The 111357-nt window shown below is 60.6% G+C and carries 111 protein-coding genes, 1 tRNA gene and 5 pseudogenes (1 of these 117 only partly in view); 56 read left to right on the top strand and 61 right to left on the bottom strand.

The genetic code is table 11. The features are described 5' to 3' along the window. Positions 1-822, top strand: partial view of a uroporphyrinogen decarboxylase gene (gene hemE, locus ACEWPM_RS16145; protein WP_393963179.1) — the 3' portion only. 234 nt of this gene lie to the left of the window's left edge; only the last 822 of its 1056 coding nucleotides appear in the window; its start codon lies beyond the left edge, outside the window; its stop codon occupies positions 820-822. Here hemE and ACEWPM_RS16140 read toward each other — a convergent pair whose 3' ends face one another. Next, positions 823-1125 (bottom strand): HNH endonuclease, encoded by a 303-nt coding sequence (locus ACEWPM_RS16140; RefSeq protein ID WP_393963188.1) that lies wholly within the window; start codon positions 1123-1125, stop codon positions 823-825. A gap of 62 nt (positions 1126-1187) precedes the next feature. Between ACEWPM_RS16140 and ACEWPM_RS16135 the strand changes: the two genes are divergently transcribed. Beyond that, positions 1188-2375 carry a TIGR03862 family flavoprotein gene (locus ACEWPM_RS16135; RefSeq protein ID WP_393963178.1) on the top strand — a complete coding sequence of 396 codons (1188 nt, stop codon included), beginning with the start codon at positions 1188-1190 and terminating at the stop codon, positions 2373-2375. A 24-nt stretch (positions 2376-2399) separates the two neighbouring features. Here ACEWPM_RS16135 and ACEWPM_RS16130 read toward each other — a convergent pair whose 3' ends face one another. After that, complete coding sequence (locus ACEWPM_RS16130) at positions 2400-3932, bottom strand: cryptochrome/photolyase family protein (RefSeq protein ID WP_393963177.1); 1533 nt, start codon at positions 3930-3932, stop codon at positions 2400-2402. Next, positions 3926-4594, bottom strand: a complete 669-nt coding sequence (locus tag ACEWPM_RS16125) for an SDR family NAD(P)-dependent oxidoreductase (protein WP_393963176.1) — start codon at positions 4592-4594, stop codon at positions 3926-3928. The genes ACEWPM_RS16130 and ACEWPM_RS16125 overlap by 7 nt, the downstream gene beginning before the upstream one ends. Before the next feature lie 265 nt (positions 4595-4859). Here ACEWPM_RS16125 and ACEWPM_RS16120 point away from each other — a divergent pair, with 265 nt between their 5' ends. Both ACEWPM_RS16120 and ACEWPM_RS16115 read left to right on the top strand, forming a co-directional pair. Beyond that, on the top strand, positions 4860-5216 hold the full coding sequence (locus ACEWPM_RS16120) for a cupin domain-containing protein (RefSeq protein ID WP_393963175.1): 357 nt from the start codon (positions 4860-4862) through the stop codon (positions 5214-5216). A gap of 14 nt (positions 5217-5230) precedes the next feature. Next, a complete protein-coding gene (locus ACEWPM_RS16115; protein ID WP_393963174.1) occupies positions 5231-6796 on the top strand; it encodes a 2-isopropylmalate synthase in 1566 nt (521 codons plus the stop codon). A 100-nt stretch (positions 6797-6896) separates the two neighbouring features. Here ACEWPM_RS16115 and ACEWPM_RS16110 read toward each other — a convergent pair whose 3' ends face one another. After that, positions 6897-8777 carry an acyl-CoA synthetase gene (locus ACEWPM_RS16110; protein WP_393963173.1) on the bottom strand — a complete coding sequence of 627 codons (1881 nt, stop codon included), beginning with the start codon at positions 8775-8777 and terminating at the stop codon, positions 6897-6899. Positions 8778-8939: 162 nt separating this feature from the next. Between ACEWPM_RS16110 and ACEWPM_RS16105 the strand changes: the two genes are divergently transcribed. Further along, positions 8940-9962, top strand: a complete 1023-nt coding sequence (locus tag ACEWPM_RS16105) for a Fe(3+) ABC transporter substrate-binding protein (RefSeq protein WP_393963172.1) — start codon at positions 8940-8942, stop codon at positions 9960-9962. 57 nt (positions 9963-10019) lie between these two features. Here the strand turns inward: ACEWPM_RS16105 and ACEWPM_RS16100 are convergent, their stop codons facing one another. The 10 genes from ACEWPM_RS16100 to coxB form a co-directional block, all read right to left on the bottom strand. Continuing rightward, the gene (locus ACEWPM_RS16100; protein ID WP_393963171.1) at positions 10020-11447 is read right to left on the bottom strand and encodes an FAD-binding oxidoreductase; all 1428 of its coding nucleotides are present in this window, start codon (positions 11445-11447) and stop codon (positions 10020-10022) included. A gap of 51 nt (positions 11448-11498) precedes the next feature. Next, positions 11499-12086 carry a GNAT family N-acetyltransferase gene (locus ACEWPM_RS16095; RefSeq protein ID WP_393963187.1) on the bottom strand — a complete coding sequence of 196 codons (588 nt, stop codon included), beginning with the start codon at positions 12084-12086 and terminating at the stop codon, positions 11499-11501. After that, positions 12086-13348: a M16 family metallopeptidase gene (locus tag ACEWPM_RS16090; protein ID WP_393963170.1), complete on the bottom strand. Its 1263-nt coding sequence runs from the start codon at positions 13346-13348 to the stop codon at positions 12086-12088. Before ACEWPM_RS16090 ends, ACEWPM_RS16095 begins: the two co-directional genes overlap by 1 nt. Next, on the bottom strand, positions 13345-14733 hold the full coding sequence (gene thrC / locus ACEWPM_RS16085; RefSeq protein WP_393963169.1) for a threonine synthase: 1389 nt from the start codon (positions 14731-14733) through the stop codon (positions 13345-13347). The genes ACEWPM_RS16090 and thrC overlap by 4 nt, the downstream gene beginning before the upstream one ends. A gap of 3 nt (positions 14734-14736) precedes the next feature. Next, positions 14737-15420: an SURF1 family protein gene (locus tag ACEWPM_RS16080; RefSeq protein ID WP_393963168.1), complete on the bottom strand. Its 684-nt coding sequence runs from the start codon at positions 15418-15420 to the stop codon at positions 14737-14739. 105 nt (positions 15421-15525) lie between these two features. Beyond that, complete coding sequence (locus tag ACEWPM_RS16075) at positions 15526-16338, bottom strand: cytochrome c oxidase subunit 3 (protein ID WP_393933786.1); 813 nt, start codon at positions 16336-16338, stop codon at positions 15526-15528. Positions 16339-16411: 73 nt separating this feature from the next. Then, the gene (locus ACEWPM_RS16070) at positions 16412-17011 is read right to left on the bottom strand and encodes a cytochrome c oxidase assembly protein (protein ID WP_393963167.1); all 600 of its coding nucleotides are present in this window, start codon (positions 17009-17011) and stop codon (positions 16412-16414) included. Beyond that, the gene (locus ACEWPM_RS16065) at positions 17001-17177 is read right to left on the bottom strand and encodes a hypothetical protein (protein WP_393963166.1); all 177 of its coding nucleotides are present in this window, start codon (positions 17175-17177) and stop codon (positions 17001-17003) included. The genes ACEWPM_RS16070 and ACEWPM_RS16065 overlap by 11 nt, the downstream gene beginning before the upstream one ends. Beyond that, positions 17177-18157, bottom strand: coding sequence for a heme o synthase (cyoE, locus tag ACEWPM_RS16060; protein ID WP_393963165.1), 981 nt, complete (start codon positions 18155-18157; stop codon positions 17177-17179). Before cyoE ends, ACEWPM_RS16065 begins: the two co-directional genes overlap by 1 nt. Positions 18158-18269: 112 nt before the next feature. After that, complete coding sequence (gene coxB, locus ACEWPM_RS16055) at positions 18270-19145, bottom strand: cytochrome c oxidase subunit II (protein WP_393963164.1); 876 nt, start codon at positions 19143-19145, stop codon at positions 18270-18272. A 287-nt stretch (positions 19146-19432) separates the two neighbouring features. Between coxB and tldD the strand changes: the two genes are divergently transcribed. The 6 genes from tldD to ACEWPM_RS16025 all read left to right on the top strand — a co-directional run bounded on the left by tldD (position 19433) and on the right by ACEWPM_RS16025 (position 27271). Beyond that, positions 19433-20854 (top strand): metalloprotease TldD, encoded by a 1422-nt coding sequence (gene tldD / locus ACEWPM_RS16050; RefSeq protein ID WP_393963163.1) that lies wholly within the window; start codon positions 19433-19435, stop codon positions 20852-20854. Positions 20855-21027: 173 nt separating this feature from the next. Further along, on the top strand, positions 21028-22173 hold the full coding sequence (gene dprA, locus ACEWPM_RS16045) for a DNA-processing protein DprA (protein WP_393963162.1): 1146 nt from the start codon (positions 21028-21030) through the stop codon (positions 22171-22173). Between the two features lie 249 nt (positions 22174-22422). Next, entirely contained in the window at positions 22423-25119 is a 2697-nt protein-coding gene (gene topA / locus ACEWPM_RS16040; protein WP_393963161.1) for a type I DNA topoisomerase, read from the top strand. Between the two features lie 124 nt (positions 25120-25243). Continuing rightward, positions 25244-25813, top strand: coding sequence for a L,D-transpeptidase (locus tag ACEWPM_RS16035; RefSeq protein WP_393963160.1), 570 nt, complete (start codon positions 25244-25246; stop codon positions 25811-25813). A gap of 130 nt (positions 25814-25943) precedes the next feature. Then, complete coding sequence (locus tag ACEWPM_RS16030; protein ID WP_393963159.1) at positions 25944-26648, top strand: CoA transferase subunit A; 705 nt, start codon at positions 25944-25946, stop codon at positions 26646-26648. Further along, positions 26648-27271, top strand: coding sequence for a 3-oxoacid CoA-transferase subunit B (locus ACEWPM_RS16025; RefSeq protein ID WP_393963158.1), 624 nt, complete (start codon positions 26648-26650; stop codon positions 27269-27271). Before ACEWPM_RS16030 ends, ACEWPM_RS16025 begins: the two co-directional genes overlap by 1 nt. A 91-nt stretch (positions 27272-27362) precedes the next feature. Here ACEWPM_RS16025 and ACEWPM_RS16020 read toward each other — a convergent pair whose 3' ends face one another. After that, positions 27363-28172 carry a lytic transglycosylase domain-containing protein gene (locus tag ACEWPM_RS16020; protein ID WP_393963157.1) on the bottom strand — a complete coding sequence of 270 codons (810 nt, stop codon included), beginning with the start codon at positions 28170-28172 and terminating at the stop codon, positions 27363-27365. A gap of 377 nt (positions 28173-28549) precedes the next feature. Between ACEWPM_RS16020 and ACEWPM_RS16015 the strand changes: the two genes are divergently transcribed. The 14 genes from ACEWPM_RS16015 to ACEWPM_RS15950 all read left to right on the top strand — a co-directional run bounded on the left by ACEWPM_RS16015 (position 28550) and on the right by ACEWPM_RS15950 (position 43336). Next, positions 28550-28792, top strand: a complete 243-nt coding sequence (locus ACEWPM_RS16015) for a hypothetical protein (protein WP_393963156.1) — start codon at positions 28550-28552, stop codon at positions 28790-28792. Positions 28793-28957: 165 nt separating this feature from the next. Beyond that, positions 28958-29152, top strand: coding sequence for a Flp family type IVb pilin (locus tag ACEWPM_RS16010; RefSeq protein WP_393963155.1), 195 nt, complete (start codon positions 28958-28960; stop codon positions 29150-29152). A gap of 133 nt (positions 29153-29285) precedes the next feature. Next, the gene (cpaB, locus tag ACEWPM_RS16005; protein ID WP_393963154.1) at positions 29286-30155 is read left to right on the top strand and encodes a Flp pilus assembly protein CpaB; all 870 of its coding nucleotides are present in this window, start codon (positions 29286-29288) and stop codon (positions 30153-30155) included. A 205-nt stretch (positions 30156-30360) separates the two neighbouring features. Continuing rightward, positions 30361-31782, top strand: coding sequence for a type II and III secretion system protein family protein (locus ACEWPM_RS16000; protein WP_393963153.1), 1422 nt, complete (start codon positions 30361-30363; stop codon positions 31780-31782). Positions 31783-31799: 17 nt separating this feature from the next. After that, complete coding sequence (locus tag ACEWPM_RS15995; RefSeq protein ID WP_393963152.1) at positions 31800-32456, top strand: OmpA family protein; 657 nt, start codon at positions 31800-31802, stop codon at positions 32454-32456. A 326-nt stretch (positions 32457-32782) separates the two neighbouring features. Beyond that, complete coding sequence (locus ACEWPM_RS15990; protein WP_393963151.1) at positions 32783-34009, top strand: CpaE/TadZ family protein; 1227 nt, start codon at positions 32783-32785, stop codon at positions 34007-34009. A 27-nt stretch (positions 34010-34036) separates the two neighbouring features. Then, entirely contained in the window at positions 34037-35497 is a 1461-nt protein-coding gene (locus ACEWPM_RS15985) for a TadA family conjugal transfer-associated ATPase (protein ID WP_393963150.1), read from the top strand. Between the two features lie 6 nt (positions 35498-35503). After that, the gene (locus ACEWPM_RS15980; RefSeq protein WP_393963149.1) at positions 35504-36472 is read left to right on the top strand and encodes a type II secretion system F family protein; all 969 of its coding nucleotides are present in this window, start codon (positions 35504-35506) and stop codon (positions 36470-36472) included. Positions 36473-36485: 13 nt separating this feature from the next. Then, positions 36486-37454: a type II secretion system F family protein gene (locus ACEWPM_RS15975; protein WP_393963148.1), complete on the top strand. Its 969-nt coding sequence runs from the start codon at positions 36486-36488 to the stop codon at positions 37452-37454. Positions 37455-37478: 24 nt separating this feature from the next. Beyond that, positions 37479-38027, top strand: coding sequence for a tetratricopeptide repeat protein (locus ACEWPM_RS15970; RefSeq protein ID WP_393963147.1), 549 nt, complete (start codon positions 37479-37481; stop codon positions 38025-38027). A gap of 60 nt (positions 38028-38087) precedes the next feature. Continuing rightward, a complete protein-coding gene (locus ACEWPM_RS15965; RefSeq protein WP_393963146.1) occupies positions 38088-38945 on the top strand; it encodes a tetratricopeptide repeat protein in 858 nt (285 codons plus the stop codon). Positions 38946-38970: 25 nt separating this feature from the next. Then, positions 38971-39465, top strand: a complete 495-nt coding sequence (locus ACEWPM_RS15960) for a prepilin peptidase (protein ID WP_393963145.1) — start codon at positions 38971-38973, stop codon at positions 39463-39465. A 91-nt stretch (positions 39466-39556) separates the two neighbouring features. Next, positions 39557-40873 carry an ATPase gene (locus ACEWPM_RS15955; protein WP_393963144.1) on the top strand — a complete coding sequence of 439 codons (1317 nt, stop codon included), beginning with the start codon at positions 39557-39559 and terminating at the stop codon, positions 40871-40873. A 51-nt stretch (positions 40874-40924) separates the two neighbouring features. Further along, positions 40925-43336, top strand: coding sequence for a ligase-associated DNA damage response DEXH box helicase (locus ACEWPM_RS15950; RefSeq protein ID WP_393963143.1), 2412 nt, complete (start codon positions 40925-40927; stop codon positions 43334-43336). Here ACEWPM_RS15950 and ACEWPM_RS15945 read toward each other — a convergent pair. After that, positions 43324-43734: a c-type cytochrome gene (locus tag ACEWPM_RS15945; RefSeq protein WP_393963142.1), complete on the bottom strand. Its 411-nt coding sequence runs from the start codon at positions 43732-43734 to the stop codon at positions 43324-43326. The two genes, ACEWPM_RS15950 and ACEWPM_RS15945, sit on opposite strands and share 13 nt — an antisense overlap. A gap of 71 nt (positions 43735-43805) precedes the next feature. Then, a complete protein-coding gene (locus ACEWPM_RS15940; protein WP_393963141.1) occupies positions 43806-45380 on the bottom strand; it encodes a lysine--tRNA ligase in 1575 nt (524 codons plus the stop codon). Between the two features lie 140 nt (positions 45381-45520). On the opposite strand from ACEWPM_RS15940, the gene ACEWPM_RS15935 reads away from it, so the two are divergent. The 3 genes from ACEWPM_RS15935 to ACEWPM_RS15925 are packed head-to-tail and all read left to right on the top strand — an operon-like array spanning position 45521 to position 47621. Continuing rightward, positions 45521-45946, top strand: a complete 426-nt coding sequence (locus ACEWPM_RS15935) for a tellurite resistance TerB family protein (protein WP_393963140.1) — start codon at positions 45521-45523, stop codon at positions 45944-45946. Between the two features lie 28 nt (positions 45947-45974). Continuing rightward, positions 45975-46211 (top strand): Lrp/AsnC ligand binding domain-containing protein, encoded by a 237-nt coding sequence (locus ACEWPM_RS15930; RefSeq protein WP_393963139.1) that lies wholly within the window; start codon positions 45975-45977, stop codon positions 46209-46211. A 3-nt stretch (positions 46212-46214) separates the two neighbouring features. After that, positions 46215-47621 (top strand): FAD-binding oxidoreductase, encoded by a 1407-nt coding sequence (locus ACEWPM_RS15925; protein ID WP_393963138.1) that lies wholly within the window; start codon positions 46215-46217, stop codon positions 47619-47621. 45 nt (positions 47622-47666) lie between these two features. On the opposite strand, the gene ACEWPM_RS15920 is transcribed toward ACEWPM_RS15925, so the two are convergent. The 3 genes from ACEWPM_RS15920 to ACEWPM_RS15910 form a co-directional block, all read right to left on the bottom strand. Beyond that, complete coding sequence (locus ACEWPM_RS15920; protein ID WP_393963137.1) at positions 47667-48488, bottom strand: C40 family peptidase; 822 nt, start codon at positions 48486-48488, stop codon at positions 47667-47669. Beyond that, on the bottom strand, positions 48485-49888 hold the full coding sequence (locus ACEWPM_RS15915; RefSeq protein WP_393963136.1) for a leucyl aminopeptidase family protein: 1404 nt from the start codon (positions 49886-49888) through the stop codon (positions 48485-48487). The genes ACEWPM_RS15920 and ACEWPM_RS15915 overlap by 4 nt, the downstream gene beginning before the upstream one ends. A 110-nt stretch (positions 49889-49998) precedes the next feature. Continuing rightward, complete coding sequence (locus ACEWPM_RS15910; RefSeq protein WP_393963135.1) at positions 49999-50379, bottom strand: hypothetical protein; 381 nt, start codon at positions 50377-50379, stop codon at positions 49999-50001. A gap of 171 nt (positions 50380-50550) precedes the next feature. On the opposite strand from ACEWPM_RS15910, the gene ACEWPM_RS15905 reads away from it, so the two are divergent. Continuing rightward, on the top strand, positions 50551-51201 hold the full coding sequence (locus tag ACEWPM_RS15905) for a carbonic anhydrase (RefSeq protein ID WP_393963134.1): 651 nt from the start codon (positions 50551-50553) through the stop codon (positions 51199-51201). Positions 51202-51217: 16 nt separating this feature from the next. On the opposite strand, the gene ribD is transcribed toward ACEWPM_RS15905, so the two are convergent. After that, complete coding sequence (ribD, locus tag ACEWPM_RS15900) at positions 51218-52297, bottom strand: bifunctional diaminohydroxyphosphoribosylaminopyrimidine deaminase/5-amino-6-(5-phosphoribosylamino)uracil reductase RibD (protein WP_393963186.1); 1080 nt, start codon at positions 52295-52297, stop codon at positions 51218-51220. A gap of 14 nt (positions 52298-52311) precedes the next feature. Beyond that, positions 52312-52794, bottom strand: a complete 483-nt coding sequence (nrdR, locus tag ACEWPM_RS15895; RefSeq protein ID WP_393963133.1) for a transcriptional regulator NrdR — start codon at positions 52792-52794, stop codon at positions 52312-52314. Between the two features lie 185 nt (positions 52795-52979). On the opposite strand from nrdR, the gene ACEWPM_RS15890 reads away from it, so the two are divergent. Next, entirely contained in the window at positions 52980-53654 is a 675-nt protein-coding gene (locus tag ACEWPM_RS15890) for an SDR family oxidoreductase (RefSeq protein ID WP_393963132.1), read from the top strand. Positions 53655-53778: 124 nt separating this feature from the next. Here ACEWPM_RS15890 and ACEWPM_RS15885 read toward each other — a convergent pair whose 3' ends face one another. The 5 genes from ACEWPM_RS15885 to ACEWPM_RS15865 all read right to left on the bottom strand — a co-directional run bounded on the left by ACEWPM_RS15885 (position 53779) and on the right by ACEWPM_RS15865 (position 60170). Next, positions 53779-54027 (bottom strand): hypothetical protein, encoded by a 249-nt coding sequence (locus tag ACEWPM_RS15885; protein WP_393963131.1) that lies wholly within the window; start codon positions 54025-54027, stop codon positions 53779-53781. Positions 54028-54141: 114 nt separating this feature from the next. Further along, a complete protein-coding gene (rpoD, locus tag ACEWPM_RS15880) occupies positions 54142-56127 on the bottom strand; it encodes an RNA polymerase sigma factor RpoD (protein WP_393963130.1) in 1986 nt (661 codons plus the stop codon). A gap of 126 nt (positions 56128-56253) precedes the next feature. After that, positions 56254-58221 (bottom strand): DNA primase, encoded by a 1968-nt coding sequence (gene dnaG, locus ACEWPM_RS15875; protein WP_393963129.1) that lies wholly within the window; start codon positions 58219-58221, stop codon positions 56254-56256. Positions 58222-58309: 88 nt separating this feature from the next. After that, positions 58310-58609, bottom strand: a complete 300-nt coding sequence (locus ACEWPM_RS15870) for a hypothetical protein (protein WP_393963128.1) — start codon at positions 58607-58609, stop codon at positions 58310-58312. Positions 58610-58739: 130 nt separating this feature from the next. Next, the gene (locus ACEWPM_RS15865) at positions 58740-60170 is read right to left on the bottom strand and encodes a Glu/Leu/Phe/Val family dehydrogenase (protein ID WP_393963127.1); all 1431 of its coding nucleotides are present in this window, start codon (positions 60168-60170) and stop codon (positions 58740-58742) included. Positions 60171-60251: 81 nt separating this feature from the next. Here ACEWPM_RS15865 and ACEWPM_RS15860 point away from each other — a divergent pair, with 81 nt between their 5' ends. From ACEWPM_RS15860 to ACEWPM_RS15820, 9 genes are all read left to right on the top strand, one after another. Beyond that, positions 60252-60506, top strand: coding sequence for a hypothetical protein (locus tag ACEWPM_RS15860; RefSeq protein WP_393963126.1), 255 nt, complete (start codon positions 60252-60254; stop codon positions 60504-60506). Beyond that, positions 60503-62263: a TadE/TadG family type IV pilus assembly protein gene (locus ACEWPM_RS15855; protein WP_393963125.1), complete on the top strand. Its 1761-nt coding sequence runs from the start codon at positions 60503-60505 to the stop codon at positions 62261-62263. The genes ACEWPM_RS15860 and ACEWPM_RS15855 overlap by 4 nt, the downstream gene beginning before the upstream one ends. After that, positions 62260-62850, top strand: coding sequence for a TadE/TadG family type IV pilus assembly protein (locus ACEWPM_RS15850; RefSeq protein WP_393963124.1), 591 nt, complete (start codon positions 62260-62262; stop codon positions 62848-62850). The genes ACEWPM_RS15855 and ACEWPM_RS15850 overlap by 4 nt, the downstream gene beginning before the upstream one ends. Position 62851: 1 nt before the next feature. Continuing rightward, positions 62852-63415 (top strand): TadE/TadG family type IV pilus assembly protein, encoded by a 564-nt coding sequence (locus ACEWPM_RS15845; RefSeq protein ID WP_393963123.1) that lies wholly within the window; start codon positions 62852-62854, stop codon positions 63413-63415. A gap of 128 nt (positions 63416-63543) precedes the next feature. Next, a complete protein-coding gene (locus ACEWPM_RS15840; protein ID WP_393963122.1) occupies positions 63544-63846 on the top strand; it encodes a hypothetical protein in 303 nt (100 codons plus the stop codon). 120 nt (positions 63847-63966) lie between these two features. Continuing rightward, positions 63967-65253, top strand: a complete 1287-nt coding sequence (locus tag ACEWPM_RS15835) for a homoserine dehydrogenase (RefSeq protein WP_393963121.1) — start codon at positions 63967-63969, stop codon at positions 65251-65253. 51 nt (positions 65254-65304) lie between these two features. Next, positions 65305-66270 (top strand): class II fructose-bisphosphatase, encoded by a 966-nt coding sequence (gene glpX / locus ACEWPM_RS15830; protein ID WP_393963120.1) that lies wholly within the window; start codon positions 65305-65307, stop codon positions 66268-66270. Positions 66271-66349: 79 nt separating this feature from the next. Next, positions 66350-68092: a single-stranded-DNA-specific exonuclease RecJ gene (recJ, locus tag ACEWPM_RS15825; RefSeq protein WP_393963119.1), complete on the top strand. Its 1743-nt coding sequence runs from the start codon at positions 66350-66352 to the stop codon at positions 68090-68092. 115 nt (positions 68093-68207) lie between these two features. Further along, positions 68208-68282 (top strand) — tRNA-Glu (locus ACEWPM_RS15820). A gap of 195 nt (positions 68283-68477) precedes the next feature. Here the strand turns inward: ACEWPM_RS15820 and ACEWPM_RS15815 are convergent. Continuing rightward, a pseudogene (locus tag ACEWPM_RS15815) lies at positions 68478-68921 on the bottom strand (hypothetical protein); the annotation flags it as partial. Between ACEWPM_RS15815 and ACEWPM_RS15810 the strand changes: the two are divergent. Continuing rightward, positions 68832-69728: a hypothetical protein gene (locus tag ACEWPM_RS15810; protein ID WP_393963118.1), complete on the top strand. Its 897-nt coding sequence runs from the start codon at positions 68832-68834 to the stop codon at positions 69726-69728. The pseudogene ACEWPM_RS15815 and the gene ACEWPM_RS15810 overlap by 90 nt on opposite strands. A gap of 57 nt (positions 69729-69785) precedes the next feature. Here ACEWPM_RS15810 and ACEWPM_RS15805 read toward each other — a convergent pair whose 3' ends face one another. Further along, positions 69786-69992: a hypothetical protein gene (locus ACEWPM_RS15805; protein WP_393963117.1), complete on the bottom strand. Its 207-nt coding sequence runs from the start codon at positions 69990-69992 to the stop codon at positions 69786-69788. Between the two features lie 84 nt (positions 69993-70076). Next, positions 70077-70412 carry a hypothetical protein gene (locus ACEWPM_RS15800; RefSeq protein ID WP_393963116.1) on the bottom strand — a complete coding sequence of 112 codons (336 nt, stop codon included), beginning with the start codon at positions 70410-70412 and terminating at the stop codon, positions 70077-70079. Positions 70413-71194: 782 nt separating this feature from the next. Here ACEWPM_RS15800 and ACEWPM_RS15795 point away from each other — a divergent pair. Further along, the gene (locus tag ACEWPM_RS15795; RefSeq protein WP_393963115.1) at positions 71195-71953 is read left to right on the top strand and encodes a hypothetical protein; all 759 of its coding nucleotides are present in this window, start codon (positions 71195-71197) and stop codon (positions 71951-71953) included. A gap of 31 nt (positions 71954-71984) precedes the next feature. Here ACEWPM_RS15795 and ACEWPM_RS15790 read toward each other — a convergent pair whose 3' ends face one another. The 4 genes from ACEWPM_RS15790 to ACEWPM_RS15775 all read right to left on the bottom strand — a co-directional run bounded on the left by ACEWPM_RS15790 (position 71985) and on the right by ACEWPM_RS15775 (position 74645). After that, positions 71985-72266 carry a hypothetical protein gene (locus ACEWPM_RS15790; RefSeq protein ID WP_393963114.1) on the bottom strand — a complete coding sequence of 94 codons (282 nt, stop codon included), beginning with the start codon at positions 72264-72266 and terminating at the stop codon, positions 71985-71987. Between the two features lie 220 nt (positions 72267-72486). Continuing rightward, positions 72487-73557 (bottom strand): phage terminase large subunit family protein, encoded by a 1071-nt coding sequence (locus tag ACEWPM_RS15785; RefSeq protein ID WP_393963113.1) that lies wholly within the window; start codon positions 73555-73557, stop codon positions 72487-72489. Next, entirely contained in the window at positions 73529-74134 is a 606-nt protein-coding gene (locus ACEWPM_RS15780; RefSeq protein ID WP_393963112.1) for a hypothetical protein, read from the bottom strand. Before ACEWPM_RS15780 ends, ACEWPM_RS15785 begins: the two co-directional genes overlap by 29 nt. Positions 74135-74414: 280 nt before the next feature. Further along, the gene (locus tag ACEWPM_RS15775) at positions 74415-74645 is read right to left on the bottom strand and encodes a hypothetical protein (protein WP_393963111.1); all 231 of its coding nucleotides are present in this window, start codon (positions 74643-74645) and stop codon (positions 74415-74417) included. 63 nt (positions 74646-74708) lie between these two features. Here ACEWPM_RS15775 and ACEWPM_RS15770 point away from each other — a divergent pair, with 63 nt between their 5' ends. Together ACEWPM_RS15770 and ACEWPM_RS15765 are read left to right on the top strand one after the other, a co-directional pair. After that, a complete protein-coding gene (locus tag ACEWPM_RS15770; RefSeq protein WP_393963110.1) occupies positions 74709-74942 on the top strand; it encodes a hypothetical protein in 234 nt (77 codons plus the stop codon). Positions 74943-75004: 62 nt separating this feature from the next. Continuing rightward, positions 75005-75694 (top strand): DUF2971 domain-containing protein, encoded by a 690-nt coding sequence (locus ACEWPM_RS15765; protein WP_393963109.1) that lies wholly within the window; start codon positions 75005-75007, stop codon positions 75692-75694. Between the two features lie 39 nt (positions 75695-75733). Here the strand turns inward: ACEWPM_RS15765 and ACEWPM_RS15760 are convergent, their stop codons facing one another. The 3 genes from ACEWPM_RS15760 to ACEWPM_RS15750 all read right to left on the bottom strand — a co-directional run bounded on the left by ACEWPM_RS15760 (position 75734) and on the right by ACEWPM_RS15750 (position 77802). Further along, positions 75734-75922 carry a hypothetical protein gene (locus ACEWPM_RS15760; RefSeq protein WP_393963108.1) on the bottom strand — a complete coding sequence of 63 codons (189 nt, stop codon included), beginning with the start codon at positions 75920-75922 and terminating at the stop codon, positions 75734-75736. 308 nt (positions 75923-76230) lie between these two features. Continuing rightward, positions 76231-76461: a hypothetical protein gene (locus tag ACEWPM_RS15755; protein WP_393963107.1), complete on the bottom strand. Its 231-nt coding sequence runs from the start codon at positions 76459-76461 to the stop codon at positions 76231-76233. Positions 76462-76632: 171 nt separating this feature from the next. Beyond that, positions 76633-77802, bottom strand: a complete 1170-nt coding sequence (locus ACEWPM_RS15750) for an IS5 family transposase (RefSeq protein WP_393963106.1) — start codon at positions 77800-77802, stop codon at positions 76633-76635. 551 nt (positions 77803-78353) lie between these two features. Here ACEWPM_RS15750 and ACEWPM_RS15745 point away from each other — a divergent pair. After that, a pseudogene (locus ACEWPM_RS15745) lies at positions 78354-79324 on the top strand (IS3 family transposase); the annotation flags it as partial. An 88-nt stretch (positions 79325-79412) separates the two neighbouring features. Beyond that, on the top strand, positions 79413-80375 hold the full coding sequence (locus tag ACEWPM_RS15740; protein ID WP_393963105.1) for an IS1595 family transposase: 963 nt from the start codon (positions 79413-79415) through the stop codon (positions 80373-80375). On the opposite strand, the gene ACEWPM_RS15735 is transcribed toward ACEWPM_RS15740, so the two are convergent. After that, on the bottom strand, positions 80332-80799 hold the full coding sequence (locus ACEWPM_RS15735; protein ID WP_393963104.1) for a hypothetical protein: 468 nt from the start codon (positions 80797-80799) through the stop codon (positions 80332-80334). The genes ACEWPM_RS15740 and ACEWPM_RS15735 overlap by 44 nt on opposite strands. 63 nt (positions 80800-80862) lie before the next feature. Here ACEWPM_RS15735 and ACEWPM_RS15730 point away from each other — a divergent pair. Further along, a pseudogene (locus ACEWPM_RS15730) lies at positions 80863-81033 on the top strand (integrase core domain-containing protein); the annotation flags it as partial. Between the two features lie 138 nt (positions 81034-81171). On the opposite strand, the gene ACEWPM_RS15725 reads toward ACEWPM_RS15730, so the two are convergent. Both ACEWPM_RS15725 and ACEWPM_RS15720 read right to left on the bottom strand, forming a co-directional pair. Then, complete coding sequence (locus ACEWPM_RS15725) at positions 81172-81414, bottom strand: hypothetical protein (protein ID WP_393963103.1); 243 nt, start codon at positions 81412-81414, stop codon at positions 81172-81174. Then, positions 81411-81755 (bottom strand): hypothetical protein, encoded by a 345-nt coding sequence (locus ACEWPM_RS15720; RefSeq protein ID WP_393963102.1) that lies wholly within the window; start codon positions 81753-81755, stop codon positions 81411-81413. The genes ACEWPM_RS15725 and ACEWPM_RS15720 overlap by 4 nt, the downstream gene beginning before the upstream one ends. Before the next feature lie 533 nt (positions 81756-82288). Between ACEWPM_RS15720 and ACEWPM_RS15715 the strand changes: the two genes are divergently transcribed. Both ACEWPM_RS15715 and ACEWPM_RS15710 read left to right on the top strand, forming a co-directional pair. Next, the gene (locus tag ACEWPM_RS15715) at positions 82289-84043 is read left to right on the top strand and encodes a DUF3987 domain-containing protein (RefSeq protein ID WP_393963101.1); all 1755 of its coding nucleotides are present in this window, start codon (positions 82289-82291) and stop codon (positions 84041-84043) included. Between the two features lie 194 nt (positions 84044-84237). Then, positions 84238-84900: a hypothetical protein gene (locus tag ACEWPM_RS15710; RefSeq protein WP_393963100.1), complete on the top strand. Its 663-nt coding sequence runs from the start codon at positions 84238-84240 to the stop codon at positions 84898-84900. 181 nt (positions 84901-85081) lie between these two features. Here ACEWPM_RS15710 and ACEWPM_RS15705 read toward each other — a convergent pair whose 3' ends face one another. Beyond that, the gene (locus ACEWPM_RS15705; RefSeq protein WP_393963099.1) at positions 85082-85681 is read right to left on the bottom strand and encodes a hypothetical protein; all 600 of its coding nucleotides are present in this window, start codon (positions 85679-85681) and stop codon (positions 85082-85084) included. Between the two features lie 289 nt (positions 85682-85970). Beyond that, positions 85971-86624 carry an SOS response-associated peptidase gene (locus ACEWPM_RS15700; RefSeq protein ID WP_393963185.1) on the bottom strand — a complete coding sequence of 218 codons (654 nt, stop codon included), beginning with the start codon at positions 86622-86624 and terminating at the stop codon, positions 85971-85973. Positions 86625-87054: 430 nt separating this feature from the next. On the opposite strand from ACEWPM_RS15700, the gene ACEWPM_RS15695 reads away from it, so the two are divergent. Together ACEWPM_RS15695 and ACEWPM_RS15690 are read left to right on the top strand one after the other, a co-directional pair. Then, positions 87055-87471, top strand: a complete 417-nt coding sequence (locus tag ACEWPM_RS15695; RefSeq protein ID WP_393963184.1) for an HNH endonuclease signature motif containing protein — start codon at positions 87055-87057, stop codon at positions 87469-87471. 79 nt (positions 87472-87550) lie between these two features. Beyond that, on the top strand, positions 87551-87820 hold the full coding sequence (locus ACEWPM_RS15690) for a sigma factor-like helix-turn-helix DNA-binding protein (protein WP_393963098.1): 270 nt from the start codon (positions 87551-87553) through the stop codon (positions 87818-87820). Between the two features lie 225 nt (positions 87821-88045). On the opposite strand, the pseudogene ACEWPM_RS15685 reads toward ACEWPM_RS15690, so the two are convergent. The 4 genes and pseudogenes from ACEWPM_RS15685 to ACEWPM_RS15670 all read right to left on the bottom strand — a co-directional run. After that, positions 88046-88228 (bottom strand): annotated as a pseudogene (locus ACEWPM_RS15685) (hypothetical protein); the annotation flags it as partial. Positions 88229-88271: 43 nt separating this feature from the next. Next, positions 88272-88907, bottom strand: coding sequence for a DEAD/DEAH box helicase family protein (locus tag ACEWPM_RS15680; protein WP_393963097.1), 636 nt, complete (start codon positions 88905-88907; stop codon positions 88272-88274). 81 nt (positions 88908-88988) lie between these two features. Then, positions 88989-90142 (bottom strand): IS3 family transposase gene (locus ACEWPM_RS15675; protein WP_393963096.1). Its coding sequence is split into 2 segments (ribosomal slippage): positions 88989-89890 and positions 89890-90142, totalling 1155 coding nucleotides; the frame shifts between segments, so codons are not numbered across the junction. 106 nt (positions 90143-90248) lie between these two features. Continuing rightward, entirely contained in the window at positions 90249-91406 is a 1158-nt protein-coding gene (locus tag ACEWPM_RS15670) for a plasmid recombination protein (protein WP_393963095.1), read from the bottom strand. Positions 91407-91818: 412 nt separating this feature from the next. On the opposite strand from ACEWPM_RS15670, the gene ssb reads away from it, so the two are divergent. From ssb to ACEWPM_RS15645, 5 genes are all read left to right on the top strand, one after another. Further along, positions 91819-92238: a single-stranded DNA-binding protein gene (ssb, locus tag ACEWPM_RS15665; protein WP_393963094.1), complete on the top strand. Its 420-nt coding sequence runs from the start codon at positions 91819-91821 to the stop codon at positions 92236-92238. Positions 92239-92426: 188 nt separating this feature from the next. Continuing rightward, a complete protein-coding gene (locus ACEWPM_RS15660) occupies positions 92427-93479 on the top strand; it encodes a NotI family restriction endonuclease (protein ID WP_393963093.1) in 1053 nt (350 codons plus the stop codon). 78 nt (positions 93480-93557) lie between these two features. Beyond that, positions 93558-94688 carry a DNA cytosine methyltransferase gene (locus ACEWPM_RS15655; RefSeq protein WP_393963183.1) on the top strand — a complete coding sequence of 377 codons (1131 nt, stop codon included), beginning with the start codon at positions 93558-93560 and terminating at the stop codon, positions 94686-94688. A 251-nt stretch (positions 94689-94939) separates the two neighbouring features. Next, on the top strand, positions 94940-95464 hold the full coding sequence (locus ACEWPM_RS15650) for a hypothetical protein (protein WP_393963092.1): 525 nt from the start codon (positions 94940-94942) through the stop codon (positions 95462-95464). Between the two features lie 60 nt (positions 95465-95524). Beyond that, a complete protein-coding gene (locus tag ACEWPM_RS15645) occupies positions 95525-95779 on the top strand; it encodes a hypothetical protein (protein ID WP_393963189.1) in 255 nt (84 codons plus the stop codon). A 63-nt stretch (positions 95780-95842) separates the two neighbouring features. Here ACEWPM_RS15645 and ACEWPM_RS15640 read toward each other — a convergent pair. The 8 genes and pseudogenes from ACEWPM_RS15640 to ACEWPM_RS15605 all read right to left on the bottom strand — a co-directional run. After that, positions 95843-96566 (bottom strand): annotated as a pseudogene (locus ACEWPM_RS15640) (transposase); the annotation flags it as partial. A gap of 293 nt (positions 96567-96859) precedes the next feature. After that, a complete protein-coding gene (gene pldH / locus ACEWPM_RS15635; protein WP_393963091.1) occupies positions 96860-97603 on the bottom strand; it encodes a pyridoxal 4-dehydrogenase, SDR-type in 744 nt (247 codons plus the stop codon). A gap of 33 nt (positions 97604-97636) precedes the next feature. Then, positions 97637-98821 carry a pyridoxamine--pyruvate transaminase gene (gene ppaT, locus ACEWPM_RS15630; protein ID WP_393963090.1) on the bottom strand — a complete coding sequence of 395 codons (1185 nt, stop codon included), beginning with the start codon at positions 98819-98821 and terminating at the stop codon, positions 97637-97639. A 10-nt stretch (positions 98822-98831) separates the two neighbouring features. Continuing rightward, positions 98832-99638 carry a 4-pyridoxolactonase gene (pldA, locus tag ACEWPM_RS15625; protein ID WP_393963089.1) on the bottom strand — a complete coding sequence of 269 codons (807 nt, stop codon included), beginning with the start codon at positions 99636-99638 and terminating at the stop codon, positions 98832-98834. Positions 99639-99704: 66 nt separating this feature from the next. Next, positions 99705-100640 carry a putative B6 ABC transporter permease subunit 1 gene (locus ACEWPM_RS15620; protein ID WP_393963088.1) on the bottom strand — a complete coding sequence of 312 codons (936 nt, stop codon included), beginning with the start codon at positions 100638-100640 and terminating at the stop codon, positions 99705-99707. 1 nt (position 100641) lies between these two features. Continuing rightward, positions 100642-101751, bottom strand: coding sequence for a putative B6 ABC transporter permease subunit 2 (locus tag ACEWPM_RS15615; RefSeq protein WP_393963087.1), 1110 nt, complete (start codon positions 101749-101751; stop codon positions 100642-100644). Continuing rightward, the gene (locus ACEWPM_RS15610; protein ID WP_393963086.1) at positions 101748-103349 is read right to left on the bottom strand and encodes a putative B6 ABC transporter ATP-binding protein; all 1602 of its coding nucleotides are present in this window, start codon (positions 103347-103349) and stop codon (positions 101748-101750) included. The genes ACEWPM_RS15615 and ACEWPM_RS15610 overlap by 4 nt, the downstream gene beginning before the upstream one ends. 8 nt (positions 103350-103357) lie before the next feature. Continuing rightward, positions 103358-104377, bottom strand: coding sequence for a putative B6 ABC transporter substrate-binding protein (locus ACEWPM_RS15605; RefSeq protein ID WP_393963085.1), 1020 nt, complete (start codon positions 104375-104377; stop codon positions 103358-103360). Positions 104378-104423: 46 nt separating this feature from the next. Here ACEWPM_RS15605 and ACEWPM_RS15600 point away from each other — a divergent pair, with 46 nt between their 5' ends. Next, positions 104424-104867, top strand: coding sequence for a hypothetical protein (locus ACEWPM_RS15600; RefSeq protein WP_393963084.1), 444 nt, complete (start codon positions 104424-104426; stop codon positions 104865-104867). A gap of 5 nt (positions 104868-104872) precedes the next feature. Here ACEWPM_RS15600 and ACEWPM_RS15595 read toward each other — a convergent pair whose 3' ends face one another. From ACEWPM_RS15595 to ACEWPM_RS15565, 7 genes are all read right to left on the bottom strand, one after another. Continuing rightward, a complete protein-coding gene (locus ACEWPM_RS15595) occupies positions 104873-105898 on the bottom strand; it encodes a TRAP transporter substrate-binding protein (protein WP_393963083.1) in 1026 nt (341 codons plus the stop codon). Between the two features lie 29 nt (positions 105899-105927). After that, a complete protein-coding gene (locus tag ACEWPM_RS15590) occupies positions 105928-107202 on the bottom strand; it encodes a TRAP transporter large permease (RefSeq protein ID WP_393963082.1) in 1275 nt (424 codons plus the stop codon). Next, positions 107199-107708 carry a TRAP transporter small permease gene (locus tag ACEWPM_RS15585; protein ID WP_393963081.1) on the bottom strand — a complete coding sequence of 170 codons (510 nt, stop codon included), beginning with the start codon at positions 107706-107708 and terminating at the stop codon, positions 107199-107201. The genes ACEWPM_RS15590 and ACEWPM_RS15585 overlap by 4 nt, the downstream gene beginning before the upstream one ends. Positions 107709-107743: 35 nt before the next feature. Beyond that, positions 107744-108673, bottom strand: a complete 930-nt coding sequence (gene fhmpcd1, locus ACEWPM_RS15580) for a 5-formyl-3-hydroxy-2-methylpyridine 4-carboxylate 5-dehydrogenase (protein WP_393963080.1) — start codon at positions 108671-108673, stop codon at positions 107744-107746. Further along, the gene (locus ACEWPM_RS15575) at positions 108670-110298 is read right to left on the bottom strand and encodes a GMC family oxidoreductase (RefSeq protein ID WP_393963079.1); all 1629 of its coding nucleotides are present in this window, start codon (positions 110296-110298) and stop codon (positions 108670-108672) included. The genes fhmpcd1 and ACEWPM_RS15575 overlap by 4 nt, the downstream gene beginning before the upstream one ends. A gap of 92 nt (positions 110299-110390) precedes the next feature. Continuing rightward, entirely contained in the window at positions 110391-111113 is a 723-nt protein-coding gene (locus tag ACEWPM_RS15570) for a class II aldolase/adducin family protein (RefSeq protein ID WP_393963078.1), read from the bottom strand. 67 nt (positions 111114-111180) lie between these two features. Further along, entirely contained in the window at positions 111181-111357 is a 177-nt protein-coding gene (locus tag ACEWPM_RS15565) for a hypothetical protein (protein WP_420768030.1), read from the bottom strand.

Here is a 111357-nt window from a genome sequence, read left to right as displayed (position 1 = left end):
ATCCTCTTGGTGCCGCAGGCCTTGGGCGCGGATCTGTGGTTTGTCACCGGCGAGGGCCCGCGCCTGTCGACCATCACCGGCGAGGCGGAACTGGCGCAGCTGCGCCCGGTGGAGGACATTCACGAGACGCTGTCGCCCATCTATCAGACGGTGCGCAACCTCGCCTCGGCCCTGCCGAAGGAGACGACGCTGATCGGCTTTGCCGGCGCGCCCTGGACCGTGGCCACCTACATGATCGCGGGCAAGGGCACGCCAGATCAGGGCCCGGCGCATGAGCTGAAGGGCACGCATCCGGCGGTCTTCGACGCCCTGATCGAGCGGATCACGGCGGCGACGATCGAATACCTCTCGGCCCAGATCGACGCGGGTGCAGAAGTCGTCAAGATATTCGACAGCTGGGCCGGGTCGCTGAAAGGCCCCGATTTCGACCGCTACGCGCTGGAGCCCACGAAGCAGATCATCGCGGAGCTGAAAAAGCGTCATCCCGGCATCCCGATCATCGCCTTTCCCCGCCAAGCCGGCGATAAATACATCGGCTTTCACGCCGCGACCGGCGCCGATTGCGTGGCGGTGGACGATTCGGTCAGCGCCGAATGGGTGGCCAAGCATGTGCAGCCGGACGGCTGCGTGCAGGGCAATCTCGCGTCGCGCCACATGGTCACCGGCGGCGACGATCTGGTGCGCGAGACGAAGCATATCGTCGAAGCGCTGCGGAATGGCCCGCATATCTTCAACCTCGGGCATGGCATCACGCCCGATGCGGACCCGGCGAATGTGCAGCTGATGATCGACACGGTCAGAGAGACGGGGCGCAGCGCCTGATCACTTGCGCCCCCGCAGTTTCTTGGGCGTTTTCGAGTGAAACGTCGGCGGGCGTTTGCGCACCCATGCGATGAACCTGGCCAACCGCGGATGCGCGCGCAGCGCCTCGGGCGTGTTATACACGCGCGCCAGATCAGCTTCGCTGAGGGTCGCGTGGATCTCGTTATGGCAAATCTGGTGAACCAGCACGACAGGCCCGCCCTTGCCGCCCTTCAGCTTGGGCGTAAGGTGATGCAGGCTCTGTTTGGCGTCCGGCGGGATCGGGCGTTGGCAGATCGGGCATATGGGGGCGGCGTCGTCTATCGCTGGCTCCTTTTGCGGCTACGGTCCAAGAGAGTGGCGCAGCGCCGCGCGGAGGCAAGAGGATGATGGCTGAAAACATACCCGATGCGCTGGTTATAGGTGCTGGCCCCGCCGGTCTGATGGCCGCCGAGGTGCTGGCTAGCGCGGGCCATTCGGTGATCGTGGCCGAGGCCAAGCCATCCCCTGCCCGCAAATTCCTGATGGCCGGGAAATCCGGGCTGAACCTGACGAAAGCCGAGGGGACGGAGGCGTTCCTGGCCGCTTATGGCTCAGGCACCGGACCCCTTGGCGATGTCTTGCGCGCCTTCGGACCCGAGGACGTCCAGGACTGGGCGCGCGAACTGGGTCAGCCGCTTTTCACCGGCACCACCGGGCGCGTCTTTCCCGAGGCGATGAAAGCATCACCTCTACTGCGCGCCTGGCTCGCGAGGCTCGACGGGCTGGGCGTGCGGATCATGCGGCGCTGGCGTTGGCAGGGCTGGGATGGGGATGCGGTGCTGATGGACACGCCCGAGGGGATGCAGCGCCTGGCGCCCCGCGCGACGGTTCTGGCGTGCGGCGGGGCCAGTTGGGCGCGGCTGGGATCGGACGGCGCCTGGGCCGCGCAACTGCTGGATAAGGTGGTGCCGTTTCAACCCGCAAATATGGGGTTCGCGGTCGATTGGTCGGCTCATATGGAGCGCCATATGGGTCATCCGGTCAAAGGCATCGCGCTGCGGGCCGGCAACATGACCTCGCGCGGAGAGATTGTGATCAGCCACGCGGGTATCGAGGGCGGCGGTATCTACGAGGTGTCGCGTACGGTGCGAGAAGGCGCGCCGTTGACGCTGGATTTGATGCCTGATCTGACGCTGGAGGAGATCCGCCAGCGCCTCTCCCGCAAGCGCAGCAAGGAAAGCAAGGCGAACCATCTGCGAAAGGTACTCAAATGGACGCCGGAAAAGCAGGCTCTTTTGATGGAGTTCGCACGGCCCCTGCCCGACGATCTGGCGCCGGTGATCAAGGCCCTGCCGGTCAAGCATAAAGGCCCGCTTCCGATGGATCAGGCGATTTCGACGGCGGGCGGCCTGCGGCTCGATGCGCTGGATGCGGGCCTCATGCTGAGGGACCGGCCCGGCACCTTCGCGGCGGGCGAGATGCTGGATTGGGAGGCGCCGACGGGCGGCTACCTGATCACCGCCTGCCTTGCCACGGGGCGCCATGCGGGGCAGAGCGCAGCGGCGTGGATCGAACAAACGTCGGAGCGGTAGCCGGACTGGTATCGCTTCAGGGGCTCACACCACTTCGCCCGCATCCATCCGCTCCAGAAACGCCTCGGCGGTCTTCAGCACATCGCTACGCTTCTCGGCATCCATCTTGTCCCATGTGCGAAAGACCATGCCCATGCGGTGATTGCCCTCGAAACGCTGGCGATGCCGATCCAGAAACTGCCAGTAGAGCGTGTTGAATGGGCAGGATCCCTCGCCGGTCTTCTGCTTGACCGAATAGGCGCAGCCATCGCAGTAATCCGACATCTTGTTTATGTAGTTGCCGGAGCTGACGTAAGGCTTGGACGCGATGATACCGCCGTCGGCCCACTGGCTCATCCCGATGACGTTGGGCGCCTCCACCCATTCGTAAGCGTCAATATAAACCGACAGATACCATTCATGCACTTCCTCGGGCGCGATCCCGGCCAGAAGCGCAAAATTGCCCGTCACCATCAGGCGCTGGATATGATGCGCGTAGCCCTGATCGCGCGTCTGACCGATCGCATCCGCCATGCAGGCCATTTTCGTCTCGCCGCCCCAATACACCCACGGCAGCTTGCGACCGTGCCGCAGAATGTTGCGCGACGTGTAGTCCGGACCCTCGCGGAAATAGATGCCGCGCATGTATTCGCGCCAGCCGATGATCTGGCGGATATACCCCTCGGCGGCATTGATCGGCGCATCGCCATCCTTCCATGCTTTCTCGACCCGCTGGCACACTTCCAAGGGCCCAAGCAGCCCGAGATTGATGTAGGGCGAAAGGAGTGAGTGATTGAGGAAAGGCTCGCCCGTCAGCATCGCGTCCTGATAATCGCCGAACTCCTCGAGTAGGTATTTAACGAAATGGTCGAGTGCGCGCAGCGCCTCTCCGCGAGTCACGGCAAAGTTGAAGGGACGCAGCGTGCCGAAATTGTTGTCAAAGCGCCGCTCGACAAGGGTCAGCACGTTCTCGGTGATCTCATCGGGCGTGAACGACATGGGCGCGCTGCGCAGCATGTCGGGTTGCGCCGGTTTGCGGTTGTCGTGGTCGAAATTCCACTTGCCGCCAGCCGGCTCTCCGTGCTGCATCATGAGGCCAGTCTTGCGCCGCATCTCGCGGTAGAAATACTCCATCCGCAATTCCTTGCGACCCTCAGCCCAGTCGTCGAACTCCTTCGGCGAGGCAATGAAGCGGTCATCGGCCAAGGTAGTCAAATCAAGCGGCATGTCGTCCAGCGCCTCAATCAGGCGCCACTCGCCGGGCCGAGTCGCGATGACCTCGCTTGCGCCATGCGCATCGGCGCGGCGCAGAAGCTCGCCGGGGATCGAGCCGGTATTATCCTCGTCGTCGAGCTTGGAATACTCCACGGTCCAACCAGTATCGCGAAGCGCGTCCGCAAAGTGGCGCATCGCCGAGAGAACGAGCGCGATCTTCTTGGGATGGTGCGGGACGTAACCCGTCTCCTCCGTCACTTCGGCCATCACGACCACATCACGGGATTTGTCAGCCTCACGCAGCGCCGGCAGCCCGTCACTCAGCTGATCGCCCAGAACAAGAACGAGGCGCGGCGCTACCACTCGACCCGCTCGCCCTGCCAGTCGAAGAAGAGGCCGGTATCTTCGGGGCCCAGCCCTTCGAGAACCGACAGAAGGTTATGCGCGGCCTCGCTCGGCGGGGTCGTCTTGTGACGGCCCGCATATTTGGCGGTGAAGTCGGTGGCCACTGTGCCGGGATGCAGCGCGACGCAAATCGCCTCGCGATGCGTGCGTTTCAACTCGATCGCGGCGCCGTGGATCATCTGGTTCAGCGCGGCCTTGGAGGTGCGGTAGGAGTACCAGCCGCCGATCTGGTTATCACCGATTGACCCGACGCGCGCCGACAGCGCGGCAAAGCAGGACGGCCCCTTGCGCGGCAACATCGGCAGCGCGTGCTTCATCACCAGCGAGGGCCCGATGCAATTGACCGCGAATTGATCCGCCATCGCCTTGGCGCTGACATCCTTCAGCGCCTTTTCCGGCTCGGCGCCGTCGATTTCCAGCGCGCCGGTGGCAACGAAAATCAGTTGAAACTCGCCCTCGGCCTTCTTCATGCACTCGGCAACGCTCGCCTCGTCGGTCACGTCGAGGCCATCGTCGCTGCGCGAGATCGTGGTCACGTCACTTCCGTTTTCGTTTAGCCGCGCGGTAATCGCGCCGCCGATACCGCCCGAGGCGCCGATGATGAGGGATCTATGTGTCATGGCAGGAATGGTAGAGGCCGCGCCCGCGCCTTCAACGGCGCACATGTAAAAAACCGCCTTTTCATCGCGGCGCGCTGAGGTTAACCTGATACTCATGACGATGACGCAGCATATCACGTCCTTCGCACATGGCCCCTGCCATGCGCTGGTTGCTGCGCGCCTGCTGCTAAGCCGCCTCTGAGCGTGCCGGTCCGGCGCGAGCGCTCAGGGGATGTGCCATAGCGCGCCGGAAAATCACCCGGATTAGCATCAGGATCAAACGACCATGCACAAGATTAACCTTGCCGCCAAGCTGGCGCAAATTGACACCCATTGGGATCCCAAGGTGGTGGCCAGATACAATGGCAACGACGTGATGGTCGTCAAATTCGCTGGCGAATTCCCCTATCACAGCCATGCAGAGACGGATGATTTCTTTCTCGTCCTCGCTGGCGAAGTGGTGATGGATTGCGAGGGCGCGGACAGCGTGACCTTCGGGGCCGGAGAATTGCTGATCGTGCCTGCGGGAACGGTCCACCGGCCGCGCGCCAAGGCCGAGGCGCACGTCCTGCTGATCGAGCCCAAGGGTGAGCCCAACACCGGAACCAGCGGCGCGCCTGCAGCCGCCAAAGACCACATTTGAGACGGAACAGAACCATGACAGATAGCACCAAAGACCGCGTCTATATCTTCGACACCACGCTGCGCGACGGCGAGCAAAGCCCTGGCGCAACCATGACCCATGCCGAGAAGCTGGAGATCGCGCAGCTCTTGGATGAGATGGGCGTCGACATCATCGAGGCGGGATTTCCCATCGCCTCCGAAGGTGATTTCCGCGCCGTCAGCGAGATTGCCAAGCAGAGCCAGAACGCCGTCATCTGCGGGCTGGCGCGGGCGAACCTCAAGGACATCGACCGCTGCTGGGAGGCGGTGAAGCACGCGCGCCAGCCGCGCATACACACTTTCATCGGCACGTCGCCCCTGCACCGCGCCATCCCGAACCTGACGCAGGACGAAATGGCCGAGCGCATCCACGAGACGGTCACACATGCGCGCAACCTCTGCGACAACGTGCAGTGGTCGCCGATGGATGCGACCCGCACCGAATGGGATTATCTGCGCCGCGTCGTCGAAATCGCGATCAAGGCGGGCGCGACCACGGTCAATATCCCCGATACCGTTGGCTACACCGCCCCCGTCGAATCCGCCGACCTGATCCGCCGCCTCATCGCCGAAGTGCCGGGCGCGGATGAGATCATCTTTGCTACGCATTGCCACAACGATCTGGGCATGGCGACGGCCAACAGCCTTGCCGCCGTCGAAGGCGGCGCGCGGCAGATCGAATGCACGATCAACGGCCTGGGCGAGCGGGCCGGAAACACCGCGCTGGAAGAGGTGGTGATGGCGATGAAGGTGCGCGGCGACATCATGCCCTATCAGACCGGCATCGACACGACGAAGATCATGAACATCTCGCGCCGCGTCGCCACGGTCAGCGGCTTTGCCGTGCAGTTCAACAAGGCGATCGTGGGCAAGAACGCCTTCGCGCATGAGAGCGGCATCCATCAGGACGGCATGCTGAAAAACGCCGAGACGTTCGAGATCATGCGCCCTGCCGATGTGGGCCTGGCCGAGACGAATATCGTCATGGGCAAGCATTCGGGCCGCGCCGCGCTGCGCTCGAAGCTCAAGGATCTGGGCTATGAATTGGCCGAGAACCAGCTTAACGATGTGTTCGTGCGGTTCAAGGAGCTCGCCGATCGCAAGAAGGAGGTCTATGACGAAGACCTGATCGCGCTGGCCACGACCGATGCCGCCGAGGATGAAAACCGGCTTGTCATCAAGTCCCTGCGCGTCGTCTGCGGCACCGAAGGGCCGCAAAGCGCGGAGCTGACCATGGAGATCGATGGCGTCCCGCATAGCACCGAAGCCACCGGCGACGGCCCGGTCGATGCCTGCTTCAACGCGGTCAAGAACCTTTTCCCGCATGAAGCGCGCCTGCAACTCTACCAGGTGCATGCCGTGACCGAAGGCACCGACGCGCAGGCAACCGTATCCGTGCGCATGGAAGAAGGCGGGCGCATCGTGACCGGGCAATCGGCGGATACCGACACCGTCGTCGCCTCGGCCAAGGCCTATGTCCACGCGCTGAGCCGCCTGATCGTGCGGCGCGAAAAGGCGGGCAAGGACACGCCCGAGGTCAGCTACAAGGATATCGGCTGATCCTCGAAAAGCCGGCGCCGGATCTTCCGGCGCCGACGCGAGCAGTTCGCTCAAGGTTTTTTTTAGCGAAAAATCTCGGTAGGATTTTCGCTGAAAATCGTTAATCCTTTTCGGCCCATTCCCAAGGCCGGGTGAAGTTGCCCAGCGTGGTGGCGACGCGTTCGTCGCTGCCATCGCCGGTGATCTGCGCTACAAGGCCGCGTTTCTTGTCATCGACAACCTGTGCGACGCGCGCGTCACTGCCCGCTTCGCGCAAGGCGGCGTCATAGATGCGCGCAATGGCGCGCTTGCGCAGATCCGGCTTGAAAACCTTGCCGACGGCCGTCTTGGGCAACTCGTCCAGTATCTCGATATGTTTTGGAACTGCGGCCCGCTCGCGCACGCGCTGCCGGCAGTGCTCCAGCAACTCCTCGGTCGTGGCATTACCCCCTTCCACCAGTTCCACATAGGCACAAGGCAGTTCGCCCGCATGGGCATCGGGCTGACCGATCGCGCCCGCGCCGGCGACATCAGGATGCCCCATCAGCGCCTCTTCGATATCGGCGGGGTCGATATTGTGGCCGCCGCGAATGATGAGATCCTTGGCGCGGCCCGTGATCCACAGATAGCCATCCGGATCGATCCGGCCCAGATCGCCGGTGCGTAGGTGCTCACCATGGAAAAGATCGCGATTGCGCGCGGGATCGGTATAGGTGTTGCCCACATAGACGCCCGGATTACTGACGCAGATTTCACCAACCTCATCGGGTCCGCAAGTCAACGGGCCGTCATCCGTCGCGTGGATGATACGCACGTCCGTATGCGGAAAAGGGATACCGACCGAGCCGACCTTCTTTTCCCCCGCAGGCGGATTGCAAGACACGAGGCAGGTCGCCTCGGTCAGTCCATAGCCCTCGATCACGGTCATGCCTGTCGCGCTCTCGAACCGCTTGAAGAGCTCGAGCGGCATGGGCGCGCTGCCGGAAAAGGCGTTCTTGACCCGGCTGATATCCGCATCCACCTTACGCTGCATCAGCGCCGCAACGGCAGTCGGCACCGTGATGACAAAGGTCACACCCCAGCGCTCGCAGAGCTTCCAGAAATTGCCGATCACCCCCTCACCACGATAGCCCGCAGGGGTGGGCAGGATCACATGGGCGCCGGATTTCAGCGCCGACATCAGCACGACGTGGCACGCAAAGACATGAAAGAGCGGCAGCGGACACATCAGCACGTCCATCTGGTCAAAGAGCAGGCGATGGCCGAGCCAGCCGTTGTAGATCATTCCGTCATATCGATGCTGCGCCATCTTCGGCATGCCGGTGGTGCCGCCGGTATGAAAATACGCCGCGACGCGATCCTTCCCGGTCTCCTCGAAGGTCAGCGCCTTGGGCTGGCGGGCAATCTCGCTGGCGTAGCTCAGCACATCAGCGCGGTGGGTGCCGGTGTCGCGCGGGCGCAGGAACGGGACCAACCAGCTTTTTGGCGGACGCAGGTAGCGGTTCAGATCCACCTCCAGAACCGTGCCGACCTTGGGCGCATGGCGTACGGCCTCGGCCAGCTTGGCACTGATATCGGTCTTGGGAAACGCCTTGAGCGTGACGACGACGCGCGCACGTGTCTCGCGCAAGAGGGCGGCGATCTGTTCCGGCTCCAGAAGCGGATTGATGGGCGCAACGATGCCCGCGATCATCGCGCCCAGCGTTGCTGCCGCAGTCTCGAGGCAGTTTGGCAGGACCAGCGCGACCGCATCACCCTCGCGCACGCCAAGGCTGCGGAACAGATTCGCTGCGCGGCAAACCTCTGCGTGGAACTCCGCCCATGTAAGGGTCCGCGCCGGATCGCGCGGCCCTGCAGTCAGCTGGTAACTGATGGCCGGCCGCTGCGGATGCGCGCGCATCGTTTCGGCCAGCATCGCATGGATGGTCGCAGGCCGCTCACGCGCCTCCCACGGCATTTCGTTCTGGATGTCCAGCGCGTCCTGGCGCACAGCAAATGTCATTGCGGTCTCCCTAGAGATGAACGTCCTTGCGATCTGACCGGCAGAATGAGGACGAATTGCCGCTGGTGCAAGCCGGACTGCGTGGCGATCCCCTCTTGACTCTTTTTGTCAGAATAGAGAGAGATAGTTTACCAAAACCGTCGGATAAGAAGGACCATCCGTATGCTACGTACAATCGCCTCGCGCCTTGCCGCCGCCACGTCACTGATCGCCCTTGCAGGCACAGCGATGGCCGCCGAGGTCAATGTCTATTCCTCGCGCCATTACGACAGTGACGACGCGCTCTACGAGGAGTTCACCAAGCAGACGGGCATCACCGTCAACCGCATCGAGGGCAAGGCCGACGAGCTTATCGCGCGCCTCGAGGCCGAAGGCGACAACAGCCCGGCGGATGTCTTTATCACCGTTGATGCAGGCCGCATGTCGCGCGCCGAAGAAGCCGGCATCCTGCAGCCCTACGCATCGGACGCCATCGACGCCGCCGTGCCGGAGCATCTGCGCCACCCGGACGATCTGTGGTTCGGCGTCAGCCAGCGTGCGCGCATCATTTTCTACGCCAAGGACCGTGTCGAAAACCCGCCGCAAACCTATGAGGCGCTGGCCGATCCCGAATACAAGGGGCAGGTCTGCATCCGGTCCTCGTCCAACGTCTACAACCAGTCGCTGCTGGCCTCGATCATCGAGACGGATGGAGCGGAGGCGGCCAAGGAATGGGCCTCGGGCGTGGTCGAGAACATGGCGCGCGCGCCTCAGGGCGGCGACACGGACCAGTTGCGCGGCATCGTTTCGGGCGAGTGCGATATCGCGGTCGCCAACCATTACTACTTCTTGCGCGGGTATCAGGAAGACGTCGAAGGGCTGTCCTCCGGCATCGACAACATCGGCTGGGTCTGGCCCAATCAGGACGGGCGCGGCGCGCATGTGAACCTGACTGCCGCCGCCATCGCCAAATCCGCACCGAACCCCGAAGAGGCCAAGGCGCTGCTGGAATTCCTGACCAGCGATTTCGCGCAGCAGCATTTCGCCAACCAGAACAACGAGTATCCGGCGGTCGAGAGCGTTCCCTCGAACGAGGTGACCGAACGTCTGGGCGAATTCAAGGCCGATAGCACCACACCAACATCGGCCTTCTCGGCCAATGCCAAGGAAGCGCAGGCGATCTTCAACGAGGTGAACTGGCAATAAGCCAAGGCCATTGCAGGAAACATGAAAGCGAGCCTCCGGGCTCGCTTTTTTCTTGCTTTATAAATCCTGAGACGGCGTTTTAGCGCGCAGCACCGCGCCGGGATTCATAATGCCCTGCGGGTCGAGCGCGGCCTTGATCTGGCGCATCGCTGCCAGTTTAACCGGATCGCCATAGCGCTCCAGATCGTCGACCTTCAGCCGCCCAATCCCGTGCTCGGCGCTCACCGATCCGCCCATTGCATGAACCAGATCATGCACCGCCCGTTTGATCGCATCGCGCTGATCCTCGTGATCTGCGCGGCCACGACCGGGCATCGGGAAGACGTTGTAATGCAGGTTTCCGTCGCCCAGATGGCCAAAGCAGTTGATGCGAAACGCGCCGATCCGAGCCAACGCATCCGGTGCAACCGCCACGAACTCCGCGATCGCACCCAATGGCAGCGATACGTCATGCGAGCTGACGGCGCCGATATGGCGGTTGGCCTCCGGGACCGACTCGCGCATATTCCAGAATTCATGTCGCTGCCCCTCGGATTGCGCGATCAGCCCATCGCTGACCAGCCCCGCTTCCAGCGCGTCGCCAAACAGCGCCTCCAGCGCCTCCGCCGGGTCCAGACCGCGCGCCAGTCCGACATCGATCAGCACGAACCATTCGGGTGGCTCGGCCCATGGCTGCCGGACCTGCGGCATCGTTTCGGCGAGGAAATTCAGGCATTGCTGGTGCATCAGCTCGAACGCGCTGACGCCCTCGCCCATGTGATCGCGCGCCATCGCCAGCAGTTTCAGCGCGGCGGCGGGGCTTTCCACCACCATCAGCGCGGTGCCCTCGCCCGCCGGGCGCGGCGCCAGTTTCAACACCGCCGCGGTGATCAGGCCCAGCGTGCCTTCGGAGCCGATCAGAAGGTTTCGCAGATCGTAGCCGGTATTGTCCTTTCGCAGCCGCTTTAGCCCGTGCCAGACCTCGCCTGACGGCAACACCGCCTCAAGGCTGAGGCAGAGATCCCGCGCATTGCCGTAGCGCAGCACGTTGACGCCCCCCGCATTGGTCGCCAGCAGCCCGCCGATCCGTGCACTGCCCTTGGCCGCGATGCTGAGCGGAAAGAGGCGATCCACCTCTGCGGCAGCGTCATGGACATCCGACAGGATCGCGCCCGCCTCGACGATCATCACGTTCTCATCCGGGTAAACCTCGCGGACCTTTGTCATCCGTTCGAGGCTGATCAGCAGCGGCGCGGCCCCGCCCTGCGCCACCTGCCCCCCGACAAGGCCCGTCCCACCGCCATAGGGGATCACCGGCACGCCCGCCTTGCTCGCCAGGCGGATTGCGGTAGCGGCCTCCTCGGCTGTCGCCGGTGCCACAACAGCGCAGGCATGACCGTCCCAGCGCCCGCGCGGTTCGGCCAGGTAATGCGGGGCGATCTCGCGTAGCGCGGCGGCGGGCAGTTCTGAGGTCAGGCGGGCGATGAATGAGGCTGTATCTGTCATGCGCCAGACCCTAGCGCCGCCCGGCGGCGGCGCAAGCAGCAATAACCCGCGTTAAAGCCCCGCGTCACTGCGACCGCGCCGGTCATGGCGCAGCGCGGCATATAGCACATGGGTGCGCCAGCGTCCGGCGATCTGTAGATAGCTTTGCGCGACGCCCTCATATTTGAAGCCGCATTTTTCCAGCAGCCCGCGCGACGCGGCGTTGGAGGGCAGGCAGGCGGCCTCGATCCGACTGAGGTCCAGCCGGTCGAACGCATAATGTACCATCGCCGGAATCGCCTCACGCATGTAACCCTGCCGCGCATAGGCCTCGCCGATCCAATAGCCCAGCGTACCCGACTGGCTGGGACCGCGCCGGATATTGTCGAGGGTAATCGCACCCAGAAGGCGCTCGTCGCTGCGCCGGATCAGGAAAAGCGGCAGCGCCGTGCCACCCGTGATGCTGCGCTGCGCCCAGTAAACGCGGTTTGTGAACCCCTTGCGCGAAAGGTGGTCAGCGGCCCAGGTCGGCTCCCACGGGGTGAGGAAATCGGAGCTGACCTTGCGCAGGTGCGACCAGTCGCGAAAATCGGTCATCACCGGCTGGCGCAGGCTCATCCGCTCGGTCTCGATCCGAACCTTGCGCCGCGTCAGAAGCATCACGCAGCGCGCCGGTTTTGCAGGGCCTCCAGCGATGGCGCATCCTCGACCGGACCGTAGAGCGCCAGCGCGGCGGGCGCACGCGCGGCTGTCTGTTCAGCGATGGCACGCACGTCTTGCAACGTCACGGCATCGATCTTTTCGACAACTTCCTCGACGGCGGGCACGCGGCCCCAGATCTGGATCATGCGCGCAAGGCGCTCAGCCCGGTTCGAGGGGCTCTCAAGCCCCATGAGCAGGCCCGCCTTCATCTGCGCACGGGCGCGTTCGATCTCGTCGGGGCGCATGTCATCGGCCGCGCGCTTCATCTCGTCTATGGTGATCTCGGCCAGCCCGGCCATCGAATCGCCCGAGGTGCCGGCGTAGATCGTCATCATGCCCGTATCGGCATAGGCGCCCGCCTGCGCGTAGATCGTGTAGCAAAGACCGCGCTTTTCCCGAATTTCCTGAAAGAGCCTTGAGGACATACTGCCCCCGAGGGCAGTTGAATAGATTTGCGCCGCGTGGATGGCCGGATCGCCGTAATCAGGGCTCTCGAAGGCCAGCGCCATATGCGCCTGCTCCAGCAGCTTGACCGTCCGGCTCTCGCCGCCGCGGAACTGAGCGCGGGGCGCGACCTGCACCTCTTTGGCTTTCATGTCGCCGAACATCGCCTCGGCGGCCTTGACCAGCGCGTCGTGATCGACGGCGCCCGCAGCCGACAGCACCATCTGGCCCGGATTGTAATGCTGATCGACAAAGCCGGTCAGATCCTCGCGGCTGAACCGCGCGACACCCTCGTGCTGGCCCAGAATGGCGCGACCAAGCGGATGGTCCGGGTATGCCTTTTCCTGCAGCCAGTCGAAGATGATGTCATCCGGCGTATCGAGGGCTTGACCGATCTCCTGCAGGATCACGCCGCGCTCGGTCTCGATCTCGGACACATCGAAGACCGAGTTGCGCAAGATATCCCCCACCACGTCCAGCGCGAGGGGCACATCCTCTTTCAGAACGCGCGCGTAATAGGCGGTGACTTCGCGGCTGGTATAGGCGTTGATGTAGCCGCCCACATCTTCAATCGCCTCGGCGATCTGCAGCGCGTTGCGGCGTCCGGTGCCCTTGAAGGCCATGTGTTCAAGGAAATGGGCGATGCCGTTCTGCTGTGGCAACTCGTTGCGCGCCCCGGCCAGCACCCAGACGCCGATGGCCGCAGATTGCAGCCCCGGCATATTCTCGGTCACGATGCGAAAGCCGTTGGAAAGTGTGGTGAGATTGACGCTCAATGCGCGGTCCGTTCTTTTATGAGTGTTTCGATGGCGCCGAGGTCATTGGGCACCTCGGTAATCCGTTCCTCACGGTCATAAAGGTCCGCCATATGCGAGGGCAAGGGGGGGTGCTGACCGCTTGCCTCCTCGACCGCCGCGGGGAACTTGGCGGGATGCGCGGTGGCCAGCGTGATCATGGGCACGCCGGGCTTCAGGTGCTCTTCGGCCACGTGCACGCCGATGGCGCTGTGTGGGCAGAGCAATTCGCCGGTCGTCTCCCATGTCCGCTTGATCGCGGCGCGCGTCTGATCCTCGTCGCAGCGGCCCGAATCGAACGTCTCGCGCAGCGCCTCAAGCGCGCCCTGACTGACGGTGAACCCGCCGGCCTTCAGCTCCTCCATTAGCTGAGCGGTGGCGTTTGCGTCGCGGCCATACGCCTCGAACAGCGCGCGCTCGAAATTTGAGGACACCTGAATGTCCATCGACGGGCTGATCGAGGGGATGACGCCGTCGGGAGTGTAGGCACCTTCCGTCAGGCAGCGATGCAGGATGTCGTTCTGATTGGTCGCCACCACCAGCCGGTCGATGGGCAGGCCCATCCGCTTGGCGATGTAGCCGGCAAAGATGTCGCCGAAATTGCCCGTGGGGACGGTAAAGCTGACCTTGCGATGCGGTGCGCCAAGGCTGACGGCAGAGGTGAAGTAATAGACCACCTGCGCCAGAACACGCGCCCAGTTGATCGAGTTGACGCCCGCAAGGCTGACGGCATCGCGGAACTCGAAATCGTTGAACATATCCTTCACGCGGGCTTGGCAATCGTCGAAATGCCCCTCCATCGCGAGCGCATGCACATTGGCCTCGGAAGGCGTGCTCATCTGGCGGCGCTGCACTTCACTGACCCGGCCATGCGGGTAGAGGATGAAGACATCGACCGCCTCCAGCCCCCGGAACGCGTCGATCGCCGCCGAGCCGGTATCGCCGCTGGTGGCCCCCACGATGCAGACGCGGCGGCCATGGCGCGTCAGCGAGGCCTCGAAGAGCTGACCGATCAGCTGCATCGCGAAATCCTTGAACGCGAGCGTGGGGCCGTGGAAGAGCTCCAGGAGGTGATGGCCCGGCGCCAGCTGCACCAGAGGCGCCCGCGCGGCATGGGCAAAGCCCGCATAGGCGCGCGCGATGATGCCGCGAAACTCGGTATCGGTGAAGGCATCGCCGATGAAGGGGTGCATCACGCGAAACGCCGTTTCTTCATAGCTGAGGCCTGCCAGCCCGGCGATATCCGCGTGCGACATCTGCGGGATCGTCTCAGGCAGGTAGAGCCCGCCGTCGCGCGCAAGGCCCGTCAGCATCGCTTCTTCGAAGCTCAGGATCGGGGCCTGTCCCCGCGTGGATACGTATTTCATGGCCTAGCCTTCTGTCTCGCCCCGGCGCGTCAGGCGCCAGATCAGATACCCCGTCATCATCAGCCAGATCGCAGCCAAGGAAAACCAGGTGATCGCATATTGCAGGTGATTGTTCGAAATCGCGGCGGTGTCCACCGGCAATGCGGTGATCTCGCCCCCTGGCCCGGCTTCCTGTCTGCGCACGACAAGCAGTATGGGCTCGGTTCCCAGTGCCTTGGCCATGGCGGGCACGTCGCGGGCAAACCAGATGCCGCGGTCCTCATCCGGCGCGGGGGTGTAGCTATCTATTTCCTCGGGCCAGTGCAAATTGCCGACAAGACGCGCCCTGCCCCCCTCTCGCGGGGCATCCTTGGCCTCAAGCGGCACCAATCCGCGATCCACCATGATAAGGCGTCCGCCCGTCTCGAAGACCTGGATCAAGCGGTATCCTGCGCCCAGGTCCTTGGCGCCGACCAGCACGTGCAGCTCGGACGGCATCAGCGTGCCCTCCACCGTGATTGGCAGGTACTTGTCCGCCTCGGGATCAGGCTGGGCCGGCAAGTCGGTGGGCGCGGCGGCGAGGCGGGCGTCAATGGTGGCCAGGATGCCCTCTTTCCAAGCCAGCCTTTGCACCTGCCAGGTACCGAGACCAATGAGAATGCCCGCCCCGACCAGACCGATCAACAATGGCACCAGCAGCCGCCGCATGAAACTTTCCCTTACCAAGCGAAAAATGCGGAAGGCTCACCCCCCGCATTTCAGCCTTGCTTTCGATGGCCCCCCGAGCACGCGTCCGGGGCGCGGGCCCCTGCCTTACTGGCCCCAGATATAGATCGCCGCGAAGAGGAACAGCCAGACGACATCGACGAAATGCCAGTACCAGGCTGCCGCCTCGAAGCCGACATGGTTGTCGGGGGTGAAGTGGCCCTTGACCGTGCGCAGGTAGCAGATGAACAGGAAGATCGTCCCGATGATCACATGCGCGCCGTGAAAGCCGGTGGCCATGAAGAAGTTCGCGCCATAGATATTGCCCGAGAAACCGAAGGCCGCATGGCTGTACTCATAGGCCTGAAAGAAGGTGAAGAGCACGCCCAGAGCGACGGCCAGAAGCAGGCCCTTTTTCATGTCTTCGCGGTTATTCTCGTGGACCAGCGCATGGTGCGCCCAGGTTGCCGCCGCGCCCGAGCAGAGCAGGATCAGCGTGTTGATCAGCGGCAGGTGCCACGGATCAAACGTCTCGATGCCTGCGGGGGGCCAGACACCATCGATGGCCGGGGAGAACTCGCCCATCGGGTACAGGGCATGCTTGAAGAAGCTCCAGAACCAAGCGGCGAAGAACATCACCTCGGACATGATGAACAGGATGAAGCCGTAGCGCAGGCCGATGCGCACCACGGGCGTGTGATCGCCGACCTGGTTTTCGGCCACCGTTTCGGACCACCAGCCATACATGGTGTAAAGAACGCCGACAAAGCCGACGAGGAACATCCAAGGCTGGTTGTTTTCGACCGAGGGGGACATCCAGAGCACCGCACCAAACAGCATGATGAAGGCCGCGACTGCGCCCAGAAGGGGCCAGACGGACGGGGCCAGGATGTGATAGTCGTGGTTTTTTTCATGTGCCATGTCAGCTTCCCTCGTGGACGGGCTTATCATTGTGCGGCGGCCGGACCCTTGGCCAAGGGCCGGTCCAGCCACATTAGTTCACGGTTCTACCCGTTTCAGCGTCATTCGCAAGTGCGGCTTGCTGCTCGGGCAGGTCGATCTGGTAGAATGTATAGGACAGCGTAATGGTATGTGTGTATTTCGCATCGCGGTCCTCGACGATCTCGGGATCGACAAAGAAGGTCACGGGCATCTCGACACGCTCGCCGGGTTGCAGCACCTGCTCTGTAAAACAGAAGCATTCGATCTTTTCAAAGAACCCGCCAGCCTCGTACGGCGTGACGTTGTAGGACGCCTGCCCCGCGATGGGGTTGTCCGTGGGGTTGTAGGCCTCGTAGAAAGCCAGCCCGGTCTCGCCGATGCGGATCTCCATCTCGCGCTGCATTGGGGTGAATTCCCATGGCATGTCGCGCGACAGGCTGCCGTCAAATCGGACCTTGATCGTCTGGTCCAGAATGGTGTCGGAATCGCCCTGAGCGACACCGGTCACGCCGCCAAAGCCGGTGACGCGGCAGAACCAGTCGTAGAACGGCACCGACGCCCAGGCCAGCGCCCCCATCGTGATCACGACGCTGACTAGTTGAAGCACGGTCTTTCTGGTGCCATTGGGCCTCGTGTTATGCTCATTCGCCATAGCCAACCCCCTTTGCAGTCTCAGGAATAGCAAAATCTTCCTGACCTACCTTGGCAATTGTCAGGCCAAAAACCAATGTGACAAAAGCTGCCAACACCAGGCCCAGCCCCAGATTGCGGCTGAACCGGCGCGTGTGCATCTCGTGATTCTTGCGGAAAAACGCCATCAAAGACTCCAGACGCCAAGGCCGCCCGCCGCGATGACCCCGGTGCTGCGCAGGGTCGCGTCGATCAGGATCGCAACGAAGAGACCAAAGAGGTAGTAGAGCGAGTGTTTGAACACCGTCTTCTCAACCGCATAGTTATCGGCCTTGGCTGCGGACTCGTCCCGGCGCCAGACCCGCCACGCGCCGCGCAGGAAGAGCGCGTTGAGCAGGATGGCAGCGAGCAGATAGGCCGGCCCGCCGATCGACGTGAAGAGCAGTCCGAAGGAAACCGGCGCAAGCAGAAGCGTGTAGACAAGGATATGGTTGCGCGTCACGCGGCGGCCATGGGTCGAGGTCAGCATGGGCACGCCGGCCTCGTCATAGTCGGACTTCATGAACAGCGCGAGCGCCCAAAAATGCGGCGGCGTCCACATGAAGATCAGCGCAAACATCAGCACCGATTCAATGCTGACGGTGCCGGTGGCAGCAGCCCAGCCGATCATGGGGGGGAAGGCCCCCGCGGCGCCGCCGATCACGATGTTCTGCGGCGTCCAGCGCTTGAGCCACATCGAGTAGACCACGACGTAGAAGAAGATGGTGAAGGCCAGCAGCCCCGCCGCGACAAAATTGGTCGCAAGGCCCAGCATGATGACCGAAATGCCCGACAGCGCGATACCAAAGCCGAATGCCTCGCTCTCGGTGACGCGGCCCGCGGGGATAGGACGTTTGCGCGTCCGCTTCATGATGCGGTCGATATCAGCATCCCACCACATGTTCAGCGCGCCCGACGCGCCGCCGCCAATGGCGATAAAAAGGATGGCGGTAAAGCCGACGACGGGATGCACGCCAACCGGCGCCGCCAGAAGGCCAACCAGGGCCGTGAACACCACCAGGGACATGACGCGCGGCTTCAGCAGCGCGAAGAAATCCGAAAACCCGGCGTCCTGCGGCTGTGCGGATCGGGTCTTGGCCGTGCTGGCATCAAAGCTTGCGTCGCTCATGTCGAACTCCGGTTTCGGGCGGCGCGGACGCGAGCCCTGCTGGCTAGGATCAGATTGCATCCGCCCGCCCCGATTGCACGGGACGGGCGAAATGGCGGCCCTTCGGCCCGTATTATTGGGCCGAGGCCACCTTGTAGGCGTCTTGCACCGGCAAGCTGGCATATTGAGCAATCGCTTCTTCCAGCCAGGCGTCATACGCCTCCTGGCTTACGACCTTGACGGTGATCGGCATGTAGGCGTGGTCCTTGCCGCACAGCTCGCTGCACTGGCCGAAATAGACCCCCTCACGCTCGGCCTTGAACCACAGCTGCGCAAGGCGGCCGGGCACGGCGTCCTGTTTCACGCCGAAGGCGGGGATGGTCCAGCTGTGGATCACATCGGCACCGGTGACCTGCATCACGACCGTCTTGCCGACAGGCACGACCACGGCTGTGTCCGTGGCCAGCTTGAACTCGTCGGCGCTGTATCCGGCTTCCTGCAGTTCGGCGATAACCTCGTCATTGAGGATCTTGCCCTCACCGATCATGAAGCTCTCAAAGCCGAAATCATGGTCCGTATACTCATAGCCCCAGTACCACTGATAGCCGGTGACCTTGATGTTGATATCCGCCTCCGGAATCTCTTGCTGCTTGAACAGGACCGGCAGCGAAAAGGCACCGATGAAAACGAGGATCAGGATCGGTACGACGGTCCAGGCGACCTCGACCGGCGAGTTATGGGTGAAGTTGGCCGGGTTCGGGTTGACCCTGCGGTTGTAGCGGATCATCGCGAAGATGATCAGACCCGTGACCAGCAGGGTGATCGCCGTGATGATGACCAGCACCATGCCGTCCAGCCATTGCAGATCGCTTGCCAGTTCGGTCGCGGCGGGCTGGAAACCCATCCCGCCCTGTGTCGGCTTGCCCACGATCTCGAGATTGTCCTGCGCCAGCGCGGGAAGGGCGGAAACTGCCGCTATCGTGGCAAGCAAAGAGGAAATGTATCGCATTAGGGCACCTTGATCGGTTGAAGCGGATATGTCGTTGCGCGGGCGGCACGCCGTCCTGCCGGGGCCCGGCCCCGTTGTATCTGTAGCAGTTAAAAACATATATCTTGCCGTGAGACAAGAATGACGGTTGCGGCAAACGGACGCTTTATTTGATTTAGATCAAAAAACTGCGCGCTCCAATGCCTCAATCGCAAAAGGATGGTCGCCTCTGACGGCGCGGGCATCGAAATATCGGAGATGCGGCGCCATATAGGCTCCAAGACCCCCAGGAAATCAGGACGCAACTTATGACCGGCACCCCCTTTCGCCCTTTTGAGGACAATCTGGACAAGGACGCGGCTCTGGCCCAGCTCGCCCGCGCCACCGAGGGCGCCGACGATGGCGAGATCTTCCTCGAGCGCGCGCGCAGCGAAGCGCTGGTCTTTGACGATGGCCGGATCAAGACGGCCAGTTACGACGCCGGCGAGGGATTCGGCCTGCGCGCCGTGCGCGGCGACGCGGTGGGCTACGCGCATGGCTCGGACATCACGGAGGCGGCTTTGGGCCGCGCGGTGGACACGGCGCGGCTGGCCGTCGGCGATGGCGGCGGCGTGATGGCGGCGCCGCCGCAGGCGACCAACCGCCACCTTTATACGGATGTCGATCCCATCGCCGGCGCCGCCTTTCCGGTCAAGATCGAGACGCTGCGCGAGATCGACGCCTTTGCCCGCGATCTGGATCCGCGCGTCGTTCAGGTCACCGCCGTCATCGCCGCTTCCTGCCAAGAGGTCGAGATCCTGCGCCCCGATGGGACCCATCTGCGCGACGTGCGGCCGATGACACGCGTCAACGTGTCGGTCATCGTCGAGGAGGACGGCCGCCGCGAGCAAGGCACCGCCGGGGGCGGAGGGCGCGTCGGCCTCAAAGGGCTTATTGCGCCTGAAGATTGGCAGGATAAGGCGCGCGAGGCGCTACGCATCGCGCTGGTCAACCTGCGAGCGGTTCCGGCGCCGGCGGGCGTGATGGATGTCGTTCTTGGCCCCGGCTGGCCCGGCATTCTGCTCCACGAGGCGATCGGCCACGGCCTCGAAGGGGATTTCAACCGCAAGGGCGCCTCGGCTTTTGCCGGGCTGATGGGCCAGCGTATCGCCGCCCCCGGCGTGACCGTACTGGACGATGGCACGATTCCGGACCGGCGCGGCAGTATTACGATCGACGACGAAGGCACGCCGTCGCGCCGAAACGTGCTGATCGAGGACGGTATCCTTGTGGGCTATATGCAAGACCGCCAGAACGCCCGCCTCATGGGGGTGGAGCCGACCGGCAACGGCCGCCGCGAGAGTTATGCGCATGTGCCGATGCCGCGCATGACCAACACCTACATGCTGGGCGGCGATGCGGCGCCCGATGATATCGTGGCGGATCTGAAGGACGGGATCTATGCCGTCGGTTTCGGCGGTGGCCAAGTGGACATTACCAACGGCAAGTTCGTCTTTTCCTGCACCGAGGCCTACCGCGTGCAGAACGGCAAGGTGGGCGCGCCGGTCAAGGGCGCGACGCTGATCGGCGACGGAGCGACGGCGCTGCATCAGATACGCGCGCTGGGCAATGACATGGCGCTCGACCCGGGCATGGGCAATTGCGGCAAGGCGGGTCAGTGGGTGCCGGTCGGTGTCGGCCAGCCGACGGTGATGATCGGCGGGCTCACTGTGGGCGGCTCGGGAAGTTGAGTTCTGATATTCGGCCCATGCGCACGCTTAGAGGCCGGTAAGTGAGTATTTTTGCCTAGATGAAGCCATGAGCGCCTTCTTGGGGCGGGCCGCGCGCCGCTAAATCGGCTTTGGTTTACGCGTTGTTAACCACCCGTGCGCTACACCTGATTCTGCAAGCAGGCGAGGCCACGATGTCCGAGGAAACACATCCTTCCACTCACCCCCCACTCCCACCCACCACGGAAGATGATCGGGTATCGTGGCTTCGTCTCTTGCGCTCGCGGCGCGTCGGTGTCGCGACCTTCTATCGGCTATTGGCCGAACATGGGACCGCGCAGGCCGCGCTGAAGGCGCTGCCCGAGGTGGCCCGCGCCGCCGGCATCGACGACTACACCACATGCCCTGAGGGTGTCGTTCTGGCTGAAATGCGGGCCGCGCGGATGGCCGGTGCGCAATTGCTCTTCGTCACCGATCCGCTCTATCCCGACGCTTTGCGCGACATTCCCGATCCGCCGCCAATACTATGGGCGATGGGCGATCTGGGCGCGCTGGCGCGGCCCAAGGTCGCCATGGTCGGCGCACGAAACGCGTCCTCTCTTGGTACGCGGATGGCCCGCGCATTGGCGACGGATCTGTCCAAGGCGGGCTATGTCGTCGTCTCGGGCCTTGCACGCGGCGTCGACACGGCCGCACACGCCGCCACTGTCGAAGGCGGCACGATCGCCGTCATGGCGGGCGGGGTCGATGTGCTCTACCCCGCCGAGAATGCGCAACTGGGCAATGAAATCCTGCGCTGCGGTGCCCGCCTGTCCGAGATGCCTATGGGCACCGTGCCCCAGGCGCGGCATTTCCCCCGCCGCAACCGGATCATCAGCGGCCTTGCGGGTGCCGTCATCGTGGTCGAGGCCGCGGCCAAGTCCGGCTCGCTTATCACGGCGCGTAATGCACTGGATCAGGGGCGCGAAGTGCTCGCCGTGCCGGGCCATCCTTTCGATGCGCGCGCCGCGGGGTGCAACATGCTGATCCGCGATGGCGCGCGCCTGGTGCGCAGTGCGGCCGACGTGATCGAGGCGCTGCCTGCGGTCCTCGCGCCCGCACCGGCCCCGTCGCTTCTGGACATGATGCCGCCCGCAGCGGAAGAAAAGCGCAGCCTGGGCGAGACGGCAGATCTGCACACGCGCATTCTGGATCGGCTCGGCCCCTCCCCTTTGGCCGAGGACCAGTTGATCCGTGACCTGCAGGCGCCCGTGCGCAGCGTTGCCCCTGCGCTGATAGACTTGGAACTGGACGGGCGCATCAGGCGGCAGGCGGGCGGTCTTTTGTCGCTGGCCGACTGACGCCCCGCTGGCCCCAGTGACAACCGGTGTGGCTTTACCGCCCGCCCCGGCAGGGCTTTGCCCGTCATTGACAATCCCCCTTGCGCCACCACATGTTGCGCCGCCATAAGCGCCCCCGGCCCTGCCTTTGGCGAAAACCCCGGGATTCGGCCATTTGCGATCCGTATTGCCGCGCCTACATAATGCACTGCTTTTCGATAGGCCGCCGCATCAGGCCGCTGTCGAAACGAGATAGTGAGAAGGAATTTCATGCCTGTCGTCGTCGTCGAATCTCCCGCCAAGGCCAAGACCATCAACAAGTATCTGGGCCCTGACTACACGGTGCTGGCATCCTATGGCCACGTGCGCGACCTGCCTCCCAAGGATGGATCGGTCGATCCCGAGAACAGCTTTGACATGAAGTGGGAGATCGGCACCGACAGCCGCAAACACGTCAAGGCGATCGCCGATGCGCTGGCAAACGACAACGCGCTGATCCTCGCGACCGACCCCGACCGCGAGGGCGAGGCGATCAGCTGGCATCTGGAAGAGGCGCTGCGCAAGCGAAAGGCGATCAAGAAGGATACGCCCGTGAGCCGCGTTGTCTTCAACGCCATCACAAAGGCCGCCGTGACCGAGGCGATGGCCAATCCCCGGCAGGTCGATGCACCGCTGGTCGAGGCCTATCTGGCGCGCCGCGCGCTCGACTACCTTGTGGGCTTCAATCTCAGCCCGGTGCTCTGGCGCAAGCTGCCCGGCGCGAAGTCGGCGGGGCGTGTGCAATCGGTCTGCCTGCGCCTGATCGTTGAGCGCGAGATGGAGATCGAGGCGTTCAACCCGCGCGAATACTGGTCCGTCAAGGCGCTGCTGAGCACGCCGCGCGGACAGGAATACGAGGCGCGGCTGACCACGCTGGCAGGCAAGAAGCTGGAAAAATTCGATCTGGCCAATGCCACGCAGGCCGAGATGGCGGTGCAAGCCGTGTCGTCCCGCGCGCTGAAAGTCACCTCGGTCGAGGCCAAGCCGGCCAGCCGCAATCCCTCGGCCCCCTTCATGACCTCGACGCTACAGCAGGAGGCGAGCCGCAAGTTCGGCATGGGCGCACGCCAGACGATGAGCGCGGCGCAGCGCCTCTATGAGGCCGGGCACATCACCTACATGCGAACCGACGGTATCGACATGGCCCCCGAGGCCGTCACCGCCGCCCGCGAGGCCATCGCCGACCGCTACGGCAAGGAATACGTGCCGGCCGAGCCGCGCATCTACAAGAACAAGGCGAAGAACGCGCAAGAGGCGCATGAATGCATCCGTCCCACCGAGATGGGCAAGGACGCCGCCGCGCTGAAGATCACCGACCGCGATCAGGCGCGCCTTTACGATCTGATCTGGAAGCGAACGCTGGCCTGCCAGATGGCCGGTGCCCGGCTGGAGCGCACGACGGTCGAGATCGGCTCGGATGATGGCCAGGTCGGCCTGCGCGCGACGGGCCAGGTTGTGCTTTTCGACGGATTCCTGCGCGTCTACGAGGAAGGCCGCGACGATGTGGACGAGGGTGGCGACGATGCCCGCCTGCCGCAGATCTCCGAGGGCGACAAGGCTGCCTTCGGCAAGTCGGGCCTGCGCGATCAGTTCGCCAAGGCCGATAAATCGGACAGCGTGGCCCCGGACAGCGCCAAGGGCATGGCCCGCCACGACGCCGCCATCCTCGCCGAAAACGCTGCCGTTCTCGGCCTGCAGTCGCACACCCAGCCGCCGCCCCGCTATACCGAGGCCACGCTGGTCAAGCGGATGGAAGAGCTGGGCATCGGTCGCCCCTCGACCTATGCCAGCATCGTCACCACGATTCAGGACCGCGAATATGTCCGCAAGGATGGCAACCGCCTGATCCCCGAGGACAAGGGGCGCATCGTCACGATCTTCCTGCTCAATTTCTTCAAGAAATATGTCGGCTATGAATTCACCGCCGATCTCGAGCAGGATCTGGACCATGTCAGCGCCGGCGATGCCGACTGGAAGGATATCCTTACCCGCTTCTGGCGCGATTTCTCGGCCGCCATCGCTGAGACGTCCGAGCTGCGCATTTCCGAGGTTCTGGATGTGCTGGATGACGCGCTGGCGCCCACGCTCTACCCGCCGCGCGAGGATGGCAGCGATCCGCGCATCTGTCCGCTGTGCGGGACCGGCAAGTTGCACCTCAAGACGTCGAAGTCCGGCGGTTTCGTCGGCTGCGGCAACTATCCCGAGTGCCGTTACACCCGTCCCATCGGCAGCGATGCCGCCGAGGCGGGCGACCGCGTGCTGGGCGAAGATAATGGCGACGAGATCTCCCTGCGCTCGGGCCGGTTCGGCCCCTATGTCCAGCGCGGGGAGGCCACCGAAGAAAACAAGAAGCCGCCGCGTGCCTCCCTGCCCAAGGGCTGGACACCCGACGCGATGGATCTGGAAAAGGCACTGACCCTGCTGAGCCTGCCGCGCGAGGTGGGGCCGCATCCCGAAGACGGCGAGATGGTCGAGGCCGGGATCGGGCGCTATGGCCCCTTCGTCAAGCATGGCAAGCTCTATGCGAACCTCAAGGAGGTCGACGAGGTCTTTACCATCGGTATGAACCGTGCGGTCGAGGTGCTGGCGCAAAAGCTGGCCAGTCGCGGCGCAGGCCGCGCAGCGGCCAAGCCCCTCAAGGAGCTGGGCGAGCATCCGGAGAGCGGCGGCGCGATGAACGTCATGGAGGGGCGCTATGGGCCCTACATCAAGTGGGAAAAGATCAATGCGACCATCCCCAAGGGGACCGAGCCGGAAGATGTCACCGTCGCCATGGCGGTCGAACTGATCGCCGAGAAGGCGGCCAAGTCCGGCAAGGGCAAGAAGGCGCCAGCGAAGAAGAAGGCCGCCCCCAAGAAGCCTGCCGCCAAGGCGACCAGCAAGAAAGCGGCGTCCAAGACGGCCAGCAAAGCCACCGGCAAGGGCTAGCGCCGCACGGTGCGACTGCACGAAGCGGCCTACACATCTTTGTTATTGGCGATTGGCGGCGTTAATATCCATGTAAGGTTACAAAGGCATCGTTTTTGCCACAGAAATCGAGAGGACAAGAGCCATGAAAAATTCAGGTCTCAGCCGCCGCGCCGCACTTGTAGGCGGCGCTGCCGCGCTTACCACGCTTGCCACACCGGGTCTTCTGCGCGCTCAGGACGCTTCGGGAACCCGTCGCAACGCCTCTGCCTTCGCAGTTCAGAACTGGCAGGACCATTTTGATTCGCTGGGCAGCGGCGCCATCGTCTGCGACACCGGCTCGCGCGCTCTGCACTACTGGAACTCAGACGCGACCGATTATCGCGTCTATCCCACGTCCGTGCCGATGACCGACGAGCTGACGCGCACCGGCTATACCAGCATCGTGCGCAAGAAGGTTGGGCCCACGTGGACGCCGACCGCCAACATGAAGGCGCGCGATCCCAGCCTGCCCGACTTCATGCCGGCGGGTCCGGGCAATCCGCTGGGCACGCATGCCATGTATCTGTCATGGCCTGCCTACCTGATCCACGGCACGCACGATACGCGCAAGATCGGGCGGAAGTCTTCGTCGGGCTGCATCGGCCTCTATAATCAGAAGATCGAAGAGCTGTTCGCGATCACACCCGTCGGCACTCAAGTCCGCGTTATCTAAGACGGCCCGACCCTTCCGGGGCCGGTTTCTGCCAATCCCCCAGGTGCAGCGATGTTGGAATGGCGGCGGCATTGACTTCTTTGCCGCTGCTGCCCACAACCGACCGAACCGTGCTCAAAAGGGGGTCTTCATGAAAAAAGTCTACGCGAACGCGACCGAAGCGTTGGAGGGTCTGCTACATGACGGCATGACCATAGCCGCGGGTGGATTTGGTCTGTGCGGCATTCCCGAATTGCTGCTTCAGGCGATCAAGGAACATGGCGCAAAGGATCTGACCTTTGCCAGCAACAACGCGGGTGTCGACGATTTCGGCATCGGCATCCTGCTGCAGACGCGCCAGGTCAAGAAGATGATGAGTTCGTATGTCGGCGAGAACGCCGAGTTCATGCGCCAGTACTTGGCTGGCGAGCTCGAGATCGAGTTCAACCCGCAAGGCACGCTGGCCGAGCGCATGCGCGCCGGCGGCGCGGGCATTCCGGGCTTCTACACCAAGACAGGTGTCGGCACGCAGGTGGCCGAGGGCAAGGAGCACAAGGATTTCGACGGCGAGACTTATATCCTCGAGCGCGGAATCGTGGCCGATCTTTCCATCGTCAAGGCGTGGAAGGCCGATGACACCGGCAATCTGGTATTCCGCAAGACCGCGCGCAACTTCAACCCGCCCGCTGCGATGTGCGGCAAGGTCTGCGTGGCCGAGGTCGAAGAGATCGTGCCGCGCGGCAGCCTCGATCCCGACCACATCCACCTGCCCGGTATCTACGTGCACCGCCTGATCCAGGGCGAGCATGAGAAACGGATCGAGCAGGTCACGACACGCAAGAGGGAGGACGCATAATGCCCTGGGACCGCAATCAAATGGCCGAGCGCGCAGCGCAGGAGCTGGAAGACGGCATGTATGTCAACCTCGGCATCGGCATTCCGACGCTGGTGGCAAACTATGTCGGCGACAAGGAAATCACCCTGCAATCCGAGAACGGCATGCTGGGCATGGGCGCCTTCCCCTATGAGGGCGAAGAGGACCCCGACCTGATCAACGCCGGCAAGCAGACGATCACCGAGCTGAACCGCACCGCTTATTTTGACTCAGCGACCAGCTTCGGCATGATCCGGGGCGGAAAGATCGCCGCGGCGATCCTCGGCGCGATGGAAGTGGCGGAAAACGGCGATCTGGCGAACTGGATGATCCCAGGCAAGCTGGTCAAGGGCATGGGCGGCGCGATGGATCTCGTCGCAGGCGTCGGCAAGGTCATCGTCGTGATGGACCACACCAACAAGGCGGGCGAGTCCAAATTGCTCAAGGAATGCTCGCTGCCGCTGACCGGTACGGGCGTCGTGGACCGCATCATCACCAATCTGGGCGTGCTCGACGTGGTTGAGGGCGGGCTCAGGATCGTGGAATGCGCCGAAGGCGTCACCGAGGACGAAATCCGCGCCGCGACCGAAGCGACCCTCGTCTGAGGGCGAAACCTTCTCGAGGAGTTTTTTTCAGGAAAGTTCCAACTTTCCTGGTGTTCTTCATTCAGGGCGGTGCCGGGCGGTGCCGCCCTTTTCAGTTCGCCATCGCCATGTTCAGCGCGCAGCCGTCCGAGATGAAATCAGGCCGCGTCTTGCAAAGACCGCGCGCGAGGTCATAGGCCGCCAGCACCTTGGGGACGTAATCACGCGTCTCGGCATAGGGCGGCACTCCCTTGTTGGCCTTCACTGCATTCTCACCCGCATTGTAGCCGGCCAGAGCGAGGATGGGATCGCCCTCGAACTCCTTGAGCAGCCAATCGAGGTAAGCCACGCCGCCCCGGATATTCTCGGACTCCGACAGGCTGTCCGTCACGCCAAAGCGCGCAGCGGTATCTGGGATCAGCTGCATCAGCCCCTGCGCGCCCTTTTCGCTGACCGCTGTGCGACGCCCGCCAGACTCGACGGCAATGACCGCAAGCACCAGCGCGGGTGACACGTCTGTGCCGATCGTCGCCATCAGGATGTTCTGACCCTGAGCGATCGCGATATCCTGCATGTCCTGTAGACGATAGCGCGGAGCGGGCATGCCCTCGGGCGGCTTAGCCAGTACCCCTAGCGCCTCGTCAAAGCGCACGGTGCCCGCGTCTGCATAACCGGGCGGCACACGGTCCCAGAACCAGCCATAGCTGGCGCCGCGCACCGCCGGGACTGCGCGCACGGCTTCGGCATCCTCGCCTCGCTTGGTGCTGGGGGCCGGAGCGGGCTGATCTCCTGGCTCGATCTGAACCGTGATCCGCTTGGCCGTGCCTTTTTTCGGCGGTTTGCCCATCTTGAAGGTAAATTCGGGAAAAGGCGCGGGTTCGGCCAGCGCCATCGGCGCATGACACAGCAGAAACGCTGCCATCAAGGGAGCAAGAGAGGGTCGCACGGGGAATTTGCCTGTCTGCGTTGTCGCTATTTTGCACAAATCATCGCAAAGAATCGCCTTTCGCGCCAGTCCCAAGCTGCGATTCCGCCTTCCCCAGCGTCGTTTCAAGCAGGGTAAATCAACAAAATGAATGTTTTCTTAATTTTTAAATCATTAACTTTCAGCATGTTATATACATTTCCGCCCTGGAAAACGCGATGTGCCAAAATCGGTCCAATCGCGCCCAATTTGTGCCTTCATTGACCGGCAAAAACTACTCATCCGAGGCGCTGAGGGCCAACAGAGAGAGGCGGCCCAGACCAGCAAAGCGGTGAGAAACCTGAGTAACTTATGATCCTTTGGAGGGACAACACATGATCAATTTCATCAAGAATTTCCGTGCAGACGAAGATGGCGCCGTGACCGTTGACTGGGTCGTTCTGACCGCAGCCGTGGTTGGCCTGGGCGTTGTGGCCGTCGGCACCGTCCGTACCTCGGTCGGCAACCTGGCCAACAACATCCAGACCGGCGTCGAAGCAACCGCCGTCGAAGGCGTGGGCGGCACGGGCTCCGGTTCGGGCACTGGCGACGGTAGCGGCACCGGCACCGGCGGCTAATTCCAATATTAGCTCGGCCTGACTATTCGAATGTGAAGAGCCGCAAGTCACCGATTTGCGGCTCTTTGGCCCCTGAGGGGTGTAGTCGTGGCGTCGCCCGCAATCTATCGCTCGCGCACGCGTTGCACTCGCAACATCATATCAAGCAAAAAGAGCGAGTACGTTATGTCAAAGTTCATTAAATCCTGGCTTCGCGACGAAAGCGGCGCAGTCACCGTAGATTGGGTCGTCCTGACGGCCGCAGTGGTCGGCCTTGGCGTGGCCGCCATGTCATCGGCGCGAACCGGCGTCACGAACCTGACGGCGGACATCAGCACCGGTGTCGAAGCCACCGAGGTCGCCGGCGTCACAGCCGATTGATCCCAAGGCCAACACGCGGCGTGATCGCCGCAGGGTGGCCTTGCGTATGCGAAAAAGTCGGGCCGGTTGGCCCGAAAACCGAGACGAGCCGCCTTTTTGCGCGCCATCCGGGAGATGATCGAAAGGAACCGCCATGCGACTTATTTTCGGACTAGTACTTGTGTTGGGTGTCGCGCTGGCCGGCTTTGCCGTTTACATGGCCAAAAATTACATCCAAGCATATCAGACCCAGTTGGAGCTGGAGCGTAATTCGCGCCCCGAACCCATCAAGACGGTCGATGTCTATATCGCCAATCGCACGCTGGAATACGGCGAGCGGATTCTGGCGAAGGACGTGATGAAGATCGCCTTCCCCGAGGCTTCCCTGCCCGAGGGCATATTCCGCACCGAGGAAGAGCTGTTTCCCAAGGGTGACGCGGAACCCCGCACCGCCTTGCGCGCAATGGAGAAGGGCGAGGCTATCCTGAATGTCAAGGTGACGGCGCCCGGCCAGGATGCCGGGATCTCGGCCAAGCTGGGCCGCGGCATGCGCGCCTTTGCAATTAAAGTCGACAGCACAAGTGGTGTCTCGGGCTTTCTGCGCCCCGGCGACCGCGTCGATGTCTACTGGACCGGCAATATCGGTCGCGGCAACGTGCGGACCGAAGGTGATAGCGAGGGTGACGTGACCAAGCTGATCGAGACGGCCGTGCAGCTGATCGCTGTCGACCAGTCGGCAAATTCCGACATGGCCGAGGCAAGCATCGCCCAAACCGTCACTGTCGTCGTCCGCCCCGAGCAGGTCGCCGCATTGGCTCAGGCACAGGCGACGGGCCGCCTGTCGCTCAGCCTGGTGGGCACGCAGGACGATGTGGTGGCCGAACGGATCGAAGTCGATCAGCGCCAACTCTTGGGTCTTTCTGCAGCCCCTGCCCCCAAAGCAGCGCCCCGCGCCGAGATTTGCACCATCCGCACACGCCGCGGCGGTGAGGTGATCGAGACCCCGATTCCCTGCACGAATTAAGGCTTAACCACTTTAAAATTCTTACAAGATTTCGGGCGCCCTATCAGCGGCGCCCGATTGCATGAGTGCGCCTCTTCGATCACAGCTCAGAGAAAAATCGGCTAAGTGTCATTGATTCTTGAAAAAAAGAAAAAAGTGACGCACAGTGACTCCAATCTTGGGCATTAAGACCCGTTAATTGAGGCGTGATCGGAAGGCAGGTCACATGAAAACGACGAATATTATTGCGGCGGCTCTGATGGGGCTGACCGCCACGATTTCCAGTGCTCCGGCGCCCGCTCATGCAGAAAACCTGCAGGTCGTGCGCAAGGGTACAGGCAGAGATTTGAGCGTTTCTATGAACCGCGCGGTCGTGGTTGAAAGCGACGTGCCATTTGCCGAATTGAGTATCGCGAATCCGGCCATCGCCGATTTCTCGACCCTCTCGGACCGCACGATTTACGTGCTGGGCAAATCGCCGGGACGCACAACGCTGACCCTTCTCGACGAGAACGGACGCCTGATCGCCAATGTGGATGTCAGCGTCAGCGCCGACATCTCGGAGTTCAAGGAGCGGCTGCGGCAGATCCTTCCGAACGAGCAGATCGAAGTGCGCACTGCGAATGACGGTATCGTCATGTCGGGCACTGTCAGCAGCACGCCGCGTCTGCAGCGGGCTCTTGATTTGGCCGAGCGGTATGCGCCCGAGCGTGTCTCGAACCTGATGAGCGTGTCGGGCAAGCAGCAGGTCATGCTGAAAGTCCGCTTTGCAGAGATGCAGCGCAGCGTTGCCAAGAGCCTGTCAACCTCGCTGGCAATCGATGGTCTGTCGACCGCCGGGTTGGGCGCGGGCGTGGCAACCAACGGAGTGACCTCAAATGCGGCTCCCAGCGGCATCACGCCCGGCCCCTCACCCAATCTTGGCACAAATAACGGCGCAGCCTTCTTCGGTTTCAATGCTGGATCGGCGCAGATCGGCATTCTGCTTCAGGCGCTCGAAACCAAAGGCGTTGTGCGCACCTTGGCCGAGCCCAATCTGACTGCACTTTCTGGCCAAGAGGCCAAATTCCTTGCCGGCGGCGAATATCCCATTCCGGTTAGCCAGGAAGACGGCGCGATCACGATTGAGTTCAAGCCTTTCGGCGTCGAATTGAACTTCGTGCCGCGGGTTCTGGATGACCAGATCATCAACCTGGAAATGGCGGCGGCGGTTTCGTCGATCGACAGCACGAACAGCTTTACAAACGGCTCACTTTCCGTCGCCGGTTTCCGCCGCCGCGAGACATCCACGACCGTGGCTCTGCGTGATGGCGAAAGCTTTGCGATCGCCGGGCTCCTTCAGGATGATTTCCGAGACAATAATGGCCAGGTGCCATGGCTGGGCGATTTGCCCGTCCTCGGGGCGCTCTTCCGCAGCGCCGATTACGAGCGCTCGCAGACCGAGCTGGTGATTATCGTGACCGCTCATCTGGTCACGCCAACGCGTGGCGAGGCTCTGGCCCTGCCGACGGACCGGGTCAAACTGCCATCCGAGGCCGATCTGTTCCTGAATGGCCGCGTGGCGCGCGATGCCCGTCCGACAAGTGGCGGCGCTGGCGAAGTGGCGAAACAGGATTTCAGTGGCTCTTACGGCTACGTGATGGATTGATGCAGGGAACGGGGAACATGAGGAAAACTCTTTCAATTCTACCGATCCTGGCTCTTGCCGGGTGTGCCGGAGGCGGCACGGAAGTGTATCGGTCCTACTTCACCGAAGCAGGTGCGATGGTGGATGGCGGCAATTTCGGCAATGCCAACATGCAAAATACCCAAGTGATGACCGGCGAGCGCAGCTATGTCTACGATCTGTCCAACCGGTTCTCCAAAGAGGTGCTGACAACGGTCAACTTCGCCTTCAACTCGGATCAGCTCGACGCTGTTGCGCGTGACACTCTGAGCAAGCAGGCCGCCTGGATCCGACAATTTCCCGAAGTGCGCTTCAAGGTCTACGGGCATGCCGATCTGGTCGGGCCCAACGGATACAACAAAGATCTCGGCATGCGCCGCGCGCGGGCCGTCGTCGACTACCTGACAAGCCACGGCATCAGCCGCTCACGCCTTGAGGCGGTGGTCTCATTCGGTGAGGCGCAGCCCTTGATTGTCACCCAAGGCCGCGAGCGGCGCAATCGGCGCACCGTGACCGAAGTGTCAGGTTTCGTACGATCGCACCCGATCATCATGGATGGCAAATACGCCCAGGTGGTTTACCGCGAAACGGTCGCCAGCGCGGTGCCCGAGCCCGAAATCAGCATGTCCGGAGAGTCCTCGCTGGGCTCCGAATAGAAGCCGACACACGATTTCTCCCTGCCCGGCTTGCCGGGACATCTGGAAACCCGCCGCCTCGCGGCGGGTTCTTTTTTGCGTGCGCAAGCCTTGGCGGCCCGTTATCCGGCAGCGTCAAAGATGGCCCAATCGGCGCGTATGAACGCACAATTACGATAATGCGGCCCTATTGTTGCCCAGATTTTCCGTGAGTTTGGCACAAGGAAAAACCGGTCCGCGCCATCCATGCAGGCCGGGATTCGGACAATCGTGCCCCTCCGCACACAAGGCCGGCCCCTTCGGGTGGTCGGCCGGGCGGACGGCACGCAAGATAGGACGATAACGCAATGAGCAGTGCGACCAATCCCCCCGAAGCAAGCCCGCTAGTCGCGTGCACGATCAGCCGTGACGTGACCAATTTCGACCTCCTGATTGAGGATATGGAAACGTCAGTCGGCGAGGCGTGGGGCGATCTGGGCTTTCCCGAGGCGCTGGCCTTCATGGGCCAGCTTGAAGCGCAGTCGCTGGAATTCATCGCCATCGCCATTGACGAGGATGACGAGAACGATTTGGGCACGATCGGCGACATCATCGCGTTGGCAGGCAAGCTGGAGATCAAGGTGATCCTGATCGCCGACGACGTCAGCCCCGCTGCGCTGCACAGCCTCTTGCGCCAGGGCGCGGATGAGTTCGTACCCTACCCTCTTCCCGAGGGCGAGTTGCAGGCCGCCATCGACAGGCTGCGCAAACCGCCCGAAACCACGGCCAGCGTCACCTCGGCCCCGCGCGCCACGGGCGGCGAGGGCGTGGTGCTGGGCGTGCATGGCCTGGCCGGCGGCACCGGCGCGACCACATTGGCCGTCAACCTCGCGTGGGAGCTGGCAAGCGCGTCCAAGGACAAGGCGCCGCGCGTGTGCATTCTGGACATGGGGCTGCAATTCGGCTCGGTCTCGACCTTTCTCGATCTGCCCCGCCGCGAGCCGGTCTTCGAGATGTGGTCCGACACTGAAACGATGGACGAGGATATCTTCAAGCAGGCGCTGGTCAGCTATCAGGACCGCCTCTGGGTGCTGACCGCCCCGCCCGAGATGCTGCCACTGGACATCATCAACCCCGAGGACGTGACCCGCGTTCTGGATCAGGCGCGCAAGCATTTCGACTATGTGATCGTCGATATGCCCACGACGCTGGTTCAGTGGACAGAAACCGTGCTCTGCGCCGCGCAGATCTATTTCGCCACGCTCGAGATGGACATGCGCTCGGCCCAGAACACACTGCGGCTCAAGCGCGCGCTCAAGGCCGAGGATCTGCCGCTGGAGCGGCTGCGCTACTGCATGAACCGCGCACCCAAATTCACCGATATGAGCGGCAAGAGCCGGGTCAAGCGGATGGCGGAAAGCCTGGAAATCGGGATCGAGCTGCATCTGCCCGATGGTGGCAAGGCAGTCAGCCAGGGGGCGGACCATGGCCTGCCACTGGCAAGCTCGGCTCCCAAGAACCCCCTGCGCAAGGAGATCGCCAAACTGGCGGCCTCGCTCCATGCGCTGAGCAAGAGTGACGCAGAAGCCGCGTAAGGCGCACTGCAGAAAGGTATCGACCAGATGTTTTCACGCTACAAGAAGCCCGCGCCCGGTCAGGCCACCCCGGTCAAGCCCGCCGTCGCCGACGCCGCCACCAAAGCCACGCCCGACCCCAGCCAGCGCGCGACCGTGCCCAATGCCGCCAGCCTGCGCCGCCCCTCGGCACCGGCCAAGGCCGACCTTGGCCCGCAGGACCGCGAGCGCAAGCGCAAGGAACGCCTGGGCGAGATCAAGCTGGATATGCACCGCGCCCTTCTGGACAACCTCAACCTCGGCGCGCTGGACCAGGCGAGCGAGCAGGATCTGCGCGAAGAGATCGGCGCGATCACGGCGGAGGTTCTTGAAGAGCGCAGCATCGTGCTGAACCGTGAAGACCGTATGACGCTCACGCAGGAGCTGTATGACGAGGTGCGCGGCCTCGGCCCACTGGAAACCCTGCTGAAGGACGATACCGTCAACGATATCCTCGTGAACGGCCCGCAACAGATTTTCATCGAGCGTGACGGCAAGCTGGAACTCTCAGATATCACCTTCAAGGATGAAAAGCACCTTTTGCGGATTATCGACAAGATCGTCAGCGCCGTGGGTCGGCGCGTGGACGAATCGAATCCCTACGTCGACGCCCGTCTGCAGGATGGCTCGCGCTTTAACGCGATGGTGCCTCCAGTGGCCGTCGATGGCAGCTTGGTGTCCATTCGTAAATTCAAGAAGGACAAACTGGGCATCGACGACCTGGTCAATTTCGGCGCCTTCTCCGAAGAGATGGCCGCCTACCTGCAAGCCGCCGTGGCCTGCCGCCTTAACATCATCGTCTCGGGCGGTACGGGCTCGGGTAAGACCACGACGCTGAACGCGCTTTCCTCCTTCATCGACAATGCCGAGCGCATTCTTACGATCGAGGACACGGCCGAACTTCAGCTGCAGCAGATCCATGTCGGACGGATGGAATCGCGCCCGCCCAACGTCGAGGGCAAGGGCGAAGTTTCCCCTCGCGACTGTCTGAAAAACGCGCTCCGGATGCGCCCCGACCGCATCATCGTCGGCGAGACGCGAGGCGAGGAGGTCATCGACATGCTGCAGGCCATGAACACCGGCCATGACGGCTCGATGACCACGATCCACGCCAACAACCCGCGCGACGGGATCAGCCGCCTTGAAAACATGGTGGCGATGGCGGGAATCGAAATGCCGCTCAAGGCCGTCCGCAGCCAGATCGCGTCAGCCGTGCATCTGATCGTGCAGGCCAGCCGTCTGCAGGACGGCAGCCGCCGCATGACCTCGATCACCGAAGTGACAGGCATGGAAGGCGAGGTGATCTCGATGCAGGAGGTTTTCCGCTTTCAGCGCGTCGGCCTCACGCCCGAGAACAAGATCATCGGCCATTTCACCGCGACCGGTGTGCGCTCGAACTTCTCCGAGCGGTTCCGCCTCTGGGGCTACGATCTGCCCGCCTCTATCTATGAACCCGTGAAACCGGAGTAAATCCAGATGACCATCAGTGCAGAGCCAATCATCTACGGTCTGATCTTTATCGGCGTTCTCGTGCTGGTCGAAGGCATCTATCTGACCGTTTTCGGAAAATCGATCAGCCTCAATAACCGCGTCAACCGTCGTCTGGAAATGCTGGACAAGGGCGGGCGCCGCGACGAGGTGATGGAAAAGCTGCGCAAGGAGATGCAGCAGCATCTGCGCTCGCGCCGCTTCCCGCTTTATTCAATACTGGCCAGCAAGGCACAAAAGGCGGCCATTGCCTTCACGCCCAAGCAGCTGATGATGTTGATGGCCCTGGTCTCCGTTCTGGCCTTTATCGGCCTTTCGGTCGGCACGGGCACCTCGCTGCCCGTGCGCATCGCCGTGGCCATCGCCATGGGCGTCGGCGGCATCTTCATGTGGATCTCGATGAAGGCCAAGAAGCGCATGACCCTGCTTGAGGAGCAGCTTCCCGATGCGATCGAACTCATGGTGCGCTCGCTCAAGGTGGGCCATCCGTTCTCCTCGGCGATTTCCATCGTCGCAACCGAGGTGGGCGATCCGCTGGCGACCGAGTTCGGCATCATCGCGGACGAGGCCGCTTATGGCCGCGACGTGGGCGAGGCGCTAAAGGACATGGCCGAGCGGCTGGAAATGCAGGATCTGCGCTTTCTCGCCGTGGCCGTGACAATTCAGCAGCAGTCGGGCGGCAACCTGGCCGAGATCCTTGCGGGCCTCGCCAAGGTGATCCGTGCACGTTTCCGCCTGTTCCGGCGGGTCAAGGCGATCACGGCCGAGGCGCAATGGTCGGGCAAGTTCCTGTCGGGCTTTCCGCTGTTCGCGCTGGTCGGCATCCAGATCCTTGAACCCAATTACTACGACAATGTCATGGACCACCCGTTCTTCATTCCCGCATGCCTCATCGTCGGCGTCTTCCTGACGGTGAACCTCTTCGTCATGCGCGCCCTCGTGAACATCAAAGTCTGAAAAGGATCATTCCATGGACTTCCTCAATGATATCCTGACCGGTGCGCTGGGGCCTTTCGGCCCGATCATCGCCGTGGGCACGCTGGGCGTTCTGCTGATCGCGATCACGCTGATATTGATCATAAACCGGCCGGAAGATCCGATCGACAAGCTCAAGCGCGACCAGAAGAATCGCGCTGGGGGCAGTATCCAGCAGCAGCGGCTGCGCGGGTCCAAGAACGAAAAGCTGGATAAATACGCTGGTTTTCTGGAACCGCAGGACGAAAAACAGCTAAGCGAGATGCGCAAGAAGCTGATGCAGGCCGGCTATCGCGATCGCGATGCCGTGCGCTACTTTCACTTTGCGCAGTTCGCCCTCGGCGTCGGCGGTCTTGTCTTGGGCATGATCTATTATTTTCTCTTCAAGGCCGGCGGTGAGACGAGCACGACACAGGTCATCCTCTACATCCTCGGTCCGGGCGGCCTTGGCTACATGGCGCCCAAATACTGGGTGACCAAGCGCCAGCAGCAGCGCCAGGAAGAGATTACCGACGGCTTTCCCGACAGTCTGGACATGATGCTGGTCTGCGTCGAGGCGGGCCAATCGCTAGACCAGTCGATCATCCGCGTCGCGAACGAGATCCGACCCTCCTTTCCGGCCATTGCCGAGGAATATCTGATCGTCAGCCAGCAAATCAAGGCAGGCCGTGACAAGGCGTCCGTCCTCAACGAGATGGCCGAGCGCTGCGGTGTGCAGGACATTTCCAGCTTCGTCACCGTTCTGGTCCAGTCGCAAACCTTCGGCACGTCGATCGCCGACGCCCTGCGCGTCTATGCGGGCGAGATGCGCGACAAGCGGGTGATGCGCGCCGAAGAAAAGGCGAACAAGCTACCAACGAAGATGACACTGGCCACCATGATGCTTACAGTTCCACCGTTGCTCATCATTCTGGTGGGGCCTTCCATCGTGGGAATCATGGAACTGAACGCGATGTCGCAATAGGGCCCGCCCCGTCCATAGGATACCATGACGCGAATTTCTGCGATCTTGACAATATCTCTTGCCCTCGCCGCCTGCTCTGACAGCGGCGGGGGCAATGGTCCTTTTGCGCCCGGCGTGGCCAAGTCCGGCACCGCCGTCGATGCCACCACCGTAGGTCACCGCCTGATCAGCGCGGGCGAGTATGAGTTGGCGATCAAGTCCTTCTCTCGCGCCGCGCTTGACGAGGGCATGACCTCCGAAGTGCTCTTGGGCCTTGGCAGCGCCTATCTGGGCCTTGGCCGTGTCGGGCAGGCCGAAGAACTGCTCCGCGAGGCGGTCGAGAAGGACGAACGCTCCCCCGAGGCATGGAACAATCTGGGCGTCACACTGATGGAACAGGGCGAGATCGCCGAGGCCGAGCAGGTCTTTCGGCGGGCCTATGCGCTGGACAATGGCGAAAGTGACTCAATTCGCGACAATCTGCGCTTGGCACTCGCAAAACAGGATAATTCGGTCTATGCTGAGGCCGAAGAGCAAGATTACAAATTGGTGCGCCGCGGAAGCAGCGACTACCTGATCCGCACGATACAATAGCGGACGGGAACGGGCTGCGGGTGACACCAAGTCGAGGCAAGGCAGTAAAAGGACGCAAAAATGCGCCACCCTATCCTAGTATCGCTCTGCGCGGCAGGGTCAGTATTCCTGTCCGGATGCGGCGAGTCCAAGACCGAAGACGTTGATCGCAAGTTTCAGGGCGTCAATGTCATCGACGAAAGCAATCTTAACGATGTGATGCTGAATTCCTCGGATGCGAACGAGGCGGTGGCGTATTTCCAGCGCACCGTCGCAGAAAAGCCGGACCGGATCGAGCTTCAGCGCGGCCTTGCTACGAGCCTCGTTCGCGCCAGCCGCGGCACCGAAGGCGTCGCCGCCTGGAAAAAAGTGACCGAGCATAAGGACGCCACCGATGCGGACAAGGTCGAACTGGCCGATGCACTGATCCGTAACAATGAATGGGATGGCGCCGAGGCCGTGCTGAACACCATTCCGCCCACCTACGAGACGTTCAAACGCTATCGACTCGAGGCGATGGTGGCCGACAGTAACAAGAACTGGACCAAGGCCGACAGTTTCTACGAGATTGCCGTGGGCCTGACGACGACGCCCGCGAATGTCATGAACAACTGGGGATACTCCAAGCTGAGCCGCGGCGATTACGCCGATGCCGAGCGCCTGTTCTCCGACGCAATCCGGCAGGATGCCTCGCTATTTACCGCCAAGAACAACCTCGTTCTGGCACGCGGAGCACAGCGCAATTACGCGGTCCCAGTGATGCCCGTTAGCCAGACCGAGCGCGCCGAGCTTCTCTACACACTGGGCCTGACGGCGATCAAGCAGGGCGATGTCGAGACCGGCAAGGGCCTGTTGCGCGATGCCATCGAGACCCACCCCCAGCATTTCGAGGCCGCCTCGCGCAGCCTTGGTGCGCTGGAAGGCAATGTGACCAACTGATCCGGTTCGCGAAGGGAATAGGCTCATGTTCATCACAGCTTACGCCGCGACGTGGTTCCTGCCCTTCGTGCTGCCCATCTGCATCTGGGTAGCCTATAGCGACCTGAGCGACATGAAGATCCCGAACAAGGCGGTGATGACACTTGCTTCTGTCTATCTGGTGATCGGCCTCATTGCGCTGCCTCTCGATATCTATGCGTGGCGCTGGGTGCATCTGGTGGTGGTACTGGTGGCCGGTATCGCGCTGAACGCGATCGGTGCGCTTGGGGCCGGCGATGCCAAGTTCGCCGCCGCCGCCGCGCCCTTCATCGCTATCGGCGATCTGCAGCTGGTGCTGCTGACCCTCGCCGCGACAAGCTTTTTCGGCTACGTCATCCACCGCATCGCCAAGCACAGTCCCATGCGCCGTCTGGCCCCCCATTGGGTCAGTTGGACCCGCGAGGGAAAGTACCCGATGGGCCTGTCGCTGGGCGGCGCGCTGGCCATCTACCTGGTGCAAGGTGCGTTGAACGGCGCCTGACGCCAAGGCGCCCACACGCGGCCATAATTTGCGCAAGATTTGCAGGCAGGATCCCTGCTAAATAGACCGCAAATTCCGAGGCCGTCCCCAGATGAACATGCAAGTGACCCCGCAGCCGGGCGTGCAGCCGCCGCCCCCGCCTACCACGATCGAAGATATGCGTCTGAGCATCGTCATGATGCGGGACATTTTGCTCAAGACCATCTTTCGCAAGAACGTCGATCTGGTCAGCGACATTGCCGTCGCCCTCTGCCTGCCGCGCACCGTCACGCAGGAACTGGTCGATCTGGCGCGCGAGCAGCGCCTGATCGAAGCGACCGGCACGATGAGCGCCACTTCGGGCAGCGAGATGGGCTATCAGCTGACCGACGCGGGCAAGGCGCGCGCGCTGGATGCGCTGGCCCAGTCCGAGTATTTCGGCCCCATGCCCGTCCCGCTCGCCGTCTATGCCGAGCAGGTCAAGCGCCAGTCGATCCGCAACATCCAGATCACCCGTGATCAGCTGACGGGTGCGATGGGCCATCTGGTCCTGCCGCCCAGCCTGCTGGATCAGCTGGGCCCCGCTGTCAGCGCGGGTCGCTCGATCCTGATGTACGGCCCGCCAGGCAACGGTAAATCCAGTATTTCCAACGGCATTCGCGATGCGATGGGGGACAAGATTTTCGTGCCCATGGCCATCGAATATGCGGGCCAGGTGATCACCGTCTATGATCCCATTGTCCACTCCAAAGCAGAGGCCGAGGCCGACGATCCCAATAGCTTGCGCCGCCGCCGCACGTTCGACGCGCGTTATGTGCGCTGCGAGCGGCCCACCGTCATCACCGGCGGTGAATTGACGCTGGACATGCTGGATCTGGTCTACAACCCGACCGCGCGGACCTACCAGGCGTCGCTGCAGCTGAAATCGACGGGCGGCATCTTTATCGTCGACGACCTTGGCCGCCAGGCCGAGCCGCCGCAGAACCTGGTCAACCGCTGGATCGTTCCGCTGGAGGAATCGAAGGATATTCTCGCCCTCCAATCGGGTGAGAAGTTCGAGGTGCCCTTTGACACGCTGGCGATCTTCTCGACCAACTTCCATCCCAACAAGATCTTCGACCAGGCCGCGCTGCGCCGGATCTTTTACAAGATCAAGATCGACGGCCCCAATCAGGCCGACTTCCTCAAGATCTTCGCCATGGTCGCCCGCAAGAAACAGATGCCGCTGAGCGAGCCTGCCCTCGTGCATCTGCTGAAGAAGCGCTACCCTGAGATCGACAATGTCTATGCGAACTACCAGCCGGTCTTCCTGATCGACCAGATGATCTCGATCTGCCAGTTCGAAGGCATCTCATACCAGATGACCCCCGAATTGATCGACCGCGCCTGGGCCAACATGTTCGTCGAGGACAGCGAGATCGTGAACTGATATTTTTCGCGAAACTCTGCGAAAAACCGGGCCGCGCCCTACATAGGCCGCATGACCATGCTGCCCCCCAAATTCACCGACTGGTTCGCCGCGCGCGGCTGGTCGGTGCATCCCCACCAGAAAGAGATGCTGGAACGCAGCCGCGATCCGTCACTTCTGCTGATCGCGCCCACGGGCGGGGGCAAGACGCTGGCAGGGTTCCTGCCCACGCTGGCCGAGCTGTCGGAGGGCGGGCACGAGGGGCTGCACACGCTCTACATCTCACCGCTAAAGGCGCTGGCGAATGATATCCGCCGCAACCTGACGCGCCCGGTCGAGGAGATGGGTCTACCCATCCGTATCGAAGACCGGACCGGCGACACGTCCTACACGCAAAAGCGCCGCCAGCGTGCCGATCCGCCTGATATCCTGCTCACCACGCCCGAGAGCCTTGCGCTGCTGACCTCATACGAGGATGCGCCGCGCATTTTCTCGGGCCTGCAGCGCGTCGTCATCGACGAGATCCACGCACTGGCCGAATCGAAACGCGGCGATCAGCTGATGCTCGCACTCAGCCGCTTGCAGGCGCTCTGCCCCAATCTGCGCCGTGTCGGCCTGTCGGCCACGGTAGAAGATCCAGCCGCCATCGCGCGCTTCCTCGCACGGCATCCCGACCCGTGCGAAATCATCCTGGCCGACCCCGGCCCCGAGCCCGATATCGAGATGCTGCAGGTCGCCGAGGCGCCGCCCTGGTCCGGTGGCGGCGCGGCTTATGCGATCCCCGCCGTGCTGGAGCAGGTAAAGGCGCATAAAACCACGCTCATTTTCCACAACACCCGTGCGCAGGCCGAGATCTTCTTCCGCAACCTGTGGCTGGCCAATGAGGGCAACCTTGCCATTGGCATTCACCACGGCTCGCTTGATTGGGGCCAACGCCAGCGCGTCGAGGGCGCGATGCAGCGCGGCGAACTCAGGGCCATCGTCTGCACCGGATCGCTCGACCTTGGGATCGACTGGGGCGATGTGGATCTGGTCATTCAGGTCGGCGCACCCAAGAACGTCAAGCGGCTAGTCCAGCGCATCGGGCGCGCCAATCACCGCTACAACGCGCCGTCCAAGGCGCTCTTGGTGCCGGCCAACCGCTTCGAGGTGGTTGAATGCGTCACCGCGCTTGAGGCCGTGCGCGCGCGCGATCTGGACGGCGATCCGCGCGGCCCCGGCCCGCTCGATGTGCTCTGCCAGCATATCCTGATCGCTGCCTGCTCGGGTCCGTTCGACGCTGACGCGCTTTATGACGAGGTGCGCGCCGCCGGCCCTTACGCTGCCCTCTCCCGCGCCGAATTCGACGACTGCCTCGATTTCTGCGCGACGGGCGGCTATGCGCTTCGCGCCTATGACAAATGGCAAAGGCTGGTGCAGCGAAATGGCCTCTGGCAGCTGCGCGATCCGCGCGCGGCGCAGATCATCCGCATGAATATCGGCACGATTCAGGACAGCGACCTTCTTAAAGTCCGCATGCAGCGCAATCGTGGCGGCAAACCCTTGGGCGAGATTGAAGAGGGCTTTGCCGCCACGCTCACACCCGGCGATACCTTCCTGATGGGCGGACAGGTGGTGCGGTATGAATCCCTGCGCGAGATGACGGTGGAGGTCAGCCGCTCGGACGGGAAAAAACCCAAGATCGCGACTTTTGCGGGCACGAAATTTGCCACCTCAACGCAGCTCAGCCAGCGCATTATTGCCATGCTGGCGCAGCCGGACTGGCCCGCCCTGCCCGCGCATACCTCTGAATGGCTGCACCTGCAGCGCCGCATGAGCCGGATGCCCCAAGCGGGGCGCCTTCTGATCGAGAGCTTCCCGCATGAGGGACGCGAACATGCGTGCATCTACGGCTTTGCCGGGCGCAACGCGCAGCAGACGCTGGGCCTGCTCATCACGAAACGGATGGAGGAGCTGGGCCTCGATCCGCTCGGCTTTGTCTCGACCGATTACGCCACGCTGATCTGGGGGCTGGAGCCGTTGACCGATGCCGCGCCTTTGTTCGACGCGACGGCGCTGCGCGAGGGGCTGGACCAGTGGCTGACCGGCAACGCGGTGATGAAACGAACCTTCCGCGCCTCGGCCACCATCGCTGGCCTCATTCAGCGAAACCTGCCGCAAGCGCGCAAGACCGGGCGGCAAGCGACGTTTTCGTCCGATATCCTCTATGACACACTGGTCAAATATGACCCCGATCACCTGCTGCTCCGCATCACCCGGACCGAGGCGATGCGCGGCCTAGTCGATTTCGGGCGCATCGAAGAGATGATCGCGTGCATAGATGGCCGGATCGACCTGATGCGCCTGCCGCGCGTCACGCCCTTGGCCGCGCCGCTGTTCCTTGAGGCGGGGCGCATGCCGGTCAGTGGCGCAGGCGAGGAGCGCCTCCTGACCGAAGAGGCCGAAAGGCTGATGCGCGAGGCGGGTCTCGCTCAGACGTCCTGAATGCTCTCCAGATAGCTCAGCAGCGCGGCCAAGGGACGCGGCGTGGGCGTCATGACGCCGTCGCCCGTATCGACCGGGACCGTCTCGCCTTGCAGGAGCGCACCGAATTCAGGCATCTGCTCGCCCGGCACCTGCGCGCGGTGGTAGCCATCAATGGTCGAAAGCACCTGCGCGCGGGGGAACGTCCCGTTCTCAGCCAGCTCTGTCAGGTCCGACGGTGCAGGGTTCATCCCCTCGGCCCATGGGCCATCACCGCGGCCCACAGGGCCATGGCACTGCGCGCAATTCTCCACATATAGCTGACGTCCTTCACCCGCTTCGGGCATCGACGCCGTTTCCATGCAGGCTGCGAGCGCGATCAGCGCCACGAATCCCGCAGCAATCCCTGCCTGTTTCATCGCGTTCTCCTTTGCCTCATTCCGCGCCGCTTTGAGCCTTGCGCGCGTTGACATGGCGCAACGCAGCGGCTTCAGACGAACTTGCCAGCCAGCGCGTCGTCGATCAACTGCCGTGTTTCATCCACGCCGTAAAGCGCGATGAATCCGCCGAAGCGCGGGCCTTGGCTGGCGCCCAGCAGCACCTCGTAGAGCGCCTTGAACCAATCGCGTAGCGGATCGAAGCGATCCCGGCCGACGCCATAGACGATGGATTGCAGCGCCTCGTCATCGCGTGGGCCATCATAGGCGGCCAGTTGATCGCGCAGATCCACCAGCGCTTCGCGCTCCAGATCGGTGGGTGCGCGAAAGACCTTGGCCGGCTTCACAAAATCCTCGTAATACCGCAGAGCATGGCCCACGGCGGCATCCATATCGGGGTTCGTCTCGGCGCTCGCCTCGGGGGCATAGCGCCGGATGAAGCCCCAAAGCTGGCTTTTCTCCTCGGCGCCCGCGACGGAGGCGAGGTTCAGCAGCATCGAGAAGGGAACGACCATCCGGCTTTCGGGCACGCCGCCCGGATGGATGTGGAAGACCGGGTTGGCCGCCTGCTGCGCCGCGTCCTGCGTGGGATAGGCGCGCAGCTGCTGGTGATATTCGTCCACCGCCTTCGGGATCACGTCGAAATGCATGCGCTTGGCCGTTTTAGGCTTGGCATACATGAAATAGCTGAGCGATTCCGTAGAGGCGTAAGTCAGCCACTCGTCGATCGAGATGCCGTTGCCGGACGATTTACTGATCTTCTGGCCCTTTTCGTCGAGGAACAGCTCATAGGTGAAATGCTCGGGCTTGCGGCCCCCCAGGATCTCGCAAATGCTGTCATAGATCGGCGTATTGGTGCTGTGATCTTTGCCATACATTTCGAAATCAACGCCGAGGGCAGCCCAGCGGGCGCCAAAATCGGGCTTCCATTGCAGCTTGACGTTGCCGCCCGTCACGGGGAGGGTCATCTCCTCGCCCTCTTCGGTATCGAAGGTGATTGTGCCCTCTTTCGCGTCGACATGCTTCATCGGCACATACATCACGCGGCCCGTCTCGGGATGAATGGGCAGGAAGATCGAATAGGTCTGCTGGCGCTCTTCGCGCAGGGATTTCAGCATCACCTTCATCACGTCGTCATACCGTTCGGCGGCGCGCAAAAGCACCTCGTCGAACTGGCCCGAGCGATAGAACTCTGTGGCGCTGATGAACTCGTAGTCAAAGCCGAACGTGTCCAGAAACCGGCGCAGCATGGCATTGTTGTGATGGCCGAAACTCTCATGCGTGCCAAACGGGTCAGGCACGCTGGTCAGCGGCTTTTGCAGATGCTCGGCCAGCGCTTCGCGGTTCGGCACGTTGCCGGGCACCTTGCGCATGCCATCGAGATCATCGGAAAAACAGATGAGCCGCGTCGGAATATCGCTGATCACCTCGAAGGCGCGTCGGATCATCGTGGTGCGCAGCACTTCGCCGAACGTGCCGATATGCGGCAGGCCCGAGGGACCATAACCCGTCTCGAAAAGAACATAGCCCTTTTCCGGCGCTTTCTTTTCATACCGTTTGAGCAAACGGCGCGCTTCTTCAAAAGGCCAGGCTTTCGAGGTCATCGCGGCGTCGCGCAGATCGGACATTGGGTCTCTCCAAGGATCATGCCAGTGCGCGGATGCGCGCAAAGGTCCGCCGCTTCCTATTGCCGAGCACCGCCAACGTCAATAATCTGCGCGGCAACACCCGGATTTGCAAAGGCCCGGTTTTTGGAAAGGAATACCCGATGACCGACACCGCGACGCACCCGCTGAGCGCCCAGGATTGCCTGGTGGCCGTGATGATCGCGGTCTCCGCCTCGGACGAGCAGATCCGCACCGCCGAATTGATCAAGATCGAGAGCGCGGTAAACAACCTGCCGATCTTTGGCGCCTATGACATGGACCGCATCAATATCGTCGCTCAGACCGTGTTCGACCTCTTTTCCGACGAGGACGGGCTTGATGCGCTCTTCGGCCTCATCCGCGAGAGCCTGCCCGAGCGCCTTTACGAGACCGCCTATGCGCTGGCCTGTGACGTGGCTGCCGCCGACGGCGTTCTGGGCGACACGGAGCTGCGCCTTCTGGAAGAAATCCGCTACGAGCTGAACCTCGACCGGCTGCACGCCGCCGCCATCGAGCGCGGCGCGCGCGCGCGGCACATGAGCCTCTGAGCCACCCCAAGCGACGAAGGATACCCCAATGCGCTGCGTTTTCGTGAACATCCGCTGCAAGCCTGGCACCTCCTACAAGGTGGCCGAGGAGATCGCCCTGCGCGAGTTCCATTCCGAGCTTTACTCGACCTCTGGGCCCTTCGATCTGCTGCTCAAGCTCTACATTCCGGACAGCGAGGATGTGGGGAAGTTCATCAATGAAAACCTGCTGCAGATCCCGCATATTGAGCGGACCGAGACCACCCTGACCTTCAAGGCTTTCTAAGACATGCTGGACAGATTGCGGGAGATCATCGGCACCGCGAACGTGCTGACGGGTGCGGACATGGCCGGTTATGACGCCGACTGGTCGGGCAAGAAACGCGGCACGCCGCTGGCGGTGCTACGGCCCGGATCGACCGAAGAAATCTCGGCAATAGTCAAACTGGCCAATGAAACTGGCACGCCCATCGTGCCTCAGGCCGGCAATACCGGGCTGACCAATGCGACTGAGGCCGAGGGCGCGCTGCTGCTGTCAGTCGCGCGGATGAACAAGATCCGCGAAATCCGGCCCTCGGGCCGCATCGCCATCGTTGAGGCGGGCGCGATCCTTGCTTCGATCCATGACGCGGTGGCCGAGCATGGCCTCATCTTTCCGCTGTTCTTCGGTGCGCGCGGCTCTGCCATGATCGGAGGGGCGCTGTCGACCAATGCAGGCGGCTCGAACGTGCTGCGCTATGGCAACACGCGCGATCTCTGCCTCGGGATCGAGGCGGTCATGCCCAATGGTGATATCGTCGATCTGATGCGCCAACTGCACAAGGACAACTCGGGCTACGACCTGCGTCACCTGCTGATCGGCGCCGAGGGCACGCTTGGCATCATCACCGCCGCCGTGATCAAGCTGCACTCCGCCCCGCTGGCCAACGCCACCGCAATGGTCGCGGTGCGCTCGGTATCGGATGCGCTGGATCTGTTGAACCGGCTGCAGCAAGAGACTGGCGGTTCGGTGCAGGCATTCGAATACATGCCGCGCGCCTATATGGAGACCTATCTGGAGCTGTCGCCCGCACATCGCGAACCGTTCGACGCCCTTTATGATGTGAACATTCTGGTCGAAGTCGGCGCCATCGCTCCGCGTGACGCCAAGCCGGATGCCAGGGGGCAAATCCCCATCGCCGCGCATCTGGAGGAAGCGCTTGGCGCACTCTTCGAAGAAGGTGCGATCCTTGACGCGGTTGTCGCCCAGAACGAGGGGCAGCGCGGCGAGATGTGGGCGAGACGCGAGGCCGCCGCCGAGGTCATCACCCTGCACGAGCCCTATGCCGACCGCGACATCGCCGTGCCGGTCGACCGCATGGAGGAATTTCTGGACGAGGTAGCTGCTATCATCGACCACCTCGATCCGGGCGCGCGCGACGTATCGGTCGCACATCTGGGGGACGGCAATCTTCACCTCGGCGTCTTTCCGACCCGACCCGATGCCGCCCTCTGCACCCAGATCGGCAATGCGGTGGAAGATGCGGCGCTGGCCCTTGGTGGCAGTTTCTCGGCCGAGCACGGGATCGGCCTCAGCAAACAGCCCAGCATGACGCGCTACAAAAGCCCCACCGTGCTGGCGGCCATGCGTGCAATCAAGGCGGCGCTTGACCCGAACGGGATCATGAATCCGGGCAAGGTTCTGCCACCGGTCTGACCAGGTATTCGAGTAATTTGCCAAGATGAAGCGGCTGGCGAGGGCCTAGAGGCGTTTGCGTGCAGTGACGGGGCCGCCGCCCTGTGCCGCGATGCGGGCGATGGCGGCCTCCAGGGGCTCGACCGCGACGCTCATCGAATGGGCATTGGCATGAAGGATATGCGCCGGGTCGCGCACCCAAGCGACATGGCCGCGCCAAAACAGCAGGTCACCGCGCCGCAGCAGCGCGCCGTCGGGGATGTCCCGGCCAAGCGCCGCCTCTTGCAAATCGCTGTCTCCGGGGCAAGGAATGCCGCAGGCGCGGCAGCCCGCCTGCACGAGGCCAGAGCAGTCAATCCCGAAGGCCGAGTTGCCGCCCCACAGATAGGGCGTGCCGAGGTGGGTCTCGGCCACGGTCACGGGATCCGGCAGCGCCATCGGCAATGGGCTCAGATGCTGCGATGGAATATGGCCCAACGACGTTTCGGCCCAGTTCTCGGCCTCTCGCGTGACCACGACGCGGGAAAGATGGCTGAGCGACGCCTGCTCCGGCGATTTGAGATCGGGCGCGCTGTAGATATGGGTCGCGCGCGCGCTCACCCAATGGGTGGGGGCGGTGGCGCTGCCCAGCGCACCCTCTGGCAGGTAGCCGACATATCCGTCCTCCCCCTGCACGAAAGCGTGGCCCTCATGGATCTCGTAACAGGTGACCGGGGCGCCCAGCAGCCACTGGCGCGTTCGCTTGCCGCCCGGCGCGAGCGACAGGTCAGCAACCGGGATGGCAACCTGCCGCGCCGCCCCGTCGGTAAACTGCACGGCCTCGACATGGCCGCGCAGCGCCGTTGCCGCAACGCGCGCGTTGGCGGGCATCAGGCGTGGATCGCTCACAGCTCCAGCGCCTCCGGCAGCGCCGCCAGCAAAGCGCGCGCGCCCATGCCCACTCCGCCCTTGGGGCGGGCCGGTGCAGCGGCCGGATTCCAGCCATAGATGTCGAAATGCACATAGCGCGTGCCCCCCGCGAACCGCCGCAAAAAAAGCGCTGCGGTGATCGAGCCGGCAAATCCGCCGGAGGGTGCGTTGTCGAGATCGGCAATACCAGGCTCGATCATCGTTTCGTAGGGCGCGTGAAACGGCATGCGCCAGACCGGATCGGCCACCTTGGCCGCCGCGCTTTCAATCGCCGCCACCAGGCCGGAGTCGTCCGCGTAATACGGCGCAAGATCGGGGCCGACCGCGACGCGCGCGGCACCGGTCAGGGTGGCCATGGACACCATCAGGTCCGGCGCATCCTCGGCCCCCAGCGCAAGTGCATCGGCCAAAACAAGGCGCCCTTCGGCATCGGTATTGTTGATCTCTATGGTCTTGCCGTTTCGCGCGGTCAGGATATCTCCGGGCCGCATCGCATTCGCGCTGACCGAGTTTTCAACAGCCGGGATCAGCACACGCAGGCGCACCGGCAGATCTAGCGCCATGATCATGTGCGCAAGGCCCATAACGGTGGCCGCGCCGCCCATGTCTTTCTTCATCAGGCCCATGCCGGAGCCAGGTTTGAGATTGAGACCGCCCGTGTCAAAGCAGACGCCTTTGCCGACCAGCGTCAGGGCTGGCCCCTTGCTGCCCCAGTGCATATCGATCAGGCGCGGGGCCTGATCGGCGGCGCGTCCCACCGTGTGAATCAGCGGCAGGTTCTGCGCCAGAAGATCTGCCCCCCGCGTTACGCGGATATCCGCACCGAACCGGCCTGCCAGATCGGCGCAAGCGGCCTCGAGCGCCTCAGGCCCCATGTCATTGGCGGGGGTGTTGATCAGGTCGCGGGTCAACACCTCGCCCTCGGCGATCGACTGGATGCGCGCGACATCAATCCCATCCGGGGCGATAAGCCGCGCGGCGGCACCTTTCTGCTCATGATAGCGATCGAACGCATACCCGGCCAGGAGCCAGCCCAGTGCTTCCTCCTCGGCCCGCGCGGGGTCCAGGCCCTCGATCCGGTAGGCGCCCGATGGCAGGCTTGCCGCGCATGCGGCCAGATGAAACCGTCCGCGCGCGCGCGTGTCCGATGTGCCATAGCCCGCCAGCGCCATGACCGGCGCGCCGTCACGGCCCGGCACCAGCAGACTGGCGCCCAGCCCCGCCTTGAAACTCGCCGCCGCGACCCAGGTTTGCACCGCGTCCTCTTGGGCACCAAGCCAATCGTCCAGCGCATCCGCCTCAATCACGTGGAGCGGAATCGCACCCTCGGCATCGGCGCTGAAACTGTGGCGTTGCGGATCAGATTGGTCAGACGGCATTGGCGGGGCACCCTTCATTGTCAAAACGAAATTGTCAAAGCGCATGGCCGGCCACGCATGCCCGGCCATTTCCCCCGCAGCCTAGCCGAGCCGCCAGCACCTGCAAGCGGTCAAATCGACAGATCCTGCATCTCCCACACCTCGGTCAGGCTGGAATCGCCAATGCGCAGAAGGCGCGACAGCGTGGCCGCAACAGCAACCAGGTCGTCGTTATCAAGCGCCCGGGTCACATCGGCGGCGACGCGCGACAGCGCCTGCATGCCGATCTGATCCGCAATGGCGACAAGGCTGCGCGCGCTTTTGCGCATCTCGGTCAGGCGACCATCGCGGTGGCACCTTTCGGTATGCGACAGGCGCACGGCCAGTTCCTCAAGCGCGCGGCACACTACGTCCTCGGCCCCGGCCTCGCCCAATTGGGAGTAAAGCTCTTCCAGGCGGCGCGCATTCAGGCGCACCACCTCTTTTTGTTGCAGCATGGTAATCTGTTCCACGGTCTCACCCCGAATTCGTGTCTTCGCCCCGCCTGCCCCACAGCAGGCCGGATGGATGCCAACCTGACCCTCTTTCCTTCCCAAAAGGTTTCCGGCACCGCAATTTGTCTGTCGAATTAGCCGAGAATTCAGTTTATCGGGGTTGGACGGACCCAAGCTGAAGGCCACCCAATGCAGCAAGCACGCCCACTGCCGCCCTATCTGATCCAGCGCTATCACGGCTGGAAGGCGACCTCCTACACAGAAAACGAAAGCTGGTACCGCACGCTGGCCCAAGAAGGGCAACATCCGCGCGCCATGCTGATTTCCTGCTGCGACAGCCGGGTGCATGTCACGTCGATCTTCGGTGCGGATCAGGGCGAATTCTTTATTCACCGCAACATCGCCAACCTCGTGCCGCCCTATACCACCGATGGCGGCCAGCACGGCACATCGGCGGCGGTCGAATACGCGGTCTGCGCGCTGAAGGTCGCGCATGTGATCGTGATGGGCCATTCAAGCTGCGGCGGGATCAAGGGCTGTGACGACATGTGCTCGGGCCGCGCGCCGGAGTTGGAAAAACGCACCAGTTTCGTGGGGCGCTGGATGGATATCCTGCGCGACGGTTATGCTCGCGTCAGCGGGATCGAGGACGAGGCCGACCGTCTGCGCGCCTTGGAAAAGGAGGCCGTCCTCGTCTCGCTGGAAAATCTGACCAGCTTTCCCTTCGTATCGGCGGCGATGGAAAAGGGCACGCTGACACTGCATGGTGTGTGGCTGGATATCGGCGAAGGCCGGGTCGAGCAGTATAGCCCCGCCACCAAGGGCTTTTCGCCAATCTGACCGGGCAAGAGCGGTGTCAGGCGCGCCGCCAGAGCGTCAGCGCATCGGAGCCGACGCGCCGCACTTCGTCTAGGGTAAAGCGCGGCGCGTCCTCCAATGCCTCCAGCGCCAGTGCGCCGACTCCGGCACGCGCGTCGCCGCCCAGCGCCAGCCCGGCTGTAAAGCTGGCCAGCCGGTCAACCAGATCCGCTTTCAGCAGCGAGGCAGCCAAGTCGCCGCCCCCTTCACAAAAGACGCGTGTCAGACCGGCCTCGCCCAGCGCGTTGAGCGCCGCGCACATGTCGAGGCCGCCCGCATCAGCGGGACAGGCAAAAAGGCGCGCGCCTGCCTCCTGCCAGCGTGCGATAGTGGCAGTGTCCGCCTCTGGGCCGTGGATCAGCCATAAAGGGATGTCCCGGGCAGTCTGCCCCAGCCGGGAGTGCAGCGGCAGATCCAGCCGGCGCGAGACGACTACGCGGACCGGCTGGCGCCGCGCGCCCATGTCGCGCACGGTCAGCATCGGGTCATCGGCGCGCGCGGTGCCGGCACCGATCATTACCGCATCATGACGCGCCCGCATGGCGTGAACCATGCGCCGGGCGTCCGGGCCGGTGATCCATCGCGACTGGCCGCTGCGCGTTGCGATGCGCCCGTCAAATGACGTCGCTAGTTTCAGCAAAAGCTCGGGCCGTCCGGCGGTCACACGGCGGAAAAAGCCAGCCAGATCGCACGTGGCCTCGGCCTCCATCACGCCGCTCTCAACAGTGATGCCCGCGTTGCGCAGGATGCCGACACCTCGCCCGGCAACCCGCGGGTCCGGATCGCCGCACGCCATGACGACGCGCGCCGCTCCAGCCGTCACCAGCGCCTCGGCGCAGGGCGGTGTCTGGCCATGGTGAGCGCAAGGCTCAAGCGTGACATAGACGGTGGCGCCCTGCGCCGCGATGCCCGCCTGGGCCAGCGCGACGGCCTCGGCATGGGGGCGCCCCCCCGGCTGGGTCCAGCCGCGCCCGATGACGCGGCCCTCCTTCACGATGACGCAGCCCACTGCGGGATTGGGCCATGTCAGGCCCTGCCCGCGCCGCCCAAGGGCCAGCGCGGCACGCATATGGTGCATGTCGGCCTCGGCGCTCACGCCTCGGGCTTCTCGGCTCCGGTCACGGCGTCAGGGCGCAGTTCGCTGACGAACTTGTCGAAATCATCGGCTGCCTGAAAATTCTTGTAGACGCTGGCAAAGCGGACATAAGCCACTGTGTCGATGCGCGCGAGGCTTTCCATCACGATCTCGCCCACGGTTTTCGACGGGATATCCGTGTCGCCCATGCTTTCCAGCCGGCGCACGATGCCCGAGATCATCTGCTCGATCCGCTCCGGCTCGACCGGGCGTTTCTGCAGGGCAATGCGGATCGACCGCTCCAGCTTGTCACGGTCGAAATCCTCGCGGCGGCCATTTGTCTTGACGACGACCAGATCGCGCAGCTGGACGCGCTCATAGGTGGTAAAGCGCCCGCCGCAAGCCGGACAAAAACGGCGCCGACGGATCGAAACATGCTCCTCCGCCGGGCGTGAATCCTTGACCTGCGTTTCAATATTTCCACAAAACGGGCAGCGCATCGGCCTGTCCCCTTCTCATCTCTGCCTCTCGGGATTGGGTCTGTCGCCCAATTATCCACAGTCACTATAGGACAGCCGCAAGGTTTTGGGTAGAGGCGAAATTGCAGCCCCAGATGCAGCGGATGGACCTCTTGCGCCCCCCTATGCGTTGGCGAAGCAACATCATCAGATAAGGAGATTTCGACATGGCAGACAAGGTTCTGTTCATCACCGGCGCGTCGTCGGGTATCGGCGCACAGACGGCACGACAGGCGGCCGAAGCGGGCTGGAATGTTGCCCTCTTCGCGCGCAGCGAGGACAAGCTGAAAGACTTGGCGGCCGAGATTGGCGACAAGGCCATTGCGCTGCCCGGCGACGTGACCGATTTGTCATCCCTTGAGGGCGCCATCGATCAGACGGTCGAGAAATTCGGGGCGCTCGACGCGGTGTTTGCCAATGCCGGCACCGGCCTTGATACGGCAGGCATCGAAAAGGGCGACCCGGAGGAGTGGAGCAAGCTGGTCGATATCAATATCAAAGGCGTGCTTCTGACGCTCAAAGCCTCTTATGCAGCGCTCAAGAAATTCAAGGGCCATCTGGTGTTGACCGGATCCGTGGCCGGGCGTGTTCACATCTCTGGCTCGGTCTATGGCGCCTCAAAATGGTTCGTGCACGGACTGGCTGGCAATATGGCCTCGGACATGCGCGAGTGGGGCGGGCGTTGCACCGTCATCGCGCCGGGGATGGTCGACACACCCTTCTTTGAAGAGGCGAAGCCGGACAAGCTGAAACCCGAGGATATTGCCAATGCAGTGGTCTACACGATCGACCAGCCCGAGCGCGCGAACGTGCAGGAGGTGGTGATCATGCCGACCGGATGATCCGACGCTAAGCCAAAGTAAAAGCCGATGCGCGTTCAGCGCATCGGCTTTTTCACTTTCGGTCAACGTTCTGCGTCAGATTACACATGGAAAAGACGCCTCAAGCAATGCGCTTTTCTCGGCTTCAGGCCTCAACCACGCAGACAGTCCGAGGAAGGTCGTCACTTCTCATGAAAGCGGGCAGCTTGAACCCGTCGTCCGTGACAACCGGGCGCTGGCGCAACTCCCGCAGTGTTTCCTGACAATCGGCCAATTCGCTTTGCGAGACACGTATTTCGACGGTGTTCACCACCGTGTCATTGCCCCCGTCAAACGTGGTGGCAAGACCCGCGACGGGCACGCAAAGGGCTGCAATCAAGGCAAAGCGCTTCATGACGTTCTCCTTCCATCTGGGAAAACAACGTCTTAGCGGAGGAAAAGTTCATCCCAGCCAAAGAATGACGCGAAAAATATCTACATTTCGCGTCATTCGGACATGAGCGTCTGATTACTGATCCAAGAACGAGCGCAGTTTGCGCGACCGGCTGGGATGCTTGAGCTTGCGCAGCGCCTTGGCCTCGATCTGGCGAATACGCTCGCGCGTGACGCTGAACTGCTGGCCCACTTCCTCCAGCGTGTGATCGGTGTTCATTCCGATGCCAAAGCGCATCCGCAGAACCCGCTCTTCGCGCGGTGTCAGCGACGACAGAACCCGCGTCGTCGTTTCCTTGAGGTTGTCCTGAATAGCTGAATCAAGCGGCAGAACGGCGTTCTTGTCCTCGATGAAATCGCCTAGCTGGCTGTCTTCCTCGTCGCCGATGGGCGTTTCGAGGCTGATCGGTTCCTTGGCGATCTTCATCACCTTGCGGACCTTTTCCAGCGGCATCTGCAGCTTCTCGGCCAGTTCCTCCGGCGTCGGCTCACGGCCGATCTCATGCAGCATCTGGCGACCGGTGCGCACCAGCTTGTTGATCGTCTCGATCATGTGCACCGGAATACGGATGGTGCGCGCCTGATCGGCGATAGACCGGGTGATGGCCTGGCGGATCCACCATGTTGCGTAGGTCGAAAACTTGTAGCCTCGGCGATACTCGAACTTGTCGACGGCCTTCATCAGGCCGATATTGCCCTCCTGGATCAGGTCCAGGAATTGCAGGCCGCGATTAGTGTATTTCTTGGCGATGGAAATCACGAGACGAAGGTTTGCCTCGACCATTTCCTTCTTGGCCAGCCGCGCTTCCTGCTCACCTTTCTGGACCTGGCCAACGATACGGCGGAATTCGCTGATATCCAGACCGACATACTGCCCGACCTGCGCCATGTCCGCGCGCAACTCGGTCACCTTGTCATTCGAGCGTTCGATCAGCATCTGCCAGCCGCGGCCCGTTTTCTGAGCCATGTCGTCCAGCCATGTCGGATCCAGCTCGCGCCCGCGATACTCGTCGATGAATTCGCGGCGGTTGATGCGGGCCTGATCCGCCAGCTTCACCATCGCGCCATCAATCATCATGATGCGCTGGTTGATGCCATAGAGCTGGTCGATCAGCGCCTCGATCCGGTTGTTATGCAGGTGAAGCGAATTGACCAGCACAACAATCTCGCTGCGCAGAGTCTGATAGATGTGCTCTTGGTCAGACGAGAACGTGCCGTCCTCGTTGAGGGTCGCCGAAATCCGGCTATCCTGCATTTCGGCCAGCTTGAGGTAATCGTCGGCGATACGGTCCAGCGTCTCAAGCACTGTCGGCTTGAGCGCGGCCTCCATCGCAGCGAGGCTCATATTGGCCTGCTCGTCCTCGTCATCGTCGTCGTCATCGGCAGCCGCAATCGGATTGCCATCTGCATCCAGTTCGTCACCGTCATCCTTGGAGGTCGCCGACGGGGCGTTGGCCACATTGGCCGCCTCGACCACAGTGTCACCCTCGCCCTCCAGCTGGTTGCCGAAGGTCGTCTCAAGGTCGATCACGTCGCGCAGCAGGATGTCCTCGCTGACAAGTTCGTCGCGCCAGATGGTGATCGCCTGGAAGGTCAGTGGGCTTTCACAGAGGCCGGCGATCATGGTGTTTCGCCCGGCTTCGATGCGCTTGGCGATGGCAATCTCGCCCTCTCGGCTGAGAAGTTCGACACTTCCCATCTCGCGCAGATACATGCGCACCGGATCGTCCGTGCGATCCAGCTTCTCACCGGTGCCGGAGCCCAGCGTGATCTCGCCCTTGCGGCCCACTTCGGCCACGGCGGTGCCGCGCTGCTCTTCGTCCTCGCCCTCATCGTTCTCGATGATGTTGATGCCCATTTCCGACAGCATCGACATCACATCCTCGATCTGCTCCGAGCTGACCTGATCGGGCGGTAGCACCTTGTTCAGCTGATCGTAGGTGATGAAACCCTTTTCACGCGCCTCCGAGATCATCTTCTTGATCGCCGCCTGACTCATGTCCAGCGAGATTTCGGCGTCCTGATCGTCCGGCTTCTGGTCGTCGGTGTCTTTGGCGGCCATGTAAGTCTCCTGAGTGGCGGGCACGTGATTCGCTCGGCACGCGGTGTTGTGCGAATCATCCCAGCGCAGAAGTGATTCGCAACCTGTTTAACTTTTTTTTCTTACTCTAACCTCACCAAAATCCATTCACCGGCGCGGTTTCGAGAAAGTAATCTTGTCCAGTAGCGCGTCGAATTGCTCGCGTTCACCCCGATTTATGCGCGCTCCATTATCGGCCAGATCGTATTCGGCGCGATCCTCATGTTCACTACGAACCGCGCGATTGCGCGCCTCTACCGCCTGCCCCAGCCGCCATGTCACGGCCTCGTCGGCCACTCCCATCATATCTTCGGCGGCATCGACGATCTCGGCCTGCAGGCCGCGTGTCGCCGCGATCTTGGCCAATTCCTCGGCCACGGTCATCTGGGCAAGGGATATGTTTCCCGGATGTCTGACGGGCGGTGCCAATGCGACATGGGGCAGTGCCAGAAGTTTTTCAAGGGTGTCCTGCCCCAGCGCCGCGGCGATTGCGCATGCCAGTGCCTCGGCCCCCTCGCCACCATGGGTAAGGATCAGATCGCGAAGCTGCGCGTGCTGCGGATCGAAACAGTCCAACCGCTCGAGCGCAGCCTCGAATTCCTCGACGATGGCCGGCGTCGCCACGAAGGAGGCCAAGATAACCGCCTCGCGCATATGATCATGCTGACGCGGATCCGACCGCGCCAGAGGCGAGGATTTTGTCGTGGCGCGCGCCGAAAGGTCGGGTTTGGCCCAGCGACCCTTGCCTTGCCCGCCCCGCGCGGCCTGACCACTGACACCAGATCCTCTGCGCGGCGAGAACAGCTCCCATGTGAGATCCTTGATCGCACGCTCATAATGGCTCCGTATCGAAGCATCCCTGATGAGGTCTGTTGCGGCGCGCAAGGATTTGTCCAGCGCCGCGCGCCGCTCGGGGCTGTCAAAATCGCGGCCCTCCGTTTCGCGCTGCCACAAGAGGCGCACCATGGGCTGGGCCCCCTCCAGCAGCGCCTGAACCGCGCCGGCGCCTTGAGACCGCAGGATATCGTCGGGGTCCTGCCCTTCCGGCATCAATGCAAAGCGCAGACTCTTCCCTGCCTCCAGCAGCGGCAGCGCCAGGTCGATCACGCGGCGCGCGGCCGCCAAGCCGGCGCGGTCACCGTCAAGCGCCATGATCGGCTCATCCGCCGCGCGCCACATCAGTGCTAATTGCGCCTCGGTGACGGCGGTGCCAAGCGGCGCGACGGCGGCGTCAAAGCCGGCCTGCGACAGCGCTATGACGTCCATATAGCCCTCGGCCACGATCAGCGGCCGCCCCTTGCCCGCGGCTTCGCGTGCGGGGCCGTAATTATAGAGCGTGCGGGATTTATCGAAGAGTTCCGTCTCGGGCGAGTTCAGGTATTTGGCATTGTCATTCGGGTCCATGGCCCGGCCACCAAAGGCGATGACGCGCCCGCGCGCATCGTGGATCGGAAACATGATGCGCCCGCGAAAGACATCATAAGGCGTGTTGCCCTTTTGCGACGGACGCGCCAGACCGCATCCCATGATCAAATCGGCCTCGATGCCCTTGCCGGTCAGGTGATCCCAAAGCCCCTGCCACGCCTGTGGCGCAAAGCCGATGCCGAACCTCTCCTGCGTCGCCTCGTCCAACCCGCGGCGTTCAAGATAGGCGCGCGCCTCCGCGCCAGCGGCGGTCTTGAGCATGAGGCGAAAATGCTGCTGCGCGCCGTCCATGACCTCGGCCAGTTGCGTGCGACGGTCGGCCTTGGCCTGTGCCTGAGGATCGCGCTCGGGGATCTGCATCCCGGCCTCCGAGGCGAGGATGCGGATCGCCTCCATGAACTCGACATTCTCGGTATCGCGCACAAAGCTGATCGCGTCCCCTTTGGCGTGGCAGCCAAAGCAGTAGTAAAACCCCTTGCGGTCATCGACATGAAAACTGGCCGATTTTTCCTGATGGAAAGGGCAAGGCGCCCACATGTCGCCCTTGCCCGGATTGGATTTGCGGTTGTCCCACATGACCTTGCGCCCGACGACCTGCGTCAGGGACGTGCGCGTGCGCAACTCTTCAAGAAAGCCGGGAGGTAAGGACATCGTTGCAATATGGACCGAGTCGCCGGCCGAGCCAAGGTGTTGCGCGCGTCAGGCCGCAGATCAGGCCGGCCTTGGCACCCGAGAACGATCAGCCCAGTTGTGCGAGACAGGCGTCGTGATAGGCGCTGGCCGCCTCGTCCGTCAGTTGATCCTGCGGTAGCGTGTAGACCCAGCCGACAAGGGGGGCGACCGCGTCCTTGTACTTTTCCGCGACATTGCCTGATTGCAACCCCTTGGCTGCCGCCTCCTGTGAGGTGCCATCCGCCCGCATACTTACCGCGTCCGCGACGATGGCTGCCGTGGCCGCGCAGCCCGCAGCATTGCCTTCTTCTGCCATTGCAGGCGCACAGAGAAGCAGGGGGAGCGCGACGATGAACTTGCGGGACATGGAACGGAACCTTTCGAAATGTAGAAATGCCCGGCTTTGCGGAGCTGACTCATATGGCAACGCAGCGCGGCCAGCGGTGGTTGCGCGCGATGTGCACAACCACCGCCCGTGGGCCGCGCTGACTTGGCCCCTAGAGTCCGAGCGCGCGATAGCTGGCCGCTACCTTGTTGATCGAGACCAGATAGGCCGCCGTGCGCAAATCCGTCACGTCCTTCCGGTCATGCCAGACATCGCGCATCGATTGATACGCCGCGCGCATCGTGTCATCCAGACCCGAGCGAACCAGTTCAAGCTCGCCCGCACCGCGCAGGTAGCGCTGCTTGAAATCCGGGCTCAGTGTCCAGCCCAGCTGCTTGTCATTGCTCAGGCGCTCAAGCTCATCCACGACCAACTGGTGACGCGATTCCTCCTGACGGCGGCCCATCCGGCCAAAGCGGATGTGGCTGAGGTTCTTGACCCATTCGAAATAGGACACTGTCACACCGCCCGCGTTGGCGAACATATCCGGGATGATGATGCAGCCCTTTTCGCGCAGGATCTGGTCCGCGCCCGCGGTGACGGGTCCGTTCGCCGCCTCGATGATCAGCGGCGCAGTGATGTTGGCCGCATTCGAGATGTTGATGACGCCCTCCATCGCCGCGGGAATCAGGATGTCGCACTCTTTCTCCAGCACTTTCGTGCCCTCGGCCACATGCTCGGCATCGGGGAATCCTTTGACGCCGCCATGCTTGCCCATCCAGTTATGCACGTCCTGAACGTTGAGGCCCTTGTCATTGATCAGTGCGCCGTCTCGCTCGACAATCGCCGTAATGAGGGCGCCGTCTTCCTCGGACAGGAACTTGGCGGCGTGATAGCCCACATTGCCGAGACCCTGCACGACGATGCGCTTGCCGTCCAGCTTGCCCGAGAGGCCTGCCGCCTTGATGTCTTCGGGGTGGCGGAAGAATTCCTGCAGCGCGTATTGCACGCCGCGCCCGGTCGCCTCAGTGCGGCCCTGAATGCCGCCGGCATTGATCGGTTTGCCGGTGACGCAGGCGCGTGCGTTGATATCCGTAGTATGCATGCGGTGATACTGGTCGGCGATCCAGGCCATCTCGCGCTCTCCCGTGCCCATGTCGGGCGCGGGCACGTTCTGGCTGGGATGGATCAGATCGCGCTTGATCAGTTCGTAGGCAAACCGGCGGGTGATGCGCTCCAACTCATGTTCGTCCCACTCGCGCGGGTCAATCCGCAGACCGCCCTTGGAGCCGCCGAACGGTGCCTCGACCAAGGCGCATTTGTAGGTCATCAGCGCCGCCAGCGCCTCGACCTCGTCCTGGTTCACGCCCATGGCAAAGCGGATGCCGCCCTTGACCGGTTCCATATGCTCGGAATGGACACTGCGATATCCGGTAAACGTGTGGATCTGGCCGCGCAGGCGCACGCCGAAGCGCACCGTGTAGGTCGCGTTGCACACCCGGATCTTTTCCTCGAGGCCCGGCGGGAGATCCATCAGTGCAACCGCACGGTTGAACATCAGATCCACTGACTCACGGAAACTCGGTTCTTTCGCGGCTGTCATCGCTGTCCTCCTTGGATGCGCCGAAGGCACCTTCGTACCCCGCCCATCCTGTCTAAATTGCAATTCGCAAACGCATCGTTAATGCATGAAGTTTTTTTGTCCAGCCAAGCCGACCGCAGCAGACATGCGATCGCCGCCGCAGCAGCACGCGACCGCGTGTTGGCGACAAGATGGAAACACTCGGTCAGCTTCCGCCCCATTGTCGCCCAGAAACCTGATTTACATCTGATTTTCACGAGTTTTGGCCGCAATTCAGCCACAGTGCTGCGGCATACCTTCTCTGATGAATTCCGAGTCGGCAACGACGGTAAACGGTATCGCGAGGTAACACTGTGACACGTACAACTTCCAAGATCAGAAAGATCCGGACACCGGCGTCCATCATATCCCGCCAGCAAATGCGCCGCTTCGGCAAGGATGAGGATGGCGCCGTTGTCGCCTTCACGCTGTTCGTTCTCGTCATGATGCTAATCGCGGGTGGCGTGGCAGTCGACCTGATGCGCCACGAGATGGAACGCGCACGTCTTCAGAACACGCTGGACACCGCCGTCCTGGCCGCCGCCGGCGCCCCATTCGGCACATCGCCGAAGGGCATCGTGCAGGATTACTTCGCCAAGGCGGATATGTCCTCCTACCTCGATGATATCGACGATGACGGCGAGGGTGATGATGACGACATTACGCAGACGCTGAACACCAGCAAGGTCAAGGCCAGCGCCAAGATGAGCATGGACACGTATCTGATGAAGCTGGCCGGCGTCAAATCCCTCAAGGCCGGCGCCGCCTCGAGCGCCGAGCGCCGCGTGCCCAAGCTGGAAGTCGCGATGGTTCTGGACGTGTCCGGCTCGATGGATGACAACAGCAAGCTGACCAACCTCAAGACGGCCGCAAAGAGCTTTGTCACGACGATCCTGAACAGTGCCGCTCCGGGTGATGCCGTGATCTCGATCGTGCCGTTCAGCTGGGACGTCTCGGCGGGGGAAAACATCCTCAACCAACTGAATGTCGACAAGCGTCAGAACTATTCGACCTGCCTGCAGTTCAAGGATAACGATTTCAAATCTGCTGCGATCGACCCCGATGTCGAGCAACTGCAACTGATCTATACATCGGAATACGATAATGGCCTTGATTCGCTGAACTCGGAATACCGCACCTGTTATAACGAGCCGAACGCCGAAATCCTGCCCTACTCGATCAGCGAAACCAAGCTGCACGCCAAGATCATGTCACTGCAAGCCCGCGGAAACACATCTGGCAATCTGGGCATGAAGTGGGGCGCGGCCCTGCTGGACCCCAAATTCGCGAGCGTCAAGACGGGCCTGAGCGCGATCAAGGATTCGGACGACAACCCGTTGGTCAGTGACCTGATCGGCAATGTTCCTGCCAAGTACAATGAGGCCGAGACGCTGAAAGTCATCGTGATGATGGGCGACGGCCATAACACCTATTCCAATCAATTCCCCGAAAACAGCAGTTTCCGTGGTGCCAATTCGTTCCTGCACTATCTTGAATGGCAGGAGCAGTCGTTCAGCTATGGCTACTACGTTTATAACTCCAGCTATCGTACCTACAAAGAAAGCAATTGTGACAAATGGTACTGGGAATGCGTTTATCAGTCCAACACCTATTCGTCCTATTTCCTCTACAACCCGAATAACGGGAAATACAAAAACCTCAGCAATAACGACTACATGCAGTCGTGGGAATTCGACGCCCTCAAGAGCGCGGCCAACGCTACCGGGTATGAAAACTACAGCTGGGAAATGGCCTGGGGCCGGATGAGCCCTGACTTCCTCGACAAGAAGATTTATTACGGTGACGCCGAGGACGAGTTCGAAGATTCCGGCAACCGCGTGCAAGGCTGGGAAAAAGACGACCAGATGCAGGATATCTGCAGCGCCATGAAGAAAGACGACAGAGTCGTCATCTACACCATCGGCTTCGAAGTGGACAAGGACGGCACGGCCGAGACCGAGCTGAAGAATTGCGCGACGACCTTTGCCCATTACTATCCGGCCAAGGGCATCAGTATCACGGCGGCATTCAGCTCGATCGCGTCGAACGTGGTCAACCTGAGGCTGACACAATGACGCGCGCCATACATCACCTGCGGCGGTGCTGGACGCGCCTGCTGCGCCGCGAGGACGGGAACGCCACGACCGAGTTCATGATCATCGTGCCGGTCTATCTGGCCCTCATGGTCATGTCCCTCGAGCTCAGCATGATCACGCTACGCCAGACGATGCTTGAGCGCGGCCTAGACATCGCCGTGCGTGATATCCGGCTGGGCACGGGCGAGTTCACTCAGACCCAGGACACACAGGAAGAGAAAGACAAGGCCAAGGCCGACTATCACGACAAGATCAAGAAGCGGATCTGCGACGAAGCTCTGATTATCTCGGACTGCATGAACAGCGTCCGCCTTCAGATGATCCGCAGCAACATGCGTAACCTGACCACGCTGGGCGATGATGTGCAGTGTACCGACAAGAAGGAGACGGGTAACCAGGTGCTCGATTTCAGTCCGGGCCAGCAGAACGATCTGATGTTTTTGCGCGCTTGCGTAAAGTACGATCCCCTGTTCCCGACCGGGCAACTTGCCCGCTCGCTTACTGCGGACGATAGCGGCCAACTGGCCATCGTTTCAATGTCCGCCTTTGTGATGGAGCCCCTGTAAAATGGCACTCAGATCTTTGAAATCCCGGCTCTCCGGCTTTCGTCGCGAAGAACGCGGGTCTGTCATGGTCGAGGCGGTCATCACGTTGCCGCTCCTCATCTGGGCCGTCGGGGCCACTTACGAATTCTTCGAGGTGCACCGCTACCAAAGCGCACGCGACAAGGCGAGCTACACTGTCGCCGACATGGTATCGCGCGAGATGCTGGCGATCACACCTACCTATCTGGACAACGCCAAGACAGTGTTCGACACTATCGCAAGCGACAATGGTCAGAACGCAATGCGTGTTTCGGTCATAAAGTACGACTCGAATGATGACGAATACTCGGTCAAATGGAGCCACGTACGTGGCACGCCCCTGCTCGAAGCTTTGAAGACAGATGATGTCAGGACCGCGCATGACAGGCTGCCCGTCATGCGCAACGGTGAAGAGTTGATCATCGTCGACAGCCTATCCTCGTACCCCCCCCTCTTCGATATTTGGGTTGGTGACGATATCAATGTCTCGACCAATGTGATGGCGATCCCGCGCTTTGCGCCGCAGATCAACTGGTCGAATAGCTAAGCCCAACCAGAGGTTCGAGCGCTGCCGCTTGGTAGCCACGTAGCAGCCGTGCGGCCGACCCGGTTTCGCGGCGCTTGCCCCGCCAAGGCAAAGGATGGCATGAAGGGCGCGACCCGATGGAACCGCCCATGACCCTGATCCGATCCACCCTTGCCCTGATGGCTGCGCTGGGGCCGGCCACCCTCCCCAGCTGCACGCCCTTTCCGGATGTCGGCACAGACGCCTCATCCGCCGCGCTGGCACAGCCCTACCCGAAGCTTGTACCGCTGGACGGGCTCGACACGCGGCTTGCTTCCAGCCGCATCGCCCCCGATACCGCCCCGACGATCGAGGCCCGCGTCGCCGGGTTGAAAGCCCGAGCCGGCCGGCTGCGCGGCGATGTCGTTGATCCTGCCACGCGCAGCCGGATGCGCGCCGGCGTGCAGGAGTAGCGCAGGGAACTGCCTCGCCTTGTCCGAGGCAAAACCCGCGTTGCACGCGTGCCACTTTGCCTGTAGATCGCGCGGCAGAGCCATCAGACTGCAGACAGCACAAATCCCGGAGACATTGCCATGACAGACCCCCTGCGCCTCGGTATCGCCGGATTGGGCACTGTCGGCACCGGCGTGGTGCGCATCATCCGTCAGAAGGCCAAGCTGCTGGAGGCGCGCGCAGGCCGCCCCGTCACGATCAGCGCCGTCTCGGCCCGCTCCAGAAGTAAGGAGCGCGGCGTGAGCCTGTCGGATTACGCGTGGGAGGATGATCCCGTTGCCCTCGCCCAGCGCGATGATATCGACGTCTTCGTCGAGCTGGTCGGCGGCGAGAACGGCCCTGCGAAGGACGCGGTCGAGGCCGCCATTGCCGCGGGCAAGGATGTGGTCACCGCCAACAAAGCCCTCTTGGCACATCACGGCCATGCGCTGGCACTGGCAGCCGAGGAGGCGGGGCGCGTCATCCGCTTCGAGGCTGCCGTCGCGGGCGGCATCCCGGTGGTCAAGGCGCTGACCGAGGGGCTGGCAGGCAATGACATGACCCGCGTCATGGGCGTGATGAACGGCACCTGCAACTACATCCTGACGCGGATGCAATCGGCGGGCCTCGCTTATGCCGATGTGTTTCAGGAGGCGTCCGATCTGGGCTATCTCGAGGCCGATCCGCAGCTGGACGTGGGCGGTATCGACGCCGCGCACAAGCTGGCGCTGCTGGCCTCCATCGCCTTCGGTTGCCAAGTCGATTTCGGCGCGGTCGAGATGGAGGGGATCGGCGCGGTCACGATCGAGGATATCCACCACGCCGCCGATATGGGCTTCCGGATCAAGCTGCTGGGCGTTGCCCAAATGACAGGACGCGGCCTAGAGCAGCGCATGACACCCTGCCTCGTGCCCTCGGGCAGTCCCCTCGGAACGCTGGAGGGCGGCACGAACATGGTCGTGCTGGAAGGCGACAATGTCGAGCAGGTCGTGCTGCGCGGTCCCGGCGCGGGCATGGGCCCCACCGCAAGCGCCGTGATGAGCGATGTGATGGATATCGTCCGCGGCGTCCGCCTGCCCACCTTCGGTCAGCCCGCCGCCACGCTGGAGCGCGCGCAGCCCGCCGCCGCAGGCACGCCTGCGCCCTATTACCTTCGCATGTCGCTGGTCGACAAACCCGGGGCGCTGGCCAAGGTGGCGACCGCGCTGGGCGATGCCGGGATTTCCATTGACCGTATGCGCCAGTATGACCACGCTGGTTCCGATGCGCCTGTTCTGATCGTCACGCACAAGGCGGGCCGGGCAGAACTGACGCGCGCGCTCGACGCCATGCCCGGTCTCGGCGTCGTCACCGGAGACCCCATCGCGCTTCGCATTGAGAACATCTGAACTGCTGCCTCGCCCGCACGCCGGGCCGTTTATACCGTAAAGGACCTTGCCATGACCGACACCGCCGACTTCAACGACCGCATGCTGTCGCTCGGGCTGGCGCGCGTTTCCGAGGCAGCCGCGCTGGCCTGCGCCGACATGATCGGGCGCGGCGATGAAAAGGCTGCCGACCAGATGGCCGTCAACGCGATGCGCGAGCAACTGAACAAGCTGGCCATCAAAGGCGTCGTGGTCATCGGCGAAGGTGAGCGCGATGAAGCGCCCATGCTCTTCATCGGCGAGGAAGTGGGTAGTGGGGACGGCCCCGGCGTGGACATCGCTCTCGACCCGCTCGAAGGCACGACGCTGACCGCCAAGGCGATGCCGAACGCGCTGACCGTGATTTCCATGGCGCCGCGCGGAAGCCTGCTGCACGCGCCGGATGTCTACATGGACAAGCTGGCGATCGGGCCGGGCTATGCCAAGGATGTCGTCTCGCTGGACATGTCCCCGCGCGAGCGCGTCGAGGCACTGGCGAAAGCGCGCGGCTGCAAGGCGTCGGAGATCACCGTCTGCATCCTCGAGCGCCCGCGCCATCAGGAGATGATCGACGAGGTGCGCGGCACTGGCGCCGCCGTCTTCCTCATCACCGATGGCGATGTCGCCGGCGTCATTCATTGCGCAGACGCCGAGGCGACGGGCGTTGACATGTATATGGGCTCGGGCGGCGCGCCCGAGGGCGTTTTGGCGGCCTCGGCCCTCAAATGCATGGGCGGCCAGATCTGGGGCCGGCTCCTCTTTCGCAACGATGACGAGCGGGGCCGCGCGGCCAAGGCCGGAATCACTGACCTCGACCGCGTCTATGCGCGCGACGACATGGTGACCGCCGACGTAATCTTTGCCGCCACGGGCGTCACCGACGGCTCGCTGGTGCGCGGCGTCAAGCGTCGCCCCGGCTATGTCGAGACGGAAACCGTGCTGATGCGCTCGAAAACAGGCTCGGTCAGGCGGATGATCTATCGCAACCCGGTGAAGTGAGCCGCGCTCATCGGGTTGGCGCCTGCGCGTCTTGCCGACCGGGCTTGAGTATTTTGGGAACAATGAAAGGGGCCTTTGGATGACCGCCTTTCTGGATGTCGAGGCATCGCTTAGCGGGCGGCGATGGATCGGCCCGACAGCCCTGCAGAATCGCGCCGCCGAGGCCATCGCGCAGGGCAGCGGCCTGCCCCGCGCGGTCTGCATGGCACTGGCGCGGCGCGGGGTGGCGCCTGAGGCGGCCGAGGCCTATCTGGCGCCTTCGCTACGCGACCTGCTGCCCGATCCGCGCAGCCTTTTGGACATGGAAACGGCGGCGCGCCGGTTCCTGGCTGCCGTGGAGGCGCGTGAGCGCATCGCCATCTTTGCCGACTACGACGTCGACGGCGGCACCAGCGCCGCGCTGCTGATTGACTGGCTGCGCCAGATGGGACGCGAGGCGACGCTCTATGTCCCCGACCGGATCGACGAGGGTTATGGGCCCAATGACGTGGCCATGGCGCAGCTGGCCGCCGCGCATGACCTGATCGTCTGCGTCGATTGCGGCACGCTCAGCCATGGGCCGGTGGCTGCGGCAAAAGGCGCGGATGTAGTCATCCTCGATCACCACCTTGGCGGCGAAACGCTGCCCGATGCGCTGGCGGTGGTGAACCCTAACCGACAAGACGAAAGCGGCGATCTGGCGCATCTTTGCGCCGCCGCCGTAGTCTTTTTGATGCTGGTTGAGGCGGGGCGACAGTTGCGCGAGACGGGGCGCAAGGGTCCGGACCTGATGGCGATGCTGGACCTTGTGGCGCTGGCCACGGTGGCCGACGTCGCGCCGCTGATCGGGGTGAACCGCGCCTTCGTGCGGCAGGGGCTGCGCGTTATGGCGCGGCGCGAACGCCCCGGCCTTGTCGCGCTGGCCGATGTCGCACGGATGGACAGCGCGCCCAGCGCCTATCATCTGGGCTTTCTGATGGGGCCGCGCGTCAATGCCGGGGGCCGCGTCGGGCGCGCCGATCTCGGCGCGCGTCTTTTGGCGTGCAACGTGCCGCACGAGGCGCAGGCCATGGCCGAGCGGCTGGACCAGCTGAACTCCGAGCGCCGCGAGATCGAGGCCGGCGTGCAGGCCGCCGCGATGACGCAGGCCGAAGCGCGCGGCCTGGATGCCCCACTAGTCTGGGCGGCAAGCGAGGGCTGGCATCCGGGCGTCGTCGGCATCGTGGCCAGCCGCCTCAAGGAGGCCGCGAACCGCCCGTCGATCGTGATCGGCTTTGACGGCGATGTCGGCAAGGGCTCGGGCCGCTCGGTCGCGGGTGTCGATCTGGGGGCCGCGATCCAGCGACTGGCAAGCGAGGGCCTGCTGGTCAAGGGCGGAGGTCACAAGATGGCCGCCGGGCTGACGGTGATGCGTGATCAACTGGAGCCGGCCATGGCGCGTCTGTCGGAGTTGCTGGCGCGACAGGGCGCGGGTACGGGCGGCGCCGCCGATCTGGCGCTGGACGGCGTACTCATGCCCGGCGCCGCAACGCCCGATCTGATCTCTCAGCTGGACGCCGCCGGCCCGTTCGGAGCGGGATCCGCCGCGCCGCGCCATGTCTTTGCCCAGATGCAGATCACCTTTGCCAAGCGCGTCGGCGAGCGGCACCTGAAAATCCGCTTTGGCGATGGCATCGGCCCGCAACTGGACGCGATCGCCTTTGGCGCCTTCGACGGCCCGCTGGGCGCCGCGCTGGAGGGACATGGCGGCGCGCGCTTTCATCTGGCCGGACGGCTGGAGTTGAATGTCTGGCAGGGCCGCCAATCGGCGCAACTGCGCCTGGAGGATGCTGCCCGCGCCTGACCGTTCGGATCGCCGAGACGCGCGGAAATAATTCGCTGCAGGATAACGATTTGATGCACAAACCCCCTTGCGCACCCCCGGCCTTTTGCCTTAGGAACCGCCTCACGCAGCGAGTGGCCCGTTCGTCTATCGGTTAGGACGCCAGGTTTTCAACCTGGAAAGAGGGGTTCGATTCCCCTACGGGCTGCCACCCTTCGTTTTTATCCCTTATTTTACTGACCATTATGCCCGAATGTGGACCACGAATTTCGGGCCGTGGTCCACTTTTGCCAGAAGCCGCAGTCGCCGCCATGCGCTTCGACGCCGATGCGGCGCTGCCCCGGCGCTTGTATTTCTTTGTGTAGATCGCCGCCGTCTTCGCTTCGGTCCAGCCGAAGGACGCCATGATCTCGAACTCCGATGCGCCGCTCTCGGCCATCAAGGCTGCAACGCCCTTCCGAATCCCGTGCTGCGAGCGGGTGGCCTGCTTCTTGATGACCTTCCGCGTGCCCTTGCCCTCGTAGATCGGGTTGCCATCGGCGTCCTTCGCATCGACACAAAGGCCGGCCTCGATGATCCACTTGCGGACCCGGTTGTCGAGTGAGCCGGATGAGGCGAACGGTTTTCCGTGCTCAGTGAGCAGGTAGGTGTCGCGTTCGTCATGCAACACCAGTTCCGCCGCAAGCATTTCGCCTAAAGGGATCGAGACAAAAGCTGAGCCCTTCTTCGAGGGCTGCCAGTCGAGGTAGCGTTCGCTTTCGTGCGTGGTCTCGTTCTTCTTCCCGAGACGGTGGGTGTCGCCGATCCGACCATGACTGTCATAAGCGAGACAAAACCAGAGCCGCGCCATGGTTCCGGGTTTATGGGTCGTGAGGAACTTTTCGACGTCATCCGCAGTCCACGAGACAGCGCCACCGCCGTCCTTGTGGACCTTCTCTACCGAGAAGACATCAGTGTTCTTGGGATATCCGCGTTTCGACCCCCACTTGTAGGCTGCTCGAAGCGCCTTGATGCAAGTGTCGGCGGCCGCAGTCCGACCGCCAAAGCCATCCTGGATGTGGATGAAAGCTTCTTCCGGGAGATTTGCGTCGAGAGATCCCATGCGGTCGCCGTCGGGATCGATCGTCTCGCAGGCTTGCTTCAGCCCAGTCTTGCGCCCGCTCAGCGTGAGAGGCGAAAGCTTCTCTGCTCTTACCTGTTCCTCCATCCACACGATAAATGCCTCGCACAGCGCGTCAAGGGTGCCCTTCTTGGGGCGCTCCGGCTTCTTAGTCTCAAGTCTCTGTCCAGCTCTAGCCGCATAGTAGTGCTCATGGAAGCCAGGCTCTCCTGGCCCAATCGGGATCGGGATGAGCTTGTTCGGATTACCTTCCATCCGAACACGCCACCGGAGAGTCCCGGCTGCCGTGTAGTCCTCTTTCAGCCCCTTGAACTTGAACTTCATCGCTGTGCCCCTCCCCACTTCTTCGGTTCTTTCACGCTCGGCTCCGAAGGCTCCGAGTTCGCGGCAGTGTTCAATTGTTCCGAGAGGAATTCCAGCCTCAGGCTACCGTCCGGCTGGACGACCATTGCCGTTGGCGTGAGGCCGGCCGCGGTTGCTGCGGCGATAGCGTTGGAAACCGAGGCTTTTGTGAGCTTTGGCGCGGGCATTGATTGAGATCTCCTGTTCAAAAACAGGAGAGGGGTTCGACTTGGCCTGGGCGGAAATTCGGTCTCATGAGAAGGCGTAATCGGCTATCTGTTTGTCTTGTGCGGCGTTTGCCCTGGCGGTGCGGAGCTGCTTGGCGTAGTCGCCGCGGCCGTATGTCTCCATGATCCAGTCGTAAGAGAACCTGTGAACCTGGAAGTCGCCATCTTTCATATCGGACAGGATGAGCATCTTGCATCTCTTGTCTGCGCCGCTCATCGGCAAGCTGGCCATATGCGAATGCCTGGGCCGGCGTGTATTCCAGCGGGTCGCTATGACCCGCTGATTGGAGCCGCTCAACAAGAGCGGCCCATACGCTCACTCTGTCTCGGCTTCCTCTTCCGCCAGATCGTTGAGACCGAGCCTGGTCATGAGCGCGTCCAGATCGGTCAGGAACTTTCCCAGGCGCTCCTCATCTTTCGGCAGGGTTGAATCGATGCATGCGATCAGGATTCCTGCCTCATCAAAGGCAGTGAGCTCTTGGTCAGCGGCAGTGCCAGGCTCCGACCGGGTAGCAGCGTCGATCAGATCGCTGACCGCTTCCTGACCTGATTGCAGGATTGCGGCCGTGATAACTTTCGGATCAGACTTGCCGGCGGAAAAACCAGCGACGAGGACCGGATGCTTCATCAGAAGCGTTGCGATGTCGCCCAACTTCAAAGGAAATACCGAGATCTTGCCGCGATCGAGTGTGATCTTCCTGCCTTGGGGTTTTTACGAGAGATGCGAGTGTGGTCATGTTGATGCCTTTCAAAAGGGATATGCGTCCTGGAGGAGTTCCTGACGCGATTGATTTGTGGGGATTTTGCCTGCCCTAAGGGGCAATCAGGGAAGAACGAACGCCATCCAAAACCGGCGTTTCACGAGACACTCACGTCCTTCTCGGATAGTGTCCGAATCGAAATGCCGATCTCATACGATGACGCCCACGCAATCTTCACTTCCGAGAAGCGGCTGCTAAGGCCGCTGAGGTGGGCGAGTGCTCCCAAAAGCAACAACAAGACCGAGTATCTCAGGAAGCTTGAGGCGCGGGTTCAGATCGAAGCTGGTGTCCCCAGAGGGGTGTTTTTTCGCGTCCTAGTGTATCCGGGGTCTCTGACACACGCGACGTTCCAGTTGGATTGCGACCTACCCTCTGGCCGAACGAACATCGCGCTCTATCGGTTTGAGCTGAGCCCCGTCCGAGCGCATGCGAACAAGCTCTACGGGCCAGAAGACATCAACGGAATTTTCATTGACGCCGGCGTCCCGCACGAACACCTATTCTACGATAGTCTCTGCCAAGACGGTTCCCTGAGGAAGCGGACCGACGAGCAAGCGCGCATCGTCGAAAACCCGCCAAAAGATTTCCCTACCGCACTGGACTACGTTTGTCGTAGAACCAACATCATTAACGGAGGAGACATGCCCAGTCCGGGCGATCAAGGCCAACTGCTGTGAAGACAACTGAAAGCGACACACAAGCTGTTGATAGGGTTAAAAAAGCCCTATCCCGCATTTCCGCAGTCCGCGGATTGGACGGGCGACTCGTTGTCGATGTTCCCGTGATGTATCCCAGCGGCGCGACCGTCGTTGTCGAAGTCGAGCGCAACGGTGATCGATTCTGGGTGTCCGACATGGGGCACGCATTGGTTGAGACCGAATTTGTAGCGGCACAGGATTTCTTCTCAAGTGCTGCTCGAACAGCGGCGGATGAGTATGGCGTTGGTTTCGACGGTCATTCCATGTTTGCTCTCTGGGTCCCAGAAGGGCGACTTGAGGCGGCAATCGTCTGCGTGGCGAATGCTTCGAACAGTGCCTGCTCAGAGGCCATCAGGGCCGCGTCTGACGCGAAGGGACGCAAAGCGAACGAGCACATTTTTGAACGCATTCAAAGCGTGTTCGGACCAAAGATAGTGGCGAAAACTGCCGATATTCAGGGGCGCCATGCCCACTGGGAAGCCCATAATGTGGTGATTTTCCCAAATAGTCAGAAAGCCATATTTGAATCGATGTCGATGCACTCGAACTCGATTTCGAGCCGCTTTCTTATGTTCTCGGATATCAAGGCGGCTGATGATGCAGTGTCACTTAACGCCATGGTGAAAGATCTCGAACGGCTCGATGAAAAGGCCCAAATGGTTGGTGATGTGGCGAATATCATCGCCCTGTCAGCGGGCGATGACGAAATTCGAAAATATGCGATTGCGTCCTGAGGCTGTCAAAAACCAAGAAAGGCGGCTTTATTTAATCGGCGAGCCTTAGGTCCAACTCCCGGATCTGATCGAGCTTTTCGCTCTCCGCGCTGTCGCTCGCCAAAATCACGTCGAGCTCAGCAACCTCGGCGTGGTATGCTGTGCGCGCCGACGCAACCGCGCCACGAACAGCTTGCGCCTCCGCATCCGAAAGAATGCCGAGTGCCGCATTACGCTGATCGTGCTCGGGAGCAGCCAGCAAGATTGCACGTTCAGCACGCGCGCGCATTTTCTGCTTTGACTTGAGCCTTGCGATTTCGAGTGCATCAATCATGCGAAGAAATCCAACATTCCTATGAATGGTGCCTGCGTATCAGTGGCATCGAGAACGACGCTCGACGACCCATAACGGAAAAACATTGGCACAACCCATCTCTCAATTTCAGTGTCGAGCATTGATGTCCCGTCGATCCCGTTCCCGCTTGAGGCACCGAAGCTTCCGAGCATGGCTTGCTGATCAGTTTCCCTAATCCATCCAATTGCGCGATAGCCCGTCAGGCCGGGCGTTGCTTCATGAAATGTTTGGCGAAAAATGCGGCATTTCCCTCATCATCGAAGTTCGTGGGCCTGAACTCGCCATGCAGATCCATCCACCATTTGAGATCGTGGGGGATATGCTCCTGGCAGTGGCGGCAGATATAAGTCGGGTCTTCCGGGTCGGTCTTGTAGTGAATGCCAAACGTCTCACCGCCGCCCCATTCGAGCACCTGGTGCCCCTCGAAGACGACACCATTCTCCACCATCAACTCGCCGAATACCCACCAGTCTTCTCCAGCCTCTTGGAACAGGTCTTCGTTCGCAGCCCTGGAGCAATGCGGGCACGGAACAAAGCGGCGATGTTGCGAACCTCGCTCATACAGACCTTCAATCCTGGAAAAGCCTTTCAGGAGGGGCGTTGAACCGGCAAAGAACTTGGATCCAGGCACGGTCGTTGTCCGCATCTCAGCGAGGTCGACCTTGTCGCCCTGGCCGGACGAGTCCCATCCGTCAGCGTCGACCTCGTCGCAGAAGATGTTGCCGGCGGTGATGCGTCGCAGCTTGTCTGAGGAGAACGCAGACCGAAGATAGACAACCGAACCGTTTGCAAAGAAGCGGTTAAGCTTATCATCCATCGAGATGCCGCCACGGATTTTTGCCAAGGCCTTGATATCCCGCAACATCGGATTGAAAGAGTCCTTAGCAAACTCGCCGATGTCTGCCTCCGTCGGCAGAATGAAAGCCGATTTCGAAGGGTCGTGTTCGGTATAATAGCCGAGGAGGAATGAAGCGATTTGTGTATACCCGACCCGCGCCGACTTCATGAGAGCAGTCTTGCGCCACTCTGGATCCGTCATCAGTTCAAGCATGTCGGCCTGAAAAGGAAACAGGTCGAACTTGCCGCTACGGCTCGATGTCTCGATTGAGTGAACGCCGTGCTTCTCGACCCACTCTCGGCCGTTCAGTTTTGGGGAGGGCTTCAACGCCGAAAGGGCCGCCTTGCGAACAAAGCGGCCCAGAGCCTCACGGCTCAAAGAAAAAGGATCTCTTACGAGTTCCTCAATCCTTGAGGCTGGAAGGGTCAGCATCCGGGATTTCCCCATTGTCGGGAGCGGTGAGTTTTACCTCCTTGGAGATGTCGGCCAGGCAAGCATCAATCTCTTTGCGGATCATGTTCGTTGAGATGCGCGCAGATACGCCTGTCCTGCGCTCCAACTTCTCAGGCAGCTCTTTGTGCAGCCCCATCAGTCTTTCCCTGACAGGGGCAAGATGCAGAGCGACAGCAGGGCCAACATCCTCGATCGGGACCAGGTTGCCCGCATCGTTCGCCAGGCGGAGTTCGGAGCGCAGTGCTTCGGGTACGGCCTTTCTGCGGTCCGCTTCTTCTTTCGGCATGCGCGAGGGGTCGGCCTCAGCGTCGATTCCCATATTGTCGATCTGCTCTTTAAGACGAGCCTCTGCCTCATCTACGGAACGTTCGAGAGACCACTTGTAGAGATCGGGGACTGAGACGATCGCGAGCTTGCCTTTCGCCTCTGGTCGCTCGACAGCTGGAGCGCCACGGTCCAGCCACTTGACAAGGGTTTGACGCGACACGCCGAGCCATTTCTCGGCTTCTGCCAGTGAGCATCGTCTGGGGTCTGTTGGAGATTTTTTAGCTGCCATTTTCCGGAACCTGTTAAGGGGACTACATACCGGATATGCGTCTCTTAACAGGTGCTCGCGGCGACACCCCTATATTTCAAAGGGATTTGCTATACCTGTTGTTGTTAAGGCATTTTCAAAAAATTTTTGAAACCAGAATTCTGCTGCACTGCCCGCCTACCCACTATGTGGGGAGGGGGTCAGGGGCCCCGTCGCCCCCTATGCCTGAATGGAAAGAGCGACCTATTCCGCTCGAGAAGGATATGCGTCTCTTGCGCCGTGTTCGCGCATCAGATCAGAACTATTTCAGATATCCTGTGATCACCCCGATCAAGCCGAGCCCGAGAGCGAAGAAGAAACTGGTGCTGAACATGAAGTTAGCCGGAGGATACAGCCAGCCTATGCCGCCTGTCCAAAGCCCGAACGATAGGAAGAAAGACAGAAAGCCAGCAACATACATAAGTGCGCTGAGCATAATCACACCAAACGCCAAGCCAAAAGCAATATCGAGGGTCTTGTATATATACTTCATGCGGCCCGGATAACTTAGTGATATCAGGGTGTCGACCGATTGCATAAAAACAGGAGATAAACAATGAGTTGGCCACCCAAACCGACACCAGGACACAACGTCGACCAAACGATCTCGAGAGATGAATGGGAAAAGGTCGAAGTGCATGGTGTTGAAATCGAAGGCATTGACGACGAGGGCTTTCTCAATGTCTGGCGACCGGAAGGTGGCGAGCCAATGAAGATTGATGCAGAAGCTCTGTTCGGCCTTCTACACACGCATTTTGGCATCAAGCATCACAATCCTGCCGACGACTGAAAGCCTTCGTCATACGAATGAATTCCAGGCGTTCGTGGGCGGAGAAAAAAGGGAGGTCAAGGGTGGGAAGAAAGCGGATATATTACTTCACTTCCGACAAATATGGCTACCTCAGCATCAAAGACAGAAGGCTGAAACTGTCATTCTCGACTGAAGTAAACGACCTATTCGAGCTAATGCCTTTCGATTTTGGCAACCATGCCACGGGCAAGAAAAACAGATACGCCTGGCGAAAAGCAATCGTCGGTCACTCGATACAACAGGGCTTCATTTCCTTTTCCGAGCGGTGGGACGTTCCCACCATGTGGGCACACTATGCCAACAACCATCGCGGCGTTTGTCTCGGATTTGATGTTCCAGAAGAGAAAGCCACCAAGATCGAGTATGTGACCGACCTTATCGGGATGGATTCACGGGTCCTCACAGATAGCGAATACAATCGCCGTATGACCGATATCGCGAAAAGGACGAAGAGCGGCCACTGGGAGTATGAGGCCGAATGGCGTATCTGGTGCGACCTGACCCCTGGTGAGGCTCATCGGAGGAAGAAGAAACCGCCAGAGTTGTGTTACCTAAATTTCGACGGCGGACCGATATTGCGGGAGGTCCTTTTCGGTTACAGATCTGGTCTATCATCGGCCGGACTGAAGCGGCATCTGGAAGGATCGGATAACGTGGAATTCACGACCGTTCGCCCGTCCTTCCGCGAGTTCAAGATGGTTCCACAGCGCAACACGCGATACCAGAAATAGGCACCGCTTCTGTCGAGATCTCGCGCCCACCAGTGAAAATCATGCGACCGTCTTCGTCTTGCGCCAGAACTCAAGGCAGGCGTGGTTGGACATGGCGGCGATCTGTGTTTTGACCTCGATCGCGGCTACCGTCTGAGCTGTTTTCATTTGGGCGTCAGTCATTGCCGCCACGCTTGGGGCGTCTGAACCCTCATAGGCCATACCGAAGAACCAGAACTTGAAGTGCATCCACCAATCCTGGCGGGCGTCAGGATGCAGTCAGGCGACCTATCAAGGATCTCCACATCCGCCGGATCAATCTCGATTTTCATTGCGCACCACCGGCCCCGGTCAGTCCGGAAGTGTCAGTCCATTCATCATGAGGGTCGTCGATTGGGCGCATCAGGACTGCCCTCCGCGCATCAGACGATATTCACCATATCGCCCGCAATCTCGCCACTCGAACCGCTCAAGCCAAACCCATTGACCTTCGATCTTGCACGGCCAGAAAGCAAACCCAGTCTTCCATGTATTGTATGGCTTTGTCTTCCAGCGCATCACCCCTGCCCTCCCTTCTTCTTCACCGACGATCCGCCGACGGGCGTGTTTGTTTCGCTCCAAGTCCATTGATTTCGATTGGCATCAGAAAGGCCGCAGTCATAGCCTCGATCGAAGCTATCGACCTCCTCCATGGCCCTCGCTGCCCGAACGGAGGCCCAAAGGACCATTGCGGCGAATGCGAGCACGCCGAGGGTGATGATCAAGGTGTTTATGTTGTCCGGGGTCATGCCGCACCTCCTTTCTGATACCCGCCCTTTGGCGTCCTGTATTTTACAGACGCGAACATTAGCAGGCTGCTGAAGAAGTCGGTCTTGAAGGACGTTGTTCCTGCCGCCACGATTTGAAGTCGGTTCTCTACGGCATCGGCGGCAGTCGCCTGGTCTGGATTGCCTTTTCCGTCAGACCGCCAGGAGCTTCGGGAGCCTGGCCAGATTGCACGCCGCCATGGTCATCGTGAACTGCGCGCGGACCCTGTCGAGGCCGCGGTGAACGGTCTGGGCCATGCCGCCCACCGTCTTGGCCCAGCCGAAGGATTCCTCGATCTTCTTGCGGCGCCGCTGGGACAGGGCGTAGCCGGGATGCTGGGTGGTCCGACCATCGATGGCGGAATGCCGGGTCTTCTGCGCGACATGCGGCGTCACCACCATCCGCCTGAGATCGGCGACGAAGTCGGCACTGTCATATCCCTTGTCCGCCCCAAGCGTCAGGCGCCGGGTCGAGCCCGGTGAGTGGCGATTGATCATCTCGAGCGCCGCCTTTCGCTCGCCATGCCCATCGGCATGGGTCAGGTCCGCCTGCACGACCAGGCCGTTTCGGTTCTCCATCAGTGTATGGCCCATGAAGCACAGCATCGCCGCGGCGCCCGGTGCCTTCTTATAGAGACGTGCATCGGGGTCCGTCACCGACGCATGGGTCGCGTTCGAGCGCTTCTCGCCCCGGAAGTTCACTTCGGCGTTGCGGGGCTGGCGGGGCGTGTCGGGCATCGGCTGGGTCTCGGTCTGCTGGTCGGTGTCTGCGGGGGGCTCTTGGGTTGGTGGCGGCTGGCCGCCGGGATCGTCGTCGTGATCGGGTGGCGGGCTGTCCTTCGGCTGAAAGCTCTTCATCGACGCCCACGCCTTGACCAGGGTGCCGTCCACCGAGAAGTGCTCGGCCGAGAGCAGCGGCCGGACCTCCGGGTGTGCCAGGATCGCGGCCATCACCTTGCGAGACATGTCCGTGGTCAGCAACCGGTCGCGGTTCTTGGTGAACACGGTCGGGACCCAGACCGGATCGTCGATGCCGAGCCCGACGAACCACCGAAACAGCAGGTTGTAGTCCATCTGCTCCATCAACTGCCGCTCGGATCGGATCGAGAACAGGATTTGTAGCAGGCCCGCTCGGATCAGGCGCTCCGGTGCGATGGAGGGGCGGCCAAAGTCGGTGTAGAGCGCGCCAAACTCGGCATCGAGGCTCGCCAGCGCGTCGTTGACGATCCGGCGGATCAAACGCAGCGGATGCCGCGCCGGAACGCGCTCCTCAAGATCGACATAGCTGAACAGCGATCCCGCCGCCTCGTCCGTCCCGCGCATCGCCACCCCCGCTGCCGCCGTAACAAGGGTGAATCATGTTCTCGAAACCGCGTCGAGACCGGTGTTTTTCAGCAGCCTGTTAAAAGGCGCTGATGAGAGGAGAGCTGAGACCAAGCATCATATACAGTGCCTAGCTCGTTATCCGACGGTATCGACATGGGAACGGTCGATCGGCCGAGGTCTTGACCTTCTTTCTTTGAGAACATCCTCACACGCAGAGTGTTTGGCTCAGACCCTGGGCAAATAGGAGCAATAAGGATACCCCGGTTATCCCCACGCGCCTGAACTTCGACCTCGCAGACCGGAACATCAGATCTCCAAGTGACGCGATTTCGGAATGTATCACCACCTCCTGTCTGCTTGTCTTTCTTGTGGTGATAAGTATTTAGTCGCCTGAAACCCGATCCAAAGCACTCAGTCATCATCCCTGAATAAATACTCAACAAGAAACTCCGACACGATCTCTTGCCGCTTCCCAGGCGTTGGAGTGCCCCCACTGAAGTGGTCCACCTTTTGGGATAGGAATATCCCGTTTTCAGGAGGACGACGAGATGGCAGGCAAACGCGAGAAGCCCGAGGATATCGTGCTGAAGCTACGGCAAGTTGAAGTGCTGCAAGGCCAAGGGAGTTCGGTCCAGGAGGCTGTGCGTCAGATCGGCGTGACGGTTCAGACTTACTACCGGTGGCGCAAGCAATATGGGGGGATGAGCCGCGATCAGCTCAAGCGGCTGAAGGAGCTCGAGGCCGAGAATACCCGCCTGAGGCGCGCGGTATCGGATCTGACGCTGGACAAGATGATCCTCGCGGAGGCCGCCCGGGGAAACTTTTAAGCCCTTCCCGCCGCAGGCAATGCATCGACAATGTGCGGCAAACCCTCAGCGTATCTGAGCGCCGGGTGTACCGCACATTGGGTCAGCATCGCTCTACGCAGCGCAAGGTGCCCTGTGGACTGCCGGACGAAGTCCGGCTGACAGAGGACATCACCGCGCTGGCCGAAGAGTATGGGCGCTATGGATACCGCATGATTACCGGGATGCTGAACAACAGCGGCTGGCATGTGAACCACAAGCGCGTGGAGCGGATTTGGCGGCGGGAAGGGCTGAAAGTCCCTCAGAAACAGCCCAAGAAAGGACGGCTCTGGCTGAATGACGGATCGTGCGTGAGGCTCCGACCGGAGCGTCCAAACCACGTCTGGTCCTACGACTTCGTTCAGGATCGGACCCACGACGGGCGGGTCTTCCGCACGCTGAACATCATCGATGAGTTCACGAAGGAGGCGCTTGTGATCAAAGTCAAACGCAAGCTCAACTCCGTCGACGTGGTCGATGCCCTGACTGATCTGTTCATCCTGCGCGGCCCACCGGAATACATCAGATCAGACAATGGCGCGGAGTTCATTGCAAAGAAGGTGCGCGCCTGGATCGGAGCGGTTGGCGCAAAGACGGCATTTATAGCCCCCGGGTCACCGTGGGAAAACGGCTACTGCGAAAGCTTCAACGCCCGCTTCCGGGATGAGCTGCTACGGTCTTAGGTAGCAGATGCACCAAAACGCTTGTCGCAGCCCTCGCTTGAGAACATAGTGTGAACATACGTCACACTGTGAGGTGATCATGGCTCAACATTTCCTGCTCTCGGCGGCTGCACGAACCCTTTCGTTGAAGACGATTTACTCCGAAGGTGAGGATGCAGCATACCGACGGTTCTGCCGCCTGCGGTGGCCGGAGACGGAGGGCGCGGCTGTGTGCCCGGTTTGCGGATGCCTCGATATTTATGACCTGACGACTCGCCGCCGCTTCAAGTGCGCGGCATGCCATCGCCAGTTCAGCGTGACCTCCGGGACCATCTTTGCATCGCGCAAACTGGCTTTCGTCGACCTGCTCGGCGCGATCTGCCTCTTCGTGAATGCCTCGAAGGGCCTGTCGGCGGTGCAGCTCTCGCGGGATCTCGACGTGCAGCACAAGACGGCGTTCGTGCTCATGCACAAGCTGCGCGAGGCCATGACGGCGGAGACGTGTGAGGCCCGTCTCGACGGCGAGGTCGAAGTCGATGGGGCCGCATTCGGAGGCCACGTCCGGCCAGCCAACCTGCGCGAGCAGCGGATCGACCGGAGACGACTTGCCAACCGCAGCGGCAAGCGCCGCGTGGTCGTCGTGCTGCGTCAGCGCGGGGGCCGGACACTGACGCGGACCTTCCTTCGAGAAGCCCTGGGCGTGGACTTCGCCCGAGAAAGGATCGAGCCTGGGAGCGTCGTCTCCGCGGACGAGATTGCCCATTGGGATCTGCTCGATCGCGATTTCGACATGCAACGGATCAACCATTCCGAGGCTTACAGTCGCGGCGGCGCGCATACCAACCTCGCCGAGAGTTACTTCTCGCGGCTCAGGCGCATGATCGGTGGCCAGCATCTGCGGGTCGAAGGGCGTTATCTCAACGCTTATGCCGCCCACGCAGCCTGGCTCGAAGACCATCGCTCCGAGAGCAACGGAACCCTGGCGGATCGCCTGATCGGAGGGGCACTGGCCGCGCCGATCAGCCGGGCTTGGAAGGGCTACTGGCAACGACGCGCAGCGTAATCGCGTCGCCAGCTGCCCAGACGCACATGCCTTGCCGCTTCTCCACCATGCGCACGAGCTTGCGGCGCTTGGCGTGACGCAGCGCCTGGACGACCTTGAACACCACGGAGTTTCGCAGCGCGGTATCCGTGATCTCGAGATCGCGCTCGATCATCACCCGTTCAGCCAGTTCCCGCGTCGTCATCTCCGTGCCAGCGCCGAGATGCTGAACGCAGATCTCGGCGATCTCGCCCTTCTTGAAGAACCCGTGGCTCACGATGTATCGCGCCCGCTGGCGCTCCGGCGCCGAGAACAGCTCGATGGTCGCGTTCACGTGGACAAGGTCGTGCTTGGCATGCGCGATCTGGGCCTCGTAGGCCTTGATCTGCCCGAGAATCTCGGCGCGCTTTTGCTTCAATGTCTGGACAATCAGGAGCTCGCTCATACCACCGATTGCACCCTAAGCCGCCATTTCGGTCCATCCGTCAATTTGGTGCATCTGCTACCTAAGACCGAGCTGCTAAACGGCGAGGTCTTCACCACGTTGCGCGAGGCACAGGTCCTCATCGAACGCTGGCGTCGCCACTACAACACGGTCAGGCCGCACAGCGCGTTGGGCTACCGACCGCCGGCACCTAAAAGCATCGTCCCGATAGACCAAAGACCGACCATGCATTAACATTCAAACTGGACCACTCGATGGGGGCACTCCAGCGTCACAGTGCGCAAATGCAGTAGCTGATGAGCCGACATACCGATTTCGCACAAACGCTCATCAGAGGCGCGCTCAGCGACTCTCTGATGTCATCTTCATATGTCATTGGTCGCCATGCCTGGCTGCGAGAAACTTGCCAATAAGTTCGAGCCTCTCATGTGCCGAAAGTCCATTGATATAATCTTCGAGCAACTGCGCGTAGAGATCGTGATTGAAGTCCGCCTCAGATGTATGTGCCGCCGCTTTGGTATCGAAAACTCGGACGCCGCAATATGTGACCGCGACATCCACCCCATCACCCCGCACGAAGCCAACAAGATCCGGGTTGCACCGAAACTCAATCATATGCTTGCCCTCCAAGACGGAGAGAAAAATTGAATAGCTGCAATACGCTCATGCTCCGAAAGACAGACAGATGAAACAGATAGAATGAATAAGACTTCGACTCCCGGAATCCATTCGATGTAGTGTCCGCGTTTCTCCATCGACCAGCGCGCCACATCGACTACTGGGCAATCCCTGCGTATATGAGAGCTGTAATCTGCCATCAGCATTCCGATGCCTTCCGCTCGCTTCTGACATGCCGCGAATAACAGGATCGGCCTTTCGCCTGGGAAAAGATGCTCGCACCAGGCGGTCGCGAGGGTGAGGTCGTCCTGAATTCGGTCTTCGGGGTCTTGGGTCATGTGGGCTCCTCGCTTGTGAGGAGAACATTGGCCAGTTCATGAGATCACGAAGGAGAATTTTCCTTTTCGACTGCCAGGCCAGAGTCAATTTCACACATTTTACAAAGCGAACTTCGAGATTTCCGCGAATTAGCGCGAATTAAATCCCTACAATTCCACTACTTACAAAAATTTCACACGTTTCGCACTTACGCGCGTGAAGGTATTTGGTGGGAAGTGTGTGATTTCATAAGGCTGAGTATAGAAGAAGATTGAAAATGGGAACTTCATCATTGCGCGCGCAAGTGATTTTCTTGTGAAGTCTATATAAATCAGCAACTTGGGAGGCGACTAAAAGGGCTCGAGTTCTTGCAGATACATTTTTATTTTTCATTATTTTCAATACCTTAGTAAACTTCCACACACTTCACACGAACACCCCTTGCATTTTTGTGAAAATAGCATTTTGGATGGCATTTTTCCGATCCTAAGTCCCAAGGACGAGACAGAAAACGTTCTCGTGTTAATAACAAAAAGACCATGGGGTATGGGTAATGTCAGATATGAAAGAAATCGAGTTCGAGGAAGCGTTCGAGCTGGACACGGGCGATGAAGACTTTGCGGACAAGATCAATGATGAAACATCTTTCGAAGAGGTTGTCGATGAAGAGATCGAGCAAGAGGAAAAAAGCGATCCGCGTGATCCCGTCGATTTTTTCGGCGACGCCAGCCTGACTGGTAACCCTATTCTTGAGCGCGGAACCCTTCCTGATGTGATATGGGATTTCGCGGAAGACAATGCCCGCTCGATCGGGACAAACCCAGAGGCCATTGCAGCTGGATGCCTTGTTGCTGTCGCAACGGCGATACCTGAAGGCTTCACAGTTCAGCCAAAGCTTCATGTCAAGAAATGGCGTGAGAAGCCCATCCTCTGGTCAGGTCTTTCTGGTAACTCCGGCGCCAACAAGACAGCTACAATGAAGGCTCCTTTCGCGCCGATATTCACAATCCAGAAGAGTCTCGTCGAAGAAAACAAGGAACTGGCTAAGGGCTACAAAAAAGATATGCTTCAGTGGAAGGCCGACTGCGCTCATGCTGCAAAAGAAGGTCATCGCATCCCAGATGAGCCCGAAAAGCCCATCATGAAGCGTCTTTTTATGAAAGATGCAGGACTTGAGAAGTCAATCGAGATATGCGCTGACAATCCCCGCGGCGTCGCGATTTTCCGGGACGAAATTGCGGCTTGGATTGGTGGTTTCGGAAAATACAATGGCGCTGGTGATAGCGAAAAAGCGACATGGCTTGAAGGCTATAACGGCGATCCGGCTACGGTCGATAGAATGTCACGTGAAGTCCATTGCGATAGCTTTGGAGTGAATGTTTACGGGGGCATTCAAGATGATGTTGTCCGCAAGCGGCTTTCAAAAATGGATGCCGACGGCTTCATGGCTCGTTTTTTGTTTGTGAACCCGCGCCCGTGCTTCGGAGAGGACTTCCTGGAGAACGAGAATGCAGAGCAGGCATACTCTGATCTGATCCAGAAGATTTACGATCTCGAACTCCCTCATGCGCATTCTGAGAAAGGCTGGGCAGTCCAAATGACTCCAGAAGCTGCGGCGATGGGTGCTGATCTCCGTATGCAGCGTATGCTCATCCAGAAGCTGCCGACGATCGACCAGGGCCTTTCGGAGCATCTCTCGAAGTGGGACGGTCTTTGGGCGCGCCTGTGCCTTATTCTTCACATGATCAAATTCGTTTCGGACGATGTCTGGACGCAAGAGGAGAGCCCGCTCTGCGATGTTTTCGAGACTTCGACAGTCAAGGACGGGGATGTGAAGACAAAACAAGGTGAGTTGAAGACCCCTGCTCGCAAGATATCCGAGGAGACCGCAATCCAAGCGCGCGACCTGCTTGTGAAATTCTTCCTGCCTGAGGCCGTCCGGATGTATACGCAAGTGCTCGCAACAGATGACAACATGCAGCACGCACGCTGGTTGGCTGGGCATATCCTGGCCCACGGCGTCAAAGAGATCACTGTATATCAGATCGGCCGGATATACCGTCCGCTCGCAAAAGATCACAGGGCGCTCGGTGAGGCAATGAACGCCCTCGAACTCATGGGTTGGCTTTGGTCGGACGGCGGCAAAGCTGCGGTCGGAGACTTCCGCAAGATGAAGTGGACGATCAGCCCGCGCGTTCATGTGTTGTTTGCCGAGCACGCAAAGGCCGAGAAAATCAGGCGGTCGAAAGCTGTTGCTGAGATACGTGAAGCAAAGAAAGCTGCCGATAGACTTCGCATCGGTACTTGATCAGATGCCGGACCGGCGGCAAATCCGGATCATACCTCAACTTGCCCCCGGTCTCGGCCGGGGGTCTTTTCGTTCTCCCATCAGCCACAACATCTTGCGCCGTCCAGATCACTTCCCACAAGAGAACGAATCGGGTATAACTTGACCCACGGGAAACCGAACCCCGTCAATGATAATTGTAGAGGCGCGACAATTTGAGCAAACAAGTTCTCCCCGACGAGGATTTCGTCATAACCGATCCCGAGCAACAGCCTGGTGTCGTTCTCGAAGTTGAGCCCGGTATCCGTCCGGTCATGCTACTGGACGGATACTTATCTGAAAAGATTGTCCGGTGCTCGTTCTGCAAGCAACGTCAGTGGCACCGCAAGGGCATATTTGCGCTACTGCCAGACGGTAGCAAAGCACTCTGCGGACATTGCTGCGCAGTAGGGTTCACTGACAAGTCGACTGTCGCAAAGATCGAGAAAGATCTTGATATCAGAGTAAAGAAGTCGGCTCAGCGCAAGGTTTCGGCTGCCGTGACATCAGGAATACCTGAGCTTCTTGAAGCGCTGGATCGGGATTTCATGCGGGTTCATCGAGAGTTGAACGAAGTTTTCAATGAAATGGAGAGCATTTTCCCCTCGATGAAGAAGCGCGCCAGATCTGGCTTCGGTTATGCAAGGGGCGGCCTGATAGCGATCGTCAAAGCATCCGACCACAAACTTTCGGACAGTCAGATCGAGAGCATCCTGAAAAAGCGAAGCCTGGCAAATGAGATCATCCTGAAAAGCCTGAGCGTTCTTCGGGAAGGCATATCAGCAATGCGCCATGATCGTATCAGAGCAAGCCTGCCCCATCTTGCGTCTCAAGATTAATACGAGGAAGCCAACATGTCGGATGGCACAATAACCGTTGGAAAGTTTGATAACCACCTCGGAGAATATGCTTTCTGGGAAACTACCTACAGCCCTCCTCATCTAGCGATGCCTGACACGGCAGAGATCCAGTCCATGATCGAAGGTTGATTTATTTCCCCCGGCTACGACCGGGGGTCTTTTATTTCAACTCAGCCAGAAACCCATAGACCAGCTCATCATCGTCTCCCGGTCGTATGACGATCCTGACAGACCCATCGTCTCCTGGATCGAATGTCAGCTTATCTCCAGTCTCTTCACAATGCGCGACATGCAACTCTCCGACACCGTCAGGAATGACATCGCACATCCGGAGGTTCCAAGCTTTCCATGTTGCTCCTGTAATCGGATCTTCGACCTCGAACTTATCCTGGCCGATATGCTCTGAGAGGCTCTTTTCAAGCGCGTCGCACCGGTAGCCCCAATATGCTTCGTGGATCGCCTCAACATCTTCTTTTGAGGCGCGCACGGGCATCCCCACACTGCCTGAGACTGTGCCAAGATACGTCTTATTCAAAACATGGTCTGTGAAGAGATATGCGTCTGCCTTCTCCTCGGAGCCCATATCATCGTGCATTGACTTGAGACAGTCCGGCAGCCGTTGGACTCGAAGATTTTTCACCCCGACATCGGCAATCCCGTCATCGCTGAGACGGCAGAAGAAGTCCCTCCGATCCTCTACCGGCATGCGGTTCAGCAATTCGCCCATGCTATCGACTTGTCTGTATGTCTTTACTGCCATGACTGCCCCTCGATTTTTGCGGGTTTGATATCGAACACGGCGTCGAGCGCAACCCTGAATTGCACCTTCATGAACTGTTATCCCGAGACTGATACGATGGGAGGATGATCACACAGCCTGTAATACGTCGCACAGAGACAGAGACTAGAATAGACTGGCCTGACCTGCGCGTAATCGTTTTCGAACGCCCTGACGCGTTGGAAATAGGCCAGTTTGTGGGTGCGGTCGCGATGAGCCGGCATGACGTCGAAAAGCGTGTGAAAGGTGTCCTTTACGGACAATGGCATGATCAGTTAGGATCTGATTTTTCACCCCTCGCAATGATCTCCAGCATGTCATCCGGCAACGGTCTTTGCAGCTGCATGGCGTCCTCAGTCGGCGCAGTCAGCCAGGCTTTCCAATCGCCGGGATCAGTGAGGATCACGGGCATTGCCTTTGGATGAATTGACTTGACGGGCTCGGAAGCATCTGTCGTCAGAAACCCGTAGAGATCATTTGTCGTCTCGCCCTCTTTGAGTTTTCTGACTGATGTCCATTCCGTCCAGATACCGGCGAAAAATGCCAGCGGTCGATCCTCGGAAAAAGCGAACCAGACCGGCACCGCCGGGCCGCCGCCTGGCTTTTCGTATTCGCTGAATGAGGTGAACGGCACCAGGCACCGATGCTCGACTCCAAGCCAGCGTCGCCAGTGTGGCGATTTGCCATTGCGGATGTTCGTTATGCCAGTGTCTGTCTTTCTGTTTTTCAGTGTAAACTTCGGCGAGGGCATGCCCCATCGCATCATGGCCAGTTCGTGCCCATCGTCAGTATTGCGGATGACCGGAGCTGCGGAATCTGGATAGATCCGTGGCAATGCCGGCAGGTTGCCGGTGCTGTCCTTCAGGCTCTCGAATAGCGCCCGGATAGCCGCCTGCCCCTTTGTCATTGAGTAGAGATTACACACGCCGAGAAAGTGCTCCGATGACCAGGCGCCGTCTTGCGCAGTTGAATTGTAGGCGATGCTCTCTGTGCCGTCAGCAAGTTTGAGAGCTGGATGGGCGGCAAGGAAAGATCGGGCTGCCTCTATGTCTCGAAAATAGAACGCGATCGAATCTCCGCCGAGCGTCTGCGTGCTGTGATGCACGTAGTTGCCCGGGCCCAGTTCGTTGCCAAGCCAGATCAGCGGTTCATGTATCGCCTGGCCGAAGCCTGTTCGAGGGACGGCAATCTTGATGCGCACCGGGAATGCGGTGTCGTCGGTGCGCTTGTCGGGTGAAGTGTGTCGGGCCATACCAGAACATTGCGCGAACATCGGGAGTCTACAAGAAGCTATTTACGATTTGTGGGAGCGAGATCTCACACCGGGCGCGACCTCCTCTTCAGGAGGATGTCGAATGCCACAACCAAAACCAACACAGCCACCAGGAACCAAATTTATCGGCTCAGACGGGTATTGGCTCGTCATCAATGAATACGGCAGGCTCGATCGAGAACACAGGCTGATCTGGGAAGAAGCTCATGGCGCCATACCGCCTGGCTACCAAATCCATCACATCAATCATGATCGCACAGACAATCGGTTAGAGAACCTGGAGTGCGTCGATACAGTCACTCACAAGCGGCTCCATGTCGGTCATCGTTGGATTGATGGGGTGTGGTTCAAGACATGCTCCAAGTGTGGCTGGGTAGGGCCGGACTCGGCATACCCGACCAAGAAAATTGTAGATGGTGTCCGGCATACCCGCGGCAATTGCCGACCGTGTGATCGAGCGCGGGTTCAAGAGTTGAATAAGCGGCGCCGGATGCAGTGAGAAAACGCACTGATCGCTTCCCCTGAATTTGCGGCAGAAGCGATGGCTATGCGGAATTCTATTCCGTTCGAGCTCTCAGATGATGACGAAAAGCCGACAGTATGCCGACGATGCGCCGCATGTTGATGAGGGACTGGATGCCGATCGGGTGAGATCGGCCCTGCTCGAAGCCATGTCCGGTCTCGATAAGCGAGAGAAATACGTGCTTTCGAAGCGAGTTCTCCAAGATTACTTCGTTTCGCTCGATGCCGTTGCAGACGAGCTCGGCATCTCTCGCGGTCGAGCTGGCCAGATTCAGAGGGAAGCGCTTGACAGACTCGGCTGTTGGTATGCGGGTTTCTTTTGCTAGGGATGTGCCGCACTCCGGGCAGGTTGATGGCCCGGCGTCGAACATAGCCATGCATTCCCCGCACTGCCGAACACCCAAGCATTGCCCGTCCTCTGTCTGTCTTTTTTGCTTGTCTTCGTCCGGGTCTCGCCAATTTCGAAGCATCGTTAGGCTGCCCACGCGGCGCCCATTGCCGACATGATCGACCACCCGGCCGAATTCCTTGCCGTCCGATGCCCTGGCGGCGCGTCCCAGTTGCTGAACCCAAAGCTGGGGGGAGGCGGTCGGCCGAAGACATATAAGGGTCCGGAGATCAGGAAGGTCAAAGCCGGCTGAAATTTTATCTATTGAAAAAACAAGCCCGCCGTCCTTCAGCGCAGCAATCTTCCTCTTCGCTTCGTCATCGCTGTCTTTGCCGGTCAGAACTTCGCACGCATGGCCACCTCTCCCTACACCGGCAGCGCCGGTGAAATTACACCACGTCCTCGGACGCTACCAATTTTACAATCGCATCGGAATAGATCCTGCGCTCCGACATCATCTCGACGATCTGCGCTTCATCGAACTCGCCGCGCCGCTTCTTCACATGACGAAGATCCATCTCATTCGAGACTGCGTATTTGAGAGGTGCGAGAAGCCGCTGCCCAGTCAGCCAGGCCGCGCCCTTGCCCTGCACATGCGCAGGAAAGACAGAAAATGTTTCCGGCCTTGGCGTGCCTGTGAAGCCGATCGCGACCGCATAGGGTGCACAATCCAGGACGGGGCGATACTGTGCCGCGGCTCCACCCATATGCACCTCATCGACCAGAATAAGAGCGGCAGGTTCGGCAGAGAGCTTCTCGCGTCGTCGGTCCGCGGCCTGGACAGTCATGACAGTCACGCCCGGCATTTCGCCCGTTCTATCGTGAAGTTGATTGATGACGGCCGATCTGTTCGATAAGACCCAGACCCGCCTTCCAATTGCAGAATACGCGGCGGCCAGGTGCTCGATGACCACGCTTTTGCCGTAGCCTACCGACGCTTCAAAGAGCACCTTCTTCGCGCCCTGGCGGAGTGTGTCGCGGAGCTTATCGACATCCTCGGCCTGGTATTTTCTAAGCGAACTCATACCGGGGATATGAGTCCCCGGCACCTTTTCCGGTCGCTACCCTGAGGTGCTCCCCATTCGTTGGACAGGATCTGGCGCTTTTTAAGCTCTGATCTGCTCTTGCTGATCGGGTTGCGTTGCTTCGATTTGCAGCGAGTAGATCACTGCCGGTGATTGGCCGCCAAGGGCTTTGTGCGGGCGGCGGTGATTGTAGAACTCCATCCATTGCCGGACACCCGCGCGTGCCTGCGATCCGGTCTCCCAGGCATGCAGGTAGACGCACTCGTATTTCAGGGTGCGCCACAGGCGCTCGATGAAGATGTTGTCCAGGTAGCGGCCCTTGCCGTCCATCGAGATGCGGATGCCTGACCGGCGCAGACGATCTGTCCAGACGAAGGATGTAAACTGAGATCCTTGGTCGCTGTTCATGATGTCCGGCGGCCCGAACCGGTAGATCGCCTCGTTCAGCGCGTCGACGCAGAAGTCCGCGTCCAGCGTGTTCGATATCCGCCACGACAGAACCATTCGGGTCCGCCAGTCCATGATCGCCACCAGATAGAGAAAGCCGCGGCGCATCGGCAAATAGGTAATGTCTACGCACCAGACCTGGTTTGGCCTCTCCACCCGCAAACCGCGCAGCAGGTAGGGATAGGTCTTGTGTCCGCGTCCCGGCTTGCTGGTGTTGGGTTTCTGATAGATCGGCATCAATCCCATCAGGCGCATGAGCCGACGGACGCGCTTCTCGTTCACCGCATGGCCCTCGTTGCGCAGGTGCCACGTCATCTGACGCACACCGAAGAAGGGCGTCTCCAAGAACTGCACGTCGATCAGCCGCATCAGCGAGAGGTTCTGCTCGGTCTCGCCCTGCGGCGTGTAGTAGAACGATGACCGCGGTATCGACAGAAGCGCACACTGTTGGCCGATCGACAGTTCCGGATGATCGCGTTCGATCATGGCACGCCTCACTTCCCGCCCCAGGGCTTGAGCTTTCTTTCCAAAAAAGAGTTGGCCACCGCCAGCTCTCCGATCTTGGCATGCAAGTCCCTGACCTGGTCTTCATCGATGACGGGTGCCTTGCGGCTACCGCGTTCGAAAACACCGGACGCGCCATCCAGCAGCGCCCGTTTCCATTGGTTGATCATCGTCGGATGCACACCGAACCGGCTCGCCAGCTCCGACACGGTCGCCTCGCCTTTCAGCGCCTCAAGCGCCACCTTCGCCTTGAACTCAGGGGCATGTTGCTTTCGTTTCGACATCTTCAATCTCCTTCTTAGTGAAGATCAGCAGACAACAATTCAAAGCTTACGTCAGTGTCCAGTTTTCGGGGGGCACCTCACCCTACAAACTATCGCGCGTAGGGTATCAGCGATCCGAGCCGCCCAACTCACCGACCATTTCTTTGATGCGAGCGACGGCGCGGCTGGCAGTCTGCACGATAGGATGATCGACAAGGCCAACTTTTCGAGCCGCAGATTTGACTTGCTCTCCGAGCGCAGAAAACTCACGAAGAGTCCGAACCAGCATGCTGGCTTTCTTCTCGACATCGGCCTCACGCTTTGAAAGCTTTCTGTCTTTCTCAGCCCTGGCCTCATCCTCTTTCTTGATCCGCGCGGCGCGTTCTTCGTCCGCTTTACGCGCCCTCACAGTCTCCAAAACCAATTGCTGCTCAGCTTCGCTCGCGCGCTTCTCGACCGCCTCTGCTTCACGCTTTCTGCGGTCAGTATCGGCGCGCTCTGATATCGCCTCCTGTCGCTTTTCATCGAGCCTTACCGCTTCATCCGCGCGCCAGATATGGCAGGGAATATTATCGGCCGGCAGTTCGCTCTCTTGCTCGTTTTCGAGTGCCTGGCGCCGTCTCTCGGCTCTCTTCTCGCCGCGCACCAAGCCGACGCCCTTGAAGTATTCGGCAGCGACATCGTGCCCATGCTCATACGATTTTATGACTGGGATAGCGGACGGAACAAGCATCCTTTGCTTTCCCGAATTCTTGCTCTCTGTTTCGACGATCGGCACCACGATAAAATGAATATGATACGCCTCTTCGTCCTGATCTTCCCACGCCGCCACACACGTTGCTCCGAAGCTGTCTCCCAGAAACCTGAGAGCCGCACGCCGGAAAGACTTGACCTTTTCAGGGCACGGAAAGCCCGGCATGTCTCCCTCAAAAAATTCTTTCTTGGCGGTGAGAATGCCCTCGCGGATTGGTCCCTCGGAACGACCCGATTTCCACGGATCCTGCGGGCCTTTCCGCTTGATCTCTGCGGCCTCACCCTTGCGCTTCCTGACCCATCGACGCGCATGATATGAGTGCCGGAAATTGAGTTCAGACGCGCACCTCAGGTTTTCTGCGACTAACTTCCGCCAGTCCTCATTCCCGATCAAGAACTGGTTCAGGTGCGTGCGCTCGGGCGAGATGTGCGACAGGTCTCCACCGGTGCGCGTTTGGTGCAATTCGACGCGCGCGAGCTGGCCTGGCCAAATAGCGCGCATTCCGAATACGATGGGGTGCTTCCGCGTCATTGCTTTTCTCCCTTTGAAGGGAGGTGGAGCCCTGCTGCGCATGCCGCTCCTTTTGAGCGCAGGATTTCTACTCACTAAGCTTCTTGCACTATCGCCGCTGCGCGGCTCTGTTCAATAAGCCGTTCGCCAGGGCCAGCCCTGGACCCGCAAAAGTGGAGACTTCGATCTCCCCCTTTGATCCCCCATGATCAGGGGAGATGGTGCGCCGCCCTTTCTCCCCCTGAACCCCCATCACCAGGCCGGTGGTGCGTCGTTCTGCACTCCACCCCCGGACCCCCTGACTGCGCTCAGAGAAGGGCATCACCGCCCCTCTCCGAACCTCTCCCTATCAAAAAGCTAGGCGCCATGGATGCTGTCAAGAAAGGGTTCCCGCCGAAAGTAAGCGTATCATCAGTCAAGAAAGGAAATTGAAATGGCAGGATCAATCAACAAAGTCATTATCGGCAATCTGGGCCAGTACCCGGAAGTCAAGTCGTTCGACAATGGCGGCGAAGTCGTCAACCTGTCGATCGCCACCTCGGAAACCTGGAAAGACAAAAGCACCGGCGAGCGCCGCGAGCGCACCGAATGGCACCGCGTCGCCATCTTCAACCCCGGCCTGGTCAACGTCGCCAAGGACTACCTGAAAAAGGGCTCCAAGGTCTATGTCGAAGGCCAGCTGGAAACCCGCAAGTGGCAGGACCAATCCGGTGCGGATCGGTATTCCACCGAAGTGGTTTTGCGGCCGTTCCGATCTGAGCTGACGATGCTGGATGGGAAATCCAGCGGCTCCACCGGCGGCCAGCAATCCTCCGGCTCCAGCGGCCAGGTCGAGGATGACGTTCCTTTTTGAGAGGTAGGCGGCTGTTTGTTGCAGGGCTGTGCTCGAAGCCTTGATCTGATCGGTTGCCGCTAACCAACTCTTGTTGGCCGATCAGAACGAGCATCAAGGCCCCTGGCGAGAGCTGGGGGTCTTTTTCTTTCCATAGTGTCATGACCCTTGATAATTGTTCATAAAGCAAGGATTCGAGGGCGTGCCGAATGGCTAAGACGAAGACCAAAGATAAAGAAGTGTTCCATATCGCGGAATGGTATGGCCTGTCGTTTCTCGATTTGTCAGACGCTGACCGGCTTCGACTGGGAAAATTCAAAGCATCCGGCAGGATGCTGAACAAGTCCGAGATGAAGCGCATCGTTGATCTCAAATCGAAATCGAAGCTGGGCCCGCTGACCGCGACTGAACACAAGAGACTGGCGGATCTCGAGGCGCGCCTCACTGCACTTAAAGCCACACAGATGCCATGTCCGTTCAGGACCGACACCCCGTTTCCATTTTGCAACAAGCCAGGGGGCGTGTGCTCGATGCGTCTTTACCAGGAGAAGGTCGGCGGCGGCATCCAGCCGGTCACTGGCAAGCGGGCCTACATCCGCGGCATGTGTCCGGTGCGATACCAAGAGAAAAACATCGTCGCTCAACATATCGGTCAGGATCTCCTGGGCGACCCGAACCCGTTTCAGGTCGGTGAAGTGGGCTTCCTAGAGTCTACTGGCAATTTAGACAGCGATCCTGGGCAAAGCGTCGGCAACATAGATATGGTTCTCGCTGCCAAGAACACTCCGACAGGCCATCCGATGAAGTGGGCTGCTGTCGAGATCCAGGCGGTCTACTTCTCTGGCAAGGAGATGGGAAAGGAACTGACCGCGATTGCCAACAACGGTGGCCGGCTGGCCATGCCGAACGATGGGCGCCGACCCGACTATCGATCTAGCGGTCCGAAGCGGCTAATGCCTCAGCTGCAGATCAAGGTTCCGACCCTGCGTCGTTGGGGAAAGAAAATGGCCGTTGTGGTAGACGTGGCCTTCTTCGAGTCGATGGGTAGAATGCGCGAGGTCCCGGATGTGTCCAACTGCGATATCGTTTGGTATCTTGTAGATTTCATCCAAGCGGCTCCTGGTGCGCCATTCGAGCTGCAAGTTATTGATCGCCGCCTTACAACGTTGGAGCACTCTATCGAAGGGTTGACCGGCGGCATCCCCGTCGCCATGGGTAACTTCGAGGGCTCTATCCAGGACAAAATGGACGCCGGCCCGTGAGCGCATGTCGATATTGAATTGCCGGAATCTGCGATATCTGGTATCGGCAATGAGAACAAAGCAAGACTCGGGGCAAACATGGGCAAGCGCAGGACTGCGATAGATCTCTTCTGTGGCGCGGGCGGACTGTCTGCCGGTCTCGAGATGGCTGGCTTTACCGTCCTGGCTGGCAACGACTTGTTTGAGGCCGCAGGGAAGACGTTCTCCGACACCCATCCCATGGCAAAGTTTTTGCCTGGTCGCATCCAGGATCTCGATACCGGTGATCTACTGAAGGCATCTGGCCTGAAGAAGGGGGATCTTACCGTCCTCGTTGGTGGCCCTCCCTGTCAGGCATACTCGGTCTACAATCACCAGCGCGGAATGCACGATGAGCGCGCAACACTCTTCCGGGAATACCTCCGTATCGTTGAGGCACTCCAGCCCGAGTGGATCGTCATGGAGAATGTCGCGGGTATCTTCTCGATTGGTGGCGGCGAAGCTGTGCACGCGATCCAGACAGAACTCGGTGCGCTCGGATATGACGTTAAGTTCGAGGTTTTGAAGGCAGAGCAATTCGGGGTCCCACAAGAGCGCCGCCGCGTGGTCTTTATTGGCAACAGGACCGGCGCGCCGATCAAGCACCCTGCGCCGACGCACGGTCCAGGCCTATTGCCTTACGTGACCATCCAAGACGCGATTTCCGATCTCCCGGTCCTTGAAAATGGCGAGGATCGTGGCGTTGTGCCACATGCAACGGAAGCGGCATCAGGCTTCCAAAAGCTGCTCCGAGGCAACCTGACAGAAGTCACATGCCACGCAGCCCCGCGCCTCGGGAAAGTGAACGTTGATCGCCTGGAGCACATTCCAGCGGGCGGGAGTTGGCGCGATATCCCATTCGACCTTCTTCCTGCTGGAATGAAGCGAGCAAAGCGCTCGGACCACACCAAGCGATACGGGCGCATGACCTGGGGTGGACAGGCATGCACGATCTTGACGAAGTGTGATATCCATTGGGGCGCCTATATCCATCCTGAGCAGGATCGTGCAATATCGGTGCGCGAAGCCGCTCGCCTTCAATCCTTCCCTGACAGCTTTGTGTTCGCTGGCTCAAAGACCGAGCAGTATGTCCAGGTTGGGAATGCGGTGCCGCCTCTTCTCGGGAAAGCCATCGGCCACGCCCTCATTGAGGCGATGGAAGCCACCGGAACCAAAGACACCGCAGCATAGAGTCTCTCTGTCTTCCAGGCGCTTACAAGATCTTTTAAGAAAATCGCTCCAAGCGCTTTGTATCCGCGCACCTGTCTCTATCTCTTCTGTATCCCCGCAATGAGGATGCAACGCAACAACAAGAAATCTCCACCACCCGCCACGTGAAACAAGGAGAACAACATGACAGACTTCACAGACATCAATCAACTTTTTCCAGACAATGAGAATATCGAATACGGCGAAGAGGTATTCGACGTCGATTAGAAGACTTGGCATTTCAGGCCGCCGCAAAACTTCCGGGCGCGACATTTGCATCAGTTTTCGGTGCCGAGATATACCACGAAGCCCGCAAAGATCTGATGAATACCTCGCGCAGGAATGGGTTCTCTGAGCAAGATCGCGATGTCTTCTGGACGCGAGCATTGACGAGCAACATACGTCTTTTCGCCGGACATTCAGCAGCAGAAGGCCTTGAGGGGGCGCCGGATCCGGAGGTGGCAGATGAGTCTTACAAGAAATCAATCGACTTCGAGAACGCATGGAAAATCGTATCCCGTAACGACATGAGGGGCGGCGTGATGTCGGGCCATGATCGCGCAAAACTTGCAGGAAAAACCTCAAGTCGAGCCATGAATTTAGCCAATGAGATGAAGAATAACGGCATCTGCAAGCCCGTAGCATGGGCTATGGAACGGGGTCGAGAGCTGGCAAATGGCGAGCGCGACCGAGCAGAGAGACAGGCCGGCATCGAGCGTCGGAAGCGTGGGGCGCGTCAGCGACAGGCCGAACGGTAATCTCCTCGCATTCTGGGCGGCGTATCTGTATGAACGCCGTCCAAATCCGAGGAGATTGATATGCCAGACAAGAGCACGATCACGATTTTGCATCAATGCATCGACATGCTCGAAGATGACTTGGAAGGTATGCCGCTTCATATCGAGCGACCGGGAAAAAAAGATTTTGTTCTGGTGTCGAGCGCGACATTCTCGAGTCTGATGCAGCGCATATTCGATCTCGAACAAGCCGCTATGAGCAATGAAGAGCGGCGAGATGAAGAAATCCAGCTATTGCGTGAGTTGAGAGACACTGACGAGCTAGGCTGCGACTAGGCTTTCCATCTCTACGGTTGTGCACATAAATCAACCGCACTATCCCTTTGGCAGCCTCGGAACTATCGAGGACCATCAGGCAGTGGTTTTCGCGGCAAAAATCATCATTCACGGCCAGAATGCGGAACTTGCGAGATGCGCCGAAGGTGTCGGACAGGAAGTCCAAAGACCAACGCTCACCAGGCTTCGATGCTTCAGGCATCGGTGTCCGCGATCCACGTGCCCGTTTCCGGCCCCGTCGTCGGCGCACACCCAGTGTTTCGTTCGTATAGAGGCGATACAGCTTCTTGTGATTCATGATCATGCCTTTGCGCTCAAGCATCACACCAATCCGCCGATAGCCAAACCGGCGGCGTTTGTGCGCGACAGCTTTCATCTCCTCGCGGATTTCTGGATTGTCGGGCGGGCGTTCACGCCGGACGGTTTTGGGATCAACACCGACAAGACGGCAGGCCCGGCGTTGCGAGATACTATGATCCCGCATCGCCCGTAGCACTGCCTCTCGCCGCTCAATCGGCGTTGTCAGTTCTTTCGCAGCAAATCCTTCAGCACCACGTTGTCCAGCATCGCATCAGCCAGCAGGCGTTTAAGCTTGGCGCTCTCGTCCGTGACGGCGCGCAGCTTCGCCGCGTCCTACACTTCCATGCCGCCATACCTGGATTTGAACTTGTAGAACGTGCTCTGGCTGAGACCGTGCTTATGGCACACCTCAGCAGTCGGCATCCCGGCTTCTTGCTCTTTGCATCATCCCGATAATCTGGGCTTCGCTAAAACGGCTCTTTCGCATCTGTATGCTCCTTCGAAAGGTTGAGCAAGCTCTACGTCAAGGTGAGGGAAGTTTCGGGGGGCAGGTCACAGAGGATGAGCTCAATCGTCAAATTTCTAGAGGGAGGCGACTGGAGGCTTTTTAATCTGGAAGACATTAATGAGAGAATTTCTGGAAAGCTGGCGTGTCCGTCGTCATATAAAATGGGCAGCAATTAGCGTGCTGCCCACTAACACTATTTGCAAGTGTAACCGTCATGCCTTCACTAACGCGCTTGTCCGTTGAATGGTTTGGGCCGGTTTTAAATGTGGCTGTTAAAGCCGGATCATCCCCGCATCTACGTTGACACATTGGCCGGTCATCCAACTGGCATCGTCCGACACAAGAAATGCGGCCACCTTGGCGATATCCGCAGGTTGGCCCTTGCCCGGCATGGCTTGCAACATCTCGACAAATCCAAAGGCTTCGGCATGCGGGCTGGCTTTCACGCCGTCGGATTCGGTCAGGCCCGGCGTAACAGCGTTGACGCGAATACCAAATTTGCCCACTTCCGTCGCCAGCGCGCGGGTGAAACCGATGACTCCGCCTTTTGCCGACACATAGGCCGCCATATTCGGCGTGCCTGCGTAAAACGAGTTCGAAGCGATGTTCAGGATCGTTCCCTTGCGATCCGCGGCGCGCATCATATCGGTTGCCTTGCGGCTGGCAATGAACACGCTGGTCAGGTTGGTGGTGATGATCTTTTCCCAATGGGCCAGATCAACATCATCCCACGCAATGAACGGCACGATCGAGGCGTTGTTGACCAAAATGTCGATCGCCCCGTCAACGGCGGCCCCTTCCAGCATTGCCTCGACCTGTGCGGCATCGGTGGAATCGCAGGTCACGCCCGTGGCACCGCGACCAATATAAGCAGCAGCCGCTTTTGCGCCTTCGCCGTTGATGTCGGAAATGACTACGGTTGCCCCTGCATCTGCCAAGGCTTCGGCAATCGCTTTGCCTATTCCCTGAGCACCGCCAGTTACGACCGCCGTGCGGCCTTCAAGATTTTTACTCATCCCAGTTTCCTTTCCTGTTCGCCGTTCCCGGCCCTATTCGTCAATTGCTGCGTCCCAGCACTCCTGCGCAGCGGCCAGACCCGCCGCCACATCCACCTTCGCGCCGAGAGCCTTCAATGCCCCGCCCAACGCCGCTACCGCAGCCAGCGCATAGGCTGGCTGTGCGGTTGGGCCCATGTGGCCGATGCGGATCAGCTTGCCCAAGGTTTCATTGCGCCCGGCCGACATGGTCACGCCATAGCGCGCCCGTGCTTCGGCCAGGACGGGGCCTGCATCCAGACCATCGGGCATCCGCACAGATGTTGTGGTTGGTGAGGCGATTTCTTCGGGTTCCGCCCACAGGGTCACGCCCATCGCCTTGCACCCCTCACGACACACCTTTGCCGTCAGCGCATGACGTTTCCAGACCGCTACGGCACCTTCGCCAAGGTAACGATCCAGCCCCGCGTTCAAACCGTTGATTTCGGCCACGGAGGGGGTAAAGGGGAATGGCTCGGTCTTTTTCCAGGCGTTTTTCCAATCCGTAAAGCTCAATATCGACGCGAACGGCGCGTCGGGGTTGGCTTCGATCTTGGCCCAGGCCGCATCCGATACCGCGACCAGAGACAGCGCCGGTGGGCATCCAAGGCACTTGTTCGGCCCCGTCACATAAACGCCAGCCTGACAGGCCGTAGGATCGGTAGGCATCCCGGCCCATGACGACACGGCGTCCACAATCATCAATGCGCCCGCTTCGGCCACGATGGCACCGATGGTGTTGATGTCATTGATCGTCCCCGACGGGGTATCGTGATGGCAGATGCAGACCACTTTGACCTCGGGGTGGTCTTTCAAGAAGGCGCGCACTGTTTCGGGGTCAATCGCGGTGTTATAGGGCACCTCGATCTCCTCGACGCTTTTGGCATAGCGCGCCGCCCAATAGCCAAAGCCCTTGCCGTAAACGCCAGACGCAAGGTTCAGAACCACGTCATCCTTGGCAATCAGCGAGGCCGCCGCTCCCTCGAGCGCCAGAACCGGTTCGCCTTGCAGGATCATCGGCGGGCTCTCGCTGTTCAATGCCTTTTGCGCCTTTAGCACAACAGATTCATAGAACGCCTGAAAGGCAGGGTCGTAATCATACAGCACTGTCGTGCCTAAGGCCCGCAACACTTCGGGATAGGCATCAACCGGGCCCGCCGTCAGGGTGAACACGGGCGGAGTTGTTTCTGGGTATTTCATCATAGCCTCCTCAACCGTAGAAATTAACGCCGGTTTTATAGTCCTTGAAGCTCTCGGGATCGTGGCTGAACAGAACTTCGGCGTTTGTTTCCTTTTCGACCTGCTTCAGGCGGCGCATCGAATTGACACCCGCAACGGGATCAATGTGGAATCCGGCGTTGATGTCATTGTCATAATTCTTGCGCGTATAGGCCGCATCCAGCGTCAACAGCAGCGGGCGGCGGTTGTCGAATTCCACTAATAGCGAATAATGCCCAACCGTATGACCCGGCGTGTAGATCAGCGTCACACCCGGGGCCAGTTGCACGTCCCCTTCGATCAATTCAAACTTGGTGTTTGCGCCGGTTTGGCCTGCGTCCAGTTGATCGCTCATGCCGCGCGCTTCGGCCACGTCTTTGGAGAATGCTACGTCGGAATACCCAAGCACCTCGAACGGCTGACATTTGGCCGCCTGAGGCAGCTCGTCCTTGTGGCAGATCTTCTTGGTGTCAGGGAAAAACTTGTTCCCGCCCACATGATCGAAATGAAAATGCGAGTTGAACAGGACATCAATGTCCTTGGGTTCCAATCCCAACAGTTTCAGCGCACCGGGAATGGTTTGCTGTTCGGTTTGCTGCGGCTTCTCGAACGGCAGCACCTTTTGAACGTGGTCGAAATCATAGCCGGTATCAATCAAAAACTTGCCCTGTGGATGATCGACAAGCACCGAGTACACCGGAAAACGGACCTCGCCGCCGGGGCCCTTGTTCCACCAGATATGGAACCCGTCCAGCACCAGCGACCCCCCGTCCAGCAAAAAGACTTTGGTATCGGCCATGTCACTTCTCCTTGTTGTTACCCGCCTCCCCTCCCCGGTTGGCGGAATGGCAATTTATTGATGCCCTCAGCGGGCGCCACGTTCATAAGCGGCACCCAAGGCTGCGGGCAGTTTCGCCCGTCGGCCATATAGCACCAGCACTAGCATCACCGCCGCGAAGGGCAGCATCTGGATCACGTCGGTCGGTATGTTCGATCCCGCCACCTGCAACGCCGTGGTCAACGACAGAGCCGCGCCAAAAATAAGCGAACCAATCAAAACCCACAGCGGACGGCCCCGCGCGAGCATGGCCAGAACGATCCCGATGAAACCGGCCCCGCCCGTCATGAACGGGATGAACAGCCCGGCCCCGATATTGGCCAGGTACGCCCCGCCAAGCCCGGCCATGGCGCCGGTGAACAGCACAACGAAAACACGGATGCCCAACACATTGCCGCCCGCGACATCAAGCGCCGCAGGACGTTCGCCCGCGGCGCGCAGGGTCATGCCCAGATTGGTGCGCCGATACAGCAGCGCCAGCCCAACCACCGCCAAAAGCGCAAGATAAACCAGCAGATGCCGCCCAAACAACGAGGGCCCAATGATCGGTAAATCCGTCAGCCACGGGATATTCACCCGCTCGGGCGCGGGCAGGCGCGGATAGGTGCGGGAAAACTGGAAATGGTGCAGCAGCGCCGTCAACCCCTCGACACCAAGGGTCAGGCCGATACCGATCACGATCTGATTCAGGCCCAGCCGGACACACAGCACCGCCATCACGGCGGCCGTCAAAACGCCGCCCATTATCCCGCCAAGAAATCCCATCCAGAGAGAGTTGGTTTCAAACGCAACCAGAAAGCCCATATAGGCCCCCATCAGCATCATGCCCTCAATGCCAATGTTCAGCACACCGGCCTTTTCCGACATCTGTTCGCCCAGACCGGCCAACAGCACGGGGATAGCGGCGACGATGGCGCCGGTCAGCAGGGACGACAGAAACGCCTCGGTCAGTAGTCCACCCATCTCAGCGCTCCTTCTTGCGTTTGCGGTGATCAATATATTCGCCCAGCCCCAGACAGATCAGCAGGCAGGCGACCAGCACAAGCGTGAAATCCTGCGGCACTCCCAGACGGCGGGCGGCGCTTTCACTGCCGATCATCAAGGCCGAGTAGAAGAAGACGAGCACAATAGAACCAACCCCATGAAACCGCGCCAGAAAGACAAGCGGGATCACCATCAACCCATAGGCCGGGTTCCAATTGGCACTGACATTGCCCGTCACCCCAAGAACCTCGGTGGCCCCGGACAGCCCGGCAAACCCGGCCGACAGCGTGAAGGTTGCCATGGTCAGCAACGGCACCGACAGCCCGGCATGGGTCGCTGCGGCGGGATTGGCCCCCACCATACGCAGGCGCAAGCCAAAGGCCGTGCGCGTCATCATCAGATGCACCGCTAGCACCGCGATCAATCCCCAGACCAATCCGCTGGAAATCGACGTATCAAACAGTCGGGGCAGACGGTCATCCACCGGCAAGGTCTGGGTTTGCGGGACGGTGGTCGATGGATCCCTGAACAGCAGCTTGACCAAGGTCGATGCCAATAGCACGCCTAAAAACGACATCATCAAGGTCGTCACGATTTCGTTCACGCCTTGATACGCTTTGAGCAGTGCCGGAATGATCGCCCAGATCGCGCCGACAACGGCGGCCAGAAGGAAGCCAACCAGCAAAACCGCCCACCCGGGCAAAACGCCCAACAAAAGTGGGGACGTGGCGGCGGAAAAAACCGCCCCCAACAGGAATTGCCCATCCGTTCCAAGGTTCCAGATGCCCGCCCGAAAGGCGATGATCAGGCTGGCACACAGAAACAGAAGCGGCGCCATCCGGGTTGCTGTCTGTTGCAGGCCCAGCTCGGAAAACAGCGACCGTTCAAGGATATAGCCGTAATACGTCAGCGGGCTCACCCCGACCAACACTAGAATAACCGCCGACAGCACAAAGGCCGCGATGATCGGGCCGACCGTGACGGTCAGTATTCGTTGAAATGCGCTGCGCTCGGCAATCACGCCAGCACGATCTGCGGTCTTCTCCCCTGCGTCCAACAATCCGGAGTTCACGTCATTTTCTATACTCATGCCGTTGCCAGTTCCTGTTCTTCATCGCCGGCCATCATCCGCCCGATCCGCAAACGCAGGGCTTCGCCGCTGCCGTCGTTTTGTACGATTCCGCGAATACGCCCGCCTTCCATCACCGCGATACGGTCTGATAGGGCCATCAGTTCATCAAGGTCGGTCGAGATCAGCAATACGCCCAATCCGCGTTCGGCAATCTCTGCGATGCGCTGACGCGAGGTGTCGATGTTTTGCAGATCCAGCCCATAGGTGGGTTTGTTGAAAACCACGACCCGCGCTTCGCCCGACAGTTCGCGCCCCAGCAGAACCTTTTGGATATTGCCGCCCGAAAGCCGACCGATGGGCGTTGTTTCATTTGGCGTCTGTACCGAGAATTTCTTGATCAGGTCACGCGCATGTTGCGCGATAAGGTTCGGTCGCTCAAAGCCATTCACCCAGAACGGTGGCTGCCCGATATCCTTGAGCACCGAGTTTTCGGACACGGGGAACGCGGCAACCGAGCCTTCCTCAAGACGGTCATCGGTCAGATACCGCAGCCCCTTCAGGCGACGCTGTGCCACCGAAGCCTGCGTGATGTCTTCGCCGCCCAGAACAACGCGCCCAGACGTGACAGGGCGTTGACCCGCCATCGCCTCGGCAAGTTGCTTTTGGCCGTTGCCGTCGATCCCTGCTACGCCCAGAATTTCACCTGCACGCAATGACAGTGAAACACCGTCAATCCCCAGAACATCGGCATCGCCTTGCGTGGCAAGGTTCTGAATCTCCAAAAGGGTTTCGTGGCGTGCGCTGCTTTGGCGATGTTCGGTCGATGTGGCGCCCGCTTCGCGCCCAAACATCAGGCGCACGATTTCTTCCACAGCCGCGTCTTCGGAAATGGATTGTAATTCATCCGGGCCGATTTCACCGGCAAAAGCGCCCTGTTTCAGAACCGAAATGCGGTTGCCGTAACGATAAGCCTCGGACAGCTTGTGAGTGATAAAGATCACCGCCAACCCGCTTTTGGCCAGATGCTGCATCCGCTCGCCCAATTCCTGCGCGCCTTGCGGCGTCAGCATCGAGGTCGCCTCGTCAAGGATAACCACCTTGCTGTCGCGCAACAGCGCGCGGGCGATCTCGATCTGTTGCTGTTGGCCCAAAGACAGATCACCCGTTATTGCATCCAACGGCAGCGAAAGGCCGAATTCACGTTTCAGTTCTTTCATCCGGGCCGCGATCCGGGCCCGGGGTGGGCGCTCGTACCACGGCGCGCCCAAAATCAGATTCTCCAATACCGTCAGTGTCGGCACCATCATTGAATGCTGGAACACCGTACTGATTCCGGCCTCAAGACTGGCCGAAGGGCTGGCCAACCTTGTTTTCTTTCCGCCCAGTGACAAACAGCCTTCGTCCGGTTCCTGTATCCCGGACAGGATCCCCACCAGCGTGGATTTTCCCGCACCGTTTTCCCCCAGCAGGACATGCACCTCGCCGGGATGAAACGTTAGCGATACGTTGTCGACCGCAATGACGCCGGGGAAACGCTTGGTGACGCCATGCACACCAATGAGACCTGCCGCCGCGTTTGGCGGCAGGTCTGTCAGGGTATCAATAGACTTTGTCACTGACGCACTCACTCGGCCACTGTGACCAGGGCGCGGACGTCTTCGGCGTCGAACTTTGGTTCAACCGTAATGTCGCCTGCAATGATCTGCTCGCGCAAGTCCATGATCTCGGCCCAGACCGCATCGTCCGTGATCTGCGGGGTTTTCAGCAGCTTGACCGAGTCGTCCGCCAGGCTGATTGCATAGCCGTGCCCGCCGAATTTGTCGGCCTTCAGATCCTCGACCATCGCCGTGTAAACTGGGGTCATGTCCCAGACGACTGAAGTTAGCAGATGCCCGCTGTCCAGTTCCGATTTGTCGCCGATCACGTCGATGAACATCACGTCCGACCCATCAGTCGCCTTGTTCGATTCAACCGCCTGGATCATGCCAAAGCTGGACCCGTTGCCCTGACCAAAGATGATGTCGGCACCCGCCGCAATCACCGAGGTCGTCACGCGGTTGCCGCCTGCCGCATCCGAATAGGCCGCGGGGCCAATCACCGAATAGAGAATTTTTACATCTGCATTCTCGGCCTTGACGCCTTCGGCAAAACCGGCCGACTGCGAGTTCCACGAGGGTGGCTCACCGGAAACGACGATACCGACAGTGCCCGTGGTTGACATCTTGGCGGCCAGACGACCGGCCAAATACGCCCCTTCGTGACCCGACAGCGTGTAATCCGCGACCAGCCCTTCTTTCAGCGCCTCGGGGCTATCGACGATCGCCACCGGAACACCGGTTTCGTCGGCAATTTCGGGGCCGGCGGTATTGTATCCGCTGGCGTGGGCAATCATCAGGTCGGCCCCTTCGGCGGCCAGTTCACGCATTGGCGCGCGCACGTCACCGTATCCCAACCCTTCGGCAACGATAATTTCCACGCCGGTCGCTTCGGCAGCGGCCTTTGCGGCGTCCACTCCCTGCTGGTTCCAGCCAAAGTCACTCCCCTGTTCCGGTGTCAGGATCGCTATGGTATTGACCTCGGCAGCAAGTGCCGCCGTGGCCCCAAGGGCCACACTCAGCGCGGTAGAAATAAGTAGGTTTTTCATCATGTTATTCCCTGTTTTGTTGTGGTGTTTTCGCCCGAAGACGAAAGTGGTTGGCAGACTTTTATTTACCCTGTCTGTCGGGCTCTTCTCGCTTCCGGCTCATGCCGAAACCGGAACTTATGTGCCTTATTCAGGCATAATTCATGGCACCGATGGCGCCGATCAGGTTGAGGTTTCCATCGTGAATGAAACCGGTGTTTCGATTGAATGCCGCGCGGCCCTTGCGCATTGGTATTCCGATGATCTGGGCCGCATCATGCCCCAAGGTCAACTGACGCTGACCCTGTGGCACGATAGCGAAACCGGGGTTCTCAACCTGATGAACGCCACCAATGACCGGATGCCCATCGAAGCAATCTGGTGCGCGACGGACACCACCCGCACGCGCCTTGACCTGCCTATGACGACCGGCAAGGCAGAGGCCAGATTGCGCTTTGCCTGCGTAAAAAGCGATGGCGCAAACTTCAACTGCGATGCGATCGGAGGCTAAGCGGGTCATTCAGCGCGTTTCTTTTCCAGCTTGGACATGATCCGGTCACGCACTTCTGCGACGTCGGGATCCGCGCTGATGACAACCTCGGCGGCTTCGGCAAAGACAGCGTGAATTTCAGCCTGTTGTTCATCCGAAAGCGCGTGGATTTCACCACCGTTTTCCAGCCATGCTGTCTTGGCCCGCTCTACGTTTGCAACACCCCAAGGGAACACCGTCACTTCGGCGGCCCGGCCTGCTTCGATAATGGCAGTTTGCACCTCGGCAGATTGTGATTGGAACCATGCCTCGTTCACCAAGGTCACCGATACGATCTGATTCATATCGAATTCAGTCACATGTTTTGCCGTGTCATAGAATTTGAACGCCGAAAGGATCGGCATACCGGCCAGCATCCCGTCGATCCCGCCCGCCTGCAGCTGTGGCGTGACTTCGGACAGGGCCAAGGGGGTCGGGTTTGATCCAAGTGCCTTCATCGGCTCCATCTGAAGTGGCGATGCAAAGGTGCGCACCTTTAGCCCCTTGAACCCATCCAGCGTCGTTACAGGTTCACTGCTAAGCATTTGTGTGGGCGAGTTGAAGATCGCGCCAATGATCCGCACGCCTTTGTTCAGGAACAGCGTTTCTATGTAATCGCGAAACTCTGCGTCATGGATCACGGCATCGACCTCATCGGCGTCCCGGAACATCCCCGGCACATCAAACGCCTGAAAGCGCGGATCGACATTGGTCACGAATGAGGTGGGTGTCGTGAAACCTTCGATCGTGCCCAGCAGGACACCTTCGGACATGCGCGGGATCGCCCCCAGTTGCGAGGCCGGGTAAATCTCAATTGTCACCTGATCGCCAACGCGGGCCTCCATCTCTTTCTGGAATTCCTTTTGCCATTCATGCTGAACATCGTTGATCGTGGCCGAGGCCAGTTTCATCGTGCTTTGCGCCTGCGCAAAACCTGCAAAAGGCAGCATCAGGGCAAGCGAAATGCCCAGAGTGCGCCGTGTAAGTTTGAACCTGTTGGATTGTACCGTCATTGTTTTATTCTCCTTTTGCTTAGGCGTTGTCAGGACATGCCGGACAACATCCACAACGATAGCGCGGGTACGAGGGTGATAAGGACGAGTGCCGCAATTTGAACGACCATGAAGGGCAATACGCCACGGTAGATGTCAGTGGTGCGCAGTCCCAGAACCGATTGGGCAACAAAGATGTTCAGACCGAAGGGCGGCGTGAACATCCCGATGGCAAGGTTGACCGTCATCACCACGCCGAAATGGATGGGATCAATTCCCAGCGAAATCGCGATAGGCACCAACAGCGGCGAAAGCACAAGGATCGCAGATGTCGGATCAAGAACACAGCCAATTGCCAGCAACAGCAGGTTGACCGTCAACAAAAAGCCCAGCGGTGACAGGCCCGCATTCGCCGTGGCCGCGATCAGCGCCTGCGGGATGCCTTCGACGGTCAGAACCCAGCTGATCACGCCCGCTGCTGCGACGACGATCATGATCCGCGCGGTCATTTTCGCAGAACTCACCGCTGCCGCGATCAGACTTTGAAAGGTGACGGTGCGATAGACGACCATCCCCAGAAAGGCCGCATAGGCACAGGCGAAACCGCCGGCTTCAGTCGGCGAAAAGAATCCGGCGTAGATGCCCACCATGACAAAGGCCGGCATGGTCAGCGCCCAAAAGGCGTTTTTGAACGCGACCCACGCGACATGTGCGCGAAAATTCTCTTCGCGTGGGATACGCGTGCGCAGGGCCGAAAACGCGATATAGCCCGCCATCATTAACGCCATCAAAAGGCCCGGAATGATCCCCGCGATGAACAGCTTTGCAATGGATTGCTCGGCCGACGCGCCATAAAGGATCATCGCGATCGAGGGCGGAATAACGATATCAATTGCACCGCTTGAGGTGATGATCCCCGCCGCGCGCTGCTTGCCGTATCCGCCTTTGATAAGCTGCGGATACATGTTGCGTCCCACAGCCGAAACCGCCGCGGCGGAAGACCCGCAAATCGTGCCGATCAACGTTGATCCACCCAGGGCCGCGATCCCCAGCGAGCCGGGCACTCGCCCGAACAACGCCCGCACCAGATTGATCATCCTGTCGGCGATGCCGCTGATCGCCATCAACTCACCCGCAAAGACAAAGAACGGAACCGACAGCAGCGCATAGGCATCCAGCCCACCGAAGATCGTCTGTTGCAACGCAATCAGCGGCGGACCCGAGAACAGCAACAGTGCCAGCGACGCCGCAACCAGCAGCGCCACGAAAATCGGCGCGCCAAGTGCGATCAGTGTCGCAACGCTGATGCCCAAAACCCAGGTCATGTGCGGCCCCTTTCGGATTGGGTCAGGCGGATGATGTCGACCACGGTCAGAAATGCCGTGACCGCCGCGATACCGGCAAAGCCGACAAAAATCGCGGAATGCGGAATGACCATCGGAACACCCAATCCCATGCTTTTCTGATTAAGCATCGCAATACGCTCAATAAAGCTGAGGCTGTGCCAGGCAATAAAGGCCGCTACGGCCACGGTGACCACATCAATGACGACTTGCAGGGCAGCGGCCAAACGGCCCTTCACGACCGTTGGCAACAGGTTCACTGACAGATGGTCGCGATTGCGCGCCGCCAGGATGGACCCCAGCATGACAATCCAGATCATGCCGTAAACCAGCAATTCATCTGCGCCCACGAATGAATACCACCCGCTGTAGCGGCCCACGGCATTGACGACATTCACCACAACCATAGCGATCAAACTGATACCCAGAAGGATACCAACAAGCTGGACTACCAGCGCCTCGAACCGAATGATTGCATGATCGTTCATGCGCTTGCACCCAATGTTTGCCCCAGTGTCATGGTCTATCCCCGCCCTTCCAGGATACGGCGGATCGCAACCAGTTTACGCGCGCGTTCGGGTTGCAGCTCGGCGATGCTTTCGGGTGTGTAGGGATAGATACCGCCTCCCGACTTGATCCCCAGCTTACCGGCGGCGATCTGATCGCGTACCAGGGGGGACACATCCTTGCGGTCGCACAGGTCTTCGTTGAGGAACGACGAAACCGAATGATAGATGTCCAGTCCCGCCATATCGAGCAGGGCCATAGGCCCGACCACGGCCAGTTTGTACCCGATCCCCCACGACACACAGGTGTCGATATCTTCGGGCTCAATCACATCGCGCTCGACCAGATCCACGACCTCGCGAAGCAGCGCATAGAGCACGCGGTTTTCGACGAACCCCGGCACGTCCTTTTTCAGCAGCACAGGCAACAGCCCGATCGAGCGGATCAAATCGCGAATTGTCTCGACCGTTTCAATGGCGGTCTGTTCGCCCCGGATGACCTCGATCATCGGGATGATATGCGGCGGGTTTGACCAATGCATCCCGACCATGCGCGACGGGTTCGATATATGCGCCTGCAACTTGGTGATCGGAATACCGGATGTGTCCGAGGCAACAATGGTGGCAGGGCCGATCAAACCGTCGATCTGGCGATAGACCTCGGCCTTGATCTCTTCCTTTTCGGGAATGTTCTCGATCACCAGATCCGCGTCTTTCACGGCATCGCCAAGATCATCGGTAAAGCGGATCGTCCCTGCACCGCTGGCGGGAGCCTCAATGCCCAACCCGTCCAGAACAACGTTCGCCTGCCCCATCATGGTCTGCGCGCGTTCCAGCGCCTCGGCCGCAATGTCATAGGCCGCAACCGCGATGCCGCCCCGTGCAAGGCGGGCCGCCATGCCGGGCCCCATCGTTCCCAGACCGATGATGGCTATCCGTTTAATCATGCCGCTACCTCGTGCTTTTTCGATGTCTTGATAAGATCCGCTGCTTTCTCGGCGATCATAATGACGGCGGCGTTGATGTTGCCGCAGACCAGATCGGGCATGACCGACGCATCAACCACACGCAGCCCGTCAATACCGCGCACACGCAGATCGGGGTCGACAACCGCGTCCGGGTCATTCCCAGCCCGGCAGGTGCCAGCGGGATGGTGAACCGTGATGCAGGTATTGCGAATATGTTCGTCAATCTGGTCGTCGCTTTGACAATCTGCCCCCGGAAAGAATTCGGCCTCGATGAAAGGCTGCATCGACGGCTGCGCCGCAAGGTCCCTTGCCACCCGGAACCCGACGCGCAGCGAATCCCAGTCTTTCGCAGAATCCAGAAAATTCTGATGGATCAGCGGGGCCGCAAAGGGATCCGCCGAGGCCAGTTTGACCGACCCGCGGCTTTGGGGCTGCGTCGCCACGATGCGCGTGGCAAACCCGTCCTGAAACGGTGCCTTGAAGGGTTTGAAATACGGCCATGCCGCAAGCGGGGCCGCCGTGAACAACAGCTGCACATCAGGCAATGGCCGATCCTCGTCGCTTTTCAGGAAGGCCACGACACCGCCGGGAACATCCGCCGAAAAACCCTGCCCCGTCAGGTAGGTCTTGATGAAATCCAGCCCGATCCGGTCGGCGCGCATGTTCTTGAGAAACGGTCCCGGCTCGCGCCGTTTGTACATCACGATGACCGACACGTGATCCTGCAGGTTCTTTCCAACAGAGGGCAGGGCAACCCGTGTTTCTATTCCCTGCTGTGCCAGTTCGCCGGGTGCGCCGATACCGGACAGCATCATCAATTGCGGCGTGTTGATAACGCCGCCGGACAACAGAACCTCGCGGTTCGCCTTGATCTTTTTTTCCTCCCCTTGATGGTTGATCGTCACGCCAGTAGCCTGTTTTCCGTCCATTTCGATCCGGGTTGCCATTGCCTCGGTCAGCACAGTCAGGTTGGGCCGTTTCAACGCCGGTCGCAGATAGGCAGATGCCGTGGACGCGCGCCGCCCCTTGGATATGGTCATTTGCAAGCGGCCAAAGCCCTCTTGCTGCGCACCGTTGTAATCGTCTGTCTGGGGATAGCCCGCCTGAACGCTGGCCTCGGCAAAGGCGTCGATCAACGGATCCTCATAGCGACAGTGCTGCGTGCTCAGCGGGCCGGAACCGCCCCGATGCTGGCTTGCCCCGCCTTCCCATGTTTCCTGTTTTAGGAAATAAGGTAGAATTTCGTCGAAGGACCAACCGGTCAGCCCATTTTCGGCCCAGCGATCATAATCGCCTTTATTGCCACGCACATAGGCCATGGCATTGGTCGAGGATGACCCACCGATCACCTTGCCGCGCGCACATTCCACACTGCGCCCGCCGACGTTTTCTTCGGGTTCACAGAAATACATCCAGTCATGGCGACGCTCAGTCAGGATTTTACCCCAACCCAATGGGATGTGGATCATCGGATCACGGTCCCAACCGCCCGCTTCCAGCAGCAGAACGGAACAATCGGGATCATCGCTCAGCCGATGAGCGAGCACACATCCGGCCGATCCGGCCCCGACGATAACGTAATCGTAGTTTTTCGCGTGCGACATGGCTTTGCTTCTTTCAACTGGCGTCTTCGGTGCGATCGAGTCGAGTGGATTGGAAAGCCCGGCAGGGCCGGGATTTCCGCGTGTCTGTAACGTTAGGTGATCAACCCGGCCTCGCGCAGGCGCATGGTCCAGTGATCCCACCCCCTGTCGATCTGAGCGCCGACAAGGTTCCCGGCTGTTTTTACTTCGCCGGGCGTAAGGTACTTGATATTCCCAATCTTCAGACCCTCGGTCAGGGCGGCGGCCTCCTGTTCCAGATAAAAGGCACGAAACGTCACTTCGCGGACAGAATTGCCGACATTCACGACACCATGGCGCGCCATGAGAACCACAGGGTGATCTCCAAGGCTGGCGGCGATTTCCCCACAAACAGTGTTGTCGCCACCGAAAAGATCCGTCGCATCACCCTGCGTGTCACGAATTTCATAAACCGGAACGGATTCACCCAGAAACGCCCCCATATGAGTCACGGGACGCAGCGCTTGATCGGTAAAGCAATAAGGCAGGACCGCCGGTGAATGGGTATGCAGCACGCAATTCACATCCGGCCGCGCCTTGTAGATTTCGCTGTGAATATAGCGTTCCAGATAGGAGGGGCGATTATCTTCGGTCTCGCCTTCCAAGTTGAACCGCTGAATATCATCCGTGGTAATGTGGCTGGGGGCCAGCTTCTGAGCTAGGAAAAAGCTGTCTGGATCTTCCGGGTCACGCGCACTGATATGGCCGAAGGTATCCATAATGCCTTCGTGAACCAGGATTTTCGTGGCTGTCACCAGCTCTTCGAAAACGGTTTGCTGTGTCGAGGTTGTGGTCATTGACGTAATCTCCCTAAGCTGTGCGGTCCCGGCAGGTCATGGTGTGGACCGTCGGGACCACGCAGTCCTATTTGTTTTCGTAAAGGCCGACGATGCGGTTCTGCTCGATGATGTTGTCGGCGTATTTGTCCAAAAACTCTTCCCGCGTGGGGGTGCCTTCAACGGTCGTGTTTAGGGCATAGACCCAGAAGTAATAGTGATGCTTGCCATGGCCTTCTGGCGGCTGGGGGCCGTAATATTGCAT

It is taken from the genome of Roseovarius maritimus (assembly GCF_043355895.2).
GTDB classification, from domain to species: Bacteria; Pseudomonadota; Alphaproteobacteria; order Rhodobacterales; family Rhodobacteraceae; genus Roseovarius; species Roseovarius maritimus.
This window is presented reverse-complemented; position numbering and strand designations above follow the sequence as displayed.

Bases quoted from the DNA above. Each gene is read 5' to 3' on its own strand.
- ACEWPM_RS16135 (WP_393963178.1), top strand. From the start codon at position 1,188: ATGATGGCTGAAAACATACCCGATGCGCTGGTTATAGGTGCTGGCCCC.
- ACEWPM_RS16125 (WP_393963176.1), bottom strand. From the start codon at position 4,594: ATGACACATAGATCCCTCATCATCGGCGCCTCGGGCGGTATCGGCGGC.
- ACEWPM_RS16120 (WP_393963175.1), top strand. From the start codon at position 4,860: ATGCACAAGATTAACCTTGCCGCCAAGCTGGCGCAAATTGACACCCAT.
- ACEWPM_RS16115 (WP_393963174.1), top strand. From the start codon at position 5,231: ATGACAGATAGCACCAAAGACCGCGTCTATATCTTCGACACCACGCTG.
- ACEWPM_RS16110 (WP_393963173.1), bottom strand. From the start codon at position 8,777: ATGACATTTGCTGTGCGCCAGGACGCGCTGGACATCCAGAACGAAATG.
- ACEWPM_RS16105 (WP_393963172.1), top strand. From the start codon at position 8,940: ATGCTACGTACAATCGCCTCGCGCCTTGCCGCCGCCACGTCACTGATC.
- ACEWPM_RS16100 (WP_393963171.1), bottom strand. From the start codon at position 11,447: ATGACAGATACAGCCTCATTCATCGCCCGCCTGACCTCAGAACTGCCC.
- ACEWPM_RS16095 (WP_393963187.1), bottom strand. From the start codon at position 12,086: ATGCTTCTGACGCGGCGCAAGGTTCGGATCGAGACCGAGCGGATGAGC.
- thrC (WP_393963169.1), bottom strand. From the start codon at position 14,733: ATGAAATACGTATCCACGCGGGGACAGGCCCCGATCCTGAGCTTCGAA.
- ACEWPM_RS16080 (WP_393963168.1), bottom strand. From the start codon at position 15,420: ATGCGGCGGCTGCTGGTGCCATTGTTGATCGGTCTGGTCGGGGCGGGC.
- ACEWPM_RS16075 (WP_393933786.1), bottom strand. From the start codon at position 16,338: ATGGCACATGAAAAAAACCACGACTATCACATCCTGGCCCCGTCCGTC.
- ACEWPM_RS16070 (WP_393963167.1), bottom strand. From the start codon at position 17,011: ATGGCGAATGAGCATAACACGAGGCCCAATGGCACCAGAAAGACCGTG.
- ACEWPM_RS16065 (WP_393963166.1), bottom strand. From the start codon at position 17,177: ATGGCGTTTTTCCGCAAGAATCACGAGATGCACACGCGCCGGTTCAGC.
- cyoE (WP_393963165.1), bottom strand. From the start codon at position 18,157: ATGAGCGACGCAAGCTTTGATGCCAGCACGGCCAAGACCCGATCCGCA.
- coxB (WP_393963164.1), bottom strand. From the start codon at position 19,145: ATGCGATACATTTCCTCTTTGCTTGCCACGATAGCGGCAGTTTCCGCC.
- tldD (WP_393963163.1), top strand. From the start codon at position 19,433: ATGACCGGCACCCCCTTTCGCCCTTTTGAGGACAATCTGGACAAGGAC.
- dprA (WP_393963162.1), top strand. From the start codon at position 21,028: ATGTCCGAGGAAACACATCCTTCCACTCACCCCCCACTCCCACCCACC.
- topA (WP_393963161.1), top strand. From the start codon at position 22,423: ATGCCTGTCGTCGTCGTCGAATCTCCCGCCAAGGCCAAGACCATCAAC.
- ACEWPM_RS16035 (WP_393963160.1), top strand. From the start codon at position 25,244: ATGAAAAATTCAGGTCTCAGCCGCCGCGCCGCACTTGTAGGCGGCGCT.
- ACEWPM_RS16030 (WP_393963159.1), top strand. From the start codon at position 25,944: ATGAAAAAAGTCTACGCGAACGCGACCGAAGCGTTGGAGGGTCTGCTA.
- ACEWPM_RS16025 (WP_393963158.1), top strand. From the start codon at position 26,648: ATGCCCTGGGACCGCAATCAAATGGCCGAGCGCGCAGCGCAGGAGCTG.
- ACEWPM_RS16020 (WP_393963157.1), bottom strand. From the start codon at position 28,172: ATGGCAGCGTTTCTGCTGTGTCATGCGCCGATGGCGCTGGCCGAACCC.
- ACEWPM_RS16015 (WP_393963156.1), top strand. From the start codon at position 28,550: ATGATCAATTTCATCAAGAATTTCCGTGCAGACGAAGATGGCGCCGTG.
- ACEWPM_RS16010 (WP_393963155.1), top strand. From the start codon at position 28,958: ATGTCAAAGTTCATTAAATCCTGGCTTCGCGACGAAAGCGGCGCAGTC.
- cpaB (WP_393963154.1), top strand. From the start codon at position 29,286: ATGCGACTTATTTTCGGACTAGTACTTGTGTTGGGTGTCGCGCTGGCC.
- ACEWPM_RS16000 (WP_393963153.1), top strand. From the start codon at position 30,361: ATGAAAACGACGAATATTATTGCGGCGGCTCTGATGGGGCTGACCGCC.
- ACEWPM_RS15995 (WP_393963152.1), top strand. From the start codon at position 31,800: ATGAGGAAAACTCTTTCAATTCTACCGATCCTGGCTCTTGCCGGGTGT.
- ACEWPM_RS15990 (WP_393963151.1), top strand. From the start codon at position 32,783: ATGAGCAGTGCGACCAATCCCCCCGAAGCAAGCCCGCTAGTCGCGTGC.
- ACEWPM_RS15985 (WP_393963150.1), top strand. From the start codon at position 34,037: ATGTTTTCACGCTACAAGAAGCCCGCGCCCGGTCAGGCCACCCCGGTC.
- ACEWPM_RS15980 (WP_393963149.1), top strand. From the start codon at position 35,504: ATGACCATCAGTGCAGAGCCAATCATCTACGGTCTGATCTTTATCGGC.
- ACEWPM_RS15975 (WP_393963148.1), top strand. From the start codon at position 36,486: ATGGACTTCCTCAATGATATCCTGACCGGTGCGCTGGGGCCTTTCGGC.
- ACEWPM_RS15970 (WP_393963147.1), top strand. From the start codon at position 37,479: ATGACGCGAATTTCTGCGATCTTGACAATATCTCTTGCCCTCGCCGCC.
- ACEWPM_RS15965 (WP_393963146.1), top strand. From the start codon at position 38,088: ATGCGCCACCCTATCCTAGTATCGCTCTGCGCGGCAGGGTCAGTATTC.
- ACEWPM_RS15960 (WP_393963145.1), top strand. From the start codon at position 38,971: ATGTTCATCACAGCTTACGCCGCGACGTGGTTCCTGCCCTTCGTGCTG.
- ACEWPM_RS15955 (WP_393963144.1), top strand. From the start codon at position 39,557: ATGAACATGCAAGTGACCCCGCAGCCGGGCGTGCAGCCGCCGCCCCCG.
- ACEWPM_RS15950 (WP_393963143.1), top strand. From the start codon at position 40,925: ATGACCATGCTGCCCCCCAAATTCACCGACTGGTTCGCCGCGCGCGGC.
- ACEWPM_RS15945 (WP_393963142.1), bottom strand. From the start codon at position 43,734: ATGAAACAGGCAGGGATTGCTGCGGGATTCGTGGCGCTGATCGCGCTC.
- ACEWPM_RS15940 (WP_393963141.1), bottom strand. From the start codon at position 45,380: ATGTCCGATCTGCGCGACGCCGCGATGACCTCGAAAGCCTGGCCTTTT.
- ACEWPM_RS15935 (WP_393963140.1), top strand. From the start codon at position 45,521: ATGACCGACACCGCGACGCACCCGCTGAGCGCCCAGGATTGCCTGGTG.
- ACEWPM_RS15930 (WP_393963139.1), top strand. From the start codon at position 45,975: ATGCGCTGCGTTTTCGTGAACATCCGCTGCAAGCCTGGCACCTCCTAC.
- ACEWPM_RS15925 (WP_393963138.1), top strand. From the start codon at position 46,215: ATGCTGGACAGATTGCGGGAGATCATCGGCACCGCGAACGTGCTGACG.
- ACEWPM_RS15915 (WP_393963136.1), bottom strand. From the start codon at position 49,888: ATGCCGTCTGACCAATCTGATCCGCAACGCCACAGTTTCAGCGCCGAT.
- ACEWPM_RS15905 (WP_393963134.1), top strand. From the start codon at position 50,551: ATGCAGCAAGCACGCCCACTGCCGCCCTATCTGATCCAGCGCTATCAC.
- ribD (WP_393963186.1), bottom strand. From the start codon at position 52,297: ATGCACCATATGCGTGCCGCGCTGGCCCTTGGGCGGCGCGGGCAGGGC.
- nrdR (WP_393963133.1), bottom strand. From the start codon at position 52,794: ATGCGCTGCCCGTTTTGTGGAAATATTGAAACGCAGGTCAAGGATTCA.
- ACEWPM_RS15890 (WP_393963132.1), top strand. From the start codon at position 52,980: ATGGCAGACAAGGTTCTGTTCATCACCGGCGCGTCGTCGGGTATCGGC.
- ACEWPM_RS15885 (WP_393963131.1), bottom strand. From the start codon at position 54,027: ATGAAGCGCTTTGCCTTGATTGCAGCCCTTTGCGTGCCCGTCGCGGGT.
- rpoD (WP_393963130.1), bottom strand. From the start codon at position 56,127: ATGGCCGCCAAAGACACCGACGACCAGAAGCCGGACGATCAGGACGCC.
- dnaG (WP_393963129.1), bottom strand. From the start codon at position 58,221: ATGTCCTTACCTCCCGGCTTTCTTGAAGAGTTGCGCACGCGCACGTCC.
- ACEWPM_RS15870 (WP_393963128.1), bottom strand. From the start codon at position 58,609: ATGTCCCGCAAGTTCATCGTCGCGCTCCCCCTGCTTCTCTGTGCGCCT.
- ACEWPM_RS15865 (WP_393963127.1), bottom strand. From the start codon at position 60,170: ATGACAGCCGCGAAAGAACCGAGTTTCCGTGAGTCAGTGGATCTGATG.
- ACEWPM_RS15860 (WP_393963126.1), top strand. From the start codon at position 60,252: ATGCATGAAGTTTTTTTGTCCAGCCAAGCCGACCGCAGCAGACATGCG.
- ACEWPM_RS15850 (WP_393963124.1), top strand. From the start codon at position 62,260: ATGACGCGCGCCATACATCACCTGCGGCGGTGCTGGACGCGCCTGCTG.
- ACEWPM_RS15845 (WP_393963123.1), top strand. From the start codon at position 62,852: ATGGCACTCAGATCTTTGAAATCCCGGCTCTCCGGCTTTCGTCGCGAA.
- ACEWPM_RS15840 (WP_393963122.1), top strand. From the start codon at position 63,544: ATGACCCTGATCCGATCCACCCTTGCCCTGATGGCTGCGCTGGGGCCG.
- ACEWPM_RS15835 (WP_393963121.1), top strand. From the start codon at position 63,967: ATGACAGACCCCCTGCGCCTCGGTATCGCCGGATTGGGCACTGTCGGC.
- glpX (WP_393963120.1), top strand. From the start codon at position 65,305: ATGACCGACACCGCCGACTTCAACGACCGCATGCTGTCGCTCGGGCTG.
- recJ (WP_393963119.1), top strand. From the start codon at position 66,350: ATGACCGCCTTTCTGGATGTCGAGGCATCGCTTAGCGGGCGGCGATGG.
- ACEWPM_RS15805 (WP_393963117.1), bottom strand. From the start codon at position 69,992: ATGGCCAGCTTGCCGATGAGCGGCGCAGACAAGAGATGCAAGATGCTC.
- ACEWPM_RS15790 (WP_393963114.1), bottom strand. From the start codon at position 72,266: ATGATTGATGCACTCGAAATCGCAAGGCTCAAGTCAAAGCAGAAAATG.
- ACEWPM_RS15785 (WP_393963113.1), bottom strand. From the start codon at position 73,557: ATGCTGACCCTTCCAGCCTCAAGGATTGAGGAACTCGTAAGAGATCCT.
- ACEWPM_RS15780 (WP_393963112.1), bottom strand. From the start codon at position 74,134: ATGGCAGCTAAAAAATCTCCAACAGACCCCAGACGATGCTCACTGGCA.
- ACEWPM_RS15775 (WP_393963111.1), bottom strand. From the start codon at position 74,645: ATGAAGTATATATACAAGACCCTCGATATTGCTTTTGGCTTGGCGTTT.
- ACEWPM_RS15770 (WP_393963110.1), top strand. From the start codon at position 74,709: ATGAGTTGGCCACCCAAACCGACACCAGGACACAACGTCGACCAAACG.
- ACEWPM_RS15760 (WP_393963108.1), bottom strand. From the start codon at position 75,922: ATGCACTTCAAGTTCTGGTTCTTCGGTATGGCCTATGAGGGTTCAGAC.
- ACEWPM_RS15755 (WP_393963107.1), bottom strand. From the start codon at position 76,461: ATGACCCCGGACAACATAAACACCTTGATCATCACCCTCGGCGTGCTC.
- ACEWPM_RS15750 (WP_393963106.1), bottom strand. From the start codon at position 77,802: ATGCGCGGGACGGACGAGGCGGCGGGATCGCTGTTCAGCTATGTCGAT.
- ACEWPM_RS15740 (WP_393963105.1), top strand. From the start codon at position 79,413: ATGGCTCAACATTTCCTGCTCTCGGCGGCTGCACGAACCCTTTCGTTG.
- ACEWPM_RS15735 (WP_393963104.1), bottom strand. From the start codon at position 80,799: ATGAGCGAGCTCCTGATTGTCCAGACATTGAAGCAAAAGCGCGCCGAG.
- ACEWPM_RS15725 (WP_393963103.1), bottom strand. From the start codon at position 81,414: ATGATTGAGTTTCGGTGCAACCCGGATCTTGTTGGCTTCGTGCGGGGT.
- ACEWPM_RS15720 (WP_393963102.1), bottom strand. From the start codon at position 81,755: ATGACCCAAGACCCCGAAGACCGAATTCAGGACGACCTCACCCTCGCG.
- ACEWPM_RS15715 (WP_393963101.1), top strand. From the start codon at position 82,289: ATGTCAGATATGAAAGAAATCGAGTTCGAGGAAGCGTTCGAGCTGGAC.
- ACEWPM_RS15705 (WP_393963099.1), bottom strand. From the start codon at position 85,681: ATGGCAGTAAAGACATACAGACAAGTCGATAGCATGGGCGAATTGCTG.
- ACEWPM_RS15695 (WP_393963184.1), top strand. From the start codon at position 87,055: ATGCCACAACCAAAACCAACACAGCCACCAGGAACCAAATTTATCGGC.
- ACEWPM_RS15690 (WP_393963098.1), top strand. From the start codon at position 87,551: ATGATGACGAAAAGCCGACAGTATGCCGACGATGCGCCGCATGTTGAT.
- ACEWPM_RS15680 (WP_393963097.1), bottom strand. From the start codon at position 88,907: ATGAGTTCGCTTAGAAAATACCAGGCCGAGGATGTCGATAAGCTCCGC.
- ACEWPM_RS15670 (WP_393963095.1), bottom strand. From the start codon at position 91,406: ATGACGCGGAAGCACCCCATCGTATTCGGAATGCGCGCTATTTGGCCA.
- ssb (WP_393963094.1), top strand. From the start codon at position 91,819: ATGGCAGGATCAATCAACAAAGTCATTATCGGCAATCTGGGCCAGTAC.
- ACEWPM_RS15660 (WP_393963093.1), top strand. From the start codon at position 92,427: ATGGCTAAGACGAAGACCAAAGATAAAGAAGTGTTCCATATCGCGGAA.
- ACEWPM_RS15655 (WP_393963183.1), top strand. From the start codon at position 93,558: ATGGGCAAGCGCAGGACTGCGATAGATCTCTTCTGTGGCGCGGGCGGA.
- ACEWPM_RS15645 (WP_393963189.1), top strand. From the start codon at position 95,525: ATGCCAGACAAGAGCACGATCACGATTTTGCATCAATGCATCGACATG.
- pldH (WP_393963091.1), bottom strand. From the start codon at position 97,603: ATGAGTAAAAATCTTGAAGGCCGCACGGCGGTCGTAACTGGCGGTGCT.
- ppaT (WP_393963090.1), bottom strand. From the start codon at position 98,821: ATGAAATACCCAGAAACAACTCCGCCCGTGTTCACCCTGACGGCGGGC.
- pldA (WP_393963089.1), bottom strand. From the start codon at position 99,638: ATGGCCGATACCAAAGTCTTTTTGCTGGACGGGGGGTCGCTGGTGCTG.
- ACEWPM_RS15620 (WP_393963088.1), bottom strand. From the start codon at position 100,640: ATGGGTGGACTACTGACCGAGGCGTTTCTGTCGTCCCTGCTGACCGGC.
- ACEWPM_RS15615 (WP_393963087.1), bottom strand. From the start codon at position 101,751: ATGAGTATAGAAAATGACGTGAACTCCGGATTGTTGGACGCAGGGGAG.
- ACEWPM_RS15605 (WP_393963085.1), bottom strand. From the start codon at position 104,377: ATGAAAAACCTACTTATTTCTACCGCGCTGAGTGTGGCCCTTGGGGCC.
- ACEWPM_RS15595 (WP_393963083.1), bottom strand. From the start codon at position 105,898: ATGACGGTACAATCCAACAGGTTCAAACTTACACGGCGCACTCTGGGC.
- ACEWPM_RS15590 (WP_393963082.1), bottom strand. From the start codon at position 107,202: ATGACCTGGGTTTTGGGCATCAGCGTTGCGACACTGATCGCACTTGGC.
- ACEWPM_RS15585 (WP_393963081.1), bottom strand. From the start codon at position 107,708: ATGAACGATCATGCAATCATTCGGTTCGAGGCGCTGGTAGTCCAGCTT.
- fhmpcd1 (WP_393963080.1), bottom strand. From the start codon at position 108,673: ATGATTAAACGGATAGCCATCATCGGTCTGGGAACGATGGGGCCCGGC.
- ACEWPM_RS15575 (WP_393963079.1), bottom strand. From the start codon at position 110,298: ATGTCGCACGCGAAAAACTACGATTACGTTATCGTCGGGGCCGGATCG.
- ACEWPM_RS15570 (WP_393963078.1), bottom strand. From the start codon at position 111,113: ATGACCACAACCTCGACACAGCAAACCGTTTTCGAAGAGCTGGTGACA.
- ACEWPM_RS15565 (WP_420768030.1), bottom strand. From the start codon at position 111,357: ATGCAATATTACGGCCCCCAGCCGCCAGAAGGCCATGGCAAGCATCAC.